At 47.1% G+C, this 80,854-nt stretch carries 68 protein-coding genes (1 of these 68 cut by a window edge); 50 read left to right on the forward strand and 18 right to left on the reverse strand.

The window, feature by feature from the left end; genetic code table 11:
- From M0413_RS01230 to M0413_RS01240, 3 genes are all read left to right on the forward strand, one after another.
- Positions 1 to 162 carry the end of a PTS transporter subunit EIIC gene (locus tag M0413_RS01230; RefSeq protein ID WP_088585828.1) on the forward strand. 1,320 nt of this gene lie to the left of the window's left edge, so 162 of the gene's 1,482 nt are visible here — the last part of the coding sequence; its start codon lies off the left edge, out of view; its stop codon occupies positions 160 to 162.
- Positions 163 to 375: 213 nt separating this feature from the next.
- Positions 376 to 1,191, forward strand: a complete 816-nt coding sequence (gene purU, locus M0413_RS01235; protein WP_037430067.1) for a formyltetrahydrofolate deformylase — start codon at positions 376 to 378, stop codon at positions 1,189 to 1,191.
- A gap of 190 nt (positions 1,192 to 1,381) precedes the next feature.
- Positions 1,382 to 3,310 carry an HD domain-containing phosphohydrolase gene (locus M0413_RS01240; protein ID WP_249552877.1) on the forward strand — a complete coding sequence of 643 codons (1,929 nt, stop codon included), beginning with the start codon at positions 1,382 to 1,384 and terminating at the stop codon, positions 3,308 to 3,310.
- A gap of 71 nt (positions 3,311 to 3,381) precedes the next feature.
- On the opposite strand, the gene dapD is transcribed toward M0413_RS01240, so the two are convergent.
- The 3 genes from dapD to map all read right to left on the reverse strand — a co-directional run bounded on the left by dapD (position 3,382) and on the right by map (position 7,690).
- Complete coding sequence (gene dapD / locus M0413_RS01245) at positions 3,382 to 4,206, reverse strand: 2,3,4,5-tetrahydropyridine-2,6-dicarboxylate N-succinyltransferase (RefSeq protein ID WP_055648601.1); 825 nt, start codon at positions 4,204 to 4,206, stop codon at positions 3,382 to 3,384.
- A gap of 18 nt (positions 4,207 to 4,224) precedes the next feature.
- Positions 4,225 to 6,810, reverse strand: a complete 2,586-nt coding sequence (glnD, locus tag M0413_RS01250; RefSeq protein WP_055648600.1) for a bifunctional uridylyltransferase/uridylyl-removing protein GlnD — start codon at positions 6,808 to 6,810, stop codon at positions 4,225 to 4,227.
- Between the two features lie 82 nt (positions 6,811 to 6,892).
- Positions 6,893 to 7,690 carry a type I methionyl aminopeptidase gene (gene map, locus M0413_RS01255; RefSeq protein ID WP_249552879.1) on the reverse strand — a complete coding sequence of 266 codons (798 nt, stop codon included), beginning with the start codon at positions 7,688 to 7,690 and terminating at the stop codon, positions 6,893 to 6,895.
- Positions 7,691 to 7,999: 309 nt separating this feature from the next.
- On the opposite strand from map, the gene rpsB reads away from it, so the two are divergent.
- The 17 genes from rpsB to tilS all read left to right on the forward strand — a co-directional run bounded on the left by rpsB (position 8,000) and on the right by tilS (position 27,831).
- Positions 8,000 to 8,728, forward strand: a complete 729-nt coding sequence (rpsB, locus tag M0413_RS01260) for a 30S ribosomal protein S2 (protein ID WP_011071784.1) — start codon at positions 8,000 to 8,002, stop codon at positions 8,726 to 8,728.
- Positions 8,729 to 8,847: 119 nt separating this feature from the next.
- Positions 8,848 to 9,699, forward strand: coding sequence for a translation elongation factor Ts (gene tsf / locus M0413_RS01265; protein ID WP_037429566.1), 852 nt, complete (start codon positions 8,848 to 8,850; stop codon positions 9,697 to 9,699).
- Positions 9,700 to 9,769: 70 nt separating this feature from the next.
- Positions 9,770 to 10,498, forward strand: a complete 729-nt coding sequence (pyrH, locus tag M0413_RS01270) for a UMP kinase (RefSeq protein WP_037416734.1) — start codon at positions 9,770 to 9,772, stop codon at positions 10,496 to 10,498.
- Positions 10,499 to 10,528: 30 nt separating this feature from the next.
- Entirely contained in the window at positions 10,529 to 11,086 is a 558-nt protein-coding gene (gene frr, locus M0413_RS01275; RefSeq protein WP_037416738.1) for a ribosome recycling factor, read from the forward strand.
- Positions 11,087 to 11,168: 82 nt separating this feature from the next.
- Positions 11,169 to 11,996: a polyprenyl diphosphate synthase gene (gene uppS / locus M0413_RS01280; RefSeq protein ID WP_037416741.1), complete on the forward strand. Its 828-nt coding sequence runs from the start codon at positions 11,169 to 11,171 to the stop codon at positions 11,994 to 11,996.
- 20 nt (positions 11,997 to 12,016) lie between these two features.
- Positions 12,017 to 12,874 carry a phosphatidate cytidylyltransferase gene (locus M0413_RS01285; protein ID WP_037416744.1) on the forward strand — a complete coding sequence of 286 codons (858 nt, stop codon included), beginning with the start codon at positions 12,017 to 12,019 and terminating at the stop codon, positions 12,872 to 12,874.
- A 4-nt stretch (positions 12,875 to 12,878) separates the two neighbouring features.
- Positions 12,879 to 14,069 carry a 1-deoxy-D-xylulose-5-phosphate reductoisomerase gene (ispC, locus tag M0413_RS01290; protein ID WP_037429564.1) on the forward strand — a complete coding sequence of 397 codons (1,191 nt, stop codon included), beginning with the start codon at positions 12,879 to 12,881 and terminating at the stop codon, positions 14,067 to 14,069.
- Between the two features lie 51 nt (positions 14,070 to 14,120).
- On the forward strand, positions 14,121 to 15,491 hold the full coding sequence (rseP, locus tag M0413_RS01295) for a sigma E protease regulator RseP (protein WP_037416749.1): 1,371 nt from the start codon (positions 14,121 to 14,123) through the stop codon (positions 15,489 to 15,491).
- A 31-nt stretch (positions 15,492 to 15,522) separates the two neighbouring features.
- On the forward strand, positions 15,523 to 18,003 hold the full coding sequence (gene bamA / locus M0413_RS01300) for an outer membrane protein assembly factor BamA (RefSeq protein WP_037416752.1): 2,481 nt from the start codon (positions 15,523 to 15,525) through the stop codon (positions 18,001 to 18,003).
- A 65-nt stretch (positions 18,004 to 18,068) separates the two neighbouring features.
- On the forward strand, positions 18,069 to 18,566 hold the full coding sequence (locus tag M0413_RS01305) for an OmpH family outer membrane protein (RefSeq protein WP_037416754.1): 498 nt from the start codon (positions 18,069 to 18,071) through the stop codon (positions 18,564 to 18,566).
- Between the two features lie 3 nt (positions 18,567 to 18,569).
- Positions 18,570 to 19,595 (forward strand): UDP-3-O-(3-hydroxymyristoyl)glucosamine N-acyltransferase, encoded by a 1,026-nt coding sequence (lpxD, locus tag M0413_RS01310; protein WP_047534654.1) that lies wholly within the window; start codon positions 18,570 to 18,572, stop codon positions 19,593 to 19,595.
- A 32-nt stretch (positions 19,596 to 19,627) separates the two neighbouring features.
- The gene (gene fabZ / locus M0413_RS01315; protein WP_037416758.1) at positions 19,628 to 20,092 is read left to right on the forward strand and encodes a 3-hydroxyacyl-ACP dehydratase FabZ; all 465 of its coding nucleotides are present in this window, start codon (positions 19,628 to 19,630) and stop codon (positions 20,090 to 20,092) included.
- A complete protein-coding gene (lpxA, locus tag M0413_RS01320) occupies positions 20,089 to 20,859 on the forward strand; it encodes an acyl-ACP--UDP-N-acetylglucosamine O-acyltransferase (protein WP_037416761.1) in 771 nt (256 codons plus the stop codon). Before fabZ ends, lpxA begins: the two co-directional genes overlap by 4 nt.
- Positions 20,860 to 20,992: 133 nt before the next feature.
- A complete protein-coding gene (gene lpxB, locus M0413_RS01325) occupies positions 20,993 to 22,150 on the forward strand; it encodes a lipid-A-disaccharide synthase (protein WP_249552881.1) in 1,158 nt (385 codons plus the stop codon).
- The gene (gene rnhB, locus M0413_RS01330) at positions 22,150 to 22,779 is read left to right on the forward strand and encodes a ribonuclease HII (RefSeq protein ID WP_037416766.1); all 630 of its coding nucleotides are present in this window, start codon (positions 22,150 to 22,152) and stop codon (positions 22,777 to 22,779) included. Before lpxB ends, rnhB begins: the two co-directional genes overlap by 1 nt.
- A gap of 117 nt (positions 22,780 to 22,896) precedes the next feature.
- Entirely contained in the window at positions 22,897 to 26,376 is a 3,480-nt protein-coding gene (dnaE, locus tag M0413_RS01335; RefSeq protein WP_249552883.1) for a DNA polymerase III subunit alpha, read from the forward strand.
- A 57-nt stretch (positions 26,377 to 26,433) separates the two neighbouring features.
- Positions 26,434 to 27,831 (forward strand): tRNA lysidine(34) synthetase TilS, encoded by a 1,398-nt coding sequence (gene tilS / locus M0413_RS01340; RefSeq protein ID WP_249552885.1) that lies wholly within the window; start codon positions 26,434 to 26,436, stop codon positions 27,829 to 27,831.
- 50 nt (positions 27,832 to 27,881) lie between these two features.
- Here the strand turns inward: tilS and dgcS are convergent, their stop codons facing one another.
- A complete protein-coding gene (dgcS, locus tag M0413_RS01345; RefSeq protein ID WP_047534665.1) occupies positions 27,882 to 28,772 on the reverse strand; it encodes a diguanylate cyclase DgcS in 891 nt (296 codons plus the stop codon).
- A gap of 171 nt (positions 28,773 to 28,943) precedes the next feature.
- On the opposite strand from dgcS, the gene M0413_RS01350 reads away from it, so the two are divergent.
- Positions 28,944 to 30,890: a monovalent cation:proton antiporter family protein gene (locus M0413_RS01350; RefSeq protein WP_249552887.1), complete on the forward strand. Its 1,947-nt coding sequence runs from the start codon at positions 28,944 to 28,946 to the stop codon at positions 30,888 to 30,890.
- 115 nt (positions 30,891 to 31,005) lie between these two features.
- On the opposite strand, the gene cspE is transcribed toward M0413_RS01350, so the two are convergent.
- Complete coding sequence (gene cspE / locus M0413_RS01355; protein WP_011071803.1) at positions 31,006 to 31,215, reverse strand: transcription antiterminator/RNA stability regulator CspE; 210 nt, start codon at positions 31,213 to 31,215, stop codon at positions 31,006 to 31,008.
- A 522-nt stretch (positions 31,216 to 31,737) separates the two neighbouring features.
- Here cspE and M0413_RS01360 point away from each other — a divergent pair.
- The 9 genes from M0413_RS01360 to M0413_RS01400 all read left to right on the forward strand — a co-directional run bounded on the left by M0413_RS01360 (position 31,738) and on the right by M0413_RS01400 (position 42,533).
- Positions 31,738 to 33,561: a DUF885 domain-containing protein gene (locus tag M0413_RS01360; protein ID WP_047534669.1), complete on the forward strand. Its 1,824-nt coding sequence runs from the start codon at positions 31,738 to 31,740 to the stop codon at positions 33,559 to 33,561.
- Positions 33,562 to 33,752: 191 nt separating this feature from the next.
- Positions 33,753 to 37,028 (forward strand): DEAD/DEAH box helicase, encoded by a 3,276-nt coding sequence (locus M0413_RS01365; protein ID WP_249552889.1) that lies wholly within the window; start codon positions 33,753 to 33,755, stop codon positions 37,026 to 37,028.
- A gap of 121 nt (positions 37,029 to 37,149) precedes the next feature.
- Complete coding sequence (locus tag M0413_RS01370) at positions 37,150 to 37,908, forward strand: phosphatase (protein ID WP_249552891.1); 759 nt, start codon at positions 37,150 to 37,152, stop codon at positions 37,906 to 37,908.
- Positions 37,909 to 37,925: 17 nt separating this feature from the next.
- Entirely contained in the window at positions 37,926 to 38,912 is a 987-nt protein-coding gene (gene rfbD, locus M0413_RS01375) for a dTDP-4-dehydrorhamnose reductase (protein ID WP_249552893.1), read from the forward strand.
- A 38-nt stretch (positions 38,913 to 38,950) separates the two neighbouring features.
- Complete coding sequence (locus M0413_RS01380) at positions 38,951 to 39,088, forward strand: hypothetical protein (protein WP_172587470.1); 138 nt, start codon at positions 38,951 to 38,953, stop codon at positions 39,086 to 39,088.
- Between the two features lie 125 nt (positions 39,089 to 39,213).
- On the forward strand, positions 39,214 to 40,020 hold the full coding sequence (gene cysQ / locus M0413_RS01385; protein ID WP_037430860.1) for a 3'(2'),5'-bisphosphate nucleotidase CysQ: 807 nt from the start codon (positions 39,214 to 39,216) through the stop codon (positions 40,018 to 40,020).
- Between the two features lie 62 nt (positions 40,021 to 40,082).
- Positions 40,083 to 41,003, forward strand: coding sequence for a fructokinase (gene mak / locus M0413_RS01390; protein WP_055646673.1), 921 nt, complete (start codon positions 40,083 to 40,085; stop codon positions 41,001 to 41,003).
- 95 nt (positions 41,004 to 41,098) lie between these two features.
- Positions 41,099 to 41,833, forward strand: a complete 735-nt coding sequence (locus M0413_RS01395; RefSeq protein WP_249552895.1) for a YdcF family protein — start codon at positions 41,099 to 41,101, stop codon at positions 41,831 to 41,833.
- A 4-nt stretch (positions 41,834 to 41,837) separates the two neighbouring features.
- The gene (locus tag M0413_RS01400; protein ID WP_037416799.1) at positions 41,838 to 42,533 is read left to right on the forward strand and encodes a DUF2982 domain-containing protein; all 696 of its coding nucleotides are present in this window, start codon (positions 41,838 to 41,840) and stop codon (positions 42,531 to 42,533) included.
- Positions 42,534 to 42,625: 92 nt separating this feature from the next.
- Here the strand turns inward: M0413_RS01400 and M0413_RS01405 are convergent, their stop codons facing one another.
- The 6 genes from M0413_RS01405 to galU all read right to left on the reverse strand — a co-directional run bounded on the left by M0413_RS01405 (position 42,626) and on the right by galU (position 49,696).
- Entirely contained in the window at positions 42,626 to 44,923 is a 2,298-nt protein-coding gene (locus M0413_RS01405; protein ID WP_172587472.1) for an OmcA/MtrC family decaheme c-type cytochrome, read from the reverse strand.
- A gap of 422 nt (positions 44,924 to 45,345) precedes the next feature.
- Entirely contained in the window at positions 45,346 to 46,332 is a 987-nt protein-coding gene (locus M0413_RS01410) for a LysR family transcriptional regulator (RefSeq protein WP_249552897.1), read from the reverse strand.
- 380 nt (positions 46,333 to 46,712) lie between these two features.
- Positions 46,713 to 47,138, reverse strand: coding sequence for a bactofilin family protein (locus M0413_RS01415; protein WP_047539190.1), 426 nt, complete (start codon positions 47,136 to 47,138; stop codon positions 46,713 to 46,715).
- Between the two features lie 74 nt (positions 47,139 to 47,212).
- Positions 47,213 to 47,698: a ferredoxin-type protein NapF gene (gene napF, locus M0413_RS01420; RefSeq protein ID WP_144375587.1), complete on the reverse strand. Its 486-nt coding sequence runs from the start codon at positions 47,696 to 47,698 to the stop codon at positions 47,213 to 47,215.
- 76 nt (positions 47,699 to 47,774) lie between these two features.
- On the reverse strand, positions 47,775 to 48,788 hold the full coding sequence (gene galE, locus M0413_RS01425; protein WP_037416814.1) for a UDP-glucose 4-epimerase GalE: 1,014 nt from the start codon (positions 48,786 to 48,788) through the stop codon (positions 47,775 to 47,777).
- On the reverse strand, positions 48,788 to 49,696 hold the full coding sequence (gene galU, locus M0413_RS01430; protein ID WP_037416817.1) for a UTP--glucose-1-phosphate uridylyltransferase GalU: 909 nt from the start codon (positions 49,694 to 49,696) through the stop codon (positions 48,788 to 48,790). Before galU ends, galE begins: the two co-directional genes overlap by 1 nt.
- Positions 49,697 to 50,019: 323 nt before the next feature.
- Here galU and phhA point away from each other — a divergent pair, with 323 nt between their 5' ends.
- The 7 genes from phhA (at position 50,020) to ompW (ending at position 56,929) form a co-directional block, all read left to right on the forward strand.
- Entirely contained in the window at positions 50,020 to 50,832 is an 813-nt protein-coding gene (phhA, locus tag M0413_RS01435) for a phenylalanine 4-monooxygenase (protein WP_249552899.1), read from the forward strand.
- A gap of 85 nt (positions 50,833 to 50,917) precedes the next feature.
- Positions 50,918 to 51,256, forward strand: a complete 339-nt coding sequence (locus tag M0413_RS01440) for a 4a-hydroxytetrahydrobiopterin dehydratase (RefSeq protein ID WP_037416823.1) — start codon at positions 50,918 to 50,920, stop codon at positions 51,254 to 51,256.
- Between the two features lie 260 nt (positions 51,257 to 51,516).
- Complete coding sequence (gene tyrR, locus M0413_RS01445; protein ID WP_249552901.1) at positions 51,517 to 53,055, forward strand: transcriptional regulator TyrR; 1,539 nt, start codon at positions 51,517 to 51,519, stop codon at positions 53,053 to 53,055.
- A 342-nt stretch (positions 53,056 to 53,397) separates the two neighbouring features.
- The gene (locus M0413_RS01450) at positions 53,398 to 54,384 is read left to right on the forward strand and encodes a fumarylacetoacetate hydrolase family protein (protein WP_249552903.1); all 987 of its coding nucleotides are present in this window, start codon (positions 53,398 to 53,400) and stop codon (positions 54,382 to 54,384) included.
- 84 nt (positions 54,385 to 54,468) lie between these two features.
- A complete protein-coding gene (gene maiA / locus M0413_RS01455; protein WP_249552905.1) occupies positions 54,469 to 55,119 on the forward strand; it encodes a maleylacetoacetate isomerase in 651 nt (216 codons plus the stop codon).
- Between the two features lie 100 nt (positions 55,120 to 55,219).
- On the forward strand, positions 55,220 to 55,807 hold the full coding sequence (locus M0413_RS01460) for a nucleotidyltransferase family protein (protein ID WP_249552907.1): 588 nt from the start codon (positions 55,220 to 55,222) through the stop codon (positions 55,805 to 55,807).
- Positions 55,808 to 56,269: 462 nt separating this feature from the next.
- Positions 56,270 to 56,929 carry an outer membrane protein OmpW gene (ompW, locus tag M0413_RS01465; protein ID WP_249552909.1) on the forward strand — a complete coding sequence of 220 codons (660 nt, stop codon included), beginning with the start codon at positions 56,270 to 56,272 and terminating at the stop codon, positions 56,927 to 56,929.
- Between the two features lie 84 nt (positions 56,930 to 57,013).
- Here ompW and M0413_RS01470 read toward each other — a convergent pair whose 3' ends face one another.
- Positions 57,014 to 57,757, reverse strand: a complete 744-nt coding sequence (locus M0413_RS01470) for an SDR family NAD(P)-dependent oxidoreductase (protein ID WP_218738298.1) — start codon at positions 57,755 to 57,757, stop codon at positions 57,014 to 57,016.
- A 117-nt stretch (positions 57,758 to 57,874) separates the two neighbouring features.
- Here M0413_RS01470 and M0413_RS01475 point away from each other — a divergent pair, with 117 nt between their 5' ends.
- The 11 genes from M0413_RS01475 (at position 57,875) to M0413_RS01525 (ending at position 70,473) form a co-directional block, all read left to right on the forward strand.
- On the forward strand, positions 57,875 to 58,309 hold the full coding sequence (locus M0413_RS01475) for a YbaY family lipoprotein (protein ID WP_249552911.1): 435 nt from the start codon (positions 57,875 to 57,877) through the stop codon (positions 58,307 to 58,309).
- A gap of 70 nt (positions 58,310 to 58,379) precedes the next feature.
- Positions 58,380 to 59,321, forward strand: a complete 942-nt coding sequence (gene metA, locus M0413_RS01480) for a homoserine O-acetyltransferase MetA (protein ID WP_037416842.1) — start codon at positions 58,380 to 58,382, stop codon at positions 59,319 to 59,321.
- A 696-nt stretch (positions 59,322 to 60,017) separates the two neighbouring features.
- The gene (locus M0413_RS01485; RefSeq protein ID WP_169546575.1) at positions 60,018 to 61,208 is read left to right on the forward strand and encodes a thiolase family protein; all 1,191 of its coding nucleotides are present in this window, start codon (positions 60,018 to 60,020) and stop codon (positions 61,206 to 61,208) included.
- 132 nt (positions 61,209 to 61,340) lie between these two features.
- The gene (locus M0413_RS01490) at positions 61,341 to 62,840 is read left to right on the forward strand and encodes a CoA-acylating methylmalonate-semialdehyde dehydrogenase (RefSeq protein ID WP_218678441.1); all 1,500 of its coding nucleotides are present in this window, start codon (positions 61,341 to 61,343) and stop codon (positions 62,838 to 62,840) included.
- 161 nt (positions 62,841 to 63,001) lie between these two features.
- Positions 63,002 to 64,159, forward strand: a complete 1,158-nt coding sequence (locus M0413_RS01495) for an acyl-CoA dehydrogenase family protein (protein WP_218678442.1) — start codon at positions 63,002 to 63,004, stop codon at positions 64,157 to 64,159.
- A gap of 64 nt (positions 64,160 to 64,223) precedes the next feature.
- Positions 64,224 to 64,997, forward strand: a complete 774-nt coding sequence (locus M0413_RS01500; protein WP_037416854.1) for an enoyl-CoA hydratase — start codon at positions 64,224 to 64,226, stop codon at positions 64,995 to 64,997.
- A complete protein-coding gene (locus tag M0413_RS01505) occupies positions 64,997 to 66,148 on the forward strand; it encodes an enoyl-CoA hydratase/isomerase family protein (protein ID WP_249552913.1) in 1,152 nt (383 codons plus the stop codon). Before M0413_RS01500 ends, M0413_RS01505 begins: the two co-directional genes overlap by 1 nt.
- Before the next feature lie 100 nt (positions 66,149 to 66,248).
- Positions 66,249 to 67,151, forward strand: a complete 903-nt coding sequence (mmsB, locus tag M0413_RS01510) for a 3-hydroxyisobutyrate dehydrogenase (protein ID WP_011717646.1) — start codon at positions 66,249 to 66,251, stop codon at positions 67,149 to 67,151.
- Between the two features lie 19 nt (positions 67,152 to 67,170).
- Positions 67,171 to 67,929 carry an SDR family oxidoreductase gene (locus M0413_RS01515; RefSeq protein WP_249552915.1) on the forward strand — a complete coding sequence of 253 codons (759 nt, stop codon included), beginning with the start codon at positions 67,171 to 67,173 and terminating at the stop codon, positions 67,927 to 67,929.
- A gap of 205 nt (positions 67,930 to 68,134) precedes the next feature.
- Positions 68,135 to 68,377 (forward strand): hypothetical protein, encoded by a 243-nt coding sequence (locus M0413_RS01520; protein WP_037416867.1) that lies wholly within the window; start codon positions 68,135 to 68,137, stop codon positions 68,375 to 68,377.
- 59 nt (positions 68,378 to 68,436) lie between these two features.
- Entirely contained in the window at positions 68,437 to 70,473 is a 2,037-nt protein-coding gene (locus tag M0413_RS01525; RefSeq protein WP_249552917.1) for a S9 family peptidase, read from the forward strand.
- 86 nt (positions 70,474 to 70,559) lie between these two features.
- Here M0413_RS01525 and M0413_RS01530 read toward each other — a convergent pair whose 3' ends face one another.
- The gene (locus M0413_RS01530; RefSeq protein ID WP_249552919.1) at positions 70,560 to 70,949 is read right to left on the reverse strand and encodes a Cu(I)-responsive transcriptional regulator; all 390 of its coding nucleotides are present in this window, start codon (positions 70,947 to 70,949) and stop codon (positions 70,560 to 70,562) included.
- Positions 70,950 to 71,086: 137 nt separating this feature from the next.
- Here M0413_RS01530 and M0413_RS01535 point away from each other — a divergent pair, with 137 nt between their 5' ends.
- Together M0413_RS01535 and M0413_RS01540 are read left to right on the forward strand one after the other, a co-directional pair.
- Positions 71,087 to 73,348, forward strand: a complete 2,262-nt coding sequence (locus tag M0413_RS01535) for a heavy metal translocating P-type ATPase (RefSeq protein WP_249552921.1) — start codon at positions 71,087 to 71,089, stop codon at positions 73,346 to 73,348.
- Positions 73,349 to 73,704: 356 nt separating this feature from the next.
- Positions 73,705 to 75,297 (forward strand): ABC-F family ATPase, encoded by a 1,593-nt coding sequence (locus M0413_RS01540; protein WP_080612461.1) that lies wholly within the window; start codon positions 73,705 to 73,707, stop codon positions 75,295 to 75,297.
- A 107-nt stretch (positions 75,298 to 75,404) separates the two neighbouring features.
- On the opposite strand, the gene M0413_RS01545 is transcribed toward M0413_RS01540, so the two are convergent.
- The 5 genes from M0413_RS01545 to M0413_RS01565 all read right to left on the reverse strand — a co-directional run bounded on the left by M0413_RS01545 (position 75,405) and on the right by M0413_RS01565 (position 80,614).
- Positions 75,405 to 75,935, reverse strand: a complete 531-nt coding sequence (locus M0413_RS01545; protein ID WP_249552923.1) for a lipocalin family protein — start codon at positions 75,933 to 75,935, stop codon at positions 75,405 to 75,407.
- A 42-nt stretch (positions 75,936 to 75,977) separates the two neighbouring features.
- Complete coding sequence (locus M0413_RS01550) at positions 75,978 to 76,883, reverse strand: DMT family transporter (RefSeq protein ID WP_249552925.1); 906 nt, start codon at positions 76,881 to 76,883, stop codon at positions 75,978 to 75,980.
- A 323-nt stretch (positions 76,884 to 77,206) separates the two neighbouring features.
- Positions 77,207 to 78,217 carry a LamG-like jellyroll fold domain-containing protein gene (locus M0413_RS01555; protein ID WP_249552927.1) on the reverse strand — a complete coding sequence of 337 codons (1,011 nt, stop codon included), beginning with the start codon at positions 78,215 to 78,217 and terminating at the stop codon, positions 77,207 to 77,209.
- Positions 78,218 to 78,278: 61 nt separating this feature from the next.
- The gene (locus M0413_RS01560) at positions 78,279 to 79,298 is read right to left on the reverse strand and encodes a sensor domain-containing diguanylate cyclase (protein ID WP_249552928.1); all 1,020 of its coding nucleotides are present in this window, start codon (positions 79,296 to 79,298) and stop codon (positions 78,279 to 78,281) included.
- A 266-nt stretch (positions 79,299 to 79,564) separates the two neighbouring features.
- Positions 79,565 to 80,614 carry a transposase gene (locus tag M0413_RS01565; protein ID WP_249552930.1) on the reverse strand — a complete coding sequence of 350 codons (1,050 nt, stop codon included), beginning with the start codon at positions 80,612 to 80,614 and terminating at the stop codon, positions 79,565 to 79,567.
- Positions 80,615 to 80,854 lie beyond the last annotated feature (240 nt).

Here is an 80,854-nt window from a genome sequence, read left to right on the forward strand (position 1 = left end):
CGTTTGAGTGTGCATAGCCCTGAGTTAGTTAATAAAGTTCGACTCAGTCAGCTAGGCGCGAAGGGAGTGATTGTGATGGGGAAAGGTGTGCAAGTGGTGTATGGCACTAAGGCTGAAACTCTGCGTAAAGTGTTGCAGCGTTATTTAGATACACGGCGTTAGCATTGCAGCTTATTAAAATTAATCACTGATTTATTGTGTTTAATAAAGTTAACTCACAATAAATTCACTTTTTAACACAAAAAGTTAGCTTTTCATGCTGTATCAGTGGATTGGCTATGGCACACTCAAGTGAGGGACCATAGAGGAGATCAGATTTTGCAGTCACAGCATGTAGTATCCAACGCACAACCCGCCTTAGCACGTAAAATTCTGATGACAGATTGTGCCGATGCCCAAGGGCTTATCGCCAAAATCACCAGTGTTTGCTTTAACCATCAGCTTAACATCATCAAAAACAGTGAATTTGTGGATAATGCGCAGGGACGATTTTTTATGCGCACTGAGCTTGAGGGGCACTTTAACAGCGAGCAATTATTGCAGGATCTGCGTCAAGTATTACCCGTTCCAAATCATATGACCTTAGTGAGTGCGGGTAAGAAACGCATTGTTATATTAGTCACTAAAGAAGCACATTGTCTCGGCGACCTCTTGATGAAAGCGTATTATGGCGGTTTAAATGTTGAGATTGCCGCCGTAGTTGGCAACCACGATGTACTTAGAGAACTTGTTGAAAAGTTTGATATTCCTTTTCATCTCGTCAGCCACGAAGGACTCGACAGAATTCAACATGAGCAGGCGTTATTGGCCGCGGTGTCGCAATACGCGCCAGACTATCTGGTGCTTGCCAAGTATATGCGGGTGCTGACGCCGGATTTTGTTGCCGAATATCCAAACCGTATCATCAATATCCATCACTCTTTCTTACCAGCCTTTATTGGTGCAGCTCCTTACCGCCAAGCCTGGGAACGTGGGGTGAAAATTATCGGTGCGACGGCGCATTTTGTGAATAATTGCCTCGATGAAGGGCCGATTATCAAACAGGATGTGATCCCCGTTGATCATAGTTACAGTGCACTCGAAATGGCCAAAGCGGGCCGAGACGTTGAAAAAAGTGTTCTCAGCAAGGCGTTGCAATTAGTGTTAAATGAGCAAGTGGTGGTTTACGGCAATAAAACCATAGTGTTTTAGGGTGTAAAATTTGATTTGAGTATCCCCAACATACTCCCGCGCATACCGTGATGGGGATCTTATGTTTCAGTTTTAGTCTGCGGCTTATATTCGCTTTGCTATCCTTATGTTTAATAGGATTTTTACTTTGTTTATGTCCTAATGAGTTTTTGAGTCTACATTCCTATTTTTAATCAAGGATGGAGGTTGGATGTCAACAAATCGCGGTCTAATTGTCGGAACGATGGATCTCCCCGATGGTTTGCATTTGTCTTGGGCACAACTCGATAAAGAGTTTCGTGTTCAGAAAATGAGCCAAGCCTTTTATGAGCGCTGTAACCGCTCAGCAGCGCAAATCATTAATAAACCTATTTGCCAGTTATTCAGTGCTTTTGATACTGATTTATGTGCAGATATTGAGCATCGTAGCGGTGGCTATATAGGCTTCCAGTTACAGGACAATAATGGCGCAAATGTGCATTTCGCTTTGCATGCAGTTCCTGAAAATGGATGGTACTTGATCTTATCTGAGATAAATTTTAAAGATCCCAAAATTAAAGAATTGCACGTAGATTATCGCCGTGTAATCCAAGCGAGCGATGTTTGGTTGCAGCATATTGAAGAAGTGATTAGGTCTTCACCTGAGGATGTTTTCCGGGTTGCGGTAGCCAAATCTGTCGCACTCAGCAGTAGTCGGTATGGGTTTATTCTTTTACATAACGAAAAATCGAAATTGCTTAGCTTGGCGGCCAGAACCCAATATCCTCAATCTAAGATTGACCTTCCAGAAATTGTCGAAGAAGAGACTCAAGCTCCTGAAACTGAAAGTCTTGTCTGGCTTGAATGCGCTCAAAACTTTAAGCCTATCATTAAAAATAGCCTAGGTAGGCCCGTGAATGCTCAGGGAGTATTCGATAAATTACTGCTTGACGAACGCTTTTTAGCGGTGCCCATTTTATTTCGAAATCGGTTGATGGGAATTATTTGCGTCGTTGGGCGAAGTGACCCCTATAGTCGTCAAGATGCCCGCTCATTGCTCACTTTTGCGAGTATTTTATGGCATTCGATTGAGCTTCCCCGCAGTTTACGGGCAGTATCGCGGCAGTCGAAAATTATTAAGGCGCAAAAGGAGCAATTATCCCAATCGTTAACCCAGCTTATCAGCGCCATTTCCGAGGCATTAGAACTTAAGGATGCTTACACCGCGGGGCATCAAAAGTCGGTGGCCCAATTAAGCTACCTGATAGGTGAAAAGCTCGGGCTTGAGCCGCAGCGTTTAGAGGGGCTAAAAATCGGTGCACTGGTGCATGACATAGGAAAGCTTGCAATACCATCACAGATTTTGACTAAACCTTCAAAATTATCCAAAGAAGAATACGCCTTAATTCAAACTCATCCACAACATGGAGCGGAAATTGTAGAGGATGTCGAATTTCCCTGGCCGATTAAACAAATGATATTACAGCATCATGAGCGGCTTGATGGATCGGGTTATCCCTTGGGATTAAAGGACAAAGCGATTCTTTATGAGGCTAAAATTATTGCCGTTGCCGATGTTGCTGATTCAATCCTATCACACCGACCCTATCGTCCTTCATTGGGATTGGCGAAGATGACAGAAGTGCTTCGGGCGGGTAAAGGGACCTTATTTGATCCTGATATAGTTGAAACCTGTTTAGAGGTACTTATTAACCGTGAAATTAGTATTAGCGATCATATCGGTTCTGCCGCGCTAGACCCGGTAGTGACAGTCACTTTGGACCATGAGTTAGCCGACATTAAACGACTACTTGCTCACGCCCATGCTAAGGTGGCTGTTGTACAGGATGAAGAACATCACCTCATTGGCGTTATCACCCAAAGATTATTGGACTACTGGCTCAGCCCCCTCATAGGCAGTGCAGCCGAGCGAGAGCAGGATAGGGCTTTTTTGCGTAAAAAAGCTCATCAAATCATGGAGCATTCTGTTCCTTTAATTAGTGATGTGGCGACTTCAGAAGATGCGCTGCAGCAACTTAATGAGTCTGACTCTGAGTTTTTGGTGGTTGTGAATAAGGCGCAACATGCAATAGGCGTAATCGGCTGGCGTGCAATAGCGATGGCGAATAAGTTACGCCAGGATGTCGAGCGTTTAATTTAACGGAACTCAGTAGATAAAAAATGCCAAGCAGGCTGCTTGGCATTTTGTTATCCCGCAATGTAGCGAAACGATTAATCGACGATACGTAACAGTTCGTTGATCCCCACTTTGCCGCGGGTTTTTGCATCCACTTTCTTGACGATAATCGCAGCGTATAGGCTGTATTTGCCACATGCTGAGGGCAGGTTACCGGATACGACTACAGAGCCAGCTGGTACGCGGCCATAGTGGATTTCGCCCGTTTCACGGTCATAAATACGGGTACTTTGGCCGATATAAACGCCCATGGATATCACCGAGCCTTCTTCTACCACAACGCCTTCGACAATTTCAGAGCGTGCGCCGATAAAGCAGTTATCTTCGATAATAGTCGGGCCAGCTTGCAGCGGCTCCAATACGCCACCGATACCTACACCGCCGGATAAGTGTACGTTTTTACCAATTTGCGCGCATGAGCCAACGGTTGCCCAAGTGTCAACCATAGTGCCTTCGTCAACGTAGGCGCCAAGGTTGACGTAAGAGGGCATTAATACGGTGTTTTTACCGATGAACGAGCCTTTTCGAACAGTGGCTGAAGGCACCACGCGGATGGCTTCGGCTTTAAAGCGGGCCTCGTCATACTCGGCAAACTTTAACGGCACTTTGTCAAAATATTTGGTTTCGGCGCCATCGATAACGGCGTTATCAAAAATACGGAATGACAGTAACACCGCCTTTTTCAACCATTGATGAACATGCCATTGGCCGTCGATTTTTTCAGCGACGCGCAGTTCACCCTTGTCGAGCATATTGATGACATGTTGCACATCGTTACGCACGCTAGCGTCAACAGTGCTTGGTGTGATGTCGGCACGCGTTTCAAAAGCGGCCTCAATACGTTGGCGTAAAGCCTCCATTTACTTCTCCCGTTGTGGTTAATTGGTTGACTCTGAGTTGATGGCGCTCAGTGCGCTAATCAAGGCTTCCTTGAGCGTATGCTCTTGGGTTTCATTGAGTTGCAAGCCATCATTGGTTTGCAAAATAAAAAAGTCTTCCGCTCGCTCGCCGATGGTAGTGATCTTGGCGGAGAGCAACGTCGTGTTGCAGCGATAAAAAATATCGCCCACTTTAGCTAATAATCCCGGCGTATCCAAGGCAATGAGTTCCATCATACTTGTACCATGGCGGTTACTCTCAAGGAAACTCACCTGAGTGGGAACATTAAAAGGTTTCATCTTGCGCGACAGTTTTCTAAAGCGTGGCAGTTTAGGGTTATCACTGGCGAGCGCTTTTTCAAGGGCTTTACGGATACTTTGTATGCGCGAGAGTTGGCTGACGGGCTCGCCGTCTTGCTCGAGGATAACAAAGGTGTCTAGAGCGTAATTGTCCTTTGATGTCATGATGTTAGCGTCGTGGACGTTAATATTTTTATTATCAAGCACCGCCATTACGGTAGCAAATAACTTAGGTCTGTCCTGACAATAAACAAACAGCTCTGTGCCGCCGCGGGTCGTATGTTTTGAAACGAGCACTAAGGGCTCATCCAATTGCTTATGCTTGAGGATGGCCTCAGCATGCCAAGCGACTTGATTGGGCTGGTGGCGCAAAAAGTAGTCGGCCTTAAAGCGTTGCCAAAGGGTATCTAAATCTTTTTCTTTTATGCCGCGTCGCAGTAGTTCTTTTTTCGCCTTGGCTTGGTATTCGCGTACTCGGGCCCGAATATCAACGGGCTTTTCTTTGCCGCGAGCGAGCACCCTTTGGGTGGAAAAATATAAGTCGCGCAGCAGTGAGCCTTTCCAGTTATTCCAAGTCTTTTCGTTAGTGGCGCAGATATCGGCCACGGTTAAACAGTACAAATAACTTAAATGCACCGCATCGCGCACCTTGCTGGCAAAGTCGGCTACCACATCGGGGTCGGAAATATCGCGGCGCTGGGCCGTTACCGACATCACCAAGTGATTTTCAACTAACCAAGCGACTAGGCGGCCATCGTGGTCGTTCAAGCCATGAAGTTTACAGAAGGCGAGGGCATCGCTTGAGCCAAGCTTGCTGTGATCGCCGCCGCGGCCCTTGGCGATATCATGGAAAATCGCGCCGAGTACCAACAAACCTTTTTTCGGTAACTGATTGATAAGCACTGAGCCTAAAGGAAACTCTTCTTTCTGTTCTGGCTGCGAGAAGCGCTCGATATTGAGGAGCAATCTGTGGGTGTGTTCATCCACCGTATAGGCGTGGAACAGGTCAAACTGCATTTGGCCTTCGATATTGCGCCATGCGGGCAAATAGGCCGACAGCACCCCGTGTTTATGCATCAGCGATAAGGCTGCAATACCGCGTGGATGTTTTAAGATCTCCATAAAGGCTTGGCGGCACTGAGGATTTTCTTGCAAGGGTTGCTGCTGTGCTCGGCGAGCACGTCTCAGTGAGCGTAGGGTAGGCGCATAAATGCCTTTAATATTAGAGTTTTTCGCGACATGGACAAACAAACGTACAATTTCTTCACCGCTGTCGAATAAATCGTCACTTAGGGCCTCGATAAAGGCACCACGGCGCTGATAGTTATTGTCAATCGCTTGAATTTCTAAAGCTTTCGTTTGACCAAGAGTTGCCCGCTTAAACAGTTGCAGCAGCATTTCGTTGAGTTCCATCACGCGGCGCACCGTGCGATAGTAACGTTTCATCATCTGCTCAACAGCAAGTTGGGTCGCGTCTTCGTATCCCATCAACTCAGCCACTTGGCGCTGGACATCGAACAGCAGGCGGTTTTCATCACGCCCGACAGTCATGTGCAGGGCAAAACGCAACTTCCACAGAAAGTGCTGACACTCGAGCAGCTCTTCTAATTCGGCGGGTTCTAAAAATTCGTATTGCACCAGTTCTTCTAAGCGTGAGGCGCCAAAGTGGCGCATGGCAACCCAGGCGATGGTTTGAATGTCCCGAAGGCCACCAGGGCAACTTTTGATATTGGGCTCAAGATCGAAGGCACTCGCCTTGGCATGGCGGGCCGTTTGTTCATCGCGCTTAGCGATAAAGAACTGACTGGAGGTCCAAAAATCGCTTTGACGAATGGCATCGTAGAGCTGGTCAAACAGACTTTCAGGCCCTGAAAGCAAGCGCGCTTCAAGCAAATTAGTGGCGATGGTAATGTCGTCTCGCCCAAGGCGTAGCGTATCATCAAGGGTGCGGACGCTATGACCAATCTCAAGACTAGCATCCCACAAAAAGGCGATAAACTCGCTGAGCGCGGCTTCCGCTACCGCAGCTAACTCGCCCTCGAAGAGGAATAGCAAATCGACATCAGAGTGCGGATGTAACTCTCCGCGACCATAGCCACCAACGGCAATCAGGGCGATGGGGTATTGATCTAGGCCGTGTTGCAACCACGCCTGTTTTATAAGGGAGTCGACAAACTGACAGCGCTGAGTCACTAGCTCTTCAATCGGGGTTTTGGCTTTGAACCTTGCTAAAAGCGTTTGATTCTGTTCGATTAATGATTGTTTAGCTAGCAGCGCTGTATTCATCGAGTCCCTTGTTTGGATGCGTTAAAATATTTGCTACCCACCAAGTTCCAATATGACCTGGTGGATAGTTTAACAATTGTCATTAGTGATTTATGATCCGCGGAAAATCTTCCTCATCGCGCAGCGTCAGCACTTCAACACCGGTTTCGGTCACTAATAATGTGTGTTCCCACTGGGCTGAGTTTTTACCATCGGAAGTGGTCACCGTCCAATTATCATCGCGATCTAGCACAGTGGTGTGTCGACCCGCGTTGATCATCGGTTCAATGGTAAAGCACATACCTGGGCGTAAAATGGTGTTGTCACCATTACGGTAATGCATCACTTGGGGTTCTTCATGGAAACCCGAGCCAATACCGTGGCCACAATAATCTTGCACGATGGAATATTTCTCAAGGCCTGTTTTGCTGGCTTTGATGAATTTTTCAATAGTATTGCCGATTTCACCTAATTTTAATCCCGGACGCACTTTACGGATCGCAAGATAGAGACTTTCTTGGGCGATGCGGCACAGACGTTTGTCCTTAGGGCTGACTTCACCGATTAAGAACATTTTAGAGGTATCGCCATGGTAACCGTCTTTAATGACGGTGATATCAATATTGAGGATATCGCCATCCTTGAGAACGCGATCGCTCGGAATACCGTGGCAAATGACGTTGTTTAACGAAGTACAAATCGACTTAGGAAAACCATGGTAATTGAGCGGGGCAGAAATCGCGCCTTGCTCTTCGGTATATTTGGCGCTGATATCGTTTAATTCATTAGTGGTGACCCCCGCCTTAACATAAGGGGCGATCATTTCTAATACTTGTGCAGCCAGTTTACCTGCCGCGCGCATTTTCTCGATTTCTTCTGCTGTCTTAATGACTATACTCATTGCGTTTTCTCTTGTGTCTTCGGTGTCTATTGGCGCGATGAACCTAATGCAAAAATTTGTGCTTTAGGGCTATTTATGGTATAAAGCGCGCCGTTATGTTTAAGTCTTGATGAATTACCCAAGCTCAGCTTTATCTGCTTTTGGGCGATAGCAAAACTAAAGATGGCGGCCATTATACATGGCAATTTATCTAAATACTAAATCACACACGTGTCGACACATTCTTCGGGGTGCCCTCAGCTGTTAACTGCGGGGTCGAAGACATGGGATACGTGGAGGTCTAACCCCCTAAATTTTAAGGTAATAGAAATGACTACAGTTTCAATGCGCGATATGCTCCAGGCCGGTGTCCACTTCGGTCACCAAACCCGTTACTGGAACCCAAAAATGAAGCCATTCATTTTCGGTGCTCGCAACGGCGTTCACATCATCAACCTTGAGCATACTGTGCCAATGTTCAATGAAGCACTGGCTTTCATCAGCAACGTTGCTTCAAAGAAAGGTAAAGTATTATTCGTTGGTACTAAACGTGCTGCTGGCGAAGCGATCAAAGAAGCTGCTATTTCTTGTGATCAGTACTATGTTGATCACCGTTGGTTAGGCGGTATGCTGACTAACTGGAAAACCGTTCGTCAGTCAATCAAACGTCTGAAAGAACTGGAAAGCCAATCAGTAGATGGTACTTTCGACAAGCTGACCAAAAAAGAAGCGCTGATGCGTACTCGTGAGCTTGAAAAGCTGGAAAAATCTTTAGGCGGTATTAAGAACATGGGCGGCCTGCCAGACGTATTATTCGTTATCGGTGCTGACCACGAGCATATCGCTATTAAAGAAGCTAACAACCTGGGTATCCCTGTTGTTGCAGTTGTTGATACTAACTCTGCGCCAGATGGTGTTAACTACATCGTTCCTGGTAACGACGACGCGATGCGTGCTATTCGCCTGTACACTACTTCTGTTGCTGCAGCAGCTAACGCTGGCCGTGGTCAAGATTTAGCTGTTCAAGCTGAGCAAGACGGTTTCGTAGAAGCCGAATAATAATAAGGCGGGATGAGTTTCATCACCCTTATTAACCAAGATTTTGATTGGTTAACAGGGGCCATTCGGCCCCTGTTTTATATCTGCAAATTAGTCGATTTTTTAGAGAGGATTTAACAATGGCAATTTCTGCTGCCCAAGTTAAAGAACTGCGCGAGCGTACTGGCGCAGGCATGATGGATTGTAAAAAAGCGTTAGAAGAAACCAACGGCGACATGGAGTTAGCAATTGACAACATGCGTAAGTCTGGTGCTGCTAAAGCTGCTAAGAAAGCAGGTAACATCGCTGCTGACGGTACTATCCTGATCAAAAACGGTGAAGGTTTCGCAGTACTGTTAGAAGTAAACTGCCAAACTGACTTCGTTGCTAAAGATGCAAACTTCTTAGGTTTTGCTAACGCTGTTTTAGACGTTGCTGCAGCGTCTAAAGTGACTTTAGAAGACTTAAAAGCCCAATTCGAAGAAGCCCGTGTTGCGCTAGTTGCTAAAATCGGTGAAAACATCAACGTTCGTCGCGTTGAGTACATCGACGGCACTAAATTAGCTTCTTACCGTCACGGTGAGCGTATCGGTGTAGTGGTAACTGGTGATGCTGATGACGAAACTCTGAAGCACCTCGCAATGCACGTTGCCGCTTCTAAGCCAGAATACGTTAACCCAGAAGACGTTCCAGCTGACGTAGTCGCTCGTGAACAAGCTCTGCAAATCGAAATCTCTATGAATGAAGGCAAACCTGCTGAAATCGCAGAGAAAATGGTTGTTGGTCGTATGAAGAAGTTTACTGGTGAGATTTCTCTGACTGGTCAAGCTTACATCATGGAACCAAAGAAAACTGTTGGCGAATTCTTGAAAGAGAAAGGCGCGAAAGTCACTAACTTCATTCGTTTAGAAGTGGGTGAAGGTATTGAGAAGAAAGAAGAAGATTTCGCAGCTGAAGTTGCTGCTCAAATCGCTGCTTCTAAAAAGGCTTAATCGCCAACGCTAAATACCCCCAAGACCGCAGCAATGGCTGCGGTCTTGTTATGACCAGGATATAAAAATTATGAGCACCAATCCAAAACCTGCATTTAGACGCATTCTTCTAAAATTAAGTGGCGAAGCACTGATGGGCGACGAAGGCTTCGGCATCGATCCTAAAGTGTTAGATCGCATGGCTCAAGAAGTCAAAGAGCTAGTAGAGTTAGGCATTCAGGTGGGTGTGGTCATTGGTGGTGGTAATCTATTTCGCGGTGAAGGCTTAGCAAAAGCGGGCATGAATCGTGTGGTGGGCGATCACATGGGTATGCTGGCAACGGTTATGAACGGCTTGGCCATGCGTGATGCCCTGCACCGTGCCTATGTTAATGCTCGTCTGATGTCGGCTATCCCATTAAAAGGGGTGTGTGACGACTACAATTGGGCTGAGGCGATCAGCTTATTAAAATCAGGCCGTGTGGTGATTTTTGCTGCGGGTACTGGTAATCCATTCTGTACTACCGATTCTGCTGCTTGCTTGCGCGGCATTGAAATCGAAGCAGAAGTCGTGCTAAAAGGCACTAAAGTTGACGGCGTTTATTCTGACGACCCGATGAAAAATCCAGAAGCAGTGAAGTACGATGACTTAACGTACACTGAAGTACTGGATAAAGAATTAAAAGTAATGGACTTAGCAGCCTTTACTATGGCGCGTGACCATGACATGCCAATCCTAGTATTCAACATGAATAAACCTGGCGCCCTGCGCCGAGTGGTCATGGGTGAAGAAGAAGGCACAATGATCAAAGCGAAATAAGTTATTCAATGACCAAGAAGGACATTTAACGTGATTGCAGATATTAAAAAAGATGCTCAAGAGCGCATGGGTAAATGCGTTGACGCGACCAAAAACCAAATGGCTAAAGTACGTACTGGTCGTGCACACCCAAGCTTACTGGACTCAATCCAAGTATCTTACTATGGCACTATGACACCACTGAACCAAGTGGCGAACGTGGGTGTTGAAGATGCACGTACTCTGTCAGTAACCGTATTTGACCGTAGTGCAATCCAAGCGGTTGAGAAAGCGATCATGAGCTCTGATTTAGGTTTGAACCCTATGTCAGCGGGGGCAACCTTACGCATTCCATTACCCGCACTGACGGAAGAGCGTCGTAAAGACTTTATCAAAGTAGTACGTGCTGAGGCCGAAGGTGGTCGTGTGGCGATTCGTAACGTACGTCGCGATGCGATTTCTGATGTGAAGAAACTCGAAAAAGCTAAAGAATGCACTGAAGATGATGTTCGCCGCTTCGAAGAGGAAGTACAAAAGTTCACCGATGCTCACATTAAGAAGGTCGATGAGATTTTAGCGGCCAAAGAAATTGAGTTGATGGAAGTCTAATCTCAGGCGCTATAAGCTAGAGTTGCTACGCCGTGTAGGGGTATACTACACGGCGTTTGTCTATTTTAAAGGGTTGTATTAGATGTCATCCACAGTGGAATTTGATCCGCAATCTAGGCCGACTGAGGCGGATGCTTGTGCTCAGACAAGCTTACCGGAGATATTACCCGAACTCGTTAAACAGTCATTACCTAAGCATGTTGCGATTATTATGGATGGTAATGGACGTTGGGCCCAAATCCAGGGCAAGCCACGAGTGATGGGGCATAAGGCTGGGGTTAAAGCGGTGAGACGTGCGGTGAGCGCGGCCAGCCAGTTAGGGATACAATCGCTGACGCTATTTGCGTTTTCTAGCGAAAATTGGCGTAGACCCGATAAAGAAGTCAGCTTATTGATGGAACTGTTTTTTACCGTATTGCAGCGGGAAATTAAGTTACTCGATAAAAACCAGGTCAAATTGAATATCATCGGCGATATCAGTCGCTTTTCTGCGCGTTTACAAAAGCAAATTCGTGCCGCAGAAGCGAAAACTGCGAGCAATACGGGATTGATATTGAATGTGGCGGCCAATTACGGCGGTCGTTGGGACATACTGCAAGCTGCGCAAAAGTTAGCTGAAAAGGTTGAAACTGGCGAAATGACCAGCAGTCAGTTCACCGAAGAAGCCTTGAGTGAACATTTGTGCATGCAAAATCAGAGTGAAGTTGATTTAATGATCCGTACGGGTGGGGATTACCGGATCAGCAATTTTGTACTCTGGCAGGCTGCCTATGCTGAGTTGGTGTTTTTGGACACCCTTTGGCCTGATTTTGATGAACAGGCTTTTCATGAAGCGATTGCCACGTTTGCCAGTCGCCAGCGCCGTTTTGGTTTGACCGGAAGTCAAATTGATGAGATGCGCGCATTGTAAAACGTCATGAGGGATTTTTTTTGCTAAAACAACGTATAATAACAGCAATTTGGTTGATTCCATTAGTTTTGGGAGCAATCTATTTACTCCCCGTTGAGTACTTTGCTTGGGCCTTGATCGCCGTGTTTCTGATCGCCGCTAAGGAGTGGGGCAGGATCATCGATAGTCAATGTGATGTCACCCAATGGAGTTTTACTTGTACGGTCGGTATTTTACTGATCGCTCTTAATTTAATTGTTCCCGCCGACACCATTTGGCTTCGGGGGCAAATTCATCCCATTTATCTTGCCGTGGTTACCATAGGTACTTTGTGGTGGATGGTGTCACTGCTGCTGGTGGTCACTTATCCTAAAAGCGCCAAATTGTGGCAAAAGAGTCCGATGCTAAAGTCCATGTTTGGACAATTGACTTTAGTACCTTGTTTTGTGGCACTGATTGCCCTTAAATCGATTAGTTCGCAAATATCGCCTTACTATGGGGCATCGCTAGTATTATTGGTGATGTTGATCGTTTGGGCTGCGGATTCTGGGGCGTATTTTGTGGGCAAAGCTGTCGGTAAAACTAAGCTTATGCCCGCAGTTAGCCCAGCTAAAACCTTAGAGGGTTTGCTCGGTGGTTTAGTCACTACACTAATTGTTGTTGCGGGTGTTATGTATATATCCCCTGAGCAGGAGTTAGGCTTAGTGGTTGCGGTGACCATTTTTGTAGCATTGATTTCTGCCCTTGGCGATTTATCCGAGAGTATGTTTAAACGCGCTGCGTGCATTAAAGATTCGGGCACGATTTTGCCTGGACATGGCGGCGTGCTCGACCGCATCGACAGCCTGACAGCAGCCTTGCCGGTGTTTACCCTAATCTACATTGCATTTTGGATGTAACGCTATGCAAAATATGGTGATTTTGGGTGCGACAGGCTCTATTGGTGCCAGTACCTTAAGTGTGATTTCGGCCAACCCTTCAGCCTATCGAGTGTATGCTTTAGTGGCGAATGCGAGTGTCGACAAGATGCTCGCCCTGTGTTTAGCCCATCGCCCGCAGGTCGCCCATATGGTCGACCCCAATGCTGCATTAGCACTCAAGACGCAATTACCCGCGGCGCTTAATATCCAAGTCACAAGTGGCGAGGATGAGCTTATTGCCTTAGTCACTTCCTCAGTGGTTGATACCGTGATGGCTGCGATTGTCGGCGCGGCGGGTTTAGTCCCGACGCTGGCGGCGGTGAAGGCGGGTAAGCGGGTATTGCTCGCCAATAAAGAGGCGCTGGTGATGTCCGGCGAGCTGTTTATTGAGGCAACGAAACGCTCTGGCGCCACGTTGTTGCCGGTTGACAGTGAACACAATGCGATTTTCCAATGCTTACCCGAAGAAGTGCAGGCTAATTTAGGGCGCTGTGATTTAGCGGCGTCAGGTATTTCCCATATTTTGCTCACCGGTTCTGGTGGTCCATTTTTAACCGCCGAGCTGTCAAGTCTTGCGGCAATGACGCCAGCACAGGCTTGCAAACATCCAAATTGGTCAATGGGGCCGAAAATTTCGGTCGACTCCGCCACTATGATGAATAAGGGCTTGGAGTTTATCGAAGCACGCTGGTTGTTCAATACCCAGAAAGATCAACTAAAGGTGGTTATTCATCCGCAAAGTGTTATTCATTCTATGGTGCAATACCGCGATGGCAGTGTGATCGCGCAGATGGGTAACCCGGATATGCGTACACCGATTGCGCATTGTATGTCCTATCCGCAAAGAATTCGCTCCGGTGTTGAACCTTTGGATTTTTTCAAAGTCGGACAGTTAAGCTTTTGTGAGCCAGACTTTAATCGCTTCCCCTGTTTGGCTTTAGCTATTGCCGCTTGTGCCCAAGGGCAAGAAGCGACTACGGTACTCAATGCGGCCAATGAAATCGCCGTGGAGGCGTTTTTACAAGGCAAGATTGGGTTTACCCATATCGCCAAGGTGAACGAAGCCTGTTTATCGTCGGTGCCTAAACGGGCGATGACCAGCATCGAAGATATCATTGCCCTCGATGCACAAACACGGATATATGCCCGTGAATTACTAGCGAAATTTGCTTAGGCCTCTTGTTGACGAGGCTTGAGTGGATTTACTGATGACGTAAGGAGTGGAATGTTAGATTTTTTGTGGAACTTAGGTTCTTTTATCGTAGCACTTGGGCTGTTAATTACTGCCCACGAATACGGCCATTTCTATGTTGCGCGCCGCTGTGGTGTGAAAGTTGAGCGTTTTTCGATTGGTTTTGGTAAGGCGATTTGGCGCAAAGTCGGTCAAGATGGTACTGAATATGTTATTGCCATGATCCCGCTGGGTGGCTATGTCAAAATGCTCGATGAGCGTGTTGAAGATGTCCCCGATAACTTAAAAGATCAGGCCTTTAACCGTAAAAGCGTGTGGCAACGTATAGCAATTGTGGCGGCTGGCCCCATTGCGAACTTTATTTTTGCGATTATCGCACTGTATTTTATGTATTTAATTGGTGTGCCATCGCTAAAGCCAGTCATTACCTCAACGACACCTGGCACTGCGGCGGCACAAATCCAAGTCACTGAGCCGATGCAAGTGACGGCGATTTCAGGCCAGCCAGTACGGAATTGGGAAGAAGTCAATTTGGCGCTTGTTGGCCATATTGGTGATGACAGTTTGACACTATCCCTTGCGCCTCTTAACGGTTTACAGGGACTTGATACCGATACTCGTACTTACACTTTAGACACCCGTCAATGGCGTTTCGACCCTGAGAAAGAGTCACCGATCACGGCACTGGGCTTGGGCGTGTATCGCCCTGCGATTGAGCCACAAATTGCGCTCATCAGTGAAGGCAGTGCAGCGGCTAAGAGTGATCTGAAGGTCGGTGATACCTTAGTGGCTATCAATGGCCAGCAATATACCGATTGGCAAGCTTTTGTTGACATTATTCAGCATTCTGCCAATGTGCCTGTGGAGTTAACCGTGCGCCGTAATGGTGAGCAATTTGCCATCTCTGTGACACCAGCAAGTGTTAAAAATAGTGATGGTAAAGATGTCGGCGTGCTTGGGGTGAGCCCGGCTCAGGCACAATGGCCTGAGAATATGCGATTACAGCTGGAATATGGGCCAATCGAATCTTTTGCTATCGCAGCCGATAAAACATGGCAACTTGTTGTCGTGAGCTTTAAGATGATTGGCAAATTATTTACTGGCGATGTGTCAGTGAAAAACTTAAGTGGACCTATCTCAATCGCACAGGGTGCGGGCAATAGTGCAAACTATGGCTTGGTTTACTTTCTCGGTTTCCTCGCGCTTATCAGTGTCAATTTAGGCATCATTAACTTGCTGCCATTGCCTGTGCTCGATGGGGGACACCTGCTGTATTACTTCGTTGAAGTAATAACTGGTAAGCCTGTATCTGAAAAGGTACAGGAAATAGGATTCAGATTTGGGGCAGCATTACTGCTGATGTTGATGAGCATTGCGCTCTTCAATGATTTTGCCCGACTCTGAGCAAGGACAGACTAATAATTAGAAGTGCTCTATGAGATTGAATAAACTTTTTGCCTCGATGTTATTCGTCGGTGCGTCGTTTTCAGGGACTGTGTTGGCGGATACTTTCCAACCCTTTGAAGTGACCGACATCCAAGTTGAAGGTTTGCAGCGAGTCGCACTGGGTGCTGCCTTGTTAAGCTTACCAGTGAAAGTGGGCGACACTGTAGATCAGTTAAAAATTCAGCAAGCCATTAAAAGCCTGTATGCTTCAACTAACTTTGAGAATATCTCAGTCAGTCATGATGGCGGCGTGTTGATTGTCAAAGTCACCGAAAGACCAACCATCAGTGCTGTGACGTTTGAAGGCAACAAAGACATTAAAGATGAGCAGTTACAGGAAAGTCTGGACGGCTCAGGCGTTAAAGTCGGCGAATCTTTAGACCGCACAATGCTGACTGGCATCGAGAAGGGATTACAAGACTTCTACTACGGCGTGGGTAAATACGGCGCCAAAGTCGAGGCGCAGGTGATTAACTTGCCCCGTAACCGTGTCGAACTTAAGTTCAAATTTACTGAAGGTTTAGCGGCCGAAATCCGCCAAATTAACGTGGTCGGTAATCATGAGTTCACCGATGCTGAGCTTATCGGCATGTTAGAACTGAAAGATTATGTGGCTTGGTGGGATCTGTTTGGTGAGCGTCGCTATCAGAAGCAAAAGCTTCAAGCCGACCTTGAGACGATTAAAACCTATTACCACAACAAGGGTTATATTCGCTTTGAAGTTACCTCGACGCAAGTGGCGATGACCCCAGACCGTAAAGGCTTGTACATCACTATCAACGTCAATGAAGGTGAGAAGTACAAGGTAAAAGGCGTTAACCTCACGGGCGATCTGATGGGTCGTGAAGAGTTGATGAAATCGATTCTACCTATCAAGGCGGGCGATATGTACAACGGCGGTGATGTGACCTTCACCGAAGAGATGTACAGCAAATACTTAGGCCGTTTCGGTTACGCTTACCCTGAAGTGAAAACCTACCCTGAAATTGATGATAAGACCAAGGAAGTGACCTTAAACATCAATATCAAACCTGGTAAGCGCGTGTATGTTCGCTCCATCAACTTTACCGGTAATACTGTCACTAAAGATGAAGTGATGCGTCGCGAACTGCGTCAGATGGAAGGTGCTTGGTTAAACTCAGCGCAGGTTGAGCAATCTAAAGCCCGTTTAAACCGTTTAGGCTTCTTCGAAACCGTCGATACCGAAACCATTCAAGTGCCCGGTACTGACGATTTAGTCGATGTAGCGGTTAAGGTGAAAGAGCAGCCTTCTGGCTCATTTAACGCCGGTGTCGGTTATGGTACTGAATCAGGTCTAAGCCTACAGTTTGGTGTGCAGCAAAATAACTTCCTCGGCACGGGTAACCAAGCGGGTGTGAGTTTAAGTACCAACAAGTACTCTAAAAACGTCAACTTATCTTACACCGATCCGTATTGGACTAAAGATGGTGTGAGCTTAGGTGGTAGTGTTTACTGGAACGAGTTCGATGCGAACGAAGCCAACCTTGAACGCTATAAAAACAGCTCCTATGGGGTAGCGCTAAACTCTGGTTTCCCGATTAACGAATACAACCGTATCAACGGCGGTATTGGTTATCGTCATAACACGATTTCAGAAATCTCTGCCTATGAACAGGCGCTGCGTTTCTACAATATTTACCGTGAAGATGATCCAAATGCAGACTTAAGTTTTGATAACTTTGAGCTGAGTTTAGGTTGGTATCGCAGTACCTTAAACCGAGGAACCTTCCCAACAGACGGTTCATCACAGCGTTTAAGCGGTAAGATGACTGTACCTGGATCAGATCTGCAGTACTTCAAGACTGACTTCGATACCAACTACTATTTCCCTCTCAACCGCAGTCAAAGTTTTGTGGTCTTGGCACGTGGTCGTTTAGGCTATGGTAATGGTTATGGTCAATTTAACGATAATGACCAGATCCTACCATTCTGGGAAAACTATTACTCAGGCGGTAGCACCTCACTGCGTGGCTTTAAGTCTAACTCCGTAGGTCCGCGTTCCTTCTATCTTTTCCGTGGAAGTGAACCCTGTGCGCCGGATCCATCGGGCGATGGTTGTAGTTTACCGGGCGATCCAAACAGTATTCAGGTAAGCTCTGGCCGTTCAATCGGTGGTAACGCTATCGCAACTGCGAGTTTAGAGTTTATTGTACCGACGCCATTCTTGGATGAGGCTTATACCAACTCTGTACGTACCAGCTTCTTCCTCGATGCCGGTAACGTGTGGGATACCGAGTTTGACTTTGCCAAATATCAAACCTTACCCGCTGAAGAGTTTGATAAGTTACAAGACTACAGTGACCCTGCGCGTATAAGAGCATCTTGGGGGGTAAGCTTACAGTGGTTATCACCAATGGGCCCTATGGTATTCAGCTTGGCATGGCCGATTAAAGAGTACGAAGGCGATCAAACAGAGATCTTCTCGTTCAATATTGGCAAAACTTTTTAAAAGGCATACACTCGGCAAGTTTTGCTGAATATAACAAAGGTAACAAGGAGTCTATTTTGAACAAGATGGTAAACCGTGCCCTGGTGACGTTAGCTTTATTAGGTGCACCTTTAGCGGCGCAGGCGGAAAATATTGCTGTAGTTGATATGGGCGCTGTGTTTGAGCAGTTACCTCAACGTGAGCAAATCATGCAGTCTCTGAAGTCAGAGTTTGGTGATCGCATGTCTGAAGTTCAGAAAATGCAAGAAGAAATGCGCTCTCTGATGGAGAAGCAGCAACGTGATGGCGCGTTAATGAATGACACGCAAAAAACTGAGCTGGTTCGTAAAATGGAAGCGCTAAAATCTGAATATCAGTTGAAAGGTAAGGCGTTGGATGAGGACTTACGTCGTCGCCAAGGCGAAGAGCAAAACAAACTGTTAGTTAAGGTTCAAAAAGCCATTAACACTATCGCTGAAAAAGAAAAATACGATTTAGTTTTACAGCGTGGTGCAGTCATTTATGTTAAGCCAAATGCTGACATCAGTGGCAAAGTGGTTGAAGCCTTAAGCAAAGGCAAGTAATTGATGAAAAGTGTGACTTTAAAAGAGCTAAGCCTGATATTAGATGGCGTTGTCCAAGGCGATGAAACCTTAGTGATCAACAGTGTTGCAACGCTTGAACATGCCACAGCGGGACAAATCTCTTTTTTAGCCAACAGCAAATACCGTGCTCAGCTTGAGTCAACTCAAGCGAGCGCGGTGTTATTGTCGGCTAAAGATGCGCAGGACTATCCTGGCACTGCGTTAGTTGTAAAAGATCCCTATGTGGGGTTTGCTCGTGTGGCGCAGTTGTTAGATACCACGCCCAAGGCAGCGATGGGTATTCATCCCTCAGCGCAAATTGACCCTTCTGCCCAGTTAGGTGAAGGCGTGGCAATTGGTGCTAATGTGGTGATTGGTGCCAATGTTATCCTCGGTGAAAATGTACAAATTGGTGCGGGTACTGTGATTGGACAAGACTCCATCATAGGCTCAAATAGCCGTTTATGGGCCAATGTCACCCTGTATCACAATGTCCATTTAGGCCAAGACTGTATTATTCATTCCGGTGCCGTTATTGGCTCCGATGGATTTGGTTACGCTAATGAGCGCGGACAGTGGGTTAAGATCCCTCAAACTGGTGGTGTGCGCATTGGTGATCGCGTCGAAATCGGTGCTAATTCAACGATTGACCGCGGTGCATTAGGCCATACCGAAATCCACAATGGTGTGATTATCGACAACCAAGTGCAGGTCGCCCATAACGATATTATTGGTGAAAATACAGCTATCGCAGGCAGTACCACGATTGCGGGCAGTGTCACTATTGGTAAGTACTGTATTATTGGTGGAAATTGTGCCATTGCTGGCCATTTATCCATTGCCGATGGTGTGCATATTTCTGGCGCGACCAACATTACTGGTAATATGCGTGAGCCTGGTTTGTATTCATCAGCCACGGTTGCTATGGATAACAAAACGTGGCGTAAAAATACAGTTCGCTTCCGTCAATTGGATGAGCTGTTCCAGCGCGTGAAGACGTTGGAAAAAAATTTAAATACACCAGAGTAATTGCCCTAAGGCAATTTTGAGGAACTAGGTTCGTGTCTAATCAAATGAACACTATGGATATTTCGGAGATCCTTAAGTATCTGCCCCATAGATATCCATTCCTATTAATCGATCGCGTACTGGATTTCACCCCCGGTGAGAGTCTCCATGCGATTAAAAACGTGACGATTAATGAGCCCTTCTTTCAGGGGCATTTCCCGATCCAGCCTGTGATGCCCGGCGTGCTGATTTTAGAAGCCATGGCGCAGGCCACTGGTCTGCTTGCTTTTAAGACCATGAGTGACGATGTGCCACCACCTGGTGTGTTGTATTATTTTGCGGGTATCGATAATGCACGTTTTAGACGTGTAGTCGAACCCGGTGATCAAATCCATTTTGAAGTCAAAATGATTAAAGAGCGCCGCGGGATTGGCGTTTTCTATGGTGAGGCCAAAGTGGATGGTGAAGTGGTTTGTTCCGCTGAAATCATGTGTGCCCGCAGAGAGATTAATCAGTGATAGATACATTAGCGTTTGTGCATCCCGATGCAAAAATTGGTAAAAATGTCACCATAGGTCCATGGAGTTATGTGGGCGCGGGTGTCGAGATTGGCGACGATTGTTGGTTAAGCTCCCACGTGGTGGTGAAGGGGCCAACGGTGATAGGTAAAGGCAACCGTATTTTTCAATTCGCCTCTGTGGGTGAAGAATGCCAAGATAAAAAATACGCAGGTGAGCCTACACGCCTTATCATTGGCGATAACAATGTTATCCGTGAGCATGTCACTATTCACCGTGGAACCGTTCAAGACAATAGCGAAACCCGTATTGGTTCAAACAACCTGTTTATGAACTACGTGCACATTGCTCACGACTGTGTGGTCGGCAATAACGTAATTATGGCCAATAATGCGTCTATCGCAGGCCATGTGCATGTCGGTGACTGGGCGATTCTCGGTGGCATGACTGGCGTTCACCAGTTTGTGCATATTGGTGCTCACGCCTTTACTGCGGGATGTTCGTTATTATTACAAGATGTGCCACCCTTTGTGATGGCTGCGGGACAACCAGCTATCCCTCGCGGCTTAAACAGCGAAGGTATGAAGCGCCGAGGTTTCTCTAAGGAAACTCAATTAGCGGTGCGCCGCGCTTATAAAACCTTATATCGTAGCAGCCTGACGGTTGAAGAAGCGGTTGAGGCACTTGCCGAAGATGCACAAAATGACGCGCAAGTTAAGTTGCTCGTTGAGTTTGTCAAATCTTCGGGTCGCGGCATTATTCGTTAGCGGCATGATGCGTTAAGAGTTTCGACTCTAGACTATGCCATTCATAGGCACTGCTCGTGACATTCTGCGTTAGAAAATGCCATGGCAGAGGTTATCGCTGCGGTGCCATTCACTTGTCAGATATGATTGGTTTATGAGCAAAAAATCTCAATTAGTGTTTGCAATGGTCGCCGGAGAACTCTCCGGCGATATTTTAGGTGCGGGTTTGATAGCCGCGCTGCAAAAAGCACATCCCAATGCCCGTTTTGTTGGTATTGGTGGACCTCGTATGGAAGCCTTAGGCTTCGAATCCCTGTTCGCGATGGAAGAATTAGCCGTGATGGGGATAGTTGAAGTGCTATCGCGTCTGCCACGCCTGCTCCATGTCCGAGCTTCGTTAATTAAGTCCATCACCGAGCTTAAGCCTGATTGCTTTATCGGTATTGATGCGCCGGATTTCAATATTGGTCTCGAGCTTAAATTAAAGGCTCAGGGGATTAAAACCGTTCACTATGTGAGTCCTTCGGTGTGGGCATGGCGGCCTAAGCGGATCTTTAAAATCGCCAAGGCCACTAATATGGTACTGTCATTATTGCCCTTCGAGAAAGCCTTCTACGATAAGCATCAAGTGCCTTGTACCTTTGTCGGTCATACCTTAGCCGACGACATTCCGCTTGAGAGTGATAAAGCAAGTGCGCGTCAATTGCTGGAGTTAGATCCTGAGGCTGAATATCTCGCGATTTTACCTGGTTCGCGCGGCGGTGAGCTAAAGCAATTGGCTGAGCCCTTTGTGAAGGCGGCGCTACTTATCAAGCAGCAATTTCCCGATATTCGCTTTGTGACGCCTTTAGTGAATCAACAGCGCCGTGAACAGTTTGAACAAGCGTTAAAAGATTATGCGCCGGATTTAGAAATTCACATGGTGGAAGGCAAGTCACGCGAAGTGATGGCTGCTGCCGATGGTATTTTACTCGCCTCGGGTACAGCGACGTTAGAGGCCATGCTGATTAAACGCCCAATGGTGGTGGCGTACCGCGTGAGTCCACTGACCTATCGTATTGCCAAGAGCATGATGCAGGTGAATCGTTTCTCGCTGCCAAATTTATTAGCGGGGCGAGATGTGGTACCAGAGCTTATTCAGCATGATTGCACGCCAGAGAAAATAGCTGCCGCGGTTGGCGTTGAACTTAACCGCGACTTTGCACCAATCAAAGCCGAGTTTGAACGTTTGCATCAACTGCTGCGTTGCGATGCCAGCCAGAAGGCGGCCGAGGCGGTTTTGGCTCTGGTTGATGTTAAGGATATGAACTAATGGCGGTATTTAAGACGCTGAACGACACCGATATCGCTGCTTTTGCATCGGTGTTAGTGGCTGGTGTCGATGAGGTTGGTCGCGGTCCCCTCGTTGGCGATGTCGTCACCGCTGCGGTGATCCTCGATCCTAATCGACCTATTTTGGGCTTAAATGACTCTAAAAAGCTCAGCGAGAAGCGCCGCGAGGCATTATTCGATGAGATTTGTGAAAAAGCCTTAAGCTTTCATGTGGGGCGGGCAAGTCCTGCGGAAATTGATGAGCTGAATATCCTGCATGCCACTATGCTTGCTATGCAGCGCGCGGTGGCAGGGCTTGCACGTGCGCCCGAGTTAGTTTTAGTCGATGGTAATCGCAGCCCGGCGTTTACTCACCAAGGGCTGTCTTTGGCGAGCCATAGCATAGTCAAGGGTGATGGCCTGATTGCCAGCATCAGTGCTGCCTCGATTATTGCCAAAGTGACCCGTGATCGGGAGATGGATGCCCTCGATGCCGCTTATCCACAGTATGGATTTGCTAAGCATAAGGGCTATCCAACGAAGGCGCATTTTGACGCCATCGCCGAGCATGGTGTGTTCGATCAATATCGTAAAAGTTTCAAACCCGTCAAGGCATTACTGGAGCGTTAACACCGATTGGGTGTTTTCACTTCAGCTTGAGAGCAAAGTCACTAGCCCAAGAGCGGTGACTTTGCTAGTCTGCTTTTTTAGTGATTGTTAACCTGCTATTCAAAGATAATTCTAATTATGTCCGATCCTCGTTTTGTGCATCTGCGTGTCCACAGTGACTTTTCTATGTCCGATGGTGTCGCTAAGGTCAAGCCAATCCTTGCTCAAGTTGAAGCGCATGGGATGGCGGCGGTGGCTTTAACAGATCAAAATAACTTCTGTGGTCTAGTGAAGTTTTACGGCGGTTGCCATGGCGCAGGGATCAAGCCGATTATCGGCGCGGACTTTTGGATGCAAGTACCTGGTTTTGATGGTGAGTTTTGCGCCTTAACCATTATTGCGATGAATAATGAGGGCTATCAAAACCTCACCCAAATCATCAGTCAAGCCTATTTACGCGGGCATGTTCAAGGTCGCGTAGTGATTGACCAAGAGTGGTTGGTCACATATAACCAAGGCATTTTGCTGCTGTCTGGGGGCAAAGAAGGGGATGTGGGTAAGGCGCTGCTGAAGGGCAACAATACTCAGGTTGAGTCGTTATGCGAGTTCTATCAGCAGCATTTTGAGGGACGTTATTTCCTTGAGTTGTTACGCACCGGACGCCCAGATGAAGAGCGTTATCTGCACATGGCGGTGGGATTAGCGCAGGAAAAGGGTATTCCTGTGGTGGCTACAAATCAGGTGGTGTTTTTAAAGCCAGAGGACTTCGAAGCCCATGAAATACGGGTCGCGATTCACGATGGTTTTACGCTTGCCGATCCACGCCGTCCTAAAAAGTACAGTGAGCAGCAGTACCTTCGCAGTGAAGAGGAAATGTGTGAACTGTTTGCTGACATCCCCGCAGCCCTTGCCAATACCGTTGAAATTGCTAAGCGTTGTAACGTCACTATTCGTTTAAACGAATACTTCTTACCTAACTTCCCCACCGGCGATATGTCGATTGAGGATTATTTGGTTGATCGCTCTAAGAAGGGGCTCGAAGAGCGCTTAGCGTTCTTATTCCCCGACCCACTAGTGCGCGCCGAGCGTCGCGGTGAGTACGATGAGCGCCTCGACATCGAGCTTCAAGTGATTAACCAAATGGGCTTTCCTGGTTACTTCCTTATCGTGATGGAGTTTATTCAGTGGGGTAAGGACAACGGGATTCCCGTTGGTCCTGGTCGTGGTTCGGGCGCGGGTTCGCTTGTGGCCTATGCCCTTAAGATTACCGACTTAGACCCCCTCGAATTTGACCTGCTGTTCGAACGTTTTTTGAACCCAGAACGGGTGTCGATGCCCGACTTCGACGTTGACTTCTGTATGGATCGACGCGACGAGGTCATTGACCACGTGGCTGAGTTGTACGGCCGTGAAGCGGTATCGCAGATTATTACTTTCGGTACCATGGCGGCTAAGGCGGTTATCCGAGACGTCGGCCGTGTGCTGGGCCATCCCTATGGCTTTGTCGACCGCATTTCAAAGCTTATCCCACCCGAGCCTGGGATGACACTGGCCAAAGCTTTTGAAGTGGAACCTGCATTGCAGGAATCCTACGATGCCGATGAAGATGTCAAAGATCTTATCGACATGTGCCGCAAACTCGAGGGCGTCACTCGAAACGCGGGTAAGCACGCGGGGGGCGTGGTGATTGCGCCCACCAAGATCACCGACTTTTCGCCGCTTTACTGCGACGCCGAAGGTAAAAACCCGGTAACCCAGTTCGATAAGAACGACGTGGAAACCGCAGGGTTAGTTAAATTCGACTTCTTGGGGTTAAGAACGCTCACTATCGTCGATTGGGCGCTAGAGATGATCAACAAGGTGGAGGTTAAAAATGGCCGTCCACCGATACGCATTGAAGCGATTCCGCTAGACGACCCTGCCTCGTTTAGATTGCTGCAACGTTATGAAACCACTGCGGTATTCCAGCTTGAATCCCGTGGTATGAAGGATTTGATTAAACGTCTACAGCCCGACTGCTTCGAAGATATGATCGCTCTGGTGGCATTGTTTCGCCCAGGGCCGTTGCAATCGGGCATGGTGGATAACTTTATCGAGCGTAAGCATGGCCGTGAAGAGGTGTCTTACCCCGATTCTCAATACCAGCATGAATCCTTAAAAGAACTGCTTTCGCCCACCTACGGCATTATTTTGTACCAAGAGCAGGTGATGCAGATTGCACAGGTATTGTCAGGTTATACCTTGGGCGGCGCTGACATGTTACGCCGTGCTATGGGTAAGAAAAAGCCTGAGGAGATGGCCAAACAGCGGAGTATTTTTAAAGAGGGCGCGATTAAAAACGGTGTCGACGGCGAGCTGTCGATGAAAATCTTCGACCTTGTGGAAAAGTTCGCTGGTTACGGTTTTAACAAGTCTCACTCTGCGGCCTATGCGTTAGTTTCCTATCAAACGCTGTGGTTGAAGACCCATTTTCCATCGCAATTTATGGCGGCTGTAATGTCTGCCGATATGGATAACACCGATAAAATTGTGACCTTAGTGGATGAATGCGAGCGGATGGGGCTCACCATCATTCCGCCGGATGTGAATAAGGGATTATTTAAGTTTACCGTTGATGATGATCTGCGGATTGTCTACGGCATTGGTGCGATCAAAGGCGTGGGTGAGGGGCCAGTTGAGTCAATTTTAGAAGCGCGTAAAGATGGTCCCTTTGTTGATTTATTCGATTTCTGTGCCCGTATAGACCTAAAAAAGCTCAATAAACGGGTTATTGAAAAGCTTATCTGTGCAGGTGCGTTAGATTCCCTTGGACCGCACCGCGCGTCGATGATGGCAACCTTACCCGAGGCCATTAGCGCAGCAGACCAACATGCGAAGGCTGAGGCTATTGGTCAGCATGATATGTTTGGTTTGCTCAATAGTGATCCTGAGGATAGCAAGCAACAGTTTGTGGAATGTACCCCATGGCCGGACAAAATTTGGCTTGAGGGCGAGCGCGAAACATTAGGGTTGTATTTAACTGGGCACCCAATAAATCAATACCTTAAAGAGCTTAAGCATTACACCTCTGGGCGCTTGAAGGATGTGCATCCTACCGAACGGGGTAAAACCGTTAAGGCTGCGGGCCTCGTCGTGGCGACCCGGGTGATGCTCACTAAACGCGGCTCGAAAATGGGTTTACTGACCTTAGATGATAAGAGCGCTCGGCTTGAGGTGATGCTATTTACTGAAGCCTTTGAGAAGTTTAATCACCTGCTGGAAAAGGATCGGATCCTGATCTGTGAAGGTGAGGTGAGTTTTGATGATTTTGCCGGTGGAAACCGGATGACGGCGCGCAATATCATCGATATCAGTGAGGCGCGTAGCCATTTTGCCAGTGCATTGGAAATCGATTTAGAGGCATCGCAGCTGACCCCAAATATGCTCGAGGGCATTGAGCAGGCAATCAGTCCATGGCGTAATGGCGCTGTGCCAGTGCTGATTAACTACAGCCAAGCTCAAGCCAAGGGGCAGTTTAGATTGGCCGAAACCTGGCGAGTTAACCCAAGTGATGAGTTGGTCTTTGCCTTGGAAAGTTTACTCGGCCCGCAGAAAGTGCGGATTGTATTTCCATCGTAATATCTGTCTTAAGTCGAACCAAGCTTAGGTTTCTGTTGTTTTTGAGTGGGGAAGAGGATGGCGGCGCAGAATTTAAGTGTTCATATAGCGCGATTTTTAGATAGCTTATCCCTCCAAGCGGGGAGCAAGTTAGTCCTCGCTTACAGTGGCGGAGTCGATTCCGAAGTGCTCGCCTACGGCTTAAGTGAATATGCTAAACAGCGTCCTGATTTGCGCTATCAATTGATTTATGTACACCATGGCTTGAGCCCCAATGCCGATGCTTGGGCCAAGCATTGTCAAGAACGCGCGGCCCTGTATGGTTTACCTGTGACGGTAGAACGGGTGCAGCTCGAGCTTGGTCCTCGGGTGAGCGTTGAGGCTGCAGCGCGAAAAGTGCGTTATCAGGCGATTTTAGCGCATCTTAATCCGCAGGATATCTTACTAACCGCTCACCATGAAGATGACCAACTCGAGACAATTCTGTTAGCCCTAAAACGCGGTCAAGGCCCTAAGGGATTAGCCGCCATGGGGCACATTCAGCCACTCTCATTAGCAGGCAAAGGATCGTGCTTACAAGTGCGTCCTTTGCTTGATATTAGCCGCGAGATGATTGAAGCCTTTGCCAAAGCGCAACATTTAGTCCATATCGATGATGAGAGTAATCAAGATGATAAGTACGATCGTAACTTTCTTCGCCTCGAGATTATCCCACGCCTAAAAGCGCGCTGGCCAAGTATCGCCACAACTGCCAGTCGCAGTGCCCAGCTTTGTGCCGAGCAGCAAGCCATAGTAGAAACTGAGGTCAGTGAGCGTTTACCTAAGCTGTTAACCAAGGCGCCTGTAATTGGGCAAACCGTCCTTAAGCTGACGGAGTTAGCATCGCAACCGATTGAATGGCAAGGGATACTGCTGCGGGGCTTTATTGAGTCCCAAGGATTTTCACTGCCATCCTACGTGCAGTTGCAGCAAATGTTGCAGCAATTAATCCACGCTAAAGAGGATGCTAAGGTCCATATCCGCATTAATGACTGTGTACTGCGCCGCTTTGCCGGGATGCTTTATCTGGATAGTGGAGAAACCCTATCTACTGCGCCCCACATTACAGCGCGCGACCTACATCAAGAGATTCTGACCTTATTGACTCAAGCATCAGCAATGGTTGAAGACAAGATTGTGCCATTTGCGTTGGTTACCACAGGCCCTCGGCTGCGTTTACCTAACGCCGATGAAGTGGTGAGTCTACGTTATGGCTTGCCTGGGCAATTTCGCTGTCAGCCGCATTTTCGCGATAAGGGACGCGAGCTGAAAAAGTTATGGCAAGAATGCGCTGTGCCGCCATGGTTACGTACTGATGTAGGATTCGTGTTCTACAACGATAAGCTGGTGATGGCCTTTGGTCTCTGGGTCGAAAAGGCATTTTGTGCCCAAGGGGATGATATCGGGCTTAAGTTTGATGGGAATGCGATCGGATAGCAAAGTCTATTTGCCATGCTTTATCGCCAGTGAGCAGCATCCATGCTCGATTAAGACAGTTGGGCCGGGCTTAACTTGTAGCAATTACGCCCCGAGGCTTTGGCTTGATACAAAGTTTTATCAGCCTGCTCATAGAGTTGTTCGGCTTCCATCGTGTCGCTCGCCTCAGCCGCCCCAAGGCTACTGCTCACGCCAAATTGATGGAAGCTGGTATTGGCATTGGTTGCAGTGACGATACGCTCACACAGTAAACCCGCGGCATGAATATTACCTTGTACTATGACCACAAACTCATCGCCGCCGATGCGGAAAGCCTGATCTGTACTACGGATACAGCTACGGATAATGTCACCAAACTCCTTCAAAATATAGTCACCGCATTTGTGACCATACTTATCGTTAAGCTGCTTAAAATTATCCAAATCCAACACAATAAGTGACACCGTTCCCTGTTTTCTGTGAGCCCTAGCCACCGCGTTTTTCAGGCTTTGGCTGTAATAGTGACGATTTCCAAGACCCGTTAGGGAGTCAAACATAGCCTGCATCGACATTTCTTGGTACTGCATGGCATTCAGCAATGGTTGTAACAAGAGCGGCTCTATTTCTTGCAAGCTGATGCTCTGTGAGGGCGTTAGCGGCGTTAATAGTTGATACTGCAGTGTAACTGGTGTCCCACCGCAAATGATCTGCCGTTTAAGGCTAATCCCATAACGTTTACCCCAGCTTAATTTATATTGCTCAGATTGTAGTCGAACCCCTTGTATAGGCAGATGTTGTCCCAGCACTTTGCCGTAGCAGGCAAAGACTGTCCGCGGATCTAAACTAGCATGCAGTTGCTGGATAACTTGCACGAGATCCAACGGCGTGGATGTCGGGCTATATGCCTCTGTTTGATAGTTATATTCATCGGGATATAACGTGGTCGCTAAGCCAAAGTCCATTATGATTACCCCAGCAAATGAAATGGCGATAAAAACTGTTACCTTAGTTAAGCAATATGTGTGCCGTTATATTTGCCAATTAAATTTGTCTTTACTTGTCACTCAGTTAAGCTTAAAGCTCATCGTTATAATTTTTAACATGCCAGTAATTTGACAGGAGCTAGTGCGTCTATGGAACATGGTTTCTTGATTCAAATTCTGTTGATGTTAGTCATTGCGATCGTTGCGATTGCGCTACTTAGGCGTATCGGTTTGCCAGCTATTTTGGCGTATTTGTTAACAGGAGTACTCAGTGGGCCGAGTGGCTTTCATTGGTTTACTCAGCAGCAAATGCAGTCTGTCGCCGAGCTTGGGGTAGTGCTGTTGATGTTTACCCTAGGGCTTGAGTTTTCGGTACCCCGCTTATGGGCGATGCGCAGAACCGTGTTTGGTTTAGGCAGTGCCCAGGTGCTCGTCACCACTGTCTTGACTATGCTAGTGGCGTTAGCCTGTGGGTTGAATTGGATTGAATCACTCGTTATCGGCGCTGCAATTGCGCTTTCATCTACCGCCATAGTGCTTAAACTGCTCAATGAGCAGGGCTGGCTGAGGCGTCGTCATGGCGAATTATCTGTCAGTGTATTGTTATTTCAGGATTTAGCGGTAGTGCCGCTGCTGATTCTACTGCCATTACTCGGACAGAGTGATGAACCCTTAATGTTAGCCTCTATCGCTTGGGCGTTACTCAAGGGGATTCTCGCCTTCTTTTTCTTAATGGCTTTGGGGAAGTGGGCTTTACCCAGGCTGTTTGATGAGGTGGCAAGGTCGCGCTCAAATGAACTCTTTGTTCTTTCAACATTAGTGGTCGCCTTGGTCACGGGCGCATTTACCCAGTGGTTAGGATTATCAATGGCCTTAGGGGCATTTATGGCGGGGATGCTGCTTGGTGAGAGTCAATATCGTCGTCAGCTCGAGGCGGATATTCGCCCCTTTCGCGATCTATTAATGGGGCTATTTTTTATTTCTATCGGCATGATGCTGGATTTTGGATTGGTTATTCAGTTTTGGTGGCAAATTCTATTGGTTCTGCTCGCAGTTGTGTTTGGTAAGGCACTTATTATCCACGGATTATTACGTTTAGTGGGCGAGCCCTTTAGGATTGCGATTAGCACGGCTTTAAGCTTGGCGCAGGTGGGGGAATTTAGTTTTGTGGTACTCGCGCTCGCCGTTAGTTATGGGTTACTGAGTAATGAGACCAGTACTATGCTGGTGATGGTGGCGGTATTATCGATGAGTATCGCCCCTTGGTTGGTGCGTCACAGTGTGGATATTGCAAAGTGGTTATTGGGGATTCGCCAGTCAACGCATGTAGATGATGTCGTCCCCGTGGTATCCGACGACCATGATTTAGTGGTGATTTTGGGGTATGGGCGCGTAGGGCAAACCATTGCGCGTTTTTTAAAGACCGAAGCCGTGCCTTATTTGGTGCTCGATCTTGATCCCACAAGGGTTTCTGAGGCGCGTCGAGCTGGGGAGCCTATTTACTTTGGTGATGTGTGTAAGCGGGCCATTCTCAAACAGATTGGTATTAAGCATGCCAAAATGATAGTGATCACCTTTAGCGACTCCCGCAGTTTAGAAGACGCCTTACCCTTATGCCGGCAACTGGCTCCTGAAGCTAACATTTTGGTCAGAACCCGCGATGATAGCGAGTTAGACTTATTACAAAAGGCGGGGGCCAATCAAGTCATCCCAGAAACCTTAGAAGGAAGTTTGATGTTAGTTTCGCAGGTTTTGCATCAATGCGGAGTGCCATTAGCACGGATCCTCAAGCGGTTAGAGTCGGAGCGGCGTAATCATTATCAATTTTTACATGGCTTTTTCTCGGGTACAGAGACGGATTTCACTTTAGAATCTTTGCATGCAGTGCTGCTGCACCGCGGTGCAAATGCCGTTGGTAAGCAAGTGGCGGATATTGATTGGGAATCACTGCGGGTAGAGTTGAGGGCTATACGTCGTAATGGTCAAGAAATTGAGCATCCTGCATCGGATTGGGTATTTCGAGCGGGGGATATTCTCCTCATCGTCGGCAAACCGAGAAGAGTAGAAAATGCAGAAGCGAAATTACTGCAGGGCTAGTTGGTTTAATGAGAACATCAATCAATAGGATAAAACGCACCTATAAAAAATGCCGACACTTAGTCGGCATTTTGTCTGTAAACTTGTTGTTAATTAATCCCTTGCGGGAAGTTAATTACAGAACAACAACGTTCGCAGCTTGAGGACCTTTTTGGCCTTGTTCGACTTCGTAAGAAACCTTTTGACCTTCAGCAAGGGTTTTAAAGCCATCAGATACGATTGCGCGGAAGTGAACGAATGCGTCAGCGCCACCGTTATCAGGGGAAATAAAACCAAAACCTTTGTCTTCGTTAAACCATTTTACTACACCAGTAGTTTTAGACATGAATGTCTCCAAAATTTTCAAAAAAATAATTCGCAACAATGCGTGAAATTAGCCAGAAATAGAATTATTTACATTGATGATAAGTTATGAGTGGAAAGCTTCATGACAGCAAACAAATACCGGGTGCAGCGAAGGTTTTCAAATACATAATATTGCTTATAAATAGGTCTGACTCACAGGCCAGGACGCAGAATAGCATACTCCCACTTTTTGTATAGCTTTATTTTTAACTAGGGCATATCTATTAGGGGTTTTTAGTTCGAATATTTGATGTGGATAATTTTTTATTGTTTTTATTCATATGGATAGTGTTTGATTGTGTCACTGAAGCCAGATTGAAATAATTATTCCTGTAAGTTTACTCGCACTATAGTGGTGCTAAACATTTAGAAGGTGGCTTATTTATTTGTCACTTTTCGTTACGTTATTAAATTGTTGCCTATTTGTGATGGTGGTATTGTTTTTCGTATTGGGAAGTTTTCCCATCGAACTTTGACAATAATGACCTGTGGAGCATCAATATTGAAAACGGTATTAAAACGCATTGGGCTTGGCATTTTAGCCATATTGCTATTGTTGATGGCAGTTGCCGCCCATGAATGGTTTGCCAAAAAGCCATTTTTCTTTCGCGCATTTTTAGATAGAAGCGTCGTAAAAATGGCCTTTGAAAGTCCTGAGACGTTAACATCCTTAGGATTTTTAGAATCGGTTGGGATTACGGGGCATAACGCCCTGCTCGACGATGATAGCCCTGAAGCCATGGACAAAACCTTTACTCAAGTCCGTGCGTTAAGAGACACATTACTGAGTTACCAAGACGCTGATCTCGATGATAATCAGCGTATTTCGAAGGATATTGCATTGTATCTGGCGGATTTTGCCCTCGCGGCCGAACCCTATCGCTATCATAACTATCCGGTGAATCAGTTGTTTGGTGTGCAAAATGGTTACCCAAGCTTTATGCAGGCGCAGCATCAAATCCATTCGGTTGATGATGCTGAAAATTACCTCTCGCGCTTAATTGCGGTGAAGACTAAGTTTGGACAAACCTTAGAAGGGCTCAAACTTCGAGAAGCTAAGGGCATTATTCCGCCTAAGTTTGTGATTGAGCGGGTGCTTACTGAAATGAATGACTTTATCAGTGCGCCAGTTGAAGACAATATTCTCTACAGCTCCTTTAAAACCAAATTAGCAGAAACTCAGATTAGCAGCGATGAACAGGCGCGTTTGCTTGCCACCGCAAAAACCAATATTGAAGCTTACGTGCAGCCAGCGTATCGACTCTTCATTGATTATTTTACTGAGTTACAGACTAAAGCAGGCACGGATGATGGTTATTGGGCTTTGCCTAATGGGAATGTCGCCTATGAACAGCTGTTGAAGTTCTTTACTACGACAAATTACACCGCCGATGAGATCCATGCTAAAGGATTGGCCGAGGTGAGCCGTATCCAAGGTGAAATCATGACCATCTTGTCAGCACAAGGGTACGATACAAGCCAAGGATTTTCGGTAGCGATTGAGGCCTTGGCCGCCGATCCTAAATTTTACTATGAAGACACCGATGCTGGCAGAGCGCAGATCCTAGTGGATTATCAAAAAATCCTCGACGAGATCAATGCCGGACTCGATAACGCATTTCGTATCCGTCCAAAGGCGGGAATGGAAGTGGTGCGTATTCCTGAATTTAAAGAGAAAACGGCTCCTGGCGCTTATTATCAGCAACCGGCGATTGACGGCAGCCGCCCAGGACGTTTTTATGCCAACCTCTTTGATATCAAAGCAACACCTAAATACGGTATGCGTACCTTAGCCTACCATGAGGGGATCCCCGGACATCATTTTCAGGTTGCAGTTGCAATGGAACTTGAAGGGCAACCACTTATTCGTAAGATGGCACCTTTTACCGCTTATATTGAAGGCTGGGCACTTTATAGTGAGCGTTTAGCTTGGGAACTCGGTTTCCAACAAGATCCCTTCGATAATATTGGTCGTTTGCAGGCGGAGTTGTTTAGAGCTGTGCGCCTTGTTGTTGATACAGGTATTCACCATAGTCGTTGGACGCGGGAACAAGCCATTGACTATATGAAGAAAAATACTGGAATGTCAGATCGCGATGTAACCGCTGAAATTGAGCGTTATATTGTGATGCCCGGCCAAGCGACAGCCTATAAGGTGGGGATGATGAAGATCCTCGAACTGCGGGAAAAGGCGAAACAAGCTCTTGGGGACAAATTTGATTTGCGCGATTTTCACGATGTGCTGCTTAAAAATGGCGCTGTTCCCTTAGATATTTTAGAAAAATTGGTTGACCGTTATATTGCTGATAAGCGTCGTCAAGCCTAAGTTGAGGTTACTTTAGTTGGCACATCCCCGCAGGAATGGTCTGCGGGGATATATCCCGCTCACGTAAGTGATTCGTCTTCTGGCTTTCCCCATCCGGTTTCAATACAATTCCCCCTTACACGTTGATAAATGCCTTTGACAATCGTGGTTTATTGTCCGTAAAGGTATTTTTGAGTTTCAAGGTTTTGCTGATGAATCGCTTCCCCCCCCAAGAGCCCATTCAATTGACTCAAACGGCAATTGAGTCCTTATTCACGCCGCCGACCTTGATGCGTGCCCGTGATTATGTAATGCAGGGGAAGGTGTTAAGCGCAAAAGCCAATGCCGATTTTCGCCATATTGAAGGCTCGGTAGCGGGCAGTGAAACCTCACCCTATCGTCAGGATATACGTTTAGTCAGCGTCAATCATAAGCTCATCATGAACGGTTTTTGCTCCTGTCCCGCCACGGGACATTGCAAGCATATGGCTGCGGTACTGTATAGCTTGCTCACCGATAAAACGGTTGAGGATCAACGCATCGCCCAATGGTTACATCTACTCGATGATGCCGATGATCCTCGTTTGAATGATGTTGAGTCCCTCTACGATGATCGGGTGCTGTATATCCTCTCAAAGGACGATAATGGGGTGTTTATCGAGCTTAGGCGCGGCAAGCTTGGCAAGAAGGGCGGTTATAACAAGGGTTCCAAAATTGCACTCTCGGATGTGCAATATTATATGCCTGCATGGATTGGTGCCGAGGATGTGCTGATCATCAATCTGATAATGTCTACGAGGCGCCATGGTGCATCGCGGCTCTATCTTAAGGCGCAGTTAGGTGCGGTTGCGCTTGAGAAAATGCTCGCGACCGAACGTTGTTTTTGGGAGGAAAGTCGCCTCGCATTGACCGCGGGCGATGCCATTACGCCACAGTTTATTTGGCAAGATATTGAGAGTGAACACAAGCAAATGCGCCTTGTTTTGCCCAAGCGAGATAATTGGGAGCTTGTGCCAACCGAGCCTGCGTATTATATCGAACTCGATTACTTTCAAATTGGTCTTATCGACACTGATATCAGTATTGAAAAATTGCGCCTACTCAGCCAAATGCCACCCGTGCCTCGCACGCAGGTTGAGGTGGTGAGTCATAAACTGATTAAACATTTTTCAGCGCGCACAGTGCCGCTACCAAGTGCCATCAATTTTGTCGAACTACGGGATAAACTTCGGGTTCGGTTGAGCCTAAATATGCTTTCGGCGGCATCGACTCATGCCAATGCTACTCTACCTAATACGACCCAACTCAAGACAACAACGCCACATATTCAAGCTGTTGATATCAATCAGCCCTATGTGACCTTGGCATTTATCTACGGTGATGTCGTTTTGAGTGGTAATGCAGCTAAAGAAGCCTTAACCCTTGTGACCCAAGGCGGAACGACCTATCAAATTAACCGTGCTTTGGACGAAGAGCAAACGGCGGTTGAGGCTCTGCAAACGCTTGGATTTACTCGTTTTGTATTTGATCTTAGCAGTTTAGCCTGCCACTGGCGCTTAGGTGTGTTGCCCGAGGCGATTAAGGAGTGGTTGCAATTTATCGAGGAAGACGTGCCAAGATTACAAGCCCAAGGTATTGAGGTGTTATTGGCGCCCGAGTTTAGCCTTAAGGTAGTCGACACGCCGTTAACCGTTGAGCTGGATGACAGTAAAGAGGGCTGGTTTTCGCTGTCTTTGCATGCGGATATCAATGGGCAGCGGTTACCCATGTTGCCGCTGGTGGCCACTTGGCTTAAACAACATGGTGAGCCTGCCGATGATGCAGAGCTATTGCTACCAAGCCCAAATGGTGAGTGGCTTAAAATTAAAGCCAGTGTTATCAAACCCTTGATGAGCATTATTTTAGAGCTGTTTGAACAGCATCGCGGCAACAGTATCGCCTTACCTAAATATCGGGCACATTTACTCAATGAGTTAGCCCAGAGTGATATCAGCTTGCTCAATGGTGAGCGGGTGCGCCAACTTGCTGCCAAATTAGAACAATTTACTGGTGTTGTTGCGGTTACTGCGCCAACCCAATTACAGGCAGAACTGCGTCCCTATCAGCAACAGGGCTTAAATTGGTTATGTTTTTTAAAGGAATATCAGCTAGGTGGCATTTTAGCGGACGATATGGGATTGGGTAAAACCATTCAAACTTTGGCATTCCTGTTGAAGCAAAAACAGCTTAAGTCCGCGGCTGGCCCTCATCTACCCAGTTTAATTATTTGCCCCACCAGTTTGGTCGGGAACTGGGCAAAGGAGGCGGCAAAATTTGCGCCTTCGTTAACACTGGCGGTGATCCATGGCGCACAGCGCGGGCCGCTTTTGGCACGGTTAAGTGAGTTTGATGTGGTTGTTACTACCTATCCGTTAATGGTGAGGGATAACGATTTTTACCAGGCACAACCTTTTGAGCACATAGTGCTTGATGAAGCACAGCAGATTAAAAATGCTCAAGCTAAAGTCAGTCAGATGATTAAAGCGCTGCAGGCGCCTTTTAAACTCTGCCTTACGGGGACGCCCCTTGAAAACCATTTAGGTGAACTCAAATCCTTAATGGATTTTTGTTTACCAGGACTCCTTGGGACAACGGCTTATTTTAATAAGGCATTTCGTTATCGGATAGAGCGTTACGGCGATAGCGAGCAGGCAAAAGTGTTGAGTCAACGCATTGCGCCCTTTGTACTCAGACGAACTAAGACGGAGGTAGTGACTGAACTTCCGCCTAAAACCGAAATTTATCAAACTCTTGAGCTTGAGAAAGATCAACGCAATCTGTACGAGAGTATTCGCTTAAGTATGGAGAAAAAAATTCGAGAATTGTTTGCAAGCCAAGGCGTGGCGGGCAGCCATATCGAGTTTTTAGACGCGCTGCTCAAATTGCGCCAAGCCTGCTGCGATCCGCGATTAGTAAAACTCGAACAGGCACAAAAAGTTAAAAATAACGCCAAGCTTAACTGGCTTAGCCAAAACTTGCCGGAAATGGTGCAGGAAGGACGCAAAATTTTAATCTTCAGCCAATTTACTAGCATGCTGATTTTGATTGAAGAATTGCTGCAATCCTTAGAGATCGACTACAGCAAACTGACTGGGCAAACTCGGCTGCGTCAGGGGCAGATTGATCAATTCCAAGAAGGCGATACGCCAGTGTTTTTAATTAGTTTAAAGGCGGGCGGAACCGGGCTTAATTTGACCGCTGCCGATACGGTTATTCATTACGATCCTTGGTGGAATCCTGCGGCCGAAAGGCAAGCCACTGACAGAGCACACCGTATTGGCCAAGAAAATCCGGTGTTTGTCTACAAGCTTATCGCCGAGGGAACGGTCGAAGAAAAAATCCAAGAGATGCAGCAGCATAAACAAGGTTTAGCCGATAGTATTCTTGAAGGTAAGGGCAGTGGCGCATGGCAAGGTAGTGCCGATGAACTGCTCTCTTTATTCCACTAAGGCATTGTTGCATATCACCGCCTGTGGTCGTTGACTTGGCGACTCTTGTACAAGCAGAGCGGTAACAGATTGATGCTTAAAAATTCTTTTTAAAATGCGAGTTAAAAGACAGAGGTGACCCATGCAGTACCCAGTCGATACCCATACCCATACCGTGGCATCCTCCCATGCCTATAGCACTATCCATGATTATCTTGCGGTGGCAAAACAAAAGGGGCTCCGCCTGTTTGCGACGACAGATCATGGCCCGGCCATGGCAGATGCGCCGCATTTTTGGCATTTTGTGAATTTACGGGTATTGCCGCGCATGGTCGATGGCGTCGGCATTTTACGCGGCATTGAAGCCAATATTAAAAATCGCGACGGTGAAATCGATTACTTTGGCGATTATCTGTCGCAGCTCGATATCGTCTTGGCTGGATTCCATGAACCCGTGTTTGCGCCCTCGGATAAGGTCACCCATACCGAGGCGATGATTAATACGATTAAAAGTGGCAAGGTCGATATTATTACTCACCCAGGAAACCCCGCATATCCCATTGATATTGAAGCAGTCGTCACTGCCGCAGCTGAATATGGTGTAGCACTTGAAATCAATAATTCCTCCTTTGAAGTGTCTCGCAAGGGCAGTGAAGCCAACTGCACCGCGATCGCTAAGGCGGCTAAAGCGTTAGGTGCAACCTTAGTCATGGGGTCTGATTCCCATGTGGCATTTAGCCTTGGTGGATTTGATCGCGCCTTAAGCATTATCGATGCGGTTGATTATCCAAAGGATAAGCTGCTTAATCGCTCGCCCATGGCGCTGTTAGACTTTTTGACTCTGCGTGGGCATAAAACTGTTGCTGATTTTATACCGCACTTTCGCGATGAAGCAATTTGAGGCGCTTGAGTCAATCAATGCAGGATGTCACTCCCGCGCGACCAACAGTGGTCTTAACTGGCGCGCACAGCCAGCTGGCGAAAGCATTAATCCGAACGCATCTCAATGGTGGATTAGCATTGAATCTCCATCCGCTTACGCATGCTTCGTTAGATATCAGCGATAAATACCGCGTGGCTGAGGTGTTTGCGCAGGTGAAACCCGACTGGGTGATTAACTGCGCGGCCTATAATGCGGTCGATAAGGCTGAGACGGCGGTGGATGAGGCTTATCGCGTCAATAGCCACGGCCCAGAATTATTGGCAACCGAATGTGCGCTCACGGGCGCGCGGTTAGTACATATTTCCAGTGATTATGTTTTTAGCGGCCTGCTTGCGGGCGTTGAGGCCAATGCCTTAAGTGAAACGGTGACACCTTTGCCATTATCCGTTTATGGCAAGAGTAAGCTTGCCGGAGAGCAAGCGGTGCTGCGTATCTTGGGTGAGCGCGCGATTGTTATCCGTACCGCATGGCTTTACGGTGTCGATGGGCATAATTTTGTGAAAACTATGCTGAGGTTGATGGCCGCCACGCCTGATGCTCAGCCGCTCTCTGTGATTGACGATCAAATCGGCTCACCTACGTGGGTCGATGCCCTCGCGTTGCTTATTTGGCAACTGATGCTAACGGGTGAGGCGGGGCTATTTCATTATTCAGGGCAGGGGCAATGCAGTTGGTATGAATTTGCTGTTGAAATTCAGCAGCAAGCGTTGGCTCTGAAGTTATTAAAGAAAGCCGTGCCCATCATTGCCATTGATAGCCTCAGTTATGCCGCCAACGCGCTTGAGAAAGGCAATGTGCTGGCACAAAGGCCGAGTTACAGCGCGCTTAATAGCGATAAACTGCGACAGACGCTGGATAAGCACCATCTTGCCGCTATGCAATGTCCTGAAGTTTGGCAGGATTGGCGAGTGCAACTTAACTGCATGCTTAATGCTTTTATAACACAACGCGAAAAATCCTAAACTGATGCCGTTTTTTGTTAGCGGCAAAGGCAAGTCGAATGCCTTTACCGGTATTCCAATCCTATGTGGTTTATTTTCAAGGCGGTGAATACGAATGCAGCCTAGGGAATGACTCTTTTCAGCGTATCTTGCTTGGCTTAGACTCGACTTACTTAAAATTAAAGCCTGTTGCTTAGGACTTAAGCTTTGGTGTTTAAGCCCGCTTAGTCAATTTTGCTTGATGTATGACGAATTTGTTCTTAATTCTCAATGGCTGCCGATGGCATAATGCCGCAAAGCTGATTGAATAAAGGACGACTAAGTGACCGATAACACCACAATTGCGCTGCATTTTTCTAAAGCGGACTTGTTGCGGCTAGTGAATATAGCCCATGCGGCAGGTGATGCCATTATGGCGATTTACGCCCAAGAGCATATTGCTGTTACACAAAAGAGTGATGAGAGTCCTGTAACTGCTGCCGATCTTGCGGCTCATAGGGTGATTGTCAGTCAATTAGCTGAGCAATTTGCGGGCATTGCTGTGATGTCAGAAGAGGCCGCCGATATTCCTTGGGATGAGCGTGAGCAATGGCAGACCTACTGGCTTATCGATCCTTTAGATGGCACGAAGGAATTTATTAAGCGAAATGGCGAGTTTACCGTCAATATTGCGCTTATCCATCAAGGCGAAGCTATTGCAGGTGTGGTTTATGCTCCAGTGTTGAACACGACTTATTATGGGGCGAAACACTTAGGTGCTTGGCGACAGGATGGACAGCAAGAACAGCCGCTTCAGGGCTGTAAGATGCCAAGACAGGTGCCGATAGTGGTGGGCAGTCGTTCGCACTTAAGCCCAGATGTGGCTGATTATTTGAACAATATTGGTCAACATGAAATGCTAAGCGTGGGAAGCTCGCTGAAGTTTTGTATGTTGGCAGAAGGTAAGGCCGATCTCTATCCAAGATTGGGGCCTACCAGCGAATGGGACACCGCGGCAGCGCAGGCGGTACTTGAAAGCGCAGGCGGAAAAGTCGTGTGTTATGACTCAGGTTTACCCTTAACCTACAATCAAAAACCTGACATATTAAACCCTTATTTTATTGCCACAGCGCCTGGCTGGGCAAAATAACGAGCAATCACAAGTGAGTCTGCGCGGACTCCTTGGCAGAACAATAGCGGAGAAGCTTATTCATGATACGCATGGGCATCGATTTAGGCGGCACAAAAATAGAACTCGTCGCCTTAAATGACGAAGGAAATGAGGTTTTTCGTAAGCGTATCAATACCCCTCGGGATTATCAGGGCACGCTTAACGCGATCGTCGATTTAGTTAATGAGGCTGAAGCGACCTTAGGTGAAAAAGGCTCTGTTGGCGTGGGGATCCCTGGAGTTATTTCTCCCTATTCAGGATTAGTCAAAAATGCCAACTCGACTTGGATCAACGGTCATCCCTTGGATGTGCATTTAGGGGAGCTGCTCGGCCGTGAAGTGCGGGTTGCTAACGATGCCAACTGTTTTGCGGTATCTGAAGCCGTCGATGGTGCTGCTGCGGGTAAATCTGTGGTGTTTGGGGTGATCATTGGCACGGGCTGCGGTGCGGGTGTGGCCATTAACGGTAAAGTGCATGCGGGTGGTAATGGCATTGGTGGCGAATGGGGCCATAATCCGCTGCCGTGGATGACCAAGGAGGAGTTTAATACTACCCGTTGTTTTTGCGGTAATCCTGATTGTATCGAAACCTTTATTTCAGGCACTGGCTTTGTTCGTGATTACAATGAGGCGCTCAGTCGCGCAGCAAGCGTCCAACGTGTGCCCGCTAAATCTGGTTCAGAGATCATGAGCTTAGTTGACGAGGGGGATGAGATAGCGATATCGGCCTTTGACCGCTATATGGATAGACTCGCGCGCTCACTGGCTCATGTGATTAATCTACTTGATCCTGATGCGATTGTGTTAGGTGGCGGCATGTCGAATGTCGAAGCTATTTACCCAAGATTACCTGCATTATTAAGCCATTATGTTGTAGGGCGCGAATGCCGAACACCGGTTGTACAGAATCTTTATGGTTGTTCTTCAGGTGTGCGTGGCGCAGCGTGGTTATGGGAAAAGTAGGCTAATGTCTGTCTTAAAACGCATCGCCTTGGCGATGCGTTTTGTTTTCTTTTGATGTTATGATTGCGCTCCTTTGAATAATTGGGCGCTAGCGCATGTTTTGGGTTAAGAAAGCAGTCTCTCAGGCAATCATGCCTGTTCCATTTATCCTGTTGTTATTGCTGCTATCTTTGTTTATTTGGCGCAGACCGCGGTTAGCAAAATGGGCGATTGCCAGTGCTTTTACTCTTCTACTGTTATTAAGTAGTCAATTTAGTGTCGATTATCTCGTGAAACCGCTTGAAACCCAATATCCCATTAATTCCACTCCCATTGCGGATACCTGTGTGGTGATGGTGCTTGGCTCGGCTCACTCGGATATTGAAGCTGCTACGGCGGTACAGTCCTTATCGGCGGTCGCTTTAGCGAGACTAACGGAAGGACTGCGGCAGCTTAAGTTAGGTCAAGATTGTACTTTGGTAGTTAGCGGTTGGGGCGGCGAGCTAACCCAACATCCCCACGCTGAAGTGATGGCTAAGGCTGCGGTTGAACTTGGCATCGACACGTCACGCATTATTGAATTCCCGCTCGCGCGCGACACCCTTGAAGAGGCGCAATACTTTAAGGATCACTTTGGCAATCAGCCTGTGCGATTAGTCACCTCGGCCTCCCATATGCCACGGGCGATGGCCATTTTTAGTGGTAAAGGATTAACCGCAAGTGCGGCGCCGACGGATTTTAGGGCCAGAGACGATTTTTATTGGCGTTTTACTGCGGATAACTTACTCGCCTCGCAACGTGCGCTACATGAATACATTGGCCGTTTATGGCTTTGGGTAAAACAGGAATAAAAATATGGCCTTAGAGTCTGATATTGTCTCGGTTCGTCCACTCTCTAAACGTAATGGTTTGACTTTAACTATTGTAGGTGCCTGTGCCTTTGTGTTGGGCTTTGGCTTGTTTGTGATACTACCTGAGCTATTTGCAGTGGGCTTAGTGTTTTTCAGCTTGGGTGCGATCGCATTGATATTGGGCCTTGCAAAGGTTTTCGAGCCTGACACCACATTGACTATGGATGAGCAGGGGCTGACTTATTTTCATCGCCGCGGCAAAGTGTCGATAAACTGGGATAATATTCAGCGGGTTGACATTCCAAGGGTGACTCAGGGAGTTGATACTATTGAGCTTTCCTATATTGGTATTAAGCTAAAGCAGTTAAATCCGATACTCGATAATATTTCATTACGGCTTGCAGCGGGATTATTGACTGAGCAGCGGCCGTTACTGGTTACCGCCGCATCACAGCAAGAAGATTTAGCGACCTTAGAAACTTATCTTGGTGCTGAATTTAGCCCTTTGGTGGTTGATGGTGACAGATACCGCGGCGTATTGGCGATGTTTGGACATCGCTGCGTGATGCTCAACACTCACCTTGGCTATCATCTTTATATTCCCCATGACAGTTTAGATCGTGAGCCGCGGGAATTTATTAAACTGTTAAGGCAGCGCATCGCGCAGAGTTCGACGCAAATCGATGCTACAACAAATTAACGCTACTGATAAAAAAGGGGCCCCGATGGGGCCCCAATAAGTTGCAGAGAGGAAGTTTGGGTTGTGCAGGGGGCAACCCAAAGGTACTAGTACTAGTGTGCTACCTCTGCGTGTACCTTATCTATGCCATAAGTTTTACCTTCAGCATGGCAGGTCGCGCATGATTCTACTGGTAGGTTAGGATCAGTCACTGCATCCGCTTCTACAATCGCACCGTTACTTCTAAAGTGAGCTACTGCTGCTGCATCTGAGTGAGCGTGACAGCTGCGGCATGATTCAGCTACTGGGCTAATATAGTAGCTACCCACTTTGATAGAGCGTTTTTCAGAAGTCAAACCACCGTCAGTTGCAAACAGTTTAGCGCCGTCTTTATGACATGCAGAACATGCTGTTTCTGGTGATGGGTAACCGAGCAATTCACCTTTATCGTCACGGAAGATGCCTGTGATAGAGTCAAAGTTACCACTGTGGAAACGGTGGGCAACGGTGAATAGGTCTTTGTTGTTGAAGGTGACGTCTGGATTCACTACTTTGCTTCCATCAGCGCCTTTGTAAACAACCGTTTTGTGACCTGAAGCTCCCGTTGTATCGTTATGACAGTTCATACATTGAGTGAAGGTGTAAGTACCGTGTCTTGTTCCTTTAACATAGTCTAAGGTACCGTGACAGGCATTACATTTGGCTTCTTCAACAGTGATACGAGTTGGGTCAGACATACGAGCAGTGCTGACTGCGCTACCATCTAAGCTGAAGAATTTAACAGGAGAGCTGTTGCCAATAGGGTTAGTTGGCCCAAATTCAAGTCCTGTTGCATTACAGCTTGCTACTGCACCAGCCTTGATACAAACGTTAGCTTCTGAACTGACATACATAGTTCCAACTGCTTGTGCATCTGGAATATCTTTAACAAAAGTCAATACACCACCAGAAAGCGTACCGCTTGCAAGGTTTAAGCTGATAGCTGTAGGTTTAACATCTCGCCACGCATAAACAGTACCATCGGTAGCAACATTACCCAGCAATAAACCGTTAGCAACTAACTTTCCTGTTGGATTAGTGGTCGCATTATAGGTTGCAAGGCTTGTTCCATCGGCAATGGGTGTACCATTGATGGTCACATTAGCCTTGATGGTTAATGTTTTCATACCTAAGGTGGCTGACGGTACAACTGCTGCACTTGTAAAGTCCACTTTAAATAAGTTGGCGTATTCAGCGCGTTTACCAACACTATGAACAGCTTCTGGTGTTAGGCTACCACTACCGTGACAAGATTTACATTGAGTGTCGTCGGCTTGAGCTAAACCAAATTCTGAGTGGTTTTCGCCAGTTGCGAAGTTGACATTGATATGGCAACCCACGCAAGCCTTAGCGTAGATATTGGTGTTATAACTTGGTGCACCATCGTGACAGGATTTACATTCTTTCAAGTCAGATGGGAAACCAATTTCACCAAAGTATTCTTTGGCTTCACCAGACAGATACGCTGCATTATGTTCACCGGCATGGATACGGTGGATCATTGGAGCAAAATCAAAGACCCAACCTTCAGCAAGTTGTGCATCGCTGGGTACTAGATCTGGGTTATGGCAAGTTACGCAGTTTTTAACGTCTTGATAATTATGGTGAGCTTCGATCTTAGCGATATGGCCATCAGTTTCACCGTGACAGTTTTTACATGCTGCACTCGATACTGTGTCTTTGCCTGATGCGGCTAACTCGTCGGTCGCTGGGATAAAATCAACAGGTACTGAAAGTACTTTATCTGCTAAGGCAACGCCTTGGCTATTGGCGATATTGTATGCGCGTAAAAATACTCTGTGTACTGCATTAGGGTTATCATTTGGATTAATGATCGGTGCAGCACCATCGTAAGTCCAAGTGGCAGTATATGTACCAGGGTTTGCTGTATCTTCAGTTAATTTACAAGCATTCTTAGTACCGTTAAGGCCGTTTAGAGTACAAGTTAATGAGCTACCCGCTTTGTTTGCCGTAGCATTGTTTTGCCATTGAATTGGCGCACCAGTACCTGACGTATTGTCATTTGCCGTTAAAGAGTAGATCGCAATTTTATCGAGTCCCATAAAAGGAACATCTTTGCCTGCGCTCTTTCCGGTTAAGCTGAACTTAACACTGAAACCTTCGCTGCTGGTGACTTTGATATCAGCTGGGCTAAGAGTAAATTTCAGATCGGTTATAGATTCTGCGGTTTTAGCAAAAGAACCAGCGGGTAACCCTGGTGTACCAGGAGTGCCCGGTGTTCCAGGGGTACCTGGTGTTCCGGGCGTGCCGGGTGCACCATCTTGCCCGTCTTCTCCGTCCCCGCAGGCGGTTAAACACAAGGCACTAGTGAGAGCTAGTGCCAGTAGAGATTTATTGTAGTTTTTCATCATCGCGTCCCTTTTTCTTTCTATAAGACTGCGTGTGCAGTGACTCTACTATAGGTCGAACAATCTACTTATAAAGGGGTATTTGCAAGTTTGTATCTGATATGTGAACAGTGATTTAACACACCAAAATGGAAATTCTAAAATATGAAATTGAATATTTCTAATTTTGCAATTCGTGTCTAAAAGTATGAAGTAGATAGCAAATTTTTACTTTTAATTTTAATAGTTTGTTGAGATTAATTTTCAATTAATTTTGGAAGCAGAGACTTATGAAACTTGTATTTAATGTTTTTCGGAGCCAATTTTTGAGTCAAAACTGAGGCTAATTTACTGCCATAAATAAAAGTGAATATGCTGGAAATAAGCTTGGATTTAACAAATTAAACTGTTTTTGAAACAATCAAAGCATCCATGCTGTTGAGCTATTACGGTGTTAATAGCGTGTTGGTTGTCAGGGCGGTTAATAATGAACTGACGACAAGTTCGCATTGTGTTTGACTGTAGCGTCGATGGCTTCGTGGCTTTTCTACGAGAAAATACTGTGGTGGCATAATCGTTTCATGTAGACGATGTAACTCTGCGATGGGAAGCGGTGCTAGTTTTAATCCCGGCATATGTTTTACGGTATGCATATCAATACTCGAACAAAATGCCACACTTTGCATGGTGAGAAGGTGGGCATACCATTCTTCCCGATCCGTGACTCTTTCAATCGAGGGTAATAGTAGCCCTTGGCGCTGACAGAACAGTTCTAGTGGGTCAATTCTGCTGTTAAAGCCCTTCAGTTCAATGCATAGAAATGAATAACGGCATATGTGCTCAAGGCTGATTTCAAGTTGGCTTTCCCAAAGGGAATGATGTTTCGAGGCAACGACATAGACATTTGAAATACAGCCTAAGCGTGTAACACTAAGCTCTTTGGATTCGGTCGGCTCTATTGTGATCCCAAAATCTAATTCACCTGCATGTATCAGTTCCGCACTATTGTCTTGCCACTTGTGTAGTCTTATTTGGCCTAATTCACTTATCACATCGGGTGAGCTGAGCTGTGGTGCTAAGAAACTTAATAATCCATTACTTGCGGCTATATGGAGCGGTAATTCAACGTGACTCGCTGCATTTTGCAGCTGCATTGCAGATTGTTCTAGGTGATAAACCGAATCGGTGAATTGGCAAACAGCGACATACAGACTTTCAGCAAGAGGTGTGGGTTTGAGCCCCTGTTGGCGCCGATAAAATAGTTCATCATTAAAGGTTAACCGTAGCGCATTGAGACAGCGGCTAATTTTGGGAGCCGACACATTTAACGCTTTAGCTGCACTATTTGCATGTCCGTTATCAAAAATACTTTTAAATACAAGTAAGGTGAATACATCAAGTTCGCAGATTTGTTTTAATAATTGAGTGCTCATTTGGTCTCGCCTTGCGATGAGTCTGAGTCTGCAGTCACACAGTTTTGCCTAAGCATATCGATACCATTGATTAAGCAGCAAACCGTATGCACAAAATGCATTGTTGGTGGATTAGGTTAGCAGTTGTCGTACGGCTTAACTGTGATCTTAATCTTTAATTTAACAATTGGTTAACCAATAATGCTGGCCATTGGATTATATGGTGTTTATTTAGGCGATTTTGGGCTGGGGCGAGCTCATCATCTTCATCAGAGTCGCTCGTAGTTGGTTGGAACAACGACACATCACTCGCGTGACGTAGGCTAGAATTTAGCGGCGCAAATAAAGTTTAATCTCTAAACGTCGACACACCCTCGCTCTTTTATGGGCTGAAATGTGGATTAGTCATTTTGACTCTGTGATAACAATACGTTTGTCGATGTTGCAGAGGGCAGGCTATGTGCGTGGATTGTCTGGTGATCTTCCTTAATCCTTAAACCAATAAACTGGCCGCCCTCATTGACTTGCATTGAAGTACAAGCAACATCACCGTCGACAATCCCATGTGCTTGGATGACTAAGCGCTCGCAAATTAATCGGCCTTTGAAATAACCATCAATAATTAATTCTCGACACTTTACCTCGCAGTGAAGACTTCCCGTTTGCTCAACAATCACATTCGCCTGTGACAGTATTTGACCTTGAACTTCACCACCAATCAACACATCGCCAGCAAATTCAATATTGCCAGTCAGCCTAGTGCCTTTAGCAATAAAACTGAGCGCGGGGGACGATTTGCGGGTAAACAGGAGATTTTTGCCAAACATGGTGATGAGAAACCTAATACATTGGGAATGAAATAGTAACGTAAATACAGGGACAAGCCCAGCGGGCTCAATGGCTATTCTGCTTGCTTAATACTAATCGCTTGATTTGGGCACGGAGCAACACAGGCGCCACAACCCGTACATAGGCTTGTATCAATTTTAGGCATAGGCGCTTTGCCTACACTTAGGGTGAAACTGATGGCGCGGGGCTCACAAGCATCCTTACAACTTTGGCACCAAATACCTTGAAAGGTTAAGCAGTTATTTTGAATCTCCGCGATGTGTTGCCATGGCGTTTGGGTCAAATCAAACAACTTTTGCTCAGGACAGACAGTGGCGCATTGAGTACAAAAAGTGCATTCATTGTCCTTAAACGAGACTTCAGGAAAGCCGCCATCACCTTTGAAAATTATCTTAGTTTCACAGGCGGTGATACAGGCTGAGCAGCGAGTACAGATATCGGTAAATTCTACCCCCTCGCGCACCCAAGGCGGCCTAATCGCCAAGGACTTTCGGCGACTAAAAAGACTACGGCGACTGTGATTAATGCTTTCTGTCATAGGTGTTTAATGAATAACAATTTTTATTAATCGAGAAGAAAAATGGCTTGGGAATTACCACAAGCCATTTAGATGATTAGCTTTTATAACCATTGGGATTGGTTGATTGCCAATGCCAACTGCTATTTGCCATATCCTCAAGACTATGGGTCGCCTGCCAGCCCAAATCGGTTCTAGCATGCTCTGGGTTTGCATAACAGGCGGCAATATCTCCTGGGCGGCGTGGTGCAATCTGATAGGCAATCGATTTACCACAGGCCTTCTCGAAGGCTTTAACCATATCGAGCACGCTATAACCTTGGCCTGTACCTAGATTGTAGGTGACAAGCCCTGGTTTTGTGGCGAGTTTCTCAAGGGCTTTAAGGTGACCAATAGCTAAATCCACCACATGGATATAATCACGAACGCCAGTACCATCATGGGTTGGGTAATCATTGCCGAACACACTGAGGGCCTCGCGTTTACCCACGGCGACTTGGGCGATAAATGGCATCAAGTTATTCGGAATATCGTTAGGATCTTCGCCAATCAAACCACTGGCATGGGCACCAACGGGATTGAAGTAACGTAAACGAGCGATATTCCAACTTGGGTCGCTATGGTGTAAATCCGCCAGAATATGCTCAACCATCAATTTAGATTGACCATAGGGGTTAGTTGCACCCGTTGGAAAATCTTCGGTAATGGGCAGGCTAGCAGGATCACCATACACAGTTGCCGAGGAACTAAAGACGAGATTTTTCACCTTAAACTCTGCCATCACTTGGCAAAGAATTAAGGTGCCAGTCACGTTATTCTCATAGTATTTCAGTGGTTTAGCTACTGACTCACCGACGGCCTTTAATCCAGCAAAGTGGATAACGGCATCGATGTTATGATCGCTAAAGACTTTCTGCAGTAAGGCCTTATTGAGAATATCGCCTTGGTAGAATGTGACCGATTTACCGGTAATGCGCTCGACACGGTTTAGTGCTTCGATACTTGAATTAGACAGGTTGTCTAATACAATCACTTCGCTTCCCGCATTAAGTAATTCCACTACGGTATGAGTGCCAATATAACCAGCGCCTCCGGTCACTAAAATCGTCATTATTTAATTCCCTTTACAACTGTTTTTAAGTAGTGGGCAAAATCTTCACCGATTTCGCTGTGGCGCAGAGCGTATTCTACGTTAGCGCGCATATAGCCTTGTTTGTTACCGCAGTCGTGACTCTTACCTTGCATATAGTAAGCGTTTACGGTTTCTTGCTTCATTAACATCGCAATGGCGTCTGTTAATTGGATTTCATCACCTGCGCCCGCAGGCGTTTTGGCCAGCAATGGCCAAATTGCTGCGGGTAACACGTAACGGCCAACAACGGCTAAGTTAGATGGCGCTTCATCAACTGGAGGTTTTTCAACGAGTTCGACTAATGGCTCTGATTCACCAGGCTGTAAATCGTGGCCGTTCACATCGGCAATACCATATTGATTAACTAAATGATGTGGTACGCCTTCAACCATGATTTGACCCACTTGGGTTTCATCAAACAGGCTTACCATTGCGGCAAGGTTATCGGTTTTTAAGTCGCAACTGGCGTCATCGATAATCACATCCGGCAGCAATACGGCAAAAGGTGCATCACCTACTACGGATTTAGCGCATAAAATCGCGTGACCTAAGCCTTTAGCTTGGGATTGACGTACGCTGATCACCGTCACGTCTTTCGGGCAAATGGATTGCACCGCTTCGAGTAATTGACGTTTTACGCGGCGCTCTAATTGCGCTTCTAATTCAAAACTGGTGTCGAAATGGTTTTCGATAGAGTTTTTACTGGCGTGGGTTACGAGCACAATTTCTTTGATACCCGCGGCAATAGCTTCACTAACGACATATTGGATCAGTGGCTTATCAACAACAGGGAGCATTTCCTTAGGGATAGCTTTGGTCGCAGGAAGCATACGAGTGCCAAGTCCGGCGACAGGAATAACGGCTTTACGAATTTGATGTTGTTTCATTGCGAACCTTCAGATTAAGGAGAGGCGATTATTGGGCAATATTGTAAATGACCTACGCAGAAAAGCCATTTGCAAACGCCGAAATTTGTCGGTTTTTCTGCATATTATCTGTTTATCGTCGTCATTTTTACGTTTGAATGTCAAGGATTGATACCCGTCTGGGTGAGTCTGTATGTATATTGTCCATGCTTTTTAAACGACTTGTAATATTTGCTTTACGTTTACGTCACATTGGCGCGCAAACAATAAACTGTGAGGGAGTTAACAAAAATCGAGGCTTAGATCACTATGGAGGCATTAGCGTCAGCCATGAAGTGAATTTTATGACTAAAGAAATTGCGCACACTGCGCCCTATGTTGCGAGAAGTGCAGATGATTCAGGGTATATCCATTACCCACAGGAAGAACATGAGATTTGGAGCCAATTGTATGCACGCCAAGCGGTGAACCTGCCTAGGCGTGCCTGTAAGGAGTATCTGCAGGGACTTGATGCCTTGGCGATGCCCAAGGATCGCATCCCACAATTGGCGGAGATAGACAAAGTGCTACAGGCCACCACGGGCTGGAAAACCGCGGCCGTGCCCGCCTTAATTTCCTTTGGTCGATTCTTTGAGCTATTGGCTAACAAGGAGTTTCCGGTCGCGACTTTTATCCGCCGTAAGGAAGAGTTTGATTACCTGCAAGAGCCAGATATTTTCCATGAGATTTTTGGTCATTGCCCCTTGTTGACCAATCCATCTTTTGCCCATTTCTCGCATATGTATGGTCAATTAGGCTTAAATGCCAGCAAGGAAGACCGAGTATTTTTGGCACGCTTGTATTGGTTTACCGTCGAGTTTGGTTTGCTCAAGCCTCAAGAGGGTGAACTGTGTATCTATGGCGGTGGTATTTTAAGTTCTCCTGGAGAAACCTTATATGCGATGGAAAGCCTAGTGCCTGAACGTAAACCGTTCGATCTTTTAGATGTGCTACGCACGCCTTATCGTATCGATATTATGCAGCCAATTTACTATGTGATTGAACATATTGATGTATTAGATGAAATCGCCAAAATGGACATTATGGCCTATGTGGCTAAGGCGCGGCAGCTCGGCTTGTTTGCCCCTAAATATCCGCCCAAGGCCAAGGCAAGTTAATGACCGACTCTAAGTAATAAACGAATTAAATAAAGCGTAATAAGAGCAACGGATTGAACCTGTGATGTTGCCAATAGGAGTATGTATGACCGCGTTAACCCAAATGAAATGTGAAGCTTGCCAAGCCGATGCACCGAAAGTGACCGATGAAGAATTGGCCGAGCTTATCCGCATGATCCCCGATTGGGGCGTGCAAGTGCGTGACGGCATCATGCAATTGGAACGGGTGTACAAGTTTAAAAACTTTAAACTAGCAATGGCATTTACCAATAAGTTGGCGGAATTGGCCGAGGAAGAATTCCACCATCCTGGTATTTTAACCGAGTGGGGCAAGGTGACCGTGACTTGGTGGTCACACTCAATTAAGGGCCTCCATAAGAATGATTTCATTATGGCGGCCAAGACCGACCAGTTATTAGATTAAAAAGTTAATATTTAAAATCAGCATCTTAATGCAATTTTGATGCTGATTTTTTCTTCCTGTTACAAATGCACTGTAAACTAGGCTTGCCACTTTGAGCGTAACCTTCTAACGTATACACGCCCAGCTATTTATCTAGTCCCTTACGTTTGCGTAAACTGAACTTGTTTCGTCAAACGCATGTCTTATGAAGGTCACCTCAGGGACTATAGCTCGCACGTTTTATTCCAAAATTCGAATCAAAAAAGGGAATATCAGTCATTATGCGCTTGGAAGTTAGCTGTCAAGATCGCGTGGGTTTAGCGAAAGACATCTTAGTCGTGTTAGAACGTTATGGCATTAATCTCATTGCCATTGATGCCAGTAACCAAGGTTTTCTTTACCTGCAATTTGCTGAAGTCAGTTTTGAAACCTTAAGCGCCTTGATGCCGCAGATCCGCAAAGTGGAGGGCGTCCACGATGTACGAACGGTGTCATTTATGCCGTCGGAGCAAGAACACTACGCCTTAAAAACCCTACTTAAAACTCTCCCAGACTCTGTGTTTTCCATCGACGTGAAGGCGCGTATTCGCATTGTGAACGAATCGGCGCTGCTCAATATGGGCATGGGTGAACACGAAGTGCTTGATGAATCCTTAAACCATTGGGTACAAGGGTTTAACTTCAGCCGCTGGCTCAGTGAGGGCCAAGTGCTGCCGCAGGCGGCGCGGGTGAATATCGGCCAAAACGAATATCTGGCTGAAATGTTACCGATTTATTTACCCGATGAGGACGAGAAAACTATCCTCGTCGGTGCGGTGGTGTCGCTTAAATCGCCTGCGCGGGTGGGTAAACAATTTAATGCGCTGCAAAATCAAACCACAGGCTTTGAAAATGTATTGGCCAGCAGTGACAAGATGAAAGAAGTGCTAAAACAAGCCCGCCGCATGGCGCAGCTCGATGCGCCATTACTGATCACGGGCGAAACTGGCACCGGTAAAGAATTAATGGCCAGAGCCAGCCATGATGCCAGCATGCGCCGCGAAAAACCGTTTATTGCCATCAACTGTGCGGCATTGCCCGATAGCGCCGCCGAAGAAGAACTGTTTGGCTACGTTAGCCAAGGTAAAGTCATTAAACGTGGTTTTTTTGAAGAGGCGAAGGGCGGCACTGTATTTCTTGATGAAGTGGCCGAAATGTCCAAGGCGGCACAGGTTAAATTGCTGCGGTTATTACAGGATGGCACCTTTAGACGTATAGGTGGCGACGAAGAAGTCCGCGCCGATGTACGGATTATCTGCTCGACCCAGAAAAACTTAGCCGAGTTGTGCCAAACCGGTGAGTTTAGAGAAGATTTGTACTATCGCATCCATGTGCTTAGCTACCATATTCCGTCACTGCGCGAGCGCAAGGTCGATATCATTCCGCTGACGGAGATGTTCCTCGAGCATTACAGTCAGCAACTCTCTAGTCCTGTCAGGCGGATTTCGGCCCAATGCCGCGATCATCTATTAACTTACGCTTGGCCGGGTAACGTGCGTCAGCTTAAGAATGCGGTTTTCAGAGCCGTATCCATGTGGGATGGTTCAGGCGAGCTGACCGTTGAGCAACTTAAGTTACCATCCTACGCCGAAGGTTTTGGTTATTTCGATAATGCCTTCGAAGGTAATCTCGATGATGCGATGAAGCAATTTGAGGCTAGCTTACTGCGCCGCTTGTATCCTGCTTACCCTAGTACTCGCCAATTGGCGAAGAAATTGGGCGTGTCTCATACGGCTATCGCCAATAAACTCAGGGAATATAAGATCGCCAAGCCAAAGTAATCTTGCTTTAAGCTTAGGATGTAACAGTATCGTTCCACTTTGTTGTCGACTTTTTCACCATATCGTTCAGCGAAATAGTGACAAGCGGCAACAGGGTAGGAAACGTAATGATTAGTTTACAAAATGTGAAAAAATAAGCTGAAATGTGATTTTGCTCACGCTATAGGAATCCGTCGTCGCTTCGGGTATTTCTACGCGCAGCAAACCCTAATACAGAGTCAATATAGGTTTTTATTCACCTATGTTCTCGTCAGCAAAAAATTCGCGTTAGCTGATATTGTCGGTTAACTATAACGAGATAAAAAGCGCAGTACGCCGAGCCGTAGAAGCACAGGAGCAGATATGAAACTTGCCAGTTATAACAATGGTCGCCGCGATGGTCAGTTAATGTTAGTGAGCCGCGATCTTACTCAAACGGTGGCTGTGCCAGCGATTGCCCATACGATGCAACAATTACTCGATGGTTGGGAATTGCTCAAACCGCAATTACAAGAATTGTATGATGCGCTCAACGAAGGCAAATTACCGAACGCGCAAGCCTTCGATGAAACCAAATGTTTATCACCCTTACCACGCGCTTATCAGTGGGCCGATGGTAGTGCCTATGTAAACCATGTGGAATTAGTGCGTAAGGCGCGCGGCGCTGAAATGCCAGAAACCTTCTGGACCGATCCGCTGTTTTACCAAGGCGGCTCTGACAGCTTTATCGCGCCCAAGGCGGATATCCCGCTGGCGAGCGAAGACTGGGGCATCGATTTCGAATCGGAAATCGCTGTGATCACTGATGATGTGCCCATGGGCGTGAGTGTTGAAAATGCAGCGAAACACATCAAACTGCTGATGTTAGTCAATGATGTGTCACTGCGTAATTTGATCCCTGCTGAACTCGCCAAAGGTTTTGGTTTCTTCCAATCTAAACCTTCGAGCAGCTTCTCGCCGGTAGCCATTACGCCAGATGAATTAGGCCCACGTTGGGAAGATTCAAAGGTGCACCTACCGCTTATCACATACCTAAACGGTGAGTTATTTGGCCGCCCGAATGCGGGTGTCGATATGACCTTTAACTTCAGCCAGTTAATTAGCCATGTTGCCAAAACCCGTCCATTGGGTGCGGGCGCCATTATCGGGTCTGGTACGATTTCTAACTATGACCGCAGTGCTGGCTCAAGCTGTTTGGCCGAGAAACGTATGCTTGAAGTGATTAGCAACGGCAAAGCTAGCACACCGTTTATGCGTTTTGGCGACACAGTACGCATCGAAATGCTCGATGATAATGGCGCCTCTATTTTTGGCGCTATCGATCAAAAAGTGGTTGAGTACAAGGCGTAAGGCTTTTTTATTTGAAAAGTGATAGATAATATCGACGGGGCTATTTAGCCCCGTTTTTTCAGCATGACAAAAGGACAGCGTGAGATGAAACTATACGGTTATTGGCGCTCTAGCGCCGCCTATCGTGTGCGTATTGCCCTCAATCTTAAAGGCGTGAGCGCCGAGCAGTTATCGGTGCATTTAGTGCGTGATGGTGGTGAGCAGCACAAAGCGGACTATATCGCGCTAAACCCGCAGGAGCTAGTCCCCACTTTGGTGGTGGATGATGAGCAGGATGGGGATGCGTTATCCCAATCTTTAGCCATTATTGAGTATCTAGATGAACTCTATCCAAAGACACCGCTATTACCCGCATCAGCCCTTGAGCGTGCCCATGTGCGTGGCATGGCATTAACCATCGCCTGTGAAATTCATCCACTCAATAACCTGCGGGTATTGCAGTATTTAACTCAGAAGCTGAACGTCGACGAAGAAGCTAAAACCGCTTGGTATCACCATTGGGTAGCAACGGGATTTGCGGCGCTTGAGACCCAGCTGGCGCGCCATAGTGGCCGATATTGCTTTGGGGATAAGGTGACTATCGCTGATTTGTGTTTAGTGCCGCAGGTGTACAACGCGCAGCGTTTTAATGTGGATTTAACGCCTTACCCCAATATTATGCGAGTATGGGCTGAATGTAATTTATTGCCTGCCTTTGCGGATGCGGCGCCCGAGCGCCAGGCCGATGCGGTTTAACCTATCATTAACTGCTCATTAAGTGCGATGAAATCGATGATGAAGTGGCGTGAGTCGATGTCACTTCTGTGTTTCTAACTTATTGAAGCGGATATTGGCCATGACTGAAGCCGAATTAAATGCATTGTTATGCGCATGGCTAAGCCAAGATAAACAGCGGTTAAGGGCACTTGAATTAGCGCAGCAATGTGCCCAAGTGTATGATATTCCGCAGTGGTGCTTGGCGGCGGGGTTTGTCCGTAATCTGGTGTGGGACAAATTACACGATATTAAGCCGCGTCCGTTAAACGATATCGATCTGATTTACTATTGTCCCTTGGATACTCTTCCTGAGCGAGATAGGGCGATAGAAGCTTACCTACAAACACTGGCGCCAGACTTACCTTGGTCAGTAAAAAATCAGGCGCGAATGCACCTTAAGCATCTCGACAATCCCTATCAATCGACACAGGATGCAATGTGTTATTGGCCCGAAATCGAAACTGCTGTCGGTGTGTCGCTTGAACAGACGCTTAAGTTTTCTGCTCCAGCCATTGAAGGCTTACACATCATCGCCCCCTTTGGCTTAACCTCATTATTTGCCTTACAACTAACGCCCAATCCTCGGCGTCCCTTAGCGTTATTTCAGCAACGGTTAGCCGCAAAGTCTTGGCGTAAACAATATCCGCGACTAGCTATAGCCTATTGAGCCATTTGGTTAACATGAGTTAGAGGCTTATTCTTTTATTCGCAGATGAGTGAGTGTAAACCGAAATAAGCACCTTCTAGGTCGATTCTTAATTCCTGTCTTTGCCTGCTTTTGGATTCTTTCGCGTTTTTTCTACTGAATATCGTCGAATTTCATCGGATTTTAATTTCAATCTATGTTGATTAAATGTAAATGGCGAAATTGGTAATTTTTCTCCTATTACCTCTTCTGGAGGTGATTAGTGATGGCTAATTAATGCGGTTGGTCACAAAAAATGAACCGGTATTGTCAATAAATGTTTAGATAACGTGACTTGTATCTCATGGTTTATACCTCGAAATAAGTATCACCGCTTAATCTTGATTTAGATCAATAAGGTGAATAATTTTATCTGGCAGTGTAAGCGTCAATTGTTAAGGATGTAATGTAAAACAAAAACCTATGTTGTACATATGGAGTATGATGATGAATAAAACTACTGTTTCTACACTGATCGCTGCCACCCTGTTAGCCGCTGGTTTCTCTGCTTCTGTTTCTGCCCATCAAGCGGGCGATATCATTGTTCGTGCCGGTGCTGTGGTTGTTGCGCCAAATGAATCGAGTGATGATGTTGTCATTCCAGGAAAAAATTTAGGTGAATTTCAAGTTAGTAACAACACTCAGTTGGGCTTGAACTTTGGTTATATGTTGACCGATAACATTGGTATTGAGCTATTAGCTGCGACTCCATTTAGCCACGATGTGTCTTTAAATGGTGTTGGTAAGATTGCGGAAACTAAGCATTTACCACCAACTTTAGTGGCACAGTACTATTTTGGTGATGCTCAATCTACATTACGTCCATATATAGGCGTGGGTGTGAACTACACTAACTTCTTCGACAATGAATTCACCAACGATTTAGGTGGTGCTTTAACTGACTTAAGTATGAGCACCTCTTGGGGCCTAGCGGCGCAAGTGGGTTTAGACTATCAAGTGAATAAAAACTGGTTAGTTAACGCCTCTGTATGGTACGCACAAATTGATAGTGATGTGAAATTTAAGTTTCAAGGCGCACCAGTTACAATCAGCACCGACATTAACCCATGGGTTTATATGGTCAGCGTGGGTTACACTTTCTAATCATCTGATTTTAAAGTAACAAAAAAGGAGCCAGCGGCTCCTTTTTTGTTTTCGCAGTGTAATAAAGCTAAACGCGGAACAACACTACTTTTTAGCCTTTTTCGGCTTCCAGTGGCGTGTGTTATAGATAAACTCAGGCAGTAATTTAGTCAGCCAAGCCACTAAGCGCCAACGCTTGGTTACATAGACACGACGTTTACCCTGCTGCATGGCCTTAATGATCTGCGCCGCCACTTGCGGGAGCGGGGCAAGCCATAGCGTGCTTTGCTGCATGGCGGCCTTATCCAGTAAACCAAGTTGAATATCGGTAATAGTAATGGGCAATTTAAGCCGCTGGGCATGCATGCTTAAGCCTTCCAAATAGTTTTGCGCAAAGGCTTTAGAGGCATGGTAAGCCACACTCGGGCCGCCGCGCAGACCAGCAATCGAGTTGATGGCGGCAAGCTGGCCATAACCCTGTTCGCGAAATAATCTAAATGCGGTATTGCAGATAGCGGCAAAGCCCCGCACATTGACGTCGATAATATCTTGCTCTGGTAGCCATGGCAGCTCAGGGTCGTAACTATTCAGTCCGGTATTCACCAAGACTAAATGAGCACCGCCGAGACTTTGCCAGACGTTTTCAAGCTGTTCGATGATAATGCTTGGCTGTTCAATTTGCAGTGAAAATACTTGTACTTTGGTAGGTAAGGTCGAGGCGAACTCGCGCAGCGATTCAACATCCTGTGCAAAAAGTGCTAATTCAACTTGCTGTTCGGCCAATTGTTTGGCAAGTTCGCGGCTTAAATGTGAGCTAGCGCCCACAATTATCGCAGTTGCTTGGGTCATAAATTTTTCGGCATCGAAATGGTGGCTTATCATAGGAAGATATGCCCAGCATGACAAGATTTATAGCTTGGGCGTATAGACATCCAGAAGTCTTTATGTATGATTAGGAGAAATGAAATGACACATGGGTTAAGGATTAGCGGACTGACATCTGCATGGCAAAAATTGACGGCAATGGTATTACTCACTGTGACGATGATGATGACAGGTTGTGCAACACCAAATGCGGTTGTTGAGATTAAAGGTGAGGCCATGTATCGCGAACGTATCGCACTGCCTGCCGATGCCAAGTTGATTGTGCAGTTGCTTGATGTCTCTAAGATGGATGTACCTGCTGTGGTGATGGCAGAGCGTGAGAGTCAAGGCGCTAAAACCCCTACGCCATTTAGTTTTACTATAGGGCGCGATCAGTTTGAAGCAGGGCATACCTATGCCATTGGTGCAAGGATAATGCTCGGTGATAAGTTATTGTTTATTAATACTCAAGCCTATCATGTCGATCTCAATTCGACTGAGCCTATGACGATACTGCTTGAGAAAGTCGGCCGCTAATTTGTTTGCTCTTTGCTGAGTGGCATACGCGCGCCGGAACCCTTGATTGTTTGAACAGAAGAGGCGCGGTATGCCAGTTAAAATTCCAGATCATCTGCCAGCAGCAGGGATTTTAGAATCTGAAAATATTTTCGTAATGTCCGAAACCCGGGCCGCCAATCAGGATATCAGACCGATGAAGGTACTGATCCTGAACTTGATGCCCAATAAAATTGAGACCGAAACCCAGCTTCTACGCCTTTTAGGCAACACGCCCTTGCAGGTGGATGTGGATTTACTGCGTATTCACGATAAAGAGTCGAAGCACACTTCTATCGATCATATGAACACCTTCTACCGTGATTTTGAGGATGTGCGCCATAAAAACTACGACGGCCTAATCATCACTGGCGCGCCGTTAGGGCAAATTGATTTTGAAGATGTGACTTATTGGGACCATATCCGTGAAATTATCGATTGGTCACAGCAGCATGTTACCTCGGTGCTCTTCCTTTGTTGGGCTGCTCACGCTGGGCTTTACCATCTCTATGGATTAAATCGTAAAATTCTTGAGCAAAAGCGCTCAGGGGTGTTTGTCCATCGCCGCACCTGCCAGCATTTTCCGCTGCTACGCGGATTTGATGATGAGTTCTTTGCACCGCATTCCCGCTTTGCCGAGATGGATATTGAAGAGCTTAAGCGACATCCTGAACTACAAGTGCTGGCAGAGTCCGAGGAGGCCGGAGCCTATTTGGTCCTCAGTCGCAATAATCGCAACCTGTTTGTCATGGGTCACCCTGAGTATCAAAAATCTACCTTAAACGATGAATATCATCGGGATTTGGCGCAGGGATTAAACCCAAATGTGCCACAAAACTATTATCGTAACGATGATCCTAAGGCCGATGCCATTGCCCGTTGGCACAGCCATGGCAGTTTGTTGGTGAGTAATTGGCTTAACTATTACGTTTACCAATTAACGCCTTACGACCTGAGTGATATGACGGCGATGACGCCATGGGAATCGCAGTAGGGACGTTGTTTTAGTTTGTCAGGCATTGACGGTTTCTTAAGCTCAATGCCTGTTGAATCACCTCGCTATGCTGTTTCTGTTTGCTTGAATTTTTTGAACTGACTAGGGCGTGTTGACGTTTCAGGGTTATTTTTGCAGCAATTTGGCTGGCTTTTATGCAAGGCAAAGTCCGTGCAGTGTAGTTATTCTACATAAACGGACGATAACGCAGCAGAAAAGCCAGCCAAATGCTGCCCGAAGGGTTCGTCTGGCAAGCCCTTGCTCTTTGTCGCTCGTCATTTGAGTAGAATAACTACACATCATTCCTCGTTTCGCGAGCACGAACTTGCCAGAACGAACAAAATCTAATCTCGAAACGTCAACACGCCCTCATAAATTTACCATTCACTTAGCCACTGTTTGCTCGCCTGTTAACCTCATTTGTCTTTGCGCTGTTCAACCTCAGCAGGTATGGTTTGCGTTACTGCTGCAAGGCAAGCGCTTTTATTGAGTCACTTCCACCTTGTTACCATTTCAAATGCCGTTAAGGCCTCTCGACTGTAAATTCTGACTGACAATCAGGCGTGGATAAAATCGATACATTAGACCAAGGAATACTTGCTTTACGTTCGCGTAAACGTCAGAGTGGTTTCATTGTTACTATTTATCCGCCGCTGGCGTGTGTTACCGCCAAGGCACATTTAGCTTGGAGTCCCCATGAGTACTGAACAATTTAACCAAGAGATCGTTATTGTTGCCGCTAAACGCACCCCAATGGGTGGCTTTCAAGGCAGTTTGTCTGGCGTAACGTCTCCGAGCTTAGCGGCCACCGCCATCAAAGCCCTGTTAGCTGATACCCAAGTTGCGGGTGATAAGGTTGATGAAGTGTTAATGGGCTGCGTATTGCCAGCGGGTCTGGGTCAAGCACCTGCGCGTCAGGCAACCTTAGGTGCAGGTTTACCCCTGTCTGTTGGCGCTACGACCGTAAACAAAGTCTGTGGCTCTGGGATGAAAACCGTGATGCTTGCCCACGATTTACTCAAAGCGGGCAGTGCTAAGTTGGTGGTTGCGGGTGGTATGGAAAGCATGAGCCAAGCGCCTTACTTGCTCGACAAAGCGCGCGCTGGCATGCGTATGGGTCATGGCAAAGTATTAGATCATATGTTCCTCGATGGTTTAGAAGATGCCTACACCGGCGGCGCCATGGGCACATTCGCCCAGAAAACCGCCGATGAATTTGGTATCACTCGCGAGCAAATGGATGCGTTTGCTTTAAGCTCACTGGAAAAAGCCAATGCGGCTATTACTTCTGGCGCCTTCAAGGCGGAAATTGTACCTGTGACTGTGAGCGATCGCCGTGGTGATGTGACTATCGATACCGATGAGCAGCCAGGCAATGCCCGCCCTGAAAAAATCCCTGCACTGCGCCCAGCCTTTGCTAAAGACGGCACTATTACTGCGGCAAACTCAAGCTCGATTTCCGATGGTGCAGCGGCGCTGATGCTAACCACCCGCGCCAATGCCGAGCAGTTAGGCTTAACTGTGCTTGCCACTATTAAGGGTCACACAACACATGCCCAGGAGCCATCACTCTTTACCACTGCGCCCGTTGGCGCGATGGCAAAACTGTTGAGCAATGTCGGCTGGTCTAAGGATGAGGTTGACCTGTTCGAAATCAACGAAGCCTTTGCCATGGTGACTATGCTGGCCGTTTCTGAATTAGGTTTAGACATGGCAAAAGTAAACGTGAATGGCGGTGCCTGTGCCTTAGGTCATCCTATCGGTTGCTCGGGCGCACGTTTGCTGGTGACCTTAATTCATGCACTTAAAGCCCGTGGGCTTAAGCGCGGCGTAGCCTCACTCTGTATCGGTGGCGGCGAAGCAACCGCTATGGCTATCGAAGTCTAAGCAAAGGCTTAATCGCGAATAACTGCTAAATCAACAAGACCAAGACTGAGCTGGCAAGGGCAAACATCCCGCTGAGGATAAACATAATATCACACCGCCAGCTCGACCCTAAACAAGGAAAAGGATTGCAACATGACCACACAAGTTAAGCATTACATCGATGGCGAATTCACCACAGGCACAGGTACATCACAAATCGTGGTGACCAATCCCGCTAATAATGAGCCAATCGCCCTTATCAACAGCGCTACGGCCGATGAAGTGCACGTGGCCATTGCCAGTGCCAAGGCGGCTTTTAAGACGTGGAAAGAAGTGCCAGTGTCTGAGCGTGCCCGTGTCATGTTGCGCTACCAACACTTGTTAAAAGAACACCACGACGAACTGGCGACTATCCTTGCCAAAGAAACCGGCAAAACCTTTGAGGATGCCAAGGGCGATGTGTGGCGCGGAATTGAAGTGGCGGAACATGCCTGCAACATTGCTTCATTACTGATGGGCGAAACCGTTGAGAACGTCGCGCGTTCAATCGATACCTACAGCTACACTCAGCCTCTGGGTGTGTGTGCGGGCATCACGCCGTTTAACTTCCCTGCGATGATCCCACTGTGGATGTTCCCACTGGCGATTGCCTGCGGTAACACATTTATCCTTAAGCCATCAGAGCAAGACCCTATGACGCCGCAGCGCTTAGTTGAGCTATTTGTCGAAGCGGGTGCGCCAAAGGGCGTATTACAGCTGGTGCATGGCGATAAAACTGCGGTCGATATCCTACTGGCCGATCCTGCGGTAAAAGCCATTTCCTTCGTCGGCTCTGTGGCTGTAGGTCAATACATCTACAAAACCGGTACCGATAACTTAAAACGCGTGCAAGCCTTTGCTGGGGCAAAAAACCACTGCGTGATCATGCCTGATGCGAATAAGCAGCAAGTGATCAACAACTTGGTCGGTGCATCGGTCGGTGCAGCGGGGCAACGCTGTATGGCGATTTCGGTCGCGGTATTTGTCGGCGCGGCTAAAGAGTGGATCCCTGAGCTCAAAGAAGCGCTGGCGAAGGTTCGCCCAGGTTTATGGGACGATAAAGAAGCCGGTTACGGCCCGCTGATCAGCCCTGCCGCTAAAGCGCGTGTGCTCAAACTTATCGCCCAAGGTAAGCAAGAGGGCGCAGAGTGTTTACTCGATGGCAGCGACTTTAGCGTGGCGGGCTATGAGTCAGGCAACTGGGTAGGACCGACCATGTTCACTAAGGTCACGACCGACATGAGCATCTATAAAGAAGAAATCTTTGGCCCTGTGCTCTGCTGTATGGAATCCGATTCATTAGAAGACGCCATCGAACTGGTTAACGCCAGCCCGTACGGCAATGGTACTTCTATCTTTACCGCCAGCGGCGCCGCAGCCCGTAAATATCAACACGAAATCGAAGTCGGCCAAGTCGGTATTAACGTGCCTATCCCTGTGCCATTACCTTTCTTCTCGTTCACGGGTTGGAAGGGCAGTTTCTACGGCGACCAACACGCCTACGGTAAGCAAGCGGTACGTTTCTACACTGAAACTAAGACCATTACTTCCCGCTGGTTCGAGTCGGACATTGCGGTGGCCGCAGGTCCAAATATGAGCATTAACTTGCGCTAAGCGGTTTAACAAACAGTTTAAACGCATTGTGAAACAGCAGGTTATTCAGTCTAAACGTGGCGCAGTTGGCGTCCATTGATGATAAGCCTGCTGATAAATTCACTGTGTATTACGCAAAGAAATTTACGAAAGAAATGGCCAAAGAGTCATAGGAGAGCCAAATGGATTTTAATTTCAACGAAGACCAACGCCAATTTGCCGATCTAGCCCGCCAGTTCGCGGCGGATGAACTCGCCCCCTTTGCCGCCAAATGGGACGAAGAACATCATTTCCCGAAGGATGTGATCCAAAAAGCCGGTGAGCTGGGTTTCTGCTCCCTGTATTCCCCCGAGTCGGAAGGTGGCATGGGCTTATCACGCTTAGATGCCTCGATTATTTTTGAGGAGCTGGCAAAGGGCTGTACAGCCACAACGGCCATGCTGACGATTCACAATATGGCCACTTGGATGGTCACCACTTGGGGTACTGATACTCTGCGTCAAACTTGGTCAGAGCCTTTGACCACGGGCCAAATGCTGGCGTCTTACTGCTTAACGGAGCCAGGTGCGGGCTCGGATGCGGCTTCACTGCAAACCAAAGCGGTGCGTGAGGGTGATGAATACGTGGTATCTGGCTCGAAGATGTTTATCTCGGGCGCAGGTTCAACTGAGCTTTTAGTTGTAATGTGCCGCACGGGTCAAGCTGGGCCAAAAGGAATATCGGCGATTGCCATTCCAGCAGATGCCGCTGGCATTATCTATGGTAAAGCTGAAGATAAAATGGGCTGGAACGCGCAGCCAACACGCTTAGTCACCTTTGATAACGTGCGCGTGCCGGTTGCAAACCTACTCGGTGAAGAAGGTCAAGGTTTTACCTTTGCGATGAAAGGCTTAGACGGTGGCCGCATCAATATCGCTACTTGCTCTGTCGGTACGGCGCAGGCGGCTTTAGAGCGTGCAACCCAGTATATGAACGAACGTCAGCAATTTGGTAAGCCGCTGGCAGCTTTCCAAGCGCTGCAATTTAAACTGGCCGATATGGCGACCGAATTAGTGGCCGCGCGTCAAATGGTGCGTCTGGCCGCCTTTAAACTCGACAGTGGCGATCCAGAAGCGACCGCCTATTGTGCGATGGCGAAGCGCTTTGCTACTGATGTGGGTTTTCAAGTTTGCGATGCGGCGCTGCAAATTCATGGCGGATATGGTTATATCAGGGAGTATCCGTTAGAGCGTCACTTCCGTGATGTTCGTGTACACCAGATTTTAGAGGGCACTAACGAAATTATGCGCCTCATTATCGCCCGTCGTTTACTCGACGAAAATGCCGGACAAATCCTTTAAGCTGCCCTAATTGGACTGTAGGATTTGGCGATAACAGATTGGAAATATAAGGGAGCCGAAACAGATGGACTATTTAGTTGAGCGTATTGAAGGCCACACGGCCATTCTGACCATGAACAATCCGCCGGCCAATACTTGGACCGCCCAGAGTTTACAGGCGCTCAAGGCCAAAGTGCTGGAGCTTAATGCCAACAAGGACATTTACGCGCTGGTGTTAACTGGCGAGGGCAACAAGTTTTTCTCCGCGGGTGCCGATTTAAAACTGTTTAGCGACGGTGATAAGGGCAATGCGGCGAGCATGGCAAAACACTTTGGCGAAGCATTTGAAACCTTAAGCCAGTTCCGCGGCGTGTCGATTGCCGCCATTAACGGTTATGCCATGGGCGGCGGCTTAGAAGTCGCGCTGGCCTGTGATATTCGTATCGCCGAAACCCAAGCCGTGATGGCACTGCCTGAGGCGACCGTTGGCCTGCTGCCCTGTGCGGGCGGTACCCAAAACCTCACTGCTTTAGTGGGCGAAGGTTGGGCAAAACGCATGATCCTCTGCGGTGAGCGGGTGAATGCCGCCCAAGCGCTGAATTTGCGTTTAGTCGAGGAAGTGGTTGAAACGGGTGAAGCTTTAAATGCGGCCATTGCCCTTGCGGCGAAGGTGGCGAATCAAAGCCCAAGCAGCGTCACCGCCTGTAAGACATTAATCCAAGCTGGGCGCCAAATGCCGCGTAGCCAAGCCTTACCGATAGAGCGTGAACTGTTTGTCGGTTTGTTCGATACTGAAGATCAGGCCGAAGGCGTGAACGCGTTTTTGGAAAAACGTAAAGCTGATTGGAAGAACCGCTAATGACAAATTTAGTAGATAAGGCTGCACACACGTCCACCACACAAAATGTGGTTTTTCAAACTTTAGCCACCGCCTCAGGTAAATTAGTTGGGGTGGTGACGCTCAATGTTGAAAAAGCCCTCAACGCCTTGGATCTCGATATGGTTCGAGCCATGACGGTGCAGCTCAATTTGTGGAAAAAAGATCCGTTAATCGCCTGTGTGGTACTCGATGGCAGCGGAGAAAAGGCGTTCTGTGCGGGTGGCGATGTACGGGCGTTATATCACGCCTCAGTTGCCGCTAAGGGACAAGTGACTGAGGTCGCTAAAGTATTCTTTGAAGAAGAATATCGTCTCGATTATCTACTACATACCTTTGGCAAACCTGTGTTGGTATGGGGTGATGGCATAGTGATGGGCGGTGGTCTCGGCTTGATGGCGGGCGCGAGTCATAGAGTGGTGACCGAAACCTCTCGTATCGCTATGCCTGAAGTCACCATCGGGCTTTATCCCGATGTGGGCGGCAGTTATTTCCTCAACCGCATGCCGGGCAAAATGGGGCTGTTTTTAGGCTTAACGGCCTATCAAATGAACGCCGCCGATGCCTGTTACGTTGGCCTTGCCGATCATTATCTGAATCGTGACGACAAAGAGCTGATGTTCGATGCCATGGCGACCCTCGACTGGAGCGATATGCCAGCGCTGAACCATCAACGACTCGACTCGATGATCAACGAACTGTCGAACCAAGTGGACATCCCTAAGGGCGATAGTTTACTGGCCGAGAGCCAAGAGATTATCGATAGGCTGATGGCGGGTAGTTTAACCGATATCGTCAGCCGTATGTCGACCTTAAGCACCGATGAAGCATGGTTAAATAAAGCCTGTGCGACTATGCTCGCGGGCAGCCCTATCAGTTGGCATTTGGCGTATATTCAAACCCAACTCGGCACTAAACTCAGCCTAGCACAATGTTTTAAATGGGAATTAACCGTCAGTGTTAACACCTGCGCTAAGGGCGATTTCTGTGAAGGCGTACGGGCACTGCTGATTGATAAAGACAGACAGCCCAAATGGCAATTTGCCGATGTGCAATCTGTGCCAAACAGCGTTATCGAGGACATTTTGACCTCACCTTGGGGAGAGGAACATCCCTTAAGCCAATTAAGCTAAGCCAATCGATGGCAGGCAAAGTGAGCACTTTGCCTGCCATTTTTATCTGGAATAACAACTATCTGGAATAATAAACACACCAGAACACAGGAGTGATGGCATGAGTACAGTAGCATTTATCGGTTTAGGTAATATGGGCGGCCCAATGGCGGCCAATTTATTAAAAGCGGGCATGACGGTACGTGTCTTCGACCTAGTGCCAGCCGCCATGCAAGCCTTGGCCGACCAAGGCGCATTAGTGTCGAGCACGGCATGCGGCGCAGCGGCTGGAGCTAATGTGGTGATCACTATGCTGCCTGCGGGTAAGCATGTTAGAAATTTATATTTAGGTAATGGCAGCGAGAAAGGCCTACTCGAGGTAGTCGCTGGCGATACCTTGCTGATTGATTGTTCGACCATTGACGCCCAAAGTGCTCAGTTGGTGGCAGCCGAAGCGGCCAAGAGCGGTATCGAGTTTATCGATGCGCCAGTCTCGGGCGGCACGGCGGGGGCGGCAGCAGGCACCTTGACCTTTATCTGTGGTGGCTCGGATATCGCCTTCGAACGCGCGCAACCCGTACTCAATGCCATGGGCAAGAATATCTTCCATGCGGGCGGTGCCGGTGCCGGTCAGGTCGCTAAAATCTGTAATAACATGCTGTTATCTGTGCTGATGGTCGGTACTTCTGAGGCGTTGCAAATGGGGATTGACCATGGTCTCGACCCTAAAGTGCTGTCAGACATTATGAAGGTCAGCAGCGGCGGTAACTGGACGCTTGAAAAGTACAATCCTTGTCCGGGTGTGATGGAGAATGTGCCTTCTTCTAAGGGCTATCAGGGAGGCTTTATGGTAGATTTGATGGTTAAAGATCTCGGCCTCTCCCAAGAAGCCGCATTATTGAGCAATTCGAGTACACCCATGGGCTCACTCGCGCGCAGCTTGTATGTGAATCATGCACGACAAGGTAATGGTCGCCGAGACTTCTCCAGTATTTTTGAACAATTTGCACCACTTAAAAAATAGATAAACAAGGGATAACCAGATGGATATAAAAGATAAGGTTGTCGTCATCACTGGCGGCGCGGGTGGTTTAGGCTTAGCAATGGCGCACAATTTTGCGCAGGCGGGCGCTAAGTTGGCGCTGATCGATGTGGATCAAGAAAAACTCGAGCGCGCCTGTGCTGATTTAGGCTCAGCCACCGAAGTCCAAGGTTATGCGTTAGATATTACCGACGAAGAAGATGTGGTTGCAGGCTTTGCTTACATATTGGAAGATTTTGGCAAAATCAACGTATTAGTGAATAACGCCGGCATCCTGCGTGATGGTATGTTAGTCAAAGCCAAAGACGGCAAAGTGACTGACCGTATGTCATTTGACCAATTCCAATCGGTTATCAATGTTAACCTCACTGGCACCTTCCTCTGTGGCCGTGAGGCTGCTGCGGCGATGATCGAGTCGGGTCAAGCTGGGGTGATTGTGAACATTTCTAGCCTAGCTAAAGCGGGTAACGTAGGACAATCTAACTACGCGGCCTCCAAAGCGGGTGTCGCGGCGATGTCTGTGGGCTGGGCAAAAGAGCTGGCGCGTTACAATATCCGTAGCGCGGCGGTAGCACCCGGGGTGATTGCCACCGAAATGACAGCGGCAATGAAACCTGAAGCCTTAGAGCGTTTAGAGAAGCTTGTGCCCGTTGGCCGTTTAGGCCAAGCGGAGGAGATAGCCTCTACCGTACGCTTTATCATTGAAAACGATTATGTAAATGGTCGTGTCTTTGAAGTGGATGGCGGTATCCGTCTGTAACATGGTATCTTATTGATATTAAACAAAACCGAGCGTTTGCTCGGTTTTTTGTTGGCTAAAGTTAGCTCTCTTTTTAGTCTGTTCGCTTGGGTAAGAGTTGTTCGGAGGTTGACATTTACTGGCTATCCTTCAACAATCGCACGCTACTTTTTTACATAACTTTACAAATAGAGTTGACATTATCGTATTGGAGTTGATTATCTGAATGTCATGGCAGGATAAAGCCCTTTGGCTGGAAAAAATTACCAAGCGGATGATGCTGATTGTCGGTGCCTTAGGAGTCATAGTGATTTACGGAGGCTTCTTTTTTCTTCTCTTCAGTGGTCGTTCGGTCGCCGTGATCCCGTGGTTTTTTCTGTTATCACCTTGGATTTGTATTTACTTTGGTCTGACGCAAGTACAACAAGCTAGCGTACTGAAATGGTTTGTTAAAAAAGTCAAAAAATAAGCCCTTAAGGGGATTTGCATATTTACGGTTTGTTTTAGTTTGCAAACTTGGGGAACACAATGGGGTTAGGACGCTATTTTCCATTCTTGCTAAGTGCAGTGTTACTGCTACTCGGCGGGTGTGAGCGTACGGATACAAAAGATCAATCTGCCAAGGAAAGCGGCGACATTAAAGTTGCACCCTATGGCAGCTGGCAATCACCTTTGTCTGCTGCTGAGGTTTTTGAACGAACCGATGATATTGCTGAACTACAAAGTGTAGGTAATGCGATTTATTTTGCAGAATCGAGCGGACGTGCCCAAGGCAAAGTTGGTATCAAGCGTCTCGATGATCTTGGCAAGGTCACTGAAGTGGTTCCTCCTGATTTTAATGTTAAATCTACTGTGCATGAGTATGGCGGTGCGGCGTTTTTGGGCATAGGTCAGAGCCTTTTTGCCACTAAATTGCAGGATCAGCTGTTTTACCGTTTTGCGCCTAATCAGCCACCATTGCCGTTAACTCCCAATGGTACCCGTCATGCCGATTGTGTGGCATATCCTAAGGGCTCACGGATTATTTGTGTGCGTGAAGATCACCGTCAGGGTGGCGAACCGAAAGCGAGCCTAGTGACTATCAATCTTAACTTTGCCGGTGAAGGCGATACCTTTGTTACGGGTCACGATTTTATTTCTTCTCCGACTATTTCACCCGATAACACCCAACTTGCGTGGATCACTTGGGAACATCCCTATATGCCTTGGGATAAGAGTGTGCTCTGGCTTGGGGATCTTGACCGCAAAGGTCAATTAAAAAATATTCGCAAGGTGAGTACGCCAGAGGACTCTTCGGTGACTCAGCCGTTATTTGGCCCAGACGGTAAATTATATGTGGTGTCCGATCTCAGTAACTGGTGGAACATTTACCGCGTCACCCCTAGGGAAACCCTAGAGCCTGTGTTGAGTAAAAATGCCGAGTTTGCGGTGCCGGATTGGCGTTTAGGTAACCATAATTATGCCTTTGAAAATGCTTCGACTCTCATCGCGAGCTACGTTGAAGGCAATCGAGCCGCATTGTTGCGTATGCACTTAGATTCCGGATTGACCGAATCCCTTGCCGTTGATTTTGCTGAGATCACTCAGGTGGTAAAGGGCGAAGATGGTGTTTATTTTGTTGGCGCTAAGGCAACACCAGAGAAAGGTATTTATCGCGTTGTTGGGCGTGGCACTGAGCTTGTGTACGCCCCAGCGCTCGCGAATCTTGATCCCAACTATGTCTCGCGGGCGAAAAATATTGCCTTCGCTACTGGTAAAAATCAGCAGGCCTATGGTTATTTTTACAGCCCTGTGAACCCTAATTACGTGGCGCCCCACGACACAAGGCCGCCGCTTATCGTGATGCTACATGGCGGGCCGACGGCGCGGGCTTCACTGGCCTATCGCAGTGAAATCCAGTTTTGGACCAGCCGCGGGTTTGCGGTGCTGGATTTAAACTTTCGCGGCAGCAGTGGTTTTGGCCGCGCCTATCGCCAAAGCCTTTATGGCAAATGGGGTGAAAGCGATGTAGAGGATGCGGTTAATGCCGCAAAGTATTTAGTGGCTAAAGGCTGGGTAGACGCCAATAAGTTAGCGATTCGCGGCATCAGCGCCGGTGGCTTAACTGTGATGTCTTCGCTAGCGTTTTATGATGTGTTTCAAGCGGGTGTGAGCTATGAGGGTATCAGCGATTTTGAGCAGCTCGCTAAGGGAACCCATAAGTTTGAGTCGGGTTATTTAGACCAACTTATCGGCCCCTATCCAGAGAAGAAGGAACGCTACCGCGAGTTATCGCCACTCAATCACTTAGATGGTTTGAATGAACCTTTGCTGATTTTCCAAGGCTTGAGAAACAAGATTGTACCGACGGCGCAGTCGCGGCAAATCTATGATGCCCTTAAAGCCAAAGGTGTGCCGACGGCCTATATCGATTATGGCGATGACGCAAGTGATGGACGCACGCCAGAACATAAAGCGGCGGGATTAGAAACCGAGTTAGCCTTTTATGGGCAAGTGTTTTCATTTACACCAGCGGGTAAATTGCCAGCGTTGCAGCTAGATAATGTGGCCGCGCTAAAGCGCTAACACCTTGGTATGAGTGACAACCCCATAAACAAGCCTGCATCCAAGCAGGCTTTTTTATGGCTGGCTTAATGCGGGTGATGGAGGATTTAATGCTGGTGGTTAAGGCTATCAATAATGGCGCAGTGGGGCTGTTCGCCGCCTTGGCACTCGCTGACCATTTGCTGTAACTGGCTACGAAGATTCTGCAATTTACCAATTTGATCCTCAACATAGGCCAAATGGTTGCGGGTGAGTTGCTTCACATCTTCGGCATTGCGGCTATCGTTATTACGCAAATCGAGCAGAAGTTTGCAATCTTCTAGGCTAAATCCTAAGTCGCGGCATTGGTGCACAAATTTCAGCGATTCAATATCTCGATGGCGATAGACCCTGTATCCAGCGTCGTTACGCTCAGCGCAAACCAGACCAATATCGTGATAATAACGTATGCTTTTGACGCTTAACCCTGTGTGCTTCGCGACTTCACCAATTTTCATACTGACCTCAGTTCTTATCTGTTCTAAAGACTCGTGCAGACAAGTGTGATACTTGCCACAAAAACACCCTTGACTCTCCCGTGATGGGAGACTTTATCTTAATCCTATAGCGGTTAAGTTCAAGTGAGGGATCTTCCATGTCGCAGATAAAACTCTATGTCGCCACCATGAATTGTGCAGGCTGTGTGGCCAAAATTGAAAAGGCCTTTGCGGCCGAACCGAATGTGAGTGCCCGTATCAATCTCGCCGATAAGCAAGTCACTGTCGATGGCAAGATGAGCAGTGATGCGGCGCTGGCTGTTATGGATAAGGCGGGTTATCCCGCTCAATTGATCGTGGACGCAAAGGCGGCCGCAGAGGAAAAGCGGGTCGAAGATGCGGCAGAGTATCGCCTGCGGATGCGTCAGGCCATCGCCGCGCTCGCTGTTGGTATCCCGATGATGTTATGGGGATTACTGGGCGGCGAGATGATGATTAATCGCCCTAGCATGCAGCTAGGTTGGGGCATAATGGGTTTAATCACGCTGGCTCTTTTAGTCGGTACGGGGCGCCATTTCTATCAGGGAATGTGGCGAGCGCTTAAAGCCAAAACCACCAATATGGATACCTTAATCGTGTTAGGCACCAGCACGGCATGGCTTTATTCCATGCTGGTGGTGCTTATTCCGAGTGCGTTTCCAATGGATACTCGCCATGTGTACTTTGAGGCGAGCGTGATGATCTTAGGCTTGATTAACTTAGGCCATGCCCTTGAATTAAAAGCGCGCGGTAAGACCAGCGAAGCAGTGCAGCGCTTACTCGGCCTGCAATCCTCCACTGCGATTCGTATTGGCGACAATGGCGATGAAGAGGTTGAAATCAGTCAGCTTAAATTAGGCGATAAACTCAGACTTCGCCCTGGTGACAGGGTGGCTCTCGATGGTGTGGTGGAGTCCGGCCAGTCATTACTCGATGAGGCCATGTTGACGGGCGAACCTATTCCTGTGCCAAAGCATGTTGGGGATAATCTCAGTGCGGGTACAGTTAATGGTAACGGCAGTTTAGTCTACCGAGTCACCGCTGGGCCGCAGGATACGCGTCTTGCCAAAATCATCGCACTGGTACAGGAGGCGCAAACCTCAAAGATGCCCATTGGCCGTCTGGCCGATAACATTTCGGCGGTATTTGTACCGACAGTCGTGGTCATCGCCTTACTCGCGGCGGCGATTTGGTATCTTGTTGGGCCAGAACCCGCGCTCAGTCATGCGCTTGTGGTGCTCACCAGCGTGCTGATCATCGCCTGTCCCTGTGCCTTAGGCTTAGCCACACCTATGTCTATCATAGTGTCCGTTGGCCGCGCCGCTCAAATGGGCGTATTGGTAAAAAATGGTGAAGCACTGCAAAGCGCCAGCAAGGTCGATTGTGTAGTGTTGGATAAAACAGGCACAGTGACTCAGGGTAAACCCCAAGTGACTGATATCCATTGGATTGAGACTAATGATCAAGCACTTAGTGATGAAGACAAGCGCGCACTCCTTGGCGCTATCGCCAGTCTTGAGCAGCATTCAGAGCATCCGCTAGCTAGCGCAATAGTCAGCTATGTTAAGCAAGCCTCGATTCCATTACCCGCAACCGAGATTTTTACCAATCATCAGGGTAAGGGCATTGAAGGGCGAGTCGATGGCGCCGACTTTTTAGTGGGTAATCAAGCCTTAATGGCGGCATTTGATGTGCAGTCAGGGGAGGGCGTGACAGGCAACCACTCAGGCTTTGCGATAGAAGCCGCCGCGCAATTTGCCAAACAGGGCAAGACGGCGATTTATGTCGCTAAGGCGGGCAAGTTAGTGGCCACTATCGCCATTGCCGATCCGATCAAGGCCGACGCCAAAGAAGCGATAAGCGCGATACGTTCACAGGGGATTCGCGTAGTACTGCTGACCGGAGATAATCTGCAAACGGCGCAGGCGGTGGCAGCTCAAGTAGGCATAGATGAAGTGATAGCGGGCGTGTTACCCGAGCAAAAGCAACAGCATATTAAAGCCTTACAACAGCGAGGCCATGTGGTTGCCATGGTGGGGGATGGTATCAACGATGCGCCTGCCTTAATGAGCGCCGATGTGGGGATCGCTATGGGATCGGGCACTGAGGTGGCGATCGAAAGCGCGGATATGACTCTACTGTCGCATCAGCTGATAGTGATTGCTAACTTATTGGCACTTTCCCGCGCGACCATTCGCAATATTAAACAGAACCTGTTTGGGGCTTTTATCTACAATAGTTTAGGTATCCCAGTGGCGGCGGGCGTCTTGTATCCGCTTACGGGTATGCTGTTAAGTCCTGTGATTGCCGGGGCTGCGATGGCGCTGTCTTCTTTAACTGTGGTCACCAATGCGAACCGTTTAAGACAGCAAAAACTGTAACGTATTGGTATTGTTTATCGGCCCGCGAGTGAGCGGGGGCTTACAAATACCGCCCAGTTCAGTGGGCGGTATTTGGATTGTCTGGCTAAAAATGCAATGTTAATTCAGTTGTCATCCAATAGGATTATCTTGGGTTGTATTTGTAAAAATTCAGGTTAAATAAACAGTTATCTTTGGGTTACATGGCTCAGAATCGCTTAAGCATTCGCGGCTAACGGGGCCTTTTTAGTTGATAATTTAACCCAAACTGCTATAGTGCCACGTTTATTTTTACCCCCTCAGGCTGGTGGAAATTGGTTTATGCTTATATGCACTGCCAATAGTCTGGCCAACATTACTCGATTTGGAAGTTCATTTTGATCACAACAGCGAATATCACCATGCAGTTTGGCGCTAAGCCACTGTTTGAAAACATCTCAGTTAAATTCGGCGGCGGTAACCGTTACGGTCTTATCGGTGCGAACGGCTGCGGTAAATCAACCTTCATGAAGATCCTTTGCGGTGATCTAGAGCCGAGCAGCGGTAACGTATCTTTAGACGTCAATGAGCGTCTGGGTAAACTCAGCCAGAACCAATTCGGTTACGAGGAATACACGCTGATTGACACCGTTATCATGGGCCACCGTGAACTGTGGAAGGTCAAGCAAGAGCGTGACCGTATCTATTCTTTACCTGAAATGAGCGAAGAAGACGGCATTGCCGTGGCAAACCTTGAGATGGAATTTGCCGAAATGGACGGTTACACCGCCGAATCTCGCGCTGGTGAACTGTTACTTGGCGTAGGTATCGGTATCGAAAGCCATTTCGGTCTAATGTCTGAAATCGCCCCAGGTTTAAAACTGCGGGTATTATTGGCGCAAGCCCTGTTCTCCGATCCTGATGTGCTGCTGCTCGACGAACCTACCAACAACTTGGACATCGACACTATCCGCTGGTTACAGGACGTCTTGAACCAACGCGATAGCACCATGATCATCATTTCGCACGACCGTTACTTCTTAAACTCAGTCTGTACTCATATGGCAGACTTAGACTATGGTGAACTGCGTGTTTACCCAGGTAACTACGACGAATATATGCAAGCAGCGACTCAGGCCCGTGAGCGTTTGCTAGCTGACAACGCCAAGAAGAAAGCGCAAATTTCTGAGCTACAAACCTTCGTTGCGCGCTTCTCTGCTAACGCTTCTAAGGCAAAACAAGCGACGTCTCGTGCCCGTCAAATCGATAAGATCAAGCTGGATGAAGTTAAAGCCTCTAGCCGTGTTAACCCATTCATTCGTTTCGAGCAGGAAAAGAAACTGTTCCGTAATGCGTTAGTGGTTGAGAATTTGGCGAAAGGTTATGACACGCCACTGTTTAAAGACTTAAACCTGATTGTCGAAGTGGGTGAGCGCATCGCTATCCTCGGTGAGAACGGTGTGGGTAAAACTACCCTGCTGCGTACTTTAATCCATGATATTCCTCAGGATGAAGGTCATATCCAATGGTCTGAAAACAGCAATATCGGTTACTACGCGCAGGATCATGAGTCTGATTTTGCTAACGACATGACGCTTTTTGAGTGGATGAGCCAGTGGCGTAAACCTGAAGATGACGACCAAGCGGTACGCGGTATTTTAGGCCGTATGCTGTTTAGCGCCGACGACATTAAAAAGTCTGTTAAAGTGCTCTCGGGTGGTGAAAAGGGCCGGATGTTATTTGGTAAGCTCATCATGCAAAAACCAAATATCCTGATGCTCGACGAACCGACCAACCACATGGATATGGAATCGATCGAATCCTTAAACAACGCCTTAGAGAAATACGAAGGCACCTTGTTGTTTGTGAGTCACGACCGCGCATTCGTATCGTCACTGGCCAACCGTATCCTTGAAATTACTCCTAACGGCGTGAATGACTTCAAGGGCACCTATGATGAGTTCCTCGCGAGCAAGGGCATCGAAGGCTAATTACTTGTTTTAAACAGCCTTAAATGCACAGATAAAAAACGCCGCTTCTTAATGAGCGGCGTTTTTATTTATGGTGTTTACCTTGAGTGTTCGCCTCGGCTTAGCGGTTATTGTTTTGCCTCTGCTTGTTGTTCGACATAAATCAAGCTGTCAGTGTCAAAGCCTCTGGCTTTGGCCATGTCGACAAATTGCTTAATCACCTCAGGGGATACCGTTGGAGTTCGGGCTAGTAGCCATAAATAATCCGTATCTGGCCCCGAGATAAAGGCGTATTGATAATTTTGTTGGTCGAGCCCAAAGACCACATACGAACCATAAAACGGCCCGAAAAAGGAGACTTTTAAGTAGGCTTCGTTCTCTCCATTCACAAAATAGGCTTTACCTTCGGCTTCTTTCCATTCCTGTTTGGCGGCAGAATAGCCCCGATTAATGACTTTAACGCCACCATCGGGCTTAAGGCTGTATTCGGCAGAAACTTGGGTTAATCCGCGCTCGAAGGAGTGGTCAAGCCTCGCAATCTCGTACCATTTGCCTAAATAGCGGTCGAGTTTAAAATCTTTAACGGGTTCGACGTAGTTAGGCATTCCTAGACAGCCTGTCAGGACCAAAGCACTGATCATTAAGAGTAGTTTTTTCAAGTGATGCTCCTATCAAAAAGATTTAGTTTATATTTTACTCATTTATTCATGGTGGCAAACAGAGGGATTTTCAGGGCTTTTTAGGGCTTTGTATTGGCTTAACCAACCTTGTGCTATACCCGCCAGCATTATCAGTGCCACACCTATCAATTGCTGTGCGGTTAATGTTTCATTAAATAACCACCACGCCAGAGTGACCACCACCACAGGCTCCACATAGGAGAGTGTGCCGTAGGTGATTGATGGCAATTGATTTAGAGCTTTTACTGCAAACAGAATAGCTAAAAATCCCGGAAAGAACCCAATTGCCAGCAGCCAAGCAAATTGATTCAGGCTGGGTACTAAGGGTGTGGTTAACACTAAGGGAAGTAGGCATAAAGCGCCAACACCTAACTGTACCAGCGTACTTTGATAGGGCGAGGCGGCACTTGGTTTGCGGTTGATTAAGATAAAGCCACTATAGGTCAGTAACGACAATAATGCATAAAAATATCCCAATATTTCAGAATCATATAGCGATTGGCTCGATGTCATGGGGAGCATTAATATAAAGCCTGCTAAGGCGAGTACCACACTTGCCATACTGAATCGGTTGAGTCTTTCATTAAACACAAAGTGCGCAAAGAGTGACGCTACCACAGGTGCGAGGTAGATGATCATAATCACGGTTGCCATTTGAGTGTATTGAATAGCCTCGATATAAAAAGCCATAAATTCGGCGAGCATAGCGCCATTTATCAAGGTGCGTTTGCTCGGTTTATGGCGAATTTGCTGTCTTTTTCCCGTTAACAGCATATAGGCCATTAAAAACAGCGCGCCGAGTAGCAGGCGGTAAAAGGTAATATGTTCGGCTGGCAGAGCTGCAAAGCGTGCGAATACGCCAATCGTGCCCATTAAGGTGGCAGCCAATAGGGCAAAGAGCAAGGCCAAAGTAGGAGGTGGATTCATGTGTCACCTTTAGCGTACAGTCCAGTACTGTAGAAACAGTCCAACGGGTAAGGACGCTGAGTTTGCCCTAAAATACCTTGCTAGGCTAGCGAGGTATTCGACTGTACTTTGGGTATAGTGCAAACTAGCTGTTTCGAAGGGGGAGCATTTTATTGGGATTAGACGATCCTGATATCGCATACTTAGACGCAGGTATTTAGGATAAAAGGTCGCTGTATTGCAAATGGTAAGGGGCTTTTTATGACCCACGCTATAACGGGGATCGCTTCAGTCTTTAAGTGCTCATCCGCTTGTCGGAGCGAGCAACGAGCAATCCTAGGATTTTAATAATCCTTAATAAAGCGCAGAGCATGTTTGGCTAGCGTAACATCGATATTTTCACTGATACGAATTTCGGCGATTAATCGACTCGAAGTAGATTGACTGATAAAGCAATCAAATGTCAGTTCGTTGGTAAGCTGCAAATGAACACGGGAACGATTAGGTGTGAGAGATTTTAATATATCAAAATTTAACGCAATATCGGGATCCTCTTCGGGAAAATAATTAGCATGATAAATAAAGTGTGGCCAATTTTGGTTATTTGATTCAATTATATAGGCACAGCGATCATTGGCTGGAATAATATTGGATAGCTGTTTTTTGAAATTATTGGTGGTGAGATTGTTTTTAATGAATTTATATTTAGTGTCATTAAAAATAACTAGCATCACATCTTGCCTTGTTGCGTTAAGTGGGTTTGAATGAATGTTTTTTAGGGAGTGTTTATCTTGTGCAGTATAAATATTATTTTCGGCGATAAATGACTGACTATCTGGTTGCAGATAATAATTTAGGATTTGATAGTCTGTTAAGTCTTGTTCAATTAAACTGATGTTAGTCATTTCTCCTTCAAAAGATAATGCGTTATTGGACATAGCCTTTAATACACGGTTATCTGTTAAAGGGATAATTTGCTGTTGAACTTCGATTTCATCGCCATCGATATAACATTTTAGCTTATGATATTGGTAGCTGATGGATAATAAATGCCAATAATCATCATTTAAACCACCTGACATCGAAGCCATTTCAATCGATAATAATCGGCTATTAACAACCGATTCAATATTGCCAAGTGCATTTATCTTCACAATAAAGCCCGTATGATTAAATTCACAACAATATTGAAATACTAGTCCTCCATGTTGGTTTTTTATCCAAGCTTGCCAAGTGAAAATATCGAGTGTTTTCGTGCCTAATAAAACGACTTTAGCCGTATTTTCTGATGTTTCTTGATCGAGGTCTTGAACTAAGTTATTCGAGCTAAAACAGATATTTTTTGAGGTTTTCATGGGTGACATCCTTGTGGTTATGTCATGCATAAACCTTTGGTTTTATTTCAGACAAATATCATCACAGCGAGGTATTAATTCTATCGCGACCATCGGCCTTGGCGCGGTAAAGCGCGGTATCGGCGGCGCACACCATGGCGAGTGAGGTGCGGAACTGGCCATTGACTTCACTGGCAATCCCTTGGCTGGCACTTACCGAGACATAATCCCTGAGCCCTTGGTCAGTAAAACGAATATTATTAATCCCTTGCTGAATTTTTTGCGCTATGGTCAGCGCCATTTTGGCATTGTGATTAGGTAGGATCAGCGCAAACTCTTCGCCGCCGTAACGGGCCGCAAGACCGATGTCGATAGGCACAATAGTGGCGATCACTTTGGCAATTTTTCTAAGGCATTCATCACCTTGGATATGACCAAACTGATCATTAAACACCTTAAAATAATCCACATCGATAATGACTACGCTGATAGGGCGTAGTTTGGCGGTGCATTCTTCCCAGTGTTGTTGCAGCATTTCATCAAAATAGCGACGGTTCGCCAGTTGGGTGAGGGAGTCGGTGGCGGCGAGCTTACGTAGTTTTTGGTTTTCTGCTTTATGGTGAGTTAAATCGTGCATCACCATCACAAACACAGGTTCATGGCTGGGAATATAAGAGATAGACAATTCAACATCTTTGGCCTTGCCAGAGGCGCAGATCAGCGTAGTTTCCTGCGCTGGGTGCTGCACGGGGTGACCACAGTTGGTGCCTAATTGCACATCGTGGCTCAGAAGATTGTCATAGCGCGCTTGATGATGTTCGGTCAAAAAATTGCGCCAGTCTTGGCCCTTTAAACTCGCCTGCGGGCAATCGAGCAGCTCAGCACTGCGCTGATTGCACGAACGGATAAAGCCATTGGCATTCACTAAGATCACGGCTTCGGTTAAATGTTGAATAAAGAGCTCAATTGTCTCGAGGGAAGAATGCTCGAAAAAGTTCAGCGGTAACTCGGCAGCCTTTGCATGCTGAGTTGCGGGCAATGCAGCATCATCGACAATAGATAAGGCGGGGTGTGGGCGAGCTAGTTTCGGTGAGTTTGTCATTGTTATCTTTCCCTGTGAACTTTAATCATCTGCGCTAGGCGCTTTTCTGAGGATGACTTTATTCTGGAGGAAGAAAAGATACCTTCTGCTTACCTTCTGGTGTAATTATTTGATTTTAAATGTTTTAAATTTTTCCTTCTGAGTTGTTTTGTCTGCAATTAGGATCATGGTTAGCTTGGCGATTGTTTACATCTCGCAAAATTGGGACTAAATAGCCCCCAATCTTAAGCATTAAGACTGAGTCGAATATTTGTTATTAGGGCAATTTAACGCAGTGTAAGTCCATTAATTTGCTCGGGATGTAGTGCTTGGCTATGGGATTTTCCTCGGCACCATTTGCCACCTTGCTTGTGTTTAAATGCACACATAGCATCCCATCGACCGCTTACACCACTGTACTGGCGACGAAATTCCTTGGCTGAAAGTAACCAGGCATCGGATGCAATCCCTAACTCATTAAGCAACTTAGGTCGTAGGTTATCGATAAAGCCTTTTTTATCATGGCGGATGGCGCGGCCAGTCCAATCGATAAGCTCAAGATAATCGGCAAAATGAAAGGGGATGCCCGTTTGCTGATGGATATGCGTTGCACCCTCAAATTTTGCAAGGGATTTGTGTGGTAATGGTTGAGTGTTATCTACAGGGGGTTGGGTTATCAGTGGTGTGACGCTGTTAGGGGAAAGTGCATTTAGGCGTTCTTGAATCGATGTAAAATCAGAGGATTGCAAAGAATCGGCAATCCCTGCTCGAATAGGATTTAAATCAACGTACATCATACACGCCAGTAATGCTTGCTCATCTAACAGTGCTTGGGATTTAAAACGACCTTCCCAGAAGGCGCCTTTGCACTCATCTTCTCGATTGGCTTTACGGGCGATCTCTTCATTTAAGCATCGCATAAACCAAGAGATACTACTTAATCGCTCTTGCCACTCGGCAATTAAGGCATCTAGTAACATGCGTTCGCCGTCGATTAATGCATCACCATTCATATACTTAGTGGCAATGGCATGGCCTTTAGTGATTTGGCACCAGCGGCTGATAATATCTTTTTGCGTTAACGATTTGGCCTTCTCGACATCAATTTTAAGCACTAAATGATAGTGATTGCTCATCACCGCGTAGGCGCAAATGTCGATACAAAAGATGGTGGATAATGCTTTGATTTTATCGACAATCCAGCCACGTCTATGCTCATAACTGCGGCCAGTGAGTTTATCCTCACCGCACAGAAAAGCCCTTCTGACACAGCGATTAATCACATGATAGAAGGGTGTTGTATTGGCATCGATAAGCATTCTTCTGGCCGAGGTCATTATCCGCTCCAAACAGACAAGGTGAAGATAATTTAAAGACTAGTAGAAGAGGGGACAAAGCACAAAAAGACATGGCTGTCCTCGCTTTTTTTATCGACAATCCAGCCACGTCTATGCTCATAACTGCGCCCAGTGAGTTTATCCTCACCGCACAGAAAAGCCCTTCTGACACAGCGATTAATCACATGATAGAAGGGTGTTGTATTGGCATCGATAAGCATTCTTCTGGCCGAGGTCATT

It is taken from the genome of Shewanella sp. 8A, from assembly GCF_023475945.1.
GTDB classification, from domain to species: Bacteria; Pseudomonadota; Gammaproteobacteria; order Enterobacterales; family Shewanellaceae; genus Shewanella; species Shewanella xiamenensis.

Bases quoted from the DNA above. Each gene is read 5' to 3' on its own strand.
- M0413_RS01535 (WP_249552921.1), top strand. From the start codon at position 71,087: ATGTCGCAGATAAAACTCTATGTCGCCACCATGAATTGTGCAGGCTGT.
- M0413_RS01530 (WP_249552919.1), bottom strand. From the start codon at position 70,949: ATGAAAATTGGTGAAGTCGCGAAGCACACAGGGTTAAGCGTCAAAAGC.
- uppS (WP_037416741.1), top strand. From the start codon at position 11,169: ATGTCATCCACAGTGGAATTTGATCCGCAATCTAGGCCGACTGAGGCG.
- mmsB (WP_011717646.1), top strand. From the start codon at position 66,249: ATGAGTACAGTAGCATTTATCGGTTTAGGTAATATGGGCGGCCCAATG.
- M0413_RS01410 (WP_249552897.1), bottom strand. From the start codon at position 46,332: ATGAGCACTCAATTATTAAAACAAATCTGCGAACTTGATGTATTCACC.
- rpsB (WP_011071784.1), top strand. From the start codon at position 8,000: ATGACTACAGTTTCAATGCGCGATATGCTCCAGGCCGGTGTCCACTTC.
- M0413_RS01470 (WP_218738298.1), bottom strand. From the start codon at position 57,757: ATGACCCAAGCAACTGCGATAATTGTGGGCGCTAGCTCACATTTAAGC.
- M0413_RS01495 (WP_218678442.1), top strand. From the start codon at position 63,002: ATGGATTTTAATTTCAACGAAGACCAACGCCAATTTGCCGATCTAGCC.
- rnhB (WP_037416766.1), top strand. From the start codon at position 22,150: ATGGCGGTATTTAAGACGCTGAACGACACCGATATCGCTGCTTTTGCA.
- lpxD (WP_047534654.1), top strand. From the start codon at position 18,570: ATGAAAAGTGTGACTTTAAAAGAGCTAAGCCTGATATTAGATGGCGTT.
- M0413_RS01415 (WP_047539190.1), bottom strand. From the start codon at position 47,138: ATGTTTGGCAAAAATCTCCTGTTTACCCGCAAATCGTCCCCCGCGCTC.
- M0413_RS01490 (WP_218678441.1), top strand. From the start codon at position 61,341: ATGACCACACAAGTTAAGCATTACATCGATGGCGAATTCACCACAGGC.
- bamA (WP_037416752.1), top strand. From the start codon at position 15,523: ATGAGATTGAATAAACTTTTTGCCTCGATGTTATTCGTCGGTGCGTCG.
- M0413_RS01440 (WP_037416823.1), top strand. From the start codon at position 50,918: ATGACCGCGTTAACCCAAATGAAATGTGAAGCTTGCCAAGCCGATGCA.
- tilS (WP_249552885.1), top strand. From the start codon at position 26,434: ATGGCGGCGCAGAATTTAAGTGTTCATATAGCGCGATTTTTAGATAGC.
- napF (WP_144375587.1), bottom strand. From the start codon at position 47,698: ATGACAGAAAGCATTAATCACAGTCGCCGTAGTCTTTTTAGTCGCCGA.
- tsf (WP_037429566.1), top strand. From the start codon at position 8,848: ATGGCAATTTCTGCTGCCCAAGTTAAAGAACTGCGCGAGCGTACTGGC.
- cspE (WP_011071803.1), bottom strand. From the start codon at position 31,215: ATGTCTAAAACTACTGGTGTAGTAAAATGGTTTAACGAAGACAAAGGT.
- M0413_RS01240 (WP_249552877.1), top strand. From the start codon at position 1,382: ATGTCAACAAATCGCGGTCTAATTGTCGGAACGATGGATCTCCCCGAT.
- M0413_RS01460 (WP_249552907.1), top strand. From the start codon at position 55,220: ATGACTGAAGCCGAATTAAATGCATTGTTATGCGCATGGCTAAGCCAA.
- M0413_RS01525 (WP_249552917.1), top strand. From the start codon at position 68,437: ATGGGGTTAGGACGCTATTTTCCATTCTTGCTAAGTGCAGTGTTACTG.
- M0413_RS01485 (WP_169546575.1), top strand. From the start codon at position 60,018: ATGAGTACTGAACAATTTAACCAAGAGATCGTTATTGTTGCCGCTAAA.
- M0413_RS01350 (WP_249552887.1), top strand. From the start codon at position 28,944: ATGGAACATGGTTTCTTGATTCAAATTCTGTTGATGTTAGTCATTGCG.
- map (WP_249552879.1), bottom strand. From the start codon at position 7,690: ATGAGTATAGTCATTAAGACAGCAGAAGAAATCGAGAAAATGCGCGCG.
- ompW (WP_249552909.1), top strand. From the start codon at position 56,270: ATGATGAATAAAACTACTGTTTCTACACTGATCGCTGCCACCCTGTTA.
- M0413_RS01380 (WP_172587470.1), top strand. From the start codon at position 38,951: ATGCCTTTACCGGTATTCCAATCCTATGTGGTTTATTTTCAAGGCGGT.
- M0413_RS01405 (WP_172587472.1), bottom strand. From the start codon at position 44,923: ATGATGAAAAACTACAATAAATCTCTACTGGCACTAGCTCTCACTAGT.
- M0413_RS01505 (WP_249552913.1), top strand. From the start codon at position 64,997: ATGACAAATTTAGTAGATAAGGCTGCACACACGTCCACCACACAAAAT.
- phhA (WP_249552899.1), top strand. From the start codon at position 50,020: ATGACTAAAGAAATTGCGCACACTGCGCCCTATGTTGCGAGAAGTGCA.
- M0413_RS01515 (WP_249552915.1), top strand. From the start codon at position 67,171: ATGGATATAAAAGATAAGGTTGTCGTCATCACTGGCGGCGCGGGTGGT.
- M0413_RS01400 (WP_037416799.1), top strand. From the start codon at position 41,838: ATGGCCTTAGAGTCTGATATTGTCTCGGTTCGTCCACTCTCTAAACGT.
- rfbD (WP_249552893.1), top strand. From the start codon at position 37,926: ATGCAGGATGTCACTCCCGCGCGACCAACAGTGGTCTTAACTGGCGCG.
- mak (WP_055646673.1), top strand. From the start codon at position 40,083: ATGATACGCATGGGCATCGATTTAGGCGGCACAAAAATAGAACTCGTC.
- tyrR (WP_249552901.1), top strand. From the start codon at position 51,517: ATGCGCTTGGAAGTTAGCTGTCAAGATCGCGTGGGTTTAGCGAAAGAC.
- pyrH (WP_037416734.1), top strand. From the start codon at position 9,770: ATGAGCACCAATCCAAAACCTGCATTTAGACGCATTCTTCTAAAATTA.
- M0413_RS01305 (WP_037416754.1), top strand. From the start codon at position 18,069: ATGGTAAACCGTGCCCTGGTGACGTTAGCTTTATTAGGTGCACCTTTA.
- M0413_RS01365 (WP_249552889.1), top strand. From the start codon at position 33,753: ATGAATCGCTTCCCCCCCCAAGAGCCCATTCAATTGACTCAAACGGCA.
- galE (WP_037416814.1), bottom strand. From the start codon at position 48,788: ATGACGATTTTAGTGACCGGAGGCGCTGGTTATATTGGCACTCATACC.
- purU (WP_037430067.1), top strand. From the start codon at position 376: ATGACAGATTGTGCCGATGCCCAAGGGCTTATCGCCAAAATCACCAGT.
- M0413_RS01370 (WP_249552891.1), top strand. From the start codon at position 37,150: ATGCAGTACCCAGTCGATACCCATACCCATACCGTGGCATCCTCCCAT.
- M0413_RS01520 (WP_037416867.1), top strand. From the start codon at position 68,135: ATGTCATGGCAGGATAAAGCCCTTTGGCTGGAAAAAATTACCAAGCGG.
- M0413_RS01475 (WP_249552911.1), top strand. From the start codon at position 57,875: ATGACACATGGGTTAAGGATTAGCGGACTGACATCTGCATGGCAAAAA.
- ispC (WP_037429564.1), top strand. From the start codon at position 12,879: ATGCAAAATATGGTGATTTTGGGTGCGACAGGCTCTATTGGTGCCAGT.
- dapD (WP_055648601.1), bottom strand. From the start codon at position 4,206: ATGGAGGCTTTACGCCAACGTATTGAGGCCGCTTTTGAAACGCGTGCC.
- M0413_RS01395 (WP_249552895.1), top strand. From the start codon at position 41,099: ATGTTTTGGGTTAAGAAAGCAGTCTCTCAGGCAATCATGCCTGTTCCA.
- M0413_RS01500 (WP_037416854.1), top strand. From the start codon at position 64,224: ATGGACTATTTAGTTGAGCGTATTGAAGGCCACACGGCCATTCTGACC.
- galU (WP_037416817.1), bottom strand. From the start codon at position 49,696: ATGAAACAACATCAAATTCGTAAAGCCGTTATTCCTGTCGCCGGACTT.
- glnD (WP_055648600.1), bottom strand. From the start codon at position 6,810: ATGAATACAGCGCTGCTAGCTAAACAATCATTAATCGAACAGAATCAA.
- M0413_RS01555 (WP_249552927.1), bottom strand. From the start codon at position 78,217: ATGAAAACCTCAAAAAATATCTGTTTTAGCTCGAATAACTTAGTTCAA.
- M0413_RS01450 (WP_249552903.1), top strand. From the start codon at position 53,398: ATGAAACTTGCCAGTTATAACAATGGTCGCCGCGATGGTCAGTTAATG.
- metA (WP_037416842.1), top strand. From the start codon at position 58,380: ATGCCAGTTAAAATTCCAGATCATCTGCCAGCAGCAGGGATTTTAGAA.
- dgcS (WP_047534665.1), bottom strand. From the start codon at position 28,772: ATGGACTTTGGCTTAGCGACCACGTTATATCCCGATGAATATAACTAT.
- M0413_RS01550 (WP_249552925.1), bottom strand. From the start codon at position 76,883: ATGAATCCACCTCCTACTTTGGCCTTGCTCTTTGCCCTATTGGCTGCC.
- dnaE (WP_249552883.1), top strand. From the start codon at position 22,897: ATGTCCGATCCTCGTTTTGTGCATCTGCGTGTCCACAGTGACTTTTCT.
- rseP (WP_037416749.1), top strand. From the start codon at position 14,121: ATGTTAGATTTTTTGTGGAACTTAGGTTCTTTTATCGTAGCACTTGGG.
- lpxB (WP_249552881.1), top strand. From the start codon at position 20,993: ATGAGCAAAAAATCTCAATTAGTGTTTGCAATGGTCGCCGGAGAACTC.
- maiA (WP_249552905.1), top strand. From the start codon at position 54,469: ATGAAACTATACGGTTATTGGCGCTCTAGCGCCGCCTATCGTGTGCGT.
- M0413_RS01560 (WP_249552928.1), bottom strand. From the start codon at position 79,298: ATGACAAACTCACCGAAACTAGCTCGCCCACACCCCGCCTTATCTATT.
- M0413_RS01565 (WP_249552930.1), bottom strand. From the start codon at position 80,614: ATGACCTCGGCCAGAAGAATGCTTATCGATGCCAATACAACACCCTTC.